Raw genomic sequence first — 114,640 nt, forward strand, 5'->3', positions numbered from 1 at the left:
CAAGCGCAAGGCGGAGAAGGTCATCATCGACCGTGCGCTGGCGGGTCTGAAGAAGAGGGTCGAGTCGGGGGATAAGTAGGCACCCCCGATCCCCTCCCGCGCACGACGGTAGCGTTCACCGTCATGCGCACCATCCTGATCACGGGCCCGGGCGGCAGCGGGCGTACCACCATCGCCGCCGCCACCGCACTGCGCGCCGCGGCCGACGGCACCCGCACGCTCCTCCTCGGCGCCGACCGCACCGACACCCCGGGCGTGGCACTGGGCACCGGAACAGGACCGGCCCCCACCGAGGCCGCCCCGTGCCTCACCGTCTGGCGGCCCGACGCCACGGAACGGTTCCGGCAGGACCTCACCGCCTTCCAGGACCGCGCCGCGAACGTGCTCGACCTCCTCGGCGCCGCCCGGCTGGACGCCGAGGAGGTCACCCCGCTGCCCGGCGCCGAGGAACTCTCCTTCCTGCGCGCGCTGCGGGACGCGGCCCTCTCCGACCGGTACGACCTGCTCGTCGTCGACCTCCCGCCGCTCCCGGCGGCCCTCGCCCTGCTCGGCCTGCCCGAGGAACTGCGCCGCTACCTGCGCCGCCTGCTGCCGCCCGAACGGCAGGCCGCCCGCGCCCTGCGCCCGGTCCTCGGCCGGCTGGCCGGCGTCCCCATGCCCGCCGACTGGCTGTACGAGACGGCGGCCCGCTGGGACGTCGAACTGGCCGCGGTGGAGGCCGTCCTCACCGACCGGAACACCGCCGTGCGCCTGGTGGCCGAGCCCGGCCCGGCCGGCGCCGACGCCGTCCGCGCCGCCACCCTCGGCCTCGCCCTGCGCGGCCTGCGCACCGAGGCCCTGATCGCCAACCGGGCCCTGCCCGAGGCCGCCCCCGACAGCTGGCTCGCGGGGCTCCTCGCCCAGCAGCGCAAGACGCTCGCCGACTGGCGGGAGTCGTACGACGTCCATCCCGTGCCGCACCTCGGCCGCGACCCGCACGGCCCGGACGACCTCACCGCCCTCGCCGTGCCCGCCGTCAACCCGGTGGCCGACCCGGTCGAGTGGCCCGTCACCGACCGCATCGCCGAGGACGGGGTGCTGGTCTGGCACCTCCCGCTGCCCGGTGCCGTACGGGACGAGCTGGACCTCGTCCGGCGCGGCGACGAGCTGCTGATCACCGCCGGAACCTTCCGCCGGATCGTTCCTCTGCCCTCCGCCCTGCGCCGCTGCACCGTCGCCGGCGCCGGGCTCCGGGACGGTGAACTGCGCATCCGGTTCGCCCCGGACCCGGGCCTGTGGCCCGGCGCCGGACGGTGAACGGGACACGTCCGTTCGGGTACCGTCGTAAAGGCGAACCGTAGTCAGGAGTCCGCCATGAGCGAAGAGCGCCCCGCACCCGAACCCGAAGAGGGGCGGGCGGCCGACGCCGACGCCTGGGCCACGGCCTGCGCCGAGGACCTCGCCGCCGAGAAGGCCCGCCGCCACACCGAGTACGGACCGCCGCCGGGATCGGCCGCCGAGGAACTGAAGAAGCTCGTGGACTCGGTGGCCGACAAGCTGTCCGGCCTCCGGTCACCGCTCCTCGGGGGCCTCGCCGGACCCGCCGCCCAGCAGGTGGTGCGACAGGTCGTCCAGCAGGCGAAGGCCGCCGTGGAGCCCGTCATAGACCGCAACCCGGACGTCTTCGACCATCTGGCCGCGGCCGGCGGCGAACTGCTCGCCGCCTACCGCTCCGCCGTCCAGGGCCAGGAGCAGCGCTGGACCGCGCGTACGGCCGACCCGGCGGCCGACCGGCCGGACCGTCGCGACCGGGGTGAGGGCACCGGCCCGGGGGAACGCATCGACCTGGACTGAAGCCCTCCCGCGGCGGGGCCTCGGGTACGGTTGGCCGTAGCGGGGCTCGACCGAAACTGAGGGATTCATGGGACTCACCATCGGCGTCGACATCGGCGGCACGAAGATCGCGGCCGGCGTGGTCGACGAGGAAGGCAACATCCTCTCGACCTTCAAGGTGCCGACCCCCACCACGCCCGAGGCCATCGTGGACGCCATCGCCTCGGCGGTGGAGGGCGCGCGTGCCGGGCACGAGATCGTCGGCGTGGGCATCGGCGCGGCCGGTTACGTCAACCGGCAGCGCTCCACGGTGTACTTCGCGCCGAACATCGACTGGCGCAACGAGCCGCTCAAGGAGAAGGTCGAGGCCCGTACCGGCCTCCCGGTCGTGGTCGAGAACGACGCCAACGCCGCCGCCTGGGGCGAGTACAGGTTCGGCGCCGGCAAGGGCCACCGCAACGTCATCTGCATCACGCTCGGCACCGGTCTCGGCGGCGGCATCATCATCGGCAACAAGCTGCGCCGCGGCCACTTCGGCGTGGCCGCCGAGTTCGGCCACATCCGGATGGTCCCGGACGGCCTGCTGTGCGGCTGCGGCTCGCAGGGCTGCTGGGAGCAGTACGCCTCCGGCCGCGCCCTCGTCCGCTACGCCAAGCAGCGCGCCAACGCCACCCCCGAGCGCGCCGAGGTCCTGCTGGCGCTGGGCGACGGCACCCCCGACGGCATCGAGGGCAAGCACATCTCCATGGCCGCCCGCCAGGGCTGCCCGGTCGCCGTCGACTCCTACCGTGAGCTGGCCCGCTGGGCCGGAGCGGGCCTGGCCGACCTGGCCTCCCTCTTCGACCCGTCCGCGTTCATCGTCGGCGGCGGCCTCTCCGACGAGGGGGACCTGGTCCTCGACCCGATCCGCAAGTCGTACAAGCGCTGGCTGGTGGGCGGCAACTGGCGCCCGGTGGCCGACGTGATCGCGGCCCAGCTCGGCAACAAGGCGGGCATGGTGGGCGCGGCGGACCTGGCCCGGGAGCCGGACCCGATCATGTGACGCCCACTTCGTGAGTACACCCGCGCGGCCTCGGGGCGCGGGGAGCCACGCGACCGGCCGCGACGCACCGGCGGCCGCGCACGCTCCCCGCGCCCCGAGCCGTTGGGCGTACATTGATCCACATGGCGTTGCTCCCCAACTCCACGACGCAGCCCGACGGTTCGGCCCTCATCCGCGTCCTGAGCTACAACATCCGCTCGATGCGGGACGACACCGGCGCCCTCGCCCGGGTCATCACCGCCTGCGCACCCGACCTCGTCCTGGTCCAGGAGGCCCCCCGCTTCTTCCGCTGGCGCAAGAAGCTCGCCCGGCTCGCCGCCGCCTCCGGCCAGGTCGTCCTCACCGGGGGCGCCACGGCGGCGGGACCGGCGATCCTGTGCAGTCTCCGCGCCACCGTCGAGCGCACGGAGGACGTCCTCCTCCCGCTCACCCCCGGCCTGCACCGCCGCGGCTTCGCCACGGCCGTGGTCCGTTTCGGCGGTGCCCGCCTCGGTGTGCTCAGCTGTCACCTCAGCCTCCGGCAGGACGAGCGCCACGAGCAGGGCGCCCTGCTCCTCGACCGCCTCGCCGGGCTCGGCGTGGAACACGCCGTCGCGGGCGGAGATCTCAACGAACGCCCCGACGGCCGCACCTTCCGCCGCCTCGCGGCCGATCTCCAGGACTGCCGTACGGCCGCGCCCTGGGGCGGCGAGTACACCTCCACCCCCGCCGACCCCCACCAGCGCATCGACGCGATCTTCGCCACCAAGGGCGTCGAGGTGCTCGGCTGCGGCGTCCCGGCGGACCTGCCGGGCGTCACCCGGGCCGATCTGACCGCGGCCACGGACCATCTCCCGGTACTGGCCGCCCTGAGGATCCCGGCCGCCTGAACGACCGCCCGGTCCCCTCACGGCCGGCACCGGCCGGCGCGGAGGCATCGGGTACGCGCCGCGTGGTCCTCTCACGGGCGGCACCGGCCGGCGCGGAGGCATCGGTACGCGCCGCGTGCTCCCTCACGGGCGGCACCGGCCGGCGTCGGAGGCACCGGGCGCGCGGCCGAGGCCCCCCGCGGGGTCAGACCACCGCGCCGCGCCCGGGGTCGTCGTCCCCGTCGTCGTCCGTCCGCATCCGCGTCACCAGCGTGACGAAGCCGCCGAGGAAGCCGCCGATGCCGGCGGTCGCCAGCCACCAGGTCATCTCCCAGCCGAGTATCACCGCGAGCAGGAGCAGGACGGGACCGCCGACCACCCCGAGCCAGGCGAACCTGGCGGTCGTGTCCGCGGTCGGCAGCGGCGGCGGCTCCGGCGGGACGAAGTGGCCCTCGTCGTCCTCGTCGAAGTCGTCGTCGGAGGGCTCGGGCACCGTGTAGTCGCGCGGGCCGACGCCCGGCGCGAAGGACACCGAGCCGCCCAGCGGACGGGCGGACCCGCGGCCCGCGGAGTCGTCCGTGTCGCGCCGGGGCTCGCCCTCCGGATCCCTCACCTGGTCTTTCGCCCGGTCCTTCACCTGGTCCTTCACCTGGTCCTTCGCCAGGTCCTGCACGGCGTCCGTCGCCTGGTCCGGCTCCGGCAGCGCGAGATCCTCCACCGTCCGCGCGAGATCCTCCACCGCCCGGAAGGGCCGGGAGCCCGGCGGGTCCGGCGGTTCCTCGCCGTACCCGGCGACGATGGCCCGCCAGGCGGCGTCCTCGTCGAACGGCACCTCCTGCTTGTCCGGCTCGCTTCCCTCGCGGTCCTCACGGCCCCCGCGGTCCTCACGGTCGGAGTCGTGCTCAGCCAACTGCGGCCGTCCCTTCCTTGCCGACACTGGGTGCGAGCCGGCCCATGAAGGCGAGGCTCTCCTCGAAGATCCGGTCCGCATCCATGTCCAACGTCGCCACGTGGTAGCTGTGTTCCAGCACGATCTCCGTGACGTCCACGGACGACACCCGGCTCAGCACCCGCGCCGAGTCGGCCGCCGGGACGACATGGTCCTGGGCGCTGCGCAGCAGCAGCAGCGGCTGCGTGACCTGGGGCAGCTCGCCGTCCAGCCGGCGCAGGAACACCCGCAGGGAGTGCGCCGCGTGCAGCGGCACCCGGTCGTAGCCCAGCTCCGCCGCGCCCTCCTTCGCGATGTCGCTGGCGATGCCCTTCGTCGTCCGCACCAGGTGCCGGGCGACCGGAAGGGCGTAGGCCGACAGCCCGTGCACCTTGTTCGCCGGGTTGACGACCACCGCGCCCGCGACCCGCTCGCCGTGCCGGGCGGCCAGCCGGAGCGCCAGCGCACCGCCCATCGACAGGCCCGCGACGAACACCCGGGAGCAGCGCGCGGCCAGCACGCGCAGCTCGCGGTCCACCTCCGCGTACCAGTCCTGCCAGACCGTCAGCTGCATGTCCTCCCAGCGGGTGCCGTGCCCGGGCAGCAGCGGCACGGACACGGTCAGGCCGTGCGCCGCGTGATGCTCCGCCCACGGGCGCAGTGACTGGGGCGAGCCGGTGAAGCCGTGGCAGAGGAGGACCCCCACCTCACCGCCCTCGTGGCGGTACGGCTCGGCTCCGGGGAGAACTGGCATGTGCCTCACCGTACGCGACCGCACTGACACCGACCAGGGTCGTCGGGTCCATTGACGGTCCTCCGGGTTAAGGTCTCCTCGACGCAAACAGGAGGCACACGGGTGATGTACGGCACGATGAAGGTCGCGATCGGGGGGCCGCTGAAGGTCGCCTTCCGGCCTTGGGTGGAGGGCCTGGAGAACATTCCGGCCACGGGCGCCGCCATCCTGGCCAGCAATCACCTGTCCTTCTCGGACTCGTTCTTCCTGCCGGCCGTCCTGGACCGCAAGGTCACCTTCATCGCCAAGGCCGAGTACTTCACCACCCCGGGCGTGAAGGGCCGCCTCACCGCGGCCTTCTTCAAGGGCGTCGGCCAGCTCCCGGTGGACCGCTCCGGGGCGCGCGGCGCGGGTGAGGCGGCGATCAAGAGCGGTATAGAGGTGCTGGAGCGCGGCGAGCTGTTCGGCATCTATCCGGAAGGCACCCGCTCGCCCGACGGACGGCTGTACCGGGGCAAGCCCGGCGGCCTCGCGCGCGTGGCGCTCGCCAGCGGAGCGCCCGTCATCCCGGTCGCCATGATCGACACGGAGAAGATCCAGCCGCCCGGCAAGGTCGTGCCGAAGCTGATGCGGCCCGGCATCCGCATCGGCAAGCCCATGGACTTCAGCCGCTACCAGGGCATGGAGCACGACCGGTTCGTGCTGCGCGCCCTGACCGACGAGGTCATGTACGAGATCATGAAGCTCTCCGGCCAGGAGTACGTCGACATCTACGCCACCGCGGCCAAGCGGCAGATAGCGGAGGCGGCCAAGGCCGCCAAGGCGGCCAGGGAAGCGGAGAAGGCGGAGAAGAAGCAGGCCGACTCCTAGGCGGGGAGAACGGAAGAGCCGGGGGGACCGGGGGACATGCCCAAGCGCGAGCGTGAGGGGGCCGGAGGGCGCGCCGGCGGTGCGAGAGCGGGCGCGCGGCGGCCTGAAGGGCCGGGCACGGCCGGGCCCTCACCGTCGACCGGAGCGCCCGGAGGCGGACGGGCCGGGACACGGGGCGTCATGCGGATGTCGGTCGAGCTGCCGCTGTGGCGTGCGCTCGCCGGCTACCGCGTCCTGACCATGCTGTACGCCATCGGCCTGTGCGCCACCGCGTACGACCACTTCGTGCGGCCCTGGGTCGCCGTCGCCTACTACGCCGTCCTCGTCGTGTGGACCCTCGCCACCCTGCCGAAGGTGGCCAACGCGGCGAGCTGCACCCGCCGCTTCCTGGCCGCCGACCTGGGCGTCGCCCTCCTCGGCATCCTGCTCACCCCGGTCGCCGACAGCCACGAGCGGATCGCGGGCGGCGGCCCCACCCTGCCCTCGATATGGACCGCCGGCGCCGTACTCGCCTTCGCCGTCAAGGGCGGCTGGCGCTGGGCGGCCGTCGCCTCCACGGCCGTGGCCGCCGTCAACCTGGTCGAGCGCGGCCACCCGGCCCGGGACACCGTGCACAACGTGATCCTCGTCTGGGTGGCCTCCATCGCCATCGGCTACGTCGTGGAGGTGGCCCGCGCCTCCGAGCGCACCCTCGCCCGCGCGCTGGAGATCGAGGCCGCGACCCGGGAGCGGGAGCGGCTGGCCCGGGACATCCACGACAGCGTGCTCCAGGTGCTGGCGATGGTGAAGCGCCGGGGCACGGCCCTCGGCGGCGAGGCGGCCGAGCTGGGCCGGCTGGCCGGTGAGCAGGAAGTCGCCCTGCGGACGCTGGTGTCGGGCGGTCTGGTGCCGGTGTCCCGGGTCCCGGACGACCCGGCCGAAGGCGCCGTCGTCCGGGTGCTCCAGGAGCCCGGCGAGGACGCACCGGCCGGCCCGGTCGACCTGCGCTCCCTGCTCGCCCCCTACGCGTGCGCCCGGTTCAGCCTCGCCGAGCCCGGCGCCCCGGTGCTGCTGCCGGCGGCGGCGGCCCGCGAGGTGGCCGCCGCCGTGGGGGCCGCCCTGGACAACGTGCGCCGGCATGCCGGTGCGCACGCCCGGGCCTGGATCCTGGTGGAGGACGAGCCGGACGAGATCGTCGTCACCGTCCGGGACGACGGCCCCGGCGTCGCCGAGGGCCGGCTCGCGCAGGCCGAGGGCGAGGGCCGGCTCGGGGTGGCCCTGTCGATCCGGGGCCGGCTGCGCGACCTCGGCGGCAGCGCCGAGATCGTCTCCGTGCCCGGGCAGGGCACGGAGGTCGAACTGAAGGTACCGAAGTGCGCCGCGGGGGCGCGGGGGAAGAAGGCGGAGCGGTGATGACACAGCAGCAGGACCCGATCAGGGTGATGGTGGTGGACGACCACCCCATGTGGCGTGACGCGGTCGCCCGCGACCTGGCCGAGTCCGGCTTCGAGGTGGTCGCCACCGCCGGCGACGGCGAGCAGGCGGTCCGCCGTGCCAAGGCCGCCGTCCCCGACGTCCTCGTGTTGGACCTCAACCTGCCCGCCAAGCCCGGCGTCCAGGTGTGCAAGGAACTGGTCGGCCACAACCCGGCGTTGCGGGTGCTCGTCCTCTCGGCGAGCGGTGAGCACGCGGACGTCCTGGAGGCCGTGAAGTCCGGCGCGACCGGCTATCTGCTGAAGTCGGCCTCCACCGAGGAACTCCTGGACGCGGTGCGCCGGACCGCCGTCGGCGACCCCGTGTTCACGCCGGGCCTCGCCGGACTGGTCCTCGGCGAGTACCGGCGGCTGGCCGCCGAGCCCGCGCCCGCCCCGGACGCCGACGAGCCGGGCGCCCCCCGGCTGACGGACCGGGAGACGGAGGTGCTGCGGCTGGTGGCGAAGGGCCTGAGCTACAAGCAGATCGCCGAACGTCTCGTCATCTCCCACCGCACGGTGCAGAACCACGTCCAGAACACCCTCGGCAAGCTCCAGTTGCACAACAGGGTGGAGCTGGTGCGGTACGCGATAGAGCGCGGACTGGACGACGAGTAGGCCGGATTCCGACAACGCACCCGAATCACCCTTCCCGCCTCTCCCGATGTGACGCGGATCACCATTAGCGTGACTGAGCGTCAGGCAGGCATGGCGAAGGGACATTTCATGCGAGTCGGAGTACTGACCGGAGGCGGCGACTGCCCCGGGCTCAACGCCGTCATCCGGGGCGTCGTGCGCAAGGGCGTACAGGAGTACGGCTACGACTTCGTCGGCTTCCGGGACGGCTGGCGGGGTCCGCTCGAGAACGACACGGTCCGCCTCGACATCCCCGCGGTGCGCGGCATCCTGCCCCGCGGCGGCACCGTCCTCGGTTCCTCGCGGACCAACCCCCTCAAGGTGGAGGGCGGTATCCGCCGCATCAAGGAGAACCTCGCCAAGCAGGAGGTCGAGGCCCTCGTCGCGATCGGCGGCGAGGACACCCTGGGCGTCGCCGCGCGTCTCTCCGACGAGTACGGCATGCCCTGCGTCGGCGTACCGAAGACCATCGACAACGACCTGTCCGCCACCGACTACACCTTCGGCTTCGACACCGCCGTCAACATCGCCACCGAGGCCATCGACCGGCTGCACACCACCGCCGAGTCACACATGCGGGTCCTCGTCTGCGAGGTGATGGGGCGGCACGCCGGCTGGATCGCGCTGCACTCGGGCCTCGCCGGCGGCGCCAACGTCATCCTCATCCCCGAACAGCGCTTCGACCTCGACCAGGTGTGCGCGTGGATCACCTCCCGCTTCAAGGCGTCCTACGCCCCGATCGTCGTCGTCGCCGAGGGCGCCATGCCGAAGGACGGTGACATGGTGCTCAAGGACCAGTCGCAGGACTCCTTCGGGCATGTGCGGCTGTCCGGGGTCGGCGAGTGGCTGGCCAAGGAGATCGAGAAGCGCACCGGCAAGGAGGCCCGCACCACGGTCCTCGGACACATCCAGCGCGGCGGCACCCCCAGTGCCTTCGACCGCTGGCTCGCCACCCGCTTCGGGCTGCACGCCATCGACTGCGTGCGCGACGGCGACTTCGGCAAGATGGTCGCCCTGCGCGGTACCGACATCGTCCGCGTCCCGATCTCCGAGGCCACGGCCAGGCTGAAGACCGTGGACCCGAAGCTGTACGAGGAGGTCGGGGTGTTCTTCGGCTGACGCCCCGGCCCGGGCCCGGGGACCGCACGGCCCCCGGGTCCCCGCCCCGCCTCACCGCACCGTGCTCGCCCGCAGCCGGCCGATCAGCTCCCGGACGACCGCCGCGCCGTTCAGCGTGAGAACCGATTCCGGATGGAACTGCACGCCCGCGAACCCGGGGCCGCGCAGCGCGTGCACCTCGCCGTTCGCCGCGCGGCTCACCTCGACGCCGTGCGCGGCCAGCTCCCGGGCCGCCACCTCGTCGCAGCGCGCCACGAAGCTGTTGTAGAAGCCGACGGTCTCGCTCCGCCCGAACAGGTCGATCTCCGTCTGCGCCCCCTGGTACGGCACTTCCTTCCGTACGATCTCCAGGCCCAGCTCCGCCGCGATCAGCTCGTGCCCGAGGCAGACGCCGAGCACACCGTGCCGGTGCGCCCGTACCACCCGGGCGGTGAGGTCGCGCAGGAGCCGCATCCTGGGGTCGCGGAGGTCGGACGGATCACCCGGACCGGGGCCGAGGACGACCGGCCCCTCGTGCGCGAGCACCGCCTCCCGCAGTCCGGGCTCGTCGTACCGCCGGACGGTCACGTCGAGCCCGGCCGACCGCAGGACGTGCGCGAGCATCGCGGTGAAGGTGTCCTCGGCGTCGACGACGAGGGCGTGGCCCGCGAGTGCCTCGGACCGCTCCTGCATCCGCAGCCAGAACGGCGCGAGCGCGGCACGCCGGCCGTCCAGCGCGGCCCGCACCCGCGGATCGTCCGCCAGCCGGGGCCGCTCCCGCTCCCGGCGCGGCCGGGACGGCCGTACCCCGAGGGCGGCCAGCACGCCCGCCGCCTTCGCGTGGGTCTCCGCGACCTCGCCCGCCGGGTCGGAGCCGCGCACCAGCGTCGCCCCGACGGGAACGCGCAGCCGGCCGTCGGCACCGATGTCGGCGGTGCGGATCAGGATGGGGGAGTCGAGGGTCTGCGCGCCCCCGGAGTCCCGGCCGAGCAGGGCCAGCGCACCGGCGTAGTACCCGCGCCCCCCGGCCTCGTGCCGCTCGATCACCCGGCACGCGTTCTGCACCGGCGAACCGGTCACCGTCGCCGCGAACAGGGTCTCCCGCAGCACTTCCCGCACGTCCAGGGAGGACTTCCCGCGCAGCTCGTACTCGGTGTGCGCGAGGTGCGCCATCTCCTTGAGCCGGGGACCGACGACGACCCCGCCCATGTCGCCGACGGTGCACATCATCTTCAGCTCCTCGTCGACGACCATCGACAGCTCCTCGACCTCCTTGCCGTCGGCGAGGAACTGCAGAAGGTGCTCCGGCGTGGGCCCCGCGGCGGGATAGCGGTACGTCCCGCTGATCGGGTTCATCACGACGGTGCCGCCGGACATCCGCACGTGCACCTCGGGGCTGGCGCCCACCAGCGTCCGGTCCCCGGTGTGCACCACGAACGTCCAGTACGCACCCCGCTCGCCCTCCAGCAGCCGCCGGAACAGCGCCAGCGCGTCGGCGCGGCCGAACCCGGGGATGTCGCCCTCGTAGGTGCGCCGGATCACGAAGTTCGCGCCCGCGCCCCGGCCGATCTCCTCGCGCAGCACCCGGCCGACGATCTCGCCGTACTCCTCGTCCCCGACGTCGAAGCGCCCGCCCTCCACCCGCACCTCGTGCGCCGGGAGCTGGGCGAGCGCGTCGGCGAGCGGGATGCCGTACGACTCCTCGGGCGTCAGCACCAGCAGCGGGGTGCCGTCGTCGCGGACGTCGAAGCCGCGCTCGCGGATCTGCCGGAACGGGACGAGGGCGAGCCCCTCGTCGGGCAGGTCGGCGAGGCGGTCACGGCTGGTCACCGGGCCGAGCAGCACCTCCACCAGCTCCTCGTCGCGGCCGGGCGTGCGGCGGCGGAGCAGGGCGAAGGGGCGGGGGTCGGCGAGCAGGTCATGCAGGTCCACGGGTCGGGCTCCTTCTCGATCCTCCGGCGGAACGTCCGGCGGAGGGACTGACGGAGAGGAACGACCCCGGGAAACGCCGAAGGCCGCCCCTCGGGCGGCCTTCGCGAAGTCTGTGTGCGCGCGAATCAGTGGGCCGCCGGAGAAGCGGTCCACCACCAGTTCTGGGTCGAAAGCGCGAACATGCCGGGAACCCTACCGCACCCATCGCCCGTCCACCGGTCAGTCACCCCGTCTCACCCTTCGAGCCAGGGGGAAAAACATCCCACACGACCCCGTAATGTTTACGGGGTGACCGTGAACGCTAAGACCAGCCCCGGCGCTGGCAACACCTGGCGAAACCTGCCCGCGGCGCAGCAGCCCGAGTACCCCGACGCCGAGGCTCTGCGCGCAGTGATCGCGGACCTCGAGTCGTATCCGCCGCTCGTCTTCGCGGGCGAGTGCGACCAGCTGCGCGCCCGGATGGCGGCCGTCGCCAAGGGAGAGGCGTTCCTCCTCCAGGGCGGCGACTGCGCCGAGGCCTTCGACGCGGTGTCCGCCGACCACATCCGCAACAAGCTGAAGACGCTGCTCCAGATGGGTGCCGTCCTGACCTACGCGGCCTCCGTGCCCGTGGTCAAGGTCGGCCGCATCGCGGGTCAGTACTCCAAGCCGCGCTCCAAGCCGACCGAGACCCGCGACGGCGTGACGCTCCCGACGTACCGGGGCGACTCCGTCAACGGCTTCGACTTCACCGAGGCCGCCCGGATCCCGGACCCCGAGCGGCTCAAGCGCATGTACCACGCGTCGGCCTCCACGCTGAACCTGGTGCGCGCCTTCACCACCGGCGGTTACGCCGACCTGCGCCAGGTGCACGCCTGGAACCAGGACTTCGTGAAGAGCTCGCCGTCGGGCCAGCGCTACGAGCAGCTCGCGCGGGAGATCGACAACGCGCTGAACTTCATGCGGGCGTGCGGCACCGACCCGGAGGAGTTCAAGACCGTCGAGTTCTTCTCCTCGCACGAGGCGCTGCTGCTGGACTACGAGTCCGCCCTGACCCGGGTCGACTCCCGCACCGGCAAGCTGTACGACGTCTCCGGGCACATGGTGTGGATCGGTGAGCGCACCCGGCAGCTGGACCACGCGCACATCGAGTTCGCCTCGAGGATCCGCAACCCGATCGGCATCAAGCTCGGCCCGACCACCACGGCCGAGGAGGCGCTTCAGTACATCGACCGCCTCGACCCCGAGCGGGAGCCGGGCCGGCTGACCTTCATCGTCCGCATGGGCGCCGACAAGATCCGCGACAGGCTCCCCGAGCTGGTCGAGAAGGTCACGGCGTCCGGTGCCACGGTGGCCTGGGTGACCGACCCGATGCACGGCAACACCTTCGAGGCGGCCTCCGGGCACAAGACCCGCCGCTTCGACGACGTGCTCGACGAGGTCAAGGGCTTCTTCGAGGTCCACAAGGCGCTCGGCACCCACCCGGGCGGCATCCACGTGGAGCTGACCGGCGACGACGTCACCGAGTGCGTGGGCGGCGGCGACGAGATCTTCGTCGACGACCTGCACCAGCGCTACGAGACGGCCTGCGACCCGCGGCTGAACCGCAGCCAGTCGCTGGACCTGGCCTTCCTCGTGGCCGAGATGTACCGGGACCAGTGACCCGGTACCGCTAGGCGTCCTGGGGCGCGGATCACACCGGATCCGCGCCCCACCCACTTTTCCGGGTGCCGCGGGATGGGTAAGGTTAGGTTTGCCTCACCGGGAACGGGACGGCAAGAGACACGATCCCGTCGGGAGGTGAACCGCGTGTACGTCTGCAGTTGTTTCGGCATCACCGAGCAGCAGGTCCGCCAGCACGCGGAGAACGGCGCGTGCACCCCGCGCCAGATAGCCTCCGCGTCCAAGGCCGGTACCGACTGCGGTTCCTGTGTGCGCCGTATCCAGGCCCTCCTGGGCCGGGGCGCCTGCCCCCGCCGGGAGCTGATCGAGCGGCGTGCCCCGGCTCTCGAAGCGCTGGACGACGCCGCCTAGCGTCCGTGCCCGCCCGGTGGCCGAAGGAGCCGCCGGCGCCCGGTCAGGAGGCGTCCGGCTGGTTCTGCTCGATCAGGGTCGACAGGTAGAGCGCCTCACCCAGCTTGTCCACGAGTTCCAGCTGGGTGTCCAGGTAGTCGATGTGCTGCTCCTCGTCGGCCAGGATCGACTCGAAGATGTTCGCCGACGTGATGTCGTTCTTGTCGCGCATGATCTGCACGCCGCGGCGCAGCCGGTCGATGGCCTCCACCTCGATCTGCCGGTCGGCCTGGAACATCTCGGTCACCGTCTGCCCGACCTGGACGTGGAAGAGCCGCTGGTAGTTCGGCAGGCCGTCCAGCAGCAGGATGCGGTCGGTGAGGATCTCCGCGTGCCGCATCTCGTCGAACGACTCGTGCCGGGTGTACTCGGCGAGCTTGGTCCACCCCTTGTGGTCCTGGAGCTTGGAGTGCAGGAAGTACTGGTTGATCGCGGTCAGCTCCGCGGTCAGCTGTTCGTTGAGCAGTTCGATGACCTCGGGGTCGCCTTGCATGCGACGGACTCCTTCCGGACAACTGGTATCAGCCGATAGCGCCGCATGATGACACCGCCGGTGAAGATCGTCCAGTAAGTGCATACTTAGTAAATTAGTGCTGGCTTGCCCTAGTTATCCGTTTCGTCGAGTGGTGGTCAAGGGCACTGCCCGAGGTCTGTCAGGATGGATACATGGGTCATCCGGTGGAGCGAGAGTCTGGGGCAGTGGCAGGGTCCGAGCTTCCGCCGGGTCAGCGGCTCCAGCGCGGCTGGCCGGTCACGCACTACGGCCCCGTCCCCAAGTTCCGGCCCGAGCGCTGGGAGTTCCGGGTCTTCGGCGCCACCGCCGACGGCGACAAGCACACCTGGGACCACGAGGAGTTCACGGCCCTGCCGTACGCCACCGTGGTGGCCGATCTGCACTGCGTGACGAAGTTCAGCATGCTCGGCGCGGAGTGGGGCGGTGTCCCGGCCCGGGCGATCCTGGACCTGGCCCCGCCGGCGCCGGACGTCACCCATGTGATGGTCTGGGCGGAGTACGGCTTCAGTTCCAACCTGCGCCTGTCGGACTTCTCCTCCGACCGCGCGATCTTCGCCACCCACAAGGACGGCGAGCTGCTCACCGCCGAGCACGGCTTCCCGGTCCGCCTGATCGTGCCCCATCTGTACGCCTGGAAGGGGCCCAAATGGGTCCGGGGCGTGGAGTACATGACCGCCGACCGCCGCGGCTTCTGGGAGGAGCGCGGCTACCACAACATCGGCGACCCCTGGAAGGAGCAGCGCTACTCCTACCAGGAAGAGCCCGGGGACGGCCCCGAGCTCTGACTCCCGGCCCGCTCAGTGGTGGTACTGGTGCACGACCGCGTGTCCCTTGCCCCGGCCGATCATCCACTTGTTGACCGGGGTGGTCACCAGGAAGGCGATCACCAGCGAGATCGCCAGTGAGATCCAGAACAGCGGCTCACCGAGGGTCGCGTCCATCGCGGACGGCCAGACCAGGATCACGCCGTTGTCGATCAGCTCCATCACGGCGATGGACAGGGTGTCGGCGGCCAGCGCCACGCGCAAGGCCGTGCGGAAGTCCACGCCGGCGCGCAGGATCCCGCGCAGGGTGAGCGAGTAGCCGAAGACGAAGGCCAGGATGATCGCCAGCACCATCGTCGGCAGGTTGCCCCAGCCGAAGGCCGTCCCCAGGATCATGCCGAGCACCTCGCCGATGGCGCAGCCGGTGAGGCAGTGCAGGGTGGCCCGGGCGGCCGCCGGCCAGGTGGCCGCGGGCGCGTGACCCTGGTGCTGGTGGTGCCCGTGATGCTGCGCGTGCTCTTCCTGGTGCTGGTGCTGGTGCTGGTGCTGGTGCTGGTGCTGGTGCTGGTGCTGCCCGTGGTGCCCTTCGTGCTCGCCGTGTTCCGGGGCGTGGTGCTGCGCATGCTCGCCGTGCGTCTCATGGTGCTGGTGGTGCGTGTGCGCCGAGTGCTCCATGGTTTCCCCCAATGCAGAGTGACGGTTCCTCCGACAGGTGGGAACCGTATACCCCCTGGGGGTATTCCTCAACAGCTCAGGAATCCCGCAGTCTCTTCAGCCGCTCCACGTCCGCCGCGTGTCCCTCCTTGCCGCCGGGCGTCTCGATGACTAAGGGGACGCCCTCGGTCGCGGGGTGGGTCATGAGCGCGCGGAACGGGTCCTCGCCGATGTGGCCGGCGCCGATGTTCTCGTGCCGGTCCTTGTGCGCGCCCGCCACGTCCTTGGAGTCGTTGGCGTGGATCAGCTTCAGTCGGCCCTCGCCGACGGTGTCCACCAGCAGATCCAGGGTCTGGTGCATGCCGCTCGGCCCGGTCAGGTCGTGCCCGGCGGCGAAGATGTGGCAGGTGTCCAGGCACACGCCCAGCTTCGGATGGGCGTCCAGCGCCTCGAAGTACGGCCCGAAGTCCCAGGTCCGCGAGCACAGCGAGGCGCCCTGCCCGGCGGTCGACTCCAGCAGCAGGAACGGGTCGTCGTCATGGCTCAGCTCGTCCAGCAGCGGCAGCATGTGCTCGCGCACCTGCTTCAGCGCCACCTCCCGGGCCCGGCCGCCGGTCGCGCTCCCGGTGTGCACCACGACACCCAGGGCGCCGATCTCCCGGCCGCGCCGCAGCGAGTGCCTGAGCGACTCCACGGACCGTTCCACCGTGGCCTCGGTGTGCGAGCCGAAGTTGATCAGGTAGGGGGCGTGGACGTACGCCGGGATCGACTCCTCGGCGCACGCCGCGCGGAACGCCTCGTCCTGCCGCGGATTCCCGGCGGGCGTGGCCCAGCCGCGCGGGTTGGCGACGAAGACCTGCACGGTCTCCGCCTTCAGGTCGCGGGCGTACGTCAGGCCGACGGAGTGCAGGCCGCCCGCGACGGGCACATGGCCGCCGACGGGATTGCGGGGGAGGGAGGGCTGAACGGGACTCACCCGTTCAGGGTGTCACGTCCGTTCCCGCGCCCCGGCCGCGGTCCCGGTGAATCCGGTCACCGGATGGTCCCCGGTGAATCCGGTCACCGGATGGTGATCGTGATCGTCGACCCCTTGGGCGCCGTGTCGCCGCCCTCCACCGACTGCTCCTTCACGGTGTCGCCGAACAGCCCGAGCAGACCGCGGTCCTCGTCCACCTCGAAGCCCGCACCCTCCAGGGCGTCGTGGGCGTCGTCCACGCTGTCCCCGACCACGTCCGGGACCTCGATCATCTCCGGGCCCTTGGACAGCGTCAGCGTCACCGTGTCGCCCTCGGCGGCCTGGGTTCCCTCGGCCGGGCTCTGCGCTGCGACCTTGCCGCTGTCGTACTCGGAGTTGACCCGCTTGTCGGCGACCTTCACCTTCAGGCCGGCGTTCGTCAGTTCTTCCCTGGCGCTGTCCAGGTCGTCACCGGTGACGTCCGGCATGTCCACGGGGCTGCCCTTGCTGACGACCAGCGCGATCGCCGAGCCCGCGTGCCGCTTGGTGCCCGCGTCCGGCGTCGTACGGATCACCGAGCCCCGGGCGACGTCGTCGCTGAACTCGCGGGTGACCATGCCCGGCTCCAGGCCGTCCGCCTTCAGCCGCGCCTCGGCCTTGGCGCGCGGCTGCCCCTCCACGTTCGGCACGTTCACCGTCTCCGGGCCCAGTGACACGGTCAGCGTCACCGAGTCGTGGTCCCGGATGCGCGCGCCCGGCGCCGGGTCGCTGCCGATCACCGTGCCCCGCTCGACGGTGTCGCTGTAGGTGCGCTTGACCTGGCCGACGTCGAGCCCGGCCGACTTCAGCCGGTCCCTCGCCTGCGCCTCGGTCTTCGTCAGCAGTGGCGGCACCTTGGTGAACTGGCCGGAGTTGATGTACCAGACACCGGCGCCCACGCCGAACACCACCAGCACGGCCGTGATCAGCGCCAGCACCGTGCGCCGGGGCCGGGCCGGGCGCCGGCGGGGAGGCACGGGCGGGCTCTGGAACCGGGCGGTGCGGTCGAAGCCGTCGCCGGGTGCGTCCCCGGGTGCGTCCTCGTTGACGGGCAGTGGCCTGGGCACGGTCAGCGCGCGCGGGATCACGCTCGTCCGGTCCTCGGCGTTGTCGTGGTCCGCGGTCAGCGCCTGCGGCGGCAGCGCGTCCAGCTGCTCGTCGGTCAGCGGCCGGCGGGCCTCGCGCACCTGGGCGAGCAGCGCCACGGCGTCGTGCGGGCGGACGTCCGGGGTGCGGGCGGTGGCCGACGCGACCAGTTCGTCCAGCGTGTACGGCAGCCCGGGGACGAGCGCCGAGGGCGGCGGCACGTCCTCGTGGAGGTGCTTGTAGAGCACCTGGGCCGGGGAGTCCCCGGAGTGCGGCTTCGTGCCCGTGAGCATCTCGTACAGCACGACACCGCACGCGTACACGTCGACGCGGGGGTCCGTGGTGCCCTGCTCGATCTGCTCGGGCGCGAGGTAGGAGACGGTACCGAGCACGGCACCGGTCGTGCTGGTCACCGTGTCCACGGAGCGCACCAGCCCGAAGTCGGCGACCTTGACCCGGCCGTCGTCGCCTATCAGCACGTTCTCGGGCTTCATGTCGCGGTGCACGAACCCGGCGCGGTGCGCGGCACCGAGCGCGGCGAGCACCGGCTCCAGGATGTCCAGCGCGGCCCGCGGCTGCACGGCACCCCGCTCCCGCAGCACGTCCCGCAGGGTGCAGCCGGCGATGTACTCCATCGCCAGGTAGACGTACGACCCGTCGGTGCCCTGGTCGTAGACCTGCACCACGTTGGGGTGGTCGAGCCGGGCGACGGACTTCGCCTCCCGGATGAACCGCTCGACGAAGGCCCCGTCGGACGCGAGCGTCGGGTGCATCACCTTCAGCGCGAGAACGCGGTCCAGGCGGGTGTCCAGGGCCCGGTAGACCGTGGCCATCCCGCCCGCCGCGATCCGCGCGTCGACGCGATACCGGCCGTCGAGCACCTGCCCGACGAGGGGGTCCTGAAGGGTCGTATCCACGAGAGGCGAGTCTACGAGGGAGCACCGACACGACCGCCCCGCCCACCGGCATTGGAGCGGTACTGAAGCCGACCTGTGACGCTTCCCACGCACACGGCCCGGACCGACGGCAGAACCACCACCCCGCAACGGACAGCCGCCCCAGGCCCCTGACAGCGCCCCCTCACGCCCCGCCACCGCCGACAACGGAGCCACCGGTCCGCACGCGCGCCGCTCCAGACGTGTGCGGATCCCCACACAAGCCGATCCCCACGCGTGCCGATCCGGACGTGGCCGATCCGCGCGGACGCCGAGCCCTGCCCACCACGCCCCGCGGTCGCCGTGGTGGAGGCATGGATCCGGACGTGCGCCTGTCCCTGAGCAGCCCACGCCCCGCGGTCGCGTGCAGCCCACGGCCCGCGGTCGCCGGTGGTGGATGCGTGGATCCGTACGTGCGCTTGTCCCTGCGCAGCCCACGCCCCGCGGTCGCCGGCGCTGGAGTCGTGGATCCGGACCTGCGCCTGTGCCTGCCCACCACGTTCCGCGGTCGCCGGAGGTGGAGGCGTGGATCCGGACGTGCGCCATTCCTGTGTGCCCACGGCGCCATTCCTGTGTGCCCACGGCCCGCGGTCGCCGGTGGTGGAGGCGTTTCGCGGGTGGTTCAGCCTGTCAGGGGACGGTGACGGGTGGTGCGTGGGTGGGCAGGAAATGCCCCGCCGCCGCACCGGTCAGAACGCGGGACGCTCGGGATCCAGCACGGCCAGGCCCTCCGCAGGAGACGACGCCTCGGCGAGATACCGCCGCGGAATGCGCCCGGCCAGCCGAGCCAGCCGGCCCCCCTCCACCGCGTGCCGCATGGCGCAGGCCATCAGCTCCGGCTCCTGCGCCCGCGTCACCGCCGACGCCAGCATCACCCCGGCGCAGCCCAGCTCCATCGCCAGCGCCGCGTCGGACGCCGTACCGGCCCCCGCGTCCAGGATCACCGGCACGCGCGCGTGCTCCACGATCAGCTGGAAGTTGTGCGGGTTGCGGATGCCGAGCCCGGAACCGATCGGCGAACCGAGCGGCATGACCGCCGCACAGCCGACGTCCTCCAGCTTCCGCGCGAGCACGGGATCGTCGTTGGTGTACGGCAGCACCGTGAACCCGTCGTCCACCAGCGTCTCCGCCGCATCCAGCAGCTCCACCGGATCCGGCAGCAGCGTCCGCTCGTCGGCGATGACCTCCAGCTTGACCAGGTCCGTGCCCAGCGCCTCCCGGGCCAGCCGCGCGGTCAGCACGGCCTCCCCGGCGGTGAAGCAGCCCGCCGTGTTCGGCAGCACCCGGATGCCCAGCCGCTCCAGCACCGAAAGCACCGAGCCGTGCACGGAGGGGTCCACCCGGCGCATGGCCACCGTCGTCAGTTCCGTACCGGAGGCGATCAGCGCCCGTTCCAGCACCTCCAGGCTCGGCGCCCCGCCCGTGCCCATGATCAGCCGGGACGAGAAGGTCAGCCCACCGAGGACCAGGGGATCGTCAGCCATGGTTCAGCCTCCTTGCACGGCCGTGAGGACTTCGACACGGTCACCCTCGGCGAGGGCGGTCGTCGCCCACTGCGTGCGCGGGACGACGGTCTCGTTGACGGCGGCGGCCACCCCGCGCGGCGCCGCGGTCAGGGTCTGGACGAGGGAGTCCAGCGCGGTGCCGGCGGCCACCCGCCGGGGTTCGCCGTTGACGGAGATGGTGACGGAGAGGTTCATGCGGGCTGCTCCAGCTGTTCCATGAGCGCGGCGCCGAACCGCCGCGGGGTGAACGGGCGTGCCTCCTCGGGGAGTTCACCGGTGACCAGGGCGTGCGCCAGCACGTCCCCGGTGACCGGTGTGAGCAGCACGCCGTTGCGGTGGTGCCCGGTGGCCAGCAGCAGCCCGGCCAGACCGGACGGGCCGAGCAGCGGGGCGTTGTCGGGGGAGCCGGGGCGCAGCCCGGCCCGGGTCTCGGTGAGCGGCAGCTCGGTGATGCCGGGCACCAGCTCGTGGGCGTCGCGCAGCAGCTCGTACACGCCTCCGGCGGTGACGGTCGTGTCCCAGCCCACTTCCTCGGTGGTGGCGCCGACAACCAGTTCACCGTTCTCCCGGGGCACCAGGTAGACATGGCTGCCGCGCACCACGGCCCGCACGGTCCGGCTCAGGAACGGCGCGTACCGGCGCGGCACGGTCAGCCGCAGCACCTGCCCCTTGACCGGCCGCACCGGCGGCAGCAGCTCGTCCGGCACACCCGCCAGGCGCCCGCTCAGGCTTCCCGCGGCGAGCACCACCCGCTCCGCGCGCAGCCCGGTGCCGTCCGCCGTGGTGACCCCGACGGCCCGGTCCCGCTCCACGTCCAGCCGCTCCGCCCAGACGCGGTGGAAGACCACGCCGGCCCGCTCGCAGGCGGTCACCAGGGCCGCCGCCAGCCGGCGCGGGTCGACCTGGTGGTCGCCGTCGACCCGCAGCCCGCCGCGCACCCCCGGCGCGAGCATCGGCTCCAGCCGTCGGCACTCCCGCCCGGACAGCCACTCCGACTCGAGGCCCGAGCGCTGCTGGAGCGCATGGAGTTCGCGCAGGTGGGCGCGGTCGTCGGCGTCGAGCGCGACGGCGAGCGTGCCGCAGCGGCGATAGCCGAGGTCGTGGCCGGTCAGTTCGCTCAGCTCGGCCGCGAACGCCGGGTAGCGGCGGGCCGACTCCAGGTTCAGGGCGAGCAGGGTCTCCTCGCCGTAGTGCAGCTCGGTGACCGCGGCCAGCATCCCGGCGGCCACCTGCGCGGCCCCGCCCCCCGGCTCGGGGTCCACGACGGCCGTGGCGAGCCCGCGCTGCGCCGCCCGCCAGGCCGTGACCAGGCCGATGATCCCGCCCCCGATGACGAGGACGTCGGACGTACGTGACGACATGGGCGTTCAGCCCCTCCCTTCGCCGGCATGACCCGGATCAGGTTCGTACGGTCGGAGGCCGCCCAGCCTCCCTCTCAGCCCGGTGCGTCCGGGCTCCCGCGAGTGCTTGTACGGTGGCCACCCTAGCCCGCCGCCCCAGTCACCCGTAAGGGAGCCCCGCTTCATGACCCGGTCGCTCGACGGACTGACCTTCGCCCCCGTGTCGGACCAGGCCCCAGGTCAGGTGGGTACCCGCACCCGGTTCGCGTACCACGAGGAGGACGGCGGGATCTGGGCCGAGTACGCGGGCGGCGACGTCGTGCGCGGCCACCTGGTCGGCACCCGCGAGGCGGACCGGCTCGACTTCCGGTACGTGCAGCTCAGGACCGACGGGACGACCGCCTCGGGGCACTGCGTGTCCACGGTCGTGGAGCTGGCGGACGGCCGGCTGCGGCTGGAGGAGACCTGGGAGTGGGAGTCCGGGCCGGGCTCCGGCACGAGCGTTGTGGAGCAGGTCACCGAGCACGCCCCCTGACTGACTGTCCGTCATGTGTCTATGGTGATCAGGTGAGCGAGCAGACAGCGGAAGAGGGCACGTCACAGGGCCGGCACGTGGTCGTCGTCGGTGCGGGCATGGCCGGGGTGCAGACCGCGGTCGCCCTGCGGGAACAGGGTTTCCGGGGCCGTGTGACCGTCATCGGTGGCGAGCCGCACCAGCCGTACGACCGGCCGCCGCTGTCGAAGGCCGTGCTGCTCGGCAAGGCCGAGGACTCCGCCTTCGACGTGGACTTCGAGTCCCTCGGGGTCGAGCTGCGGCTCGGCTGCGAGGTGCAGGGCCTCAGGCCCGCCGCGCACGAGCTGGACACCGAGTCGGGTCCGGTCCCGTACGACGTCCTGGTCGTCGCCACCGGCGCCGAACCGATCACGCTGCCCGGTACCGAGGGCGTGCCCGGGGTGCATCTGCTGCGCACCCTGGACGACGCCGAGCGGCTGCGGCCCGTGCTCGCCCGGCAGCACGACATCGTGGTCGTCGGCGCCGGCTGGATCGGCGCCGAGTTCGCCACCGCCGCCCGCGAGGCCGGCTGCGCGGTGACCGTCGTGGAGGCCGCCGGCCACCCGCTCGCCGGTGCGCTGCCCGCCGAGGTCGCCGCGCCCATGGCCGCCTGGTACGCCGACAGCGGCACGGACCTGCGCACCCACGCGCGCGTGGAGCGCGTCGAGCCCGGCGCGGTGGTGCTCGCCGACGGCACCCGGCTGCCCGCGGGCGCCGTCGTCGTCGGCATCGGCGCCCGCCCCGCCACCGGCTGGCTGGCGGGCTCCGGCATCGAGCTGGGCGCGCACGGCGAGGTCCTCGCCGACGCCGGCCTGCGCACCTCCCTGCCGGACGTGTACGCGGTCGGCGACTGCGCCTCCTTCCCGTCGGCCCGGTACGGCGAACGGCTCCTCGTCCACCACTGGGACAACGCCTTGCAGGGCCCGCGCACGGTCGCCGCGAACATCCTCGGCGAGACCCCGGCGCTCTACGACCCGGTGCCGTACTTCTGGTCGGAGCAGTTCGGCCGGTTCGTGCAGCACGCCGGCCACCATGCCGCGGCCGACCGCATGGTGTGGCGCGGCGACCCGGCGGGCCCGTCCTGGACGGTGTGCTGGCTGCGCGAGGGCCGCCTGGTGGCCCTGCTGGCCGTCGGCCGTCCGCGCGACCTTGCCCAGGGCCGCCGCCTGATCGAGGCGGGCCGGCACCTGGACGCCGAGGCCCTGTCCGACCCGGCCCGCCCCCTGAAGGACGCGACGGCCGACTAGCAGGCCGTCCCGGGTGGACCTGCCTGACTTCCGACTGTCAGTGGGGGATGGCAGGCTTGTCCTCGTGACCGAGATTGACGCAAAGATCGATGCTCTCGTCCCCGCCTGGCTCACCCTCCCCGACATCGCCGAACAATTCGGTGTCGAGGTGACGCGCGTCCGGCAGCTGGTCAAGGAGGGCCAGCTCATCGCCGTGCGCCGAGGTGAGAACCGGGCGCTGCACGTCCCCGCCGCCTTCATCGACGGGGACAAGGTCGTCAAGGGCCTGACCGGGACCCTGACGCTCCTGCGGGACGACGGCTTCACGGTCGAAGAGATGATCGAGTGGCTCTTCACCCCCGACCCGACCCTGCCCGGCACCCCCGCGCAGGCCCTGAGCGAGAATCGCGGCACGGAGGTGAAGCGCCGCGCCCAGGCGCTCGCCGTCTGAACCGACCCGCAGCAGGAGGTGGCGTGCGGGCCGGACGCCCGCGCGCCACCGCCGAGAACCGCCAGGGACACCGACCACGGGGGGACCCACGCATGTCCGACACCGCCCGCGCCGCGCTCGCCGACGCCCGCCTGTACCTCTGCACGGACGCCCGCAAGCGGCAGGGGGACCTGCCCGAGTTCCTGGACGCGGTCCTGGCCGGCGGTGTCGACATCGTGCAGCTGCGGGACAAGGGCATGGAGGCCGCCGAGGAGCTGGAGCACCTGCGGGTGTTCGCCGACGCCTGCGCCCGGCACGGCAAGCTGCTCGCGGTCAACGACCGGGCGGACGTCGCCCATGCCGCCCGCGCCGGCGTGCTCCACCTCGGCCAGGGCGACCTGCCGGTTCCCGCGGCCCGGGCGATCCTCGGCGACGGGGTGCTGATCGGCCGCTCCACGCACGCCGAGGACGAGGCCGCCGCTGCCGCCGTCCAGGAGGGCGTGGACTACTTCTGCACCGGCCCCTGCTGGCCCACCCCCACCAAGCCCGGCCGCCACGCCCCCGGCCTCGACCTGGTCCGCCACACGGCGGCCCTCGGCACCGACCGCCCCTGGTTCGCCATCGGCGGCATCGACCTCGGCAACCTGGACCAGGTGCTGGACGCGGGTGCCCGCAGGGTGGTCGTGGTCCGCGCGATCACCGAGGCGGACGACCCGGGCGCTGCGGCGGCGGAGTTCGCCAAGCGGCTGCGGCAGGGCTAGGATCTCTCGGTCGGATCATGCCGGCCCGCCCCACACGGAAGCCCCGGCGGTCGGTCCCAGCGGTCAACCGGTGGGTGCTCCCGACGGTGATCCGGTGGGCGGTCCCGACGGTGATCCGGTGGGGGCGGTGACCCGCTGGTCCGGGTTTCTGTCCAAGGGGTGGACAGGAAGCCGACAATTCGGGCAAATTTCGTACGTGTGGTTGGGTGACCGCCCACCCCTGACTAACCTGCGGGTATGGCCCTCGGAACCCCATCCACCAGGACTGATCGCGCACGCACCGTGCGCGACATTCTCGCCACCGGTAAGACGACGTACTCGTTCGAGTTCTCGGCACCGAAGACCCCCAAGGGCGAGCGGAACCTGTGGAGCGCGCTCCGACGGGTCGAGGCGGTCGCTCCCGACTTCGTCTCCGTGACCTACGGCGCCGGCGGTTCCACCCGCGCGGGCACGGTCAAGGAGACGCAGCAGATCGTCGCCGACACCACGCTGACCCCGGTCGCCCACCTCACCGCGGTCGACCACTCCATCGCCGAACTGCGCAACATCATCGGCCAGTACGCGGACGCGGGCATCCGCAACATGCTCGCCGTGCGCGGCGACCCGCCCGGCGACCCCATGGGCGAGTGGGTGCCGCACCCCCGGGGCCTGGCCTACGCGGCCGAACTCGTCCGGCTCATCAAGGAGTCGGGCGACTTCTGCGTGGGTGTCGCCGCGTTCCCGGAGATGCACCCGCGCTCCTCGGACTGGGACACCGACGTCTCCCACTTCGTGGACAAGTGCCGTGCGGGCGCCGACTACGCCATCACACAGATGTTCTTCCAGCCGGAGTCGTATCTGCGGCTACGCGACCGCGTCGCGGCCGCGGGCTGTGACACCCCGGTCATCCCGGAGGTCCTGCCGGTCACGAGCGTGAAGATGCTGGAACGGCTGCCGAAGCTCAGCAACGCTCATTTCCCGGACGCCCTGAAAGAGCGGATCCTCACAGCGAAGGACGACGCGGCGACGGTACGCTCCATCGGTATCGAGTTCGCCACGGAGTTCTGCGCGCGGCTGCTGTCCGAGGGAGTGCCCGGACTGCACTTCATCACGCTCAACAACTCCACGGCGACCCTGGAAATCTACGAGAACCTGGGCCTGCACCACCCCCCGCGGGCCTAGACCGGCCACACCGCAATGCGACACACTGCGTAGCGGCCACTGGGAGAGGGGCGTACATGGGCTGGACGGTCCTCTACATCGCGTTCGGCGTCGTCGCGCTGTGGTTGCTCGGCGAGGTACTGCTGCAGTACAAGGCGCGGCTGCGCTGGCGGCTGCTGGCCTTCGCCGGGTTCCTCGGCGTCGTACTGGGCGTGCTGATGCCCTCGGTCATCGTCATCGGGGTGGGCGCGATCGCCTTCGCGCTCGGCCAGACCTACGTCACGCTGTCGTTCCGCCGCGGCTTCGCCGCCGGCTGGGCGGTCAAGCGGCCCGACGCCGAGACCGGCGGCGGCAGCAAGCGCCGCCGCGGCAGGGCCGACCGGCACGAGCCGGGCGTCGAGGACACCGACCCGGAGTTCGCCGGGACCGCCGGCGAACCGGGCACCGGCCAGGACGACGGCCGCGGCCAGGGGTACGGCGGCTTCGACGACGACTACGACCGCGACGACGTCTTCACACCCGCCGCCGCCCGCACGGCAGAGCAAACCGCCGCCGAGACCACCGCCGTCTACGAGCCGCAGCCCATCCCCGAGGACACCGGCAACTACGGCGTCTACGGCGAGACCGCCCCCGCGGACCCCGGCCGGCAGAGCTACGCCTACGACTACTCCGGCTATGCCCAGCAGGGCTACGGCTACGACAGCTCGGGCCAGCAGGGCTACGCCAACTACTCCGATCCGTACATCGGCAGCCAGTCCTACGGCTCCTACGACCAGGGCTACGGCCAGCAGTACGGCCAGCCCGGCTACGCCCAGGACCCGTACGCCACCGGCGGTTACGGCGAGACCCCGGCCGGCGGGGTGTGGGTGCCGCAGCAGCGCACCGACGAGGTCTACGGCGGCGAACTCCCGCAGGAGCAGCCGTACCCGCACCCGCAGGGCGCGCAGCAACAGCAGCCCGGCGTCGGGTACGACGAGCAGTACCGCTTCTAGCGGTACCGCTTCCGGGACCGCCGCTTCCGGCAGTACCGCATGTGGCGGTACCGCGTGTGGGAGTCCGCGTGTGGGAGTACCGCCTGTTGCAGTACCGCGTCTGGCGGGGCCCCCGCCGGGCCCGGGCGGCCCGGGGGCCGGCTCGTCTGCCCGTCGAGGGCGCGCTCGGCGCGGGCTCACCGGGCGGCCCGCTCACTGCGAGCCGCGGAAGTCCGGCCCCTCCACGATCAGTCCGGCGACCAGCGCGCCCGACATCCCGGCGTGCGGGAGGCCGCCGCCCGGGTGGGACCAGCCACCGACCCGGTACAGCCCGGGCAACCGCGTGGTGTTGGCCGGGTGCAGGAAGCGCCCCTGACCGGCGGCGAGCGCGGGCGCGGGCACGGACCCGGAGCCCGTCTCGCCCTCGACGTGCGCGGGTGTGCGCACCTCGTGCCACAGCAGACGCTCGCGCAGACCGGGTACCGCGCGCTCGGCCGCCCCGAGGAGGAAGTCCGTGTACCGCCGGACCGTGCCGTCGTCGTCCCAGGCGGCCTCGGCGGACACCGTCGCGGACAGCACCACCGATTCGTGATCGCCGTCGGGCCGCAGGGCGGGGTCGCCCGGGCGCAGCACGGTCACCGTCGGACAGCGGGGCTCGTCGCCGCCGGGCGAGGCCAGGAAGTCCCACTCCGACTCGGGGGCCGCCGGATGGACGACCGTGCGGTGCGCGGCTCCCGGCTCCCGGCCGCCGCGCAGGGCGAGCAGCAGCGTGAACCGGGTGGGCGGGGCGGCACCGGGGTCGGCCCGGACATCGCCCTCGTCGTCCAGCGGACGCTCCGTCAGGGTCCGCAGCAGCGCCGGGTGCACGTCGGCCACGACATGGTCCGCCTCGGCGACACTCCCGTCGGCCAGTTCCACCCCGGCGGCCCGGCCGTCCTTCTCCAGGACCCGGGTGACCTCGGCGCCGAAGACGAACTCCACGCGCCGTTCCAGGCAGCGCTCGTACACCGCGCGCGCCAGCTCGCGGATGCCGCCGCGCACGTACCAGGTGCCGAAGGCGTGCTCCATGTACGGCAGCACGGCCGCGCTCGCCGGAGCCGACCAGGGGGCGAGGCCGTACGCGAGCGCGTGGCTCATCAGGATGCCCTCGAGGCGGTCGTCCCGCAGCTCCCAGGAACCGATCTCGGCCAGCGTCCGGGCGCGCCGCGTGCGCAGCAGCCGCTTGTGCGGGACCGCCGGATACGGCTCCTTCCCGGCCAGCACCTGCCAGTCGGGCCACAGCGGCTCCTCCAGCAGCGGCCGGCGCGTGCGGTCCCACGCCTCGCTGGCCCGCACCAGGAAGTCGCCCCAGCGCCCGCCCGCCCCCGCGCCCAGCGCCTCGTCCAGGGCCGAGACGACACCCGCGCGCGAGGCGTTCGGGAGCAGGACCTCGCTGCCGTCCGGGAAGACGTGCCGCGACGACGGATCGACCTGGACCAGCTCGATGCGGTCCTCCAGCGGCTCCTTGCCGGTCTTCACGAACAGGTCGCGGTACACGGCGGGCAGCGTCAGCAGTCCCGGGCCCGTGTCGAAGCCGAACCCGTCCCGCTCGAACCGGCGCACCGCGCCGCCGTACGTGTCCGTACGCTCGTACACCACCACCCGGTGGCCCGCGACGGCCAGCCGGGCGGCAGCCGCCATCGCGCCCATCCCGGCGCCGATCACCGCAATCCGTGCCATGCCGGCGACTCTATCGACCGCTACCGACACTCCGGCCGCCGGGCGGCTCCGGCGCAGGTCAGGGGGATCGCGAGGCCAGGCGCCGCTCCTCGCGCCGCTGGGCCCGGCGACGCAGGAAACGCCGGATCCGCGAGACCAGGAACACCAGCGTCAGCAGCCCGCCGGCCAGCAGGACGCCCGCGACGACCGCCGCCGCCTCCGGGTGGAACATCGCGAACGCCACGATGCTCCCGACGCCGAGGTCCTCCGCGAGGCTCAGCGCGATGTTGCTGAACGGCTCGGGCGAGGCGTTGACCGCCATCCGGGTCCCGGCCTTGACGGTGTGGCTGGCCAGCGCCGTCGAACCGCCGATCAGGCCGGCCGCCACGTCGGAGAGCGAACCGCTCTGCCCGGCGAGCAGCGCCCCCACCCAGGCGCCGGCGAGCGGGCGGACCACCGTGTGCACGGAGTCCCACAGCGAGTCGACGTACGGGATCTTGTCGGCGACGGCCTCGCACAGGAACAGCACGCCCGCGGCGATCAGCACCTCGGGGCGCTGCAAGGTCTGCGGAACGTCGTCGCTGACCCCCGACGCGCCGAAGAAGCCGAGCAGCAGCACCACCGCGTAGGCGTTGATGCCGCTGGCCCAGCCGCTGGTGAAGACGAGAGGGAGTACGGACACGGACGCGATCGTAGCCAGCCGGCGGGCCGCCGTCGTGGGCACGCGCGCGGGCGGCTGAGTACCCGTACTCAGCCGCCCGGATGAGTACGTGCGCGGATGGGCCGACGGGCGCCGGGACGAGAGAGTGGAGGCACGGCAGGGGGCGTGGCCCGGCACCGCCGACACGGGGCGGCGGAACCGCGCCCGCCCGCCGGCCGCTCCTTCCGCCGATCCGTCGGCGGAAGCGAGACACGGGGGCCTCGGGGAAGACCGCCACGGGGGTCCGCACGGGGGAGCCCGTACCGGGGGAGTACGGGACGGAAGTACGGGGGAGCGGGGGGAGCACGGGGGAAGGAGAGGGCGCCGGTCCGGAAGCGGACCGGCGCCTTCCTCGTGTGCCGTGACGGTGCGTGCCCGGCGCGCTCAGACCCGGCCGCTGACCCGCCCCTGGAGCAGCCGGGACAGAGCCGCGTGGACGTCGTCCAGGGAGCGTTCCGGCTGGAAGGACTTCCAGTCCAGCGCGGCCACCAGGACCATGCCGACCAGCGCCGCCGCCGTCAGCTGGACGTCGATCTCGTCGCTGAACTCGCCGGTCGCCACGCCCTCGCGCAGCACCCCCTCCACCACCGCGACCGCCTCCTGCCGCACCACCATCAGGGTGGACTGCCAGGCCCGGTTGGTGCGCCACAGCTCGGCGACGTACAGCTGGGTGAAGGCCGGGTAGCGGTCGATGAAGACCAGGCCCGCGCGGATCATCGCGTCCAGGGCGTCCACCTTGCCGCCGCCCGCGCGTGCCGTCGCCTCGGCCGCCTCCTTCAGGGAGGCGGTGAGCAGGCCGACGCCGTGCCTCAGCAACTCCTCGAAGAGAACGGACTTGCTCGCGAAGTTGTAGTAGACCGTGCCCTTCGCCACCCCGGCCCGCTCGGCGATCTCGTCGACCGTGGTCGCGGAGAAGCCCTGCTCGGCGATGAGCGTGACGGCCGCCTCGTAGAGCTTCTGCCGGGTGGCCTCGCGGCGCGTGCTGCCGCCGGACCTGGCGCTGCTGCTTTCCATGGCCCCGATTCTCACAGGTACGCGCGCGTGCGAGCGCTTCCCCGGGATCACAGACTCAGCTCCGGGTGCAGCCGGTCCAGGGTCCACACCTGGCGGCGCCGCGCCGCCAGTGCCGTCAGCGCGAGGGCGCCGGCGGTGAACGCGGCGAGCACCCCGCACGCCTGCCACACCGGGCCGAGTCCGCCGCCCGTGATCAGCCGGCGCAGCGCATCCACGATGTGACTCATCGGCAGGTACGGATGGATCGCGGAGAAGAAGCCCGGGCTGGTCTGCACGGGATAGGTGCCGCCCGCCGAGGTCAGCTGGAGCATCAGCAGGGCGAGGACCAGGATCCGGCCCGCCGCGCCGAAGCGGGCGTTCAGCCACTGCACGAGCGCCGCGAAACAGGCCGTGACCAGACACAGGAAGCCTATCGTGCCGGCCGCCCGCAGCATCTGCAGACCGATCGCCCAGTGCAGCACGGCCATCAGCGCCGCCACTTGGAGCACGCCCACGGCGACCACCGGCAGCCAGCCCGCGAGCGCGATCCGCCAGGCCGGCGAACCGGCCGCCAGGGCACGCCGGTTGAGCGGCGGGATCAGCATGTAGGCCACCATCGCGCCGACCCACAGGGACAGCGGGATGAAGTAAGGGGCGAAGCCGGTGCCGTAGTTCGGCGCATCGTGCAGGTCGTGGGAGGCCAGCTGGACCGGGTCGGCCATCACGCCGGTGCGCCGGTCACGGTCCCGCTTGTCGTAGTCGGGGATCTTCCCGGCACCGGAGTGCAGCCCGCCGGCCAGCTTCCCGGAGCCGTCGGACAGCTTGTACAGGCCGCCGTGCAGCGTCTCGGCGCCCGACTTCGCGGTGCCGAGGCCCTTGTCCAGCGTGACCGCGCCGGTGCGGGCGGTGCCGAGCCCGGTGTGCAGCTTCTCGGCGCCGGCGGCGACCTTCTGCGCGCCCTTGTTCAGCTTGTTGATCTTCTTTACGGCGTCCTCGACGTCCTCGGAGAGGTGCGGTGCGCGCTCGGCGAGGGCGTCGGCCTGCTTGCGCAGCGTGCCCAGGTTGGCCCGCATCGTCTTCAGGTCGCCGTCCTGGTCCGCGATCAGCGTGTTGAGGTCGTCGGCGACGACGGCCACGTCGGCGGCGGCGGTCCTGGCCCGCTTCAGATCGGGGCAGGCCGGGTCGGGGAGGGTCGCGGGTTCGCAGCGCTTCTTGTACACCTCGTCCAGGAGGGTGGAGGCGGCGTGGGCGGTCCTGGCGGCGCCCGGCGCGCGCTCCACCAGCACGTCCAGGTTGTCCTTGACCGCCTTTGCCGAGTCGGAGACCAGCCTGGCGGTGTCCCCGATGGTCTTCTCGTTGCCCTTGATGAAGGGGCCCGCCTCGGCGTCGACGCCGTTGACCTTGTCGGCGAGTTCCTGGGTGCCGTCGGCGACCTGCCGCGAACCCTTCTGAAGGTCGCCGGCGCCGGTGTCGAGCTTCTTCAGGCCCTTGGCCAGCTTGCCGCTGCCGCTCTTGGCGTCCTTCAGCCCGTCGGCGAGGTCCTTGGAGCCCTTCTCCGCCTTCGCGATGCCGCTGTTCAGCTTGTCGGCGCCCTTGGCCGCCGTGACGGTCTTGTCGTGGATGTCGGAGAAGGACACGAAGATCTTGTCCAGGAAGGTCCGTGAGGCCTTCGTGGAAGCGGCCGAGCGCACCTCGTTGAAGACGGTGCGGGAGATCTGGCCGACGATGTAGTTGTTCGCGTCGTTGGTGCGCACCCGCAGGGCACCGGTCTGCGGGGAGTCGCCGGAACTGGAGGCGATGCGGCTGCTGAAGTCGGCCGGCATGGTCAGCGACAGGTAGTAGGTGCCGTCCTCGACACCCTTGCGGGCCTCCTCGTCGCTCACCTCGTGCCAGTCGAAGGTCCGGCTGTCGCGCAGCCCGTCGACGATGTCGTCACCGGCGCTGATCTTCTTCCCGCCCGCCGTGGCGCCCTTGTCGTCGTTCACCAGGGCCACCGGGATGCGGTCCAGACGGCCGTACGGGTCCCAGAAGGACCACAGGTACAGGGCGCCGTACAGCAGGGGCAGCACGAGCAGCGCGACCAGCGCCGCGCGCGGCAGCCTCCCGCGCCCGAAGCGCCTCAGCTCAAGCGCGGCCAGCCTCGGCGAGCGCATCGGCCTCCTCCTCGCGGTCGCTCTCGTCGTCGTTGTCGTCGTCGCCCCCGGGGGCGACGGTGTCGTCGTCGCCGCGCACGGTGGACACGGACACGCAGTCCGCGGGTGCGGTGCGGCAGACGGCCACGACCGTCGTCCCCGCGCGCGTGAGGGACCGCAGCACGTCCCAGAGTTCGGCGCGCTCGGCCTCCGAGAGCTTCATGTCGACGTCGTCGACACCGAGCAGCCGGGGCCGTCCGAGCAGGGCCAGCGCGAGGGACAGCCGTATCTCCTGCGGGCGTTCCAGGTCGCGCACGGCCGTCCGGGAGCCCTTCGGGAGCGTCTCCGGGTCCAGTCCGGCGGCGGACAGTGCCGCGTCGACGCGCAGCCGGGCCTCGTGCACGCGGCGGACCCGGGGGTGCAGCAGCTCACGCAGGGAGTCGCCGAAACGGCGCTGGAGCAGGGCCCGTTCGCGCAGGTGCTCGCCGACGGTCAGGGCCGGCTCCAGGTCGGTCACGCCGGCCGTGTTGGCCACCGCGCTGATCCGGCGCAGTGCCGCCATGTGACGGGGAAGTTTGAACCCGCCGACGGTGGCGACTCCTTCGCTGGGCCTCATCCGCCCCGTGAGCGCGAGCAGCAGGCACGTGCGGCCCGATCCGGACGGTCCCTCGATCGCGATCAGCGAGCCCGGTTCCGCGTCGAGGGTGATGCCGCGGAAGGCCCATCCCCGTGGGCCCTTGAGCCCGAGGCCTTGGGTACTGACGCCCGCGCCGGCCGTGCCGCCGGTGTCGTCCGTGTCGTCCACAGGTCCCCCTGAGGCTAATTTGAACTGACTGGTCAGTACAAAAATACGCCCGAACTGCCGATCGAGGCAAAGCCCCAGGTCAGAACGGATTGTCAGTGGCATACCTCACGATGGGGCACATACGGCATTCGTGCCGTCAGACGACAGGAGGTTCGTCATGGCCCATTCGTCCGCAGCCGCCGCCCACCGGCGCGGCGCCACCGGCCCTGCCCCCTCACTGACCGGCCCGGCGAGCGACGTGCACCCCGTGCTTCGCCGGGCCACCGCCCCGCCCGCCGTCCTCGACCTGCTCGGCCAGGCCCGCGCCGGACTGGAGGAGGCCGCGGTCCTGGAAACACCGAACGAGCGCTACGCGACCGCCCACCTCGCCGCCCTGCGCACCGCCGCCGCCGTGCTCGCCGCCCGGGGCCGCCCCGAGACCTCAGCCCGCCGCCGGGCCCGGATCCGCAGCGCCTGGGAGGTGCTGCCCGAGATCGCCCCCGAGCTGACCGAGTGGAGCGCGCTGTTCGCGTCCGGGGCCGCGCGCCGCGCCCGCGCCGAGGCGGGCATCCAGGGCGCGGCCGGCTCGCGGGACGCCGACGACCTGATACGCGACGTGGCGATGTTCCTCCGCATCGTGGAGCGCATGCTGGTCCTCCAGCCGGTCCTGCCACAGCCACGCCAGGACCCCGGCGAACCGGACGGCCCGGCGCCGCGCCCCACGGGAACGCGCGGCGAACTCCCGGACGCGGGCTGACCACGGCCTCGTCCACCGTGCGGCGCAGCGGCCGGACTCCGGCGCGATGACCTGGTACGGCACGGGAGGCAATAGGGTGGAGTGGCCTTAAGCCCGCCAGTCCTGCCGAGGAGTCAACTGCCGTGTCGGACCCGTCGCGCCCCCGCGCCTCTCTCCGTACCGCCGTGGTCTGGGAGGTCCTGAAGGACGCCCTCGACCGCCGGGTCAAAGCCACGGGCCGGAACTCGCTGGACGTCCTCGACACCGGAGGCGGCAGCGGCAACTTCGCCGTGCCCGTGGCCCTCCTCGGCCACCGTGTCACCGTGGTCGACCCCAGCCCCAACGCGCTGTTCGCGCTGGAGCGCCGCGCCGCCGAGGCAGGCGTCGCGGACCGGGTCAAGGGCGTGCAGGGCGACGCGCACGGCCTGTTCGACGTGGTCGAGCGCGGCGGTTACGACGCGGTCCTGTGCCACGGCGTCCTGGAGTACATGGACGACCCGGCCGAGGGCATCCGCAACGCGGTCGCCGCGCTGCGCTCCGAGGGCGTCCTCAGCCTGCTCGCCGCCGGCCTCGGCGGAGCCGTGCTCGCCCGTGCCCTCGCCGGCCACTTCACCGAGGCCCGGCAGGCGCTCCAGGACCCCGACGGCCGCTGGGGCACCGGCGACCCGTCGCCCCGCCGGTTCACCGCCGAACAGCTCACGGCGCTGGTCGAGAACGCCGGCCTGCGGGTCGGCGCCGTGCACGGCGTGCGCGTCTTCGCCGACCTGGTGCCCGGCGTCCTGGTGGACACCGAGCCCGGTGCCCTGGACGCGCTGCTGAAGCTGGAGGCCGCGGCGGCCGAACAGCCCGCGTTCCACTCCGTCGCCACCCAGCTGCACGTGCTCGGTGAGACGGCCGAGGCCGCGAAAGCCTGAGCGCACCACCGTGACCTGGCGCTGATCAGCGCCTCGGCCGCACATGGAGTACGCCACAAGCCCCCCGATCGAGGGGTTTGCGCCGTATGATCGAGGTACACCTTCCGGCATGACAGGTCGGCCGTCGGGGAATGGAAGCCTCAGCGAGCCGGACGCCCATGACGGACTCCGGTTGGCCAATTGGCGTAGAGGGGCGGGTTTCACGGGGGCGATTCCCTGCCTATCCTGAAGGGACCCCCCGGGTCGCCCCGGCGACTGCACGATGAGGAGGACTCCGTGCCGCTCTCGGAGCACGAGCAGCGCATGCTCGAGCAGATGGAGCGAGCGCTGTACGCCGAAGATCCCAAGTTCGCGTCGGCGCTTGAGGGAAACGGGCTGCGGACGTACACCCGGCGGCGGGTCTACCAGGCGGTGGCGGGCTTTCTCATCGGTATCGCGCTCCTCATGACCGGCATGGTCATGCAGCTGATCTGGGTCAGCGTGGTGGGTTTCCTCGTCATGCTCGGGTGTGCCGTGCTCGCCGTCACCGGCTGGCGCAAGGCCCCGAAGCCGGGCGAACAGCCCCAGGGCGCCGCCCGCCGGCAGGTGCGGCCGAAGCGCTCCGTGATGGACCGGATCGAGCAGCGCTGGCAGCGCCGCCGGGACGAACAGGGCCGCTGACCGCCGCGCGCCCCCGCGCGGCCCCCGGCAGACATACGCCGACGGCGGCGGACACCGGCCGACGTCAGTGAACACACGCCGACCACAGCAGGCACACGCACGCGCCGACGGCAGTAGACATACGCCGCCTGCGGCAGGCACACGCCGACGGCAGTAGACATGGGTGAGGGGCGGCCACCGACGGGTGGCCGCCCCTCACCCATGCGCTCGGCCCTGCCGCCGCGTGCGCTCCGCTCAGCCCTGCTGATCGGACGGCCGGCGCAGCGTCGGACGGGCGGCCGCGACCCTGGAGCGCAGCGCCGACCAACGGGCCGACACCGCCCACAGCACCCGGACCGAGGAGCGGGGCAGCAGCAGCGCCCGCAGCCGCGTTCCGGTGCTCACCGTGGCCCGCAGCCCCTCGACCACCCGGCGCACATCCTCCGCGGCTCCGGCCGACGGGCGCGGCAGGGGCGCGTACAGCACCTGCTCCACCGCGTCCGCCACCCGGTGCACGGCGGCCCCGGCCACGGGATCCAGCTGCCCGAGCCGGACGATCCGGTCGGCGGCCTTGCGCGGGGTCAGCGACTCGTCCGGCACGATGCCGTGGTCCCAGGCGCTGTCCGCCAGCTCCTGCCAGGCGGCCAGCGTGTGGGCCGCCGCCCCCTGCGCGGTCCGGGGGTGTCCGCCCAGCCGCAGCGCGCGCACCCGCGCCCGCCACAGCAGCGGCGACAGCGGGACCGCCAGGACCAGCAGCGCGCCCAGCCCGATCAGCAGCCACCACCACGGGGCCGCACCGTCGTCGTCGTGGTGCGGGGCCGCCGCCGCGGACGGGCTGCCGCAGGCTTGGAGCCTGCGCAGCTCGCCCGCGCAGCTCTCGCTCGGCGAGGCCGCGGCCGAGGGGGCCGAGGACGCGCCCTTGGAGGGCAGTGCCTCGTCCGGCAGCGAGCTGCCGGGCGTCTCCGACTGGGTGTACGACGGGGTGGTGCCACGGGTGGGGGTCGGCTCGAAGCGGGTCCAGCCCACGCCCTCGAAGTACAGCTCGGGCCAGGCGTGCGCGTCCCTCTGGTTCACCGAGATCGTGCCGTCGGCCTGCGGGGTGCCGGGGGCGAAGCCCACCGCGACCCGGGCCGGGATGCCCAGCGTGCGGGCCATGGCCGCCATGGCGAAGGAGAAGTGGACGCAGAAGCCCTCCTTCTTCTTCAGGAAGTTCGCGATGGCCTCGGGACCGCGGCCCACCTTCACCGAGGTGTCGTACTGGAAGCCCCCGGTGACGGCGAAGTAGTCCTGGAGCTTGACGGCCTCGTCGTAGTGGCTGTTCGCGCCGGCGGTGATCTCCTTGGCCGTGCCGGCCACCACCTCCGGCAGCGAGGACGGCACCTTGGTGTACTCGCTCCGCAGGGCGGCCGGCGGCTGCGGCGCGGCGGCCAGCTGATCCGCGGTCGGCTGCACGGCCAGGCTGGTCACCTGGTAGGTCTCGCCGCGCGTGGTCTGGCCGTGGTCGCCGACGAGGGTCATCCCGACCGGCTCGTACCGCCACCGGCCGCTGACCTTCACGCTGCTCGGCGGGTAGGGCATCGGCAGCCAGTTCTGCGCGTACGTGTCCGCCGCGGTCACGGTCGTCCGCACCTCGCGGCGCTTGACGTCCGCGCCGAGGCCGACGGGCGTGGGCAGCTCGTCCGGCATGCCGACGACGTGCCGCTGGGCCGGTGTCCAGGTGGTGCCGTCGAACTCGTCCAGGGACACGATCCGCAGGTACAGGTCCGAGATGTCGTTCGTGCTGGTGCGCAGGGTCAGCACCTGGCGGTCGTCGTTCGTGTTCAGGTTGTCGCGCAGCGACACCAGTGGGTTGACCGCCGAGATCCTGCCCCCGTGGCCGTTGCCCGACCCCACGCCGGTGCCGGCGGCCTCCAGCAGGCCGCCGTGCATCGCGGGCAGGGCGAGCGGCACCATCAGGGCCACGCCGAGCGCGACCGCGCCGATCCGGCGGCCGGTGCGCACCGGCGCCACGGCGCCCGCCTCGGGGAAGCCCGGCGTGCGCGGGGCACCGCCGAAGACCCGTCCCCACTGGGCGAGCCGCTCCCGGCCCTCCGCGAGCAGCAGCATCAGATAGCCGGCCGCCGCCATCAGGAACCACAGCCACTCGGCGCCGCCGTCGGACAGACCCGCGGCCACCGAGTACAGCGCGAGCAGCGGCAGCCCGGCCGGAGCCGCGCTGCGGAAGGTCACCGCGAGCACGTCCACCAGCAGCCCGATCAGCAGCGCGCCGCCGATCAGCATCAGCTTGATGCCGTCGGTGACCGGCGCCGGTATCGCGTACTGGCTGACGTCGTCCCCGCCCTGCCGGAGCAGCTCGGCGCAGTACCGGAAGGTGTCCGGGCCGGGGATCAATCCGGCGATCGCGTGCTGCCGGGCGAACACCAGGGTGAGCATCATCAGGGTCACCAGGGCCTGCGCCGCCACGGTCAGCGGCCGGCCCAGCGGCACCCGCCGGGCCGCCGCGCCCACCCCGGTCTGCACCGCCACCAGCAGGACCAGCTGAAGCAGCCAGGTCGGCTCGGCCACCAGCGGCAGCAGCGAACAGGAGGCCATCAGCGTGGCCGCCGCCGCGCACAGCGCCAGTCGTGCCCGCCCGCTCATCCCAGTGCCTCCCCGCTCACCGAGGCCAGGCCGGCGCGTTCCCGGTCCGCCTGCCGCCACAGTTCGTCCAGCGAGGCACCACGTGGCACGCTCAGCGCCGTCCACCCCGCCTCGCGCAGCAGACGCAGCCGCTCCGCGTGCCGGTCGTTCGGCCGGGGCACGTCGGTCGCCTCCCGCACCCAGACGTCCGGGTCCAGTACGAAGGCGACGGCGCCGCCGCTGCGCCGGCTCATCTTGGCGACCGTCGTGGCCTGCTCCTCGTCCAGGTCCCCGAGGAAGGCGACGAGCAGGCCCTCGTTGCCGCCGCGCAGCATGTCGTAGGCCCGGGACAGGCCGGAGCCGTCGGAGTAGTCGATCACCGCGAGGGTGTCCATCATCAGCCCGGCCGCGTCCGCCGTCTCCTGCCCGCTGCCCGCGAAGCCGTCGCCGCCCTCGCCGGGCACCGCGCTGCCGCTGTCGGTCATCAGCCGTACGGAGAAGCCGCGCTCCAGCATGTGCACCAGCACCGAGGCGGCACCGGAGACGGCCCACTCGAAGGCCGAGTCCGGACCCGCGCCCTCGTAGGCTCCGCCGCGGGTGTCCAGGAGCACGGTGCAACGGGACCGCCGGGGCTGCTCCTCGCGGCGCACCATCAGCTCGCCGTAGCGCGCGGTGGACCGCCAGTGCACCCGGCGCAGGTCGTCGCCGTAGCGGTAGCCGCGCGGGATCACGTCGTCCTCGCCCGCGAGGGCCAGCGAGCGCTGCCGTCCGTCGCCGTACCCCATGGCCTCGCCGCCGAAGCGGACCGGGGCCAGCGGTTCCACGCGCGGGATGACCGTCAGCGTGTCGTACGTGGAGAAGGAGCGGGTCAGCTCGCACATGCCGAAGGGGTCCGTCAGCCGCAGTTGCAGCGGGCCGAGCGGATAGCGGCCCCGCAGGTCGGAGCGGACCCGGTAGGACACCTCGCGGCGGCCTCCCGGTTCCACCCGGTCCAGCACGAACCGGGGCCGCGGGCCGAGGACGTAGGGCACCCGGTCCTGGAGCATCAGCAGTCCGGTGGGCAGCCGGGAGACGTTGTCCATGCGCAGGTGCACCCGGGCCTCGCTGCCGGCCGGTACGCGCGCGGGGGCGAGGCGGCGGTTCGCGGCCACCCGGTAGCGCGTGCGGTACAGCACGGTCGCGCAGATCAGGGGCAGCACGGCGAGCAGCAGGCCGACCCGCAGCAGCTCACTCTGGCCGAGCACGAACGCGCAGATCGCGGCGGCGATCCCGGCCGCGAAGAAGGAGCGGCCGCGGGTGGTCAGACCCGCCAGGGCCGTGCGGACGCCGCCCGTCTCCCTGCGATCGCCGTCCGCCGGCCCGGTCCCCCCCGGGCTCATCACAGACTCCGCGGGGGCTGCTGCGGATAGGCGGGGACGTTCCGGCCGAGTCCGCCGAAGCCGCCCTGCCGGCCCGGGACCGCGGGCACCGGCGTGTGCTGGAGGATCTCCAGCACGACCTGCTCGGCCGTACGGCGGTTGAGCTGGGCCTGTGCGGTGGGCAGCAGGCGGTGGGCGAGCACGGCGCTCGCGAGCGCCTGGACGTCGTCCGGCAGTGCGTACTCCCGGCCGGCCAGGGCCGCGGACGCCTTGGCCGCGCGCAGCAGGTGCAGCGTCGCACGCGGGGAGGCGCCGAGTCTGAGGTCGGGGTGGGTGCGGGTGGCGGCGACCAGTTCGACCGCGTACCGCCGGACGGCCTCGGAGACGTGCACCCCGCGGACCGCCTCGACGAGCTTCACGATCTCGTGCGCGTGCGCCACCGGCTGGAGGTCCTCCAGCGGGCTGACCCCGCCGTGGATGTCGAGCATCTGCAACTCGGCCTCCACGCTCGGGTAGCCCACGGAGACGCGGGCCATGAAGCGGTCGCGCTGGGCCTCGGGCAGCGGGTAGGTGCCCTCCATCTCGACCGGGTTCTGGGTCGCCACCACCATGAAGGGGCTGGGCAGTTCGTACGTCTGCCCGTCGATGGTGACCTGCCGTTCCTCCATGGACTCCAGCAGCGCGGACTGGGTCTTGGGCGAGGCGCGGTTGATCTCGTCGCCGATCACGATCTGCGCGAAGATCGCGCCCGGCTTGAACTCGAAGTCCCGGCGCTGCTGGTCCCAGATGGACACACCCGTGATGTCCGAGGGCAGCAGGTCCGGCGTGAACTGGATGCGCCGCACCGAGCAGTCGATGGACCGCGCCAGCGCCTTGGCGAGCATCGTCTTGCCGACTCCGGGGACATCCTCGATCAGCAGATGGCCCTCGGCGAGCAGCACGGTCAGCGCGAGCCGTACGACCTCGGGCTTGCCCTCGATCACGCCCTCCACCGAACCGCGTACCCGCTCCACCGTGGCGGTCAGATCATCCCCCACCCTCGAATACGCTCGGGCGGGGGCGCCCCCATGGCTCGCTGGATCGTCATAGGTCGACACCCGGCCCTCCTCGGCCCGTTCTTTTTCTTTTCGGGCCGACGCTCTCTGTGCGAAACCGGCCCACCCCGAAACACGGACACCACGCGGGAAAGGTTCCGCGTGACGCCACACCCCGCATTCTTGCCGCCGTTACCGATTCGTGTCACCGCCTGTGGACAACTGCCCCGCGATGTCGGTCTTACGGCTTTCCGGCCGTGCTTCCGGCAGGGACGGCGGGACGCGCCCCCCAAGCGGCCGGCCGGTACTCCCGGGTCAGGCCGGGTCCACCTCGCGCAGCAGGCCGGTGCGCACGTCGAAGACGAAGCCGCGGACGTCGTCGGTGTGCAGCAGGAAGGGCGAGGTGCGCACCCGCTGCATGGACTGGCGCACGTCCTGGTCGGCGTCGCTGAAGGACTCCACCGCCCACGCCGGCCGCTGCCCGACCTCCATCTCCAGCTCGGTGCGGAAGTCCTCGGTGAGGGACTCGAGGCCGCAACCGGTGTGGTGGATGAGCACGACGCTGCGGGTGCCCAGCTTGCGCTGGCTGATGGTCAGGGACCGGATGACGTCGTCGGTGACCACACCGCCCGCGTTGCGGATGGTGTGGCAGTCGCCGAGCTGGAGGCCGAGGGCCTTGTGCAGGTCGAGGCGGGCGTCCATGCACGCGACCACGGCGACGTGCAGCACGGGACGGGCGTCCATACCGGGATCCGTGAACGCTTCGGCGTACCGCCGGTTGGCCTCCACGAGGCGTCCGGTCACGGTGTCGCCGGTGGTTATGGCGCCTTCGGATCCACCGGGGGCTGCTGCGGAAGTCGTCATGCCGATGACGTTACTGGTCACGCAACGGTCTGGCCTGCTGCGACAGGGGACAAAGAACGTCAGCGTGGCTTGTTGTGAGCTAACCCACAGGGAGGGCAAAGGGGAGCCGAACGGGTGGATCGATGTCAATCCGGGTTCCCGCCGCGTTGCGGTGCGCGACGCGCAGGCCGGTTGATTGACCCTGGGACAGCGTGGACTAAAGTGGCGCGAAAGCGGGAGACGAGTCTCTCCCCGCTGGTGAAACCCCCGGAGACCCCGGCACGGCCCGGACCCGTCTCCTCGCGCGCGCGGCGCGTACGTACGGCTCGGGGGACCGACGGTGCGTACGGCCCGCCGGAACTGAGAGGCCCCCTTGAGCCAGAGTCGACACGTCCCGGTGATGCTCCAGCGGTGCCTGGACCTGCTGGCGCCCGCCCTGGAGCATCCGGGCGCGGTGGTCGTCGACTGCACCCTCGGCCTCGGCGGGCACAGCGAGGCGCTGCTGGCCCGGTTCCCCGGCGTGCGGCTGATCGGCCTCGACCGGGACAAGGAGGCGCTGCGCCTGTCCGGCGAGCGCCTGGCCCCGTACGGGGACCGCGCCACCCTCGTGCACGCGGTGTACGACGAGCTGCCCGAGGTGCTGCACCGGCTCGGCATCGCGCGCGTGCAGGGCGTGCTGTTCGACCTCGGGGTCTCCTCCATGCAGCTGGACGAGGCCGGCCGCGGCTTCGCCTACGCGCAGGACGCGCCCCTGGACATGCGCATGGACCAGACGACCGGCATCAGCGCCGCCGAGGTACTCAACACCTACCCGGCGGGCGAACTCGTGCGCATCCTGCGCGCGTACGGCGAGGAGAAGCAGGCCAAGCGGATCGTCGCCGCGATCGTCCGCGATCGCGAGAAGGAGCCCTTCGCCAACAGCGCACGGCTGGTGGAACTCATCCGTGACGCCCTGCCGCAGGCCGCGAAGCGCACCGGCGGCAATCCGGCCAAGCGCACCTTCCAGGCGCTGCGCATCGAGGTCAACGGCGAACTGTCCGTGCTGGAGCGGGCGATCCCGGGCGCCGTGAAGGCGCTGGACGTCGGCGGGCGGGTCGCCGTGCTCTCGTACCACTCGCTCGAAGACCGGCTCGTCAAGCACGTGTTCGCGGCCGGCGCCGCCTCCACCGCGCCGCCCGGACTGCCGGTCGTGCCCGAGCGCTACCAGCCGCGGCTCAAGCTGCTCACCCGCGGTGCCGAACTTCCCACCGAGGAAGAGATCGCCGAGAACCGCCGGGCCGCACCGGCCAGACTGCGGGGTGCCGAGCGCATCAGGGAGGACGTCGAGTGAGCGAGACGGGTCGGAGGGTTTCCCCCGCGCACCCAGGAAGCGGCATCCCCCACGCACCGGGGGAGCAGTGAGCAGGAAACCCGTGCTGAAGGGGAGGGCCGCCCGGCTCGCCCGGCTCTTCCCGGCCGGCCGCGCCCGGGCGGCCCGTACCCCGTTCGTCCTCCTCGTCGTCGTCCTCCTCGGCGGCGGCCTCATCGGGCTGCTGGTGCTCAACTCCGCGCTCAGCGAAGGCTCGTTCAAGCTCGACGACCTGCAGAAGCGGACGAAGAGCCTCACCGACGAGGAGCAGGCCCTCCAGCGCGACATCGACGCCTACTCGTCGCCCGACGCCCTCCAGCGCCGCGCCCGCGAACTCGGCATGGTCCCCGGCGGCGACCCGGCCTTCCTCGGCCCCGACGGCAGGATCAAGGGCGTCCCCGGCGCCGCACCCCGGACCGCCGCCCTCTCGGACCCGGCCGCCCCCGGGGCGCTGATCCCGGCCGCGGACGTCTCCGCGCCCCCCGCCCCCACGGCGGCACCCGCCACCCCCGGCCAGGCGGCGCCCACCGCGCCCGGACCGGCGGCGCCCGCCGCCCCGCCGGGCCGGCCCCAGGGATCCTCCCCGACCGCCGCGCCGCCCGCCGCATCCCAGCCCATTGCCACCCCGACCCCCGGCAGGTGACGGAAGTGTCCGACAGGCAAGCGCCGCGCCGCCGTGTGCCCGGGCCCGCCAGACCTCCCCGGCCACGGGGCGCCGTCCGGCGGCAGCCCGGACCCGGTGCCCGGCCGGCCCGCCGCCCGGGCGGAGCCCGGCCCATGCCCCCGCGTCCGCTCCGGCTCGGCAGCCCCCGGCCCCGGCTGCGCCTGGTCGGCCTCGCCCTGACCCTGGTGCTGCTGGTCTTCGTCGTGCGGCTGCTCCAGGTCCAGGCCGTCGAGGCCAGCGCCTACGCGGCGCGGGCCGAGCAGAACCGGTACGTGGTGCACACCCTGGCCGCCGAGCGCGGCGGGATCACCGACCGCAACGGCGTCGCCCTCGCCGTCAGCGAGGACGCGTACGACATCACGGCCGACCCGACCATGTTCGGCGTCAAGCAGCTGAAGATCCAGGACGGCCCGGAGCGGGCCGCCGCGCTGCTCGCCCCGATCCTCGGCCAGGACCAGGCAGCGCTCCTCAAGAAGCTGCGGCCCGAGAACAGGAACTCCCGCTACACCCGGCTCGCCTCCCGGCAGACCCCGCAGGTCTGGAAGCAGATCAAGGACCTGAAGACGGCGCTCACCCACAAGGCCGAGACGGACAGGACCACCGTCAACGTGCTGGCCGGTGTCTTCGCCGATCCCAGCAGCCAGCGCGTGTACCCCAACGGAGACCTGGCCGCCGGGATACTGGGCTGGGTCAACGCCGACGGCCGGGGCGGCGGCGGTATCGAGCAGCAGCTGGACAAGCAGCTGACCGGCAAGGACGGCAAGCTCCGATACGCCCAGTCCGGCGGGCGTGAGGTGCCCACGGCCGGGTCCACCGAGACGCCCGCCGTGCCCGGCTCCGACGTCGAGCTGACCATCGACCGCGACATCCAGTGGGCCGCCCAGAACGCGATCTCCGAGCAGGTGAGGAAGTCCAGGGCGGACCGCGGCTACGTCATCGTCCAGGACACCCGCAGCGGGCAGATCCTGGCCATGGCCAACTCGCCCGGCTTCGACCCGAACGACCTGTCGAAGGCCGACGGCGACGCCATGGGCAACGCGGCCCTCCAGGACGCCTACGAGCCCGGCTCCACAGCGAAGGTGATGTCGATGGCGGCCGTGCTGGAGCGCAACGCGGCGACCCCGCTGACCCACGTCGTCGTACCCAACCGGCTGCACCGCGGCGACCGGCTCTTCCAGGACGACATCGACCACGCCACCTGGTACCTCACGCTCAACGGCGTGCTCGCCAAGTCCAGCAACATCGGCACCATCCTGGCCACCGGCGAACTCGGCAAGAGCCAGCCCGAGGCCAACGAGGTCCTCTACTCGTACCTGCGCAGGTTCGGCATCGGCGGCTACACCGGCCTCGGCTTCCCCGGCGAGACCCCCGGCATCCTCGCGCAGCCGCAGAAGTGGTCCACCTCGCAGCAGTACACGATCCCTTTCGGCCAGGGCTTCTCCATCAACGCGATGCAGGCCGCCTCCGTGTACTCGACCATCGCCAACGGCGGCGTCCGCGTCGAGCCGACCCTGGTGCGCGGCACCAAGGGCGCCGACGGGCGCTTCACCCCGGCGCCCAAGCCCCGGCAGACGCGGGTCGTCAGCGCCAAGACCGCCAGGAGCCTCGCCCAGATGCTGGAGTCCGTGGTGGACGACGAGCAGGGCACCGGCATCAAGGCCCGCATCCCCGGGTACCGGGTGGCGGGCAAGACCGGCACGGCCAACCGCGTGGATCCGGCCACCGGCCGCTACCGCGGCTACACCTCGTCGTTCGCCGGCTTCGCCCCCGCCGACAACCCGCGGATCACCGTCTACTGCGCCATCCAGAACGCCACCTCGGGCAGCTACTTCGGCGGCCAGATCTGCGGTCCCATCTACAAGCAGGTGATGGAGTTCGCCCTGAAGACCCTCCAGGTCCCGCCGACCGGGGCGAAGCCCGCCAACCTCCCCGTCGACTACAAGCCCTGATCAGCACCACGAAAACACCAGGAACCAGCTCGTGACAACGATCACCCCCGACGCCGGGAACCACGGGGCCGAGAACCCCTCGCTTCGCTCCGGAGCGGGTACGCCCGGTACGCTCACCGCCGTGCCACACGCTGATCAGTCCCAAACCACCCAGAAGGGCGCTTCCGTGACATATCCGGGACCGCCGCGACCGGTTCAGGTCTCCGCCGCACCCCTCGCGGAACTCGCCGATCAGCTGGGTGCCGCCGCTCCGGCCGGCTCCGCCGAGGTCACGGGGATCACCCACGACTCGCGAGCGGTCCGCCCCGGCGACCTCTACGCCGCCCTGCCGGGCGCCCGGCTGCACGGCGCCGACTTCGTCACCCAGGCCGCCGGCCTCGGCGCGGTCGCCGTGCTCACCGACCCGAGCGGCGCCGAACGCGCCGCCGCGACCGGCCTGCCCGTCCTGGTCGTGGACGACCCGCGCGCGCGGATGGGCGAGCTGGCGGCGACGATCTACGGCCACCCCGGCCGTGACCTGCTCCAGATCGGCATCACCGGCACCTCCGGCAAGACCACCACCGCCTACCTGGTGGAGGGCGGCCTGAAGACCGCCCGCGCCACCGGCCTCGTCGGCACCGTCGAGATGCGCATCGGCGACGAGCGCATCAAGTCCGAGCGGACCACCCCCGAAGCAACCGACCTCCAGGCCCTGTTCGCCGTCATGCGCGAGCGCGGCGTCGAGGCGGTCGCCATGGAGGTCTCCAGCCACGCCCTGGTCCTCGGCCGGGTCGACGGCTGCGTCTTCGACATCGCCGTCTTCACCAACCTCAGCCCGGAACACATGGAGTTCCACTCCGACATGGAGGACTACTTCCGGGCCAAGGCACAGCTCTTCACGCCGGAGCGCAGCAAACTCGGCGTGGTCAACGCCGACGACGAGTACGGCCGCCGGCTCGCCGAGGAGGCGACCGTCCCGGTCGTCACCTTCTCCGCCGAGGGCCACCCCGACGCCGACTGGCGCGCCCAGGACGTGCAGGTCGGCCCGATGGACTCGACGTTCACGGTCCTCGGCCCGAACGGCGAGCGGATCCACGCCAGGTCGCCGATCGCCGGCCCCTTCAACGTGGCGAACACCCTCGCCGCCATCGTCGCCCTCGCCGTCGCCGGCCTCGACCCGCAGGCCGCCGCCGACGGCATCGCCGCCGTCCCGGGCGTCCCGGGCCGCCTGGAGCGTGTCGACGCCGGGCAGCCCTACCTCGCGGTCGTCGACTACGCCCACAAGACCGACGCGGTCGAGTCCGTGCTCAAGGCACTGCGCAAGGTCACCAAGGGCCGGCTGCACATCGTCCTCGGGTGCGGCGGCGACCGCGACCAGACCAAGCGCGCCCCGATGGGCGCCGCCGCGGCCAGGCTCTCCGACACGGCCGTACTGACCTCAGACAACCCCCGCTCCGAGGACCCTCTCGCGATCCTCGCGACCATGCTCCAGGGCGCGGCCTCCGTGCCCGCGCACGAGCGCGGCGAGGTCCTCCTCTTCGAGGACCGGGCCGCCGCCATCTCCGCCGCCGTGGGCCGCGCCCAGGCCGGCGACACCGTGCTGGTCGCGGGCAAGGGCCACGAGCAGGGCCAGGACATCGCCGGCGTGATCCGTCCCTTCGACGACCGCCAGGTGCTTCGCGAAGCTATCCAGAAGACCCAGGGATGAACTTGTGATCGCCCTCTCCCTCGCCGAGATCGCAGCAGTCGTCGGCGGGCAGACGCACGACATACCGGATCCGTCCGCGCAGGTGACGGGACCGGTCGTCCGGGACTCCCGCGAGGTGGTGCCCGGCAGCCTGTTCGCCGCCTTCGTCGGCGCGCGCGTGGACGGCCACGACTACGCGCCGCAGGTCGTCGAGGCCGGCGCGGTCGCCGTACTGGCCTCCCGGCCGGTCGGCGTGCCCGCCATCGTGGTGGACGACGTCCAGACCGCCCTCGGTGCCCTCGCCCGGCACGTCGTACGCCGGCTCGGCGCCACCCTCGTCGCCCTGACCGGCTCCGCGGGCAAGACCAGCACCAAGGACCTCATCGCCCAGGTACTCGGGCGCAAGGCCCCGACGGTGTACACGCCGGGCTCCCTCAACAACGAGATCGGGCTGCCGCTGACCGCCCTGTCCGCCACCGAGGAGACGAAGTTCCTCGTGCTGGAGATGGGCGCCCGGGGCATCGGGCACATCCGCTACCTCGCCGAACTCACCCCGCCGCGGATCGGCCTGGTGCTCAACGTCGGCACCGCCCACCTCGGCGAGTTCGGCGGGCGCGAGCAGATCGCCCAGGCCAAGGGGGAGCTGGTCGAGGCACTCCCGGAGGACGGCGCGGCGATCCTCAACGCCGACGACCCGTTGGTCCGGGCCATGGCCTCCCGTACCAAGGCGAAGGTGGTCCTTTTCGGAGAGTCGGCCGAAGCGGACGTACGCGCCGAGAACGTGCGACTCACGGACAGCGGACAGCCCGCCTTCAGGCTTCACACACCCTCCGGTGCAAGCGATGTGACCATGCGCCTGTACGGTGAGCACCACGTGTCGAACGCGCTCGCCGCGGCCGCCGTCGCCCATGAGCTGGGCATGTCCGCGGAAGAGATCGCCCTGGCGCTCTCCGAGGCGGGCACCCTCTCGCGTTGGCGCATGGAGGTCACGGAGCGCCCGGACGGCGTGACCATCGTCAACGACGCCTACAACGCCAACCCCGAGTCCGTGCGGGCCGCCCTCAGGGCGCTCGCGGCCATGGGCAAGGGGCGCCGTACGTGGGCGGTGCTCGGCAAGATGGCCGAGCTGGGGGACGAGGCGCTCGCCGAGCACGACGCCGTCGGACGGCTCGCCGTCCGGCTCAACGTCAGCAAGCTCGTCGCCGTCGGGGGGGTTGAGGCCTCCTGGCTGCAACTGGGCGCATATAACGAGGGTTCGTGGGGTGAGGAGTCGGTGCACGTGTCCGACGCACAGGCGGCGATCGACCTGTTGCGCAGCGAGTTGCGCCCGGGGGACGTCGTACTCGTGAAGGCGTCCCGTTCGGTGGGGCTGGAGAGCGTCGCCCAGGCGCTCGTCGAGGCCGGTGCCGGGCGTGGGGTTGATGCCCGATGATGAAGCAGATCCTGTTCTCGGGTGTCATCGGCCTCTTCCTGACACTGATCGGCACCCCGCTGCTGATCAAGCTGCTCGCCCGCAAGGGGTACGGCCAGTACATCCGTGACGACGGCCCCCGGGAACACGCCAGCAAGCGCGGTACGCCCACCATGGGTGGTATCGCCTTCATCCTGGCGACGATCGCCGCGTACTTCCTGTCCAAGGTGATCACCGGACAGACGCCGACGTACTCGGGCGTGCTGGTCCTCGGCCTGATGTTCGGCATGGGCCTGGTCGGCTTCCTCGACGACTACATCAAGATCGTCAAGCGGCGTTCGCTGGGTCTGCGGGCCAAGGCCAAGATGGCCGGCCAGCTGATCGTCGGCATCGCCTTCGCCGTGCTGTCCCTTCAGTTCTCCGACGCGCGCGGCAACACCCCGGCGTCCACGAAGCTGTCGTTCATCACCGACTTCGGCTGGTCGATCGGCCCGGTGCTGTTCGTGGTCTGGGCGCTGTTCATGATCCTCGCGATGTCGAACGGCGTGAACCTCACCGACGGTCTGGACGGTCTGGCCACCGGTGCCTCGGTCCTCGTCTTCGGCGCCTACACGTTCATCGGTGTGTGGCAGTTCCAGGAGTCCTGCGCCAACGCGCAGACCCTCACCAACCCGGGCGCCTGCTACGAGGTGCGCGACCCGCTGGACCTCGCCGTGGTCGCCTCCGCGCTGATGGGCGCCTGCCTGGGCTTCCTGTGGTGGAACACCTCGCCGGCGAAGATCTTCATGGGCGACACCGGTTCGCTCGCGCTCGGCGGTGTCCTCACGGGCCTGGCCATCCTCTCCCGCACGGAGCTGCTGGTGGCCATCATGGGCGGCCTGTTCGTCCTCATCACCATGTCGGTCGTCATCCAGGTCGGCTCGTTCCGGCTCACCGGCAAGCGCGTCTTCCGGATGGCGCCGCTCCAGCACCACTTCGAACTCAAGGGCTGGTCCGAGGTCCTGGTGGTGGTCCGTTTCTGGATCATCCAGGGCATCTGTGTGATCGTCGGACTGGGCCTCTTCTACGCGGGATGGGCAGCGGACAAGTGACCTCCTCCTCGGAGCTCTTCGACTTCCAGGGCAAGCACGTCACCGTCGCCGGGCTCGGCGTCTCCGGTGTCCCGGCGGCGAAAGTGCTGCACGCGCGCGGGGCGGTCGTCACGGTCGTCAACGACGGCGACGACGCCCGCGCGCGCGAGCAGGCCGCGGAACTCCAGGCGCTCGGCATCACCGTGCGCCTGGGCGACGGGGCGACCCTGCCGGAGGGCACCGAGCTGATCGTCACCGCGCCCGGCTGGCAGCCCGACAAGCCGCTGTTCCTGGCGGCCCGGGAGGCGGGCGTGCCGGTCTGGGGCGACGTGGAGCTGGCCTGGCGCCTGCGCGGGCCCGACGCGGCCCCCTGGCTGGCCGTGACGGGCACCAACGGCAAGACCACGACCGTCCAGATGCTCGCCTCGATCCTGCGGGCCGCGGGCCTGCGCACGGCCGCCGTCGGCAACATCGGCGTCTCCCTGCTGGACGCGGTCCTCGGCGAGGAGCGGTACGACGTCCTCGCCGTCGAGCTGTCCAGCTACCAGCTCCACTGGGCGCCCTCCCTGCGGGCGCACTCGGCGGTGGTCCTCAACCTCGCGCCGGACCACCTGGACTGGCACGGCTCCATGGAGGCCTACGCGCGCGACAAGGGCCGCGTCTACGAGGGCAACCAGGTCGCCTGCGTCTACAACGTGGCCGACAAGGCCACCGAGGACCTCGTGCGCGAGGCCGACGTGGAAGAGGGCTGCCGGGCCGTCGGGTTCACCCTGGGCACGCCCGGGCCCTCCGAACTCGGTGTCGTGGAGGGCATCCTGGTCGACCGGGCCTTCGTGGCGGACCGGCAGCGCAACGCGCAGGAGCTGGCCGAGGTCTCCGACGTCAACCCGCCGGCCCCGCACAACATCGCCAACGCCCTTGCGGCGGCGGGCCTCGCGCGCGCCTTCGGGGTGCCCGCCACCGCCGTACGGGACGGTCTGCGGGCCTTCCGCCCGGACGCCCACCGCATCGCGCACGTGGGCGACATCGACGGGGTCGCGTACGTGGACGACTCCAAGGCGACCAACACGCACGCCGCCGAAGCCTCGTTGGCGGCATATGAACCGATTGTATGGATTGCGGGCGGTCTGGCGAAGGGCGCGACCTTCGACGAACTGGTCGCCAAGTCGGCCAAGCGGCTCCGCGGCGCGGTCCTGATCGGTGCGGATCGGGCCCTGATCCGCGAGGCCCTCGCGCGACACGCCCCGGAAGTACCCGTGGTCGACCTCGACCGGACCGACACTGGGGCGATGCTCCAGGCGGTGACGGAGGCGAGGCGGCTGGCTCAGCCCGGCGACACGGTGCTGCTGGCCCCGGCCTGTGCCTCCATGGACATGTTCACCAACTACAACCAGCGCGGTGACGCGTTCGCGGCGGCGGTCCGCGAACTCGGCGCCTGACCCGGCCGCCTGCCGGGCGGATCTTGGGAGGGACGCGTGGGACGGTCGACGTTCAGTGGAGGCGCCGATGCCCGGTAGCCGTACCGGCCGCCCGCCCGTACAGCGGGCGTCCCGCCGTCCCGCCGTCGCCCGCACCCCGCGCGACAACCCGGTACAGCGGTTCTGCACGCGCGCGCGAAAGGCCTGGGACCGGCCGCTGACGGCCTACTACCTGATCCTCGGCGGCAGCGTGCTGATCATCGTGCTGGGGCTGGTGATGGTCTACTCGGCCTCCCAGATCACCGCGCTCCAGCTGTCGCTGCCCGGGTCGTACTTCTTCCGCAAGCAGTTCCTCGCCGCGGCCATCGGCGGCGCGCTGCTGCTCGTCGCCTCCCGCATGCCGGTGAAGCTGCACCGGGCCCTGGCCTACCCGATCCTCGCCGCGGCCGTCTTCCTCATGGTCCTGGTGCAGGTGCCGGGGATAGGGATGGCGGTCAACGGCAACCAGAACTGGATCTCCCTCGGCGGCTCCTTCCAGATCCAGCCCAGCGAGTTCGGCAAGCTCGCCCTGGTGCTGTGGGGAGCGGACCTGATCGCCCGCAAGCAGGAGCGGAAGCTGCTGGCCCAGTGGAAGCACATGCTGGTGCCGCTGGTCCCGGTCGCCTTCCTGCTGCTCGGGCTGATCATGCTCGGCGGCGACATGGGAACCGCGATCATTCTCACAGCGATCCTCTTCGGCCTGCTGTGGCTCGCCGGGGCCCCGACCCGGCTCTTCGCCGGGGTGCTCTCGGTCGCCGCCCTGATCGGTGTGCTCCTGATCAAGACCAGCCCCAACCGGATGGCCCGCCTCGCCTGCATCGGCGCCACCGAGCCCAAGACGGGGGTCGCCGACTGCTGGCAGGCCGTGCACGGCATCTACGCGCTCGCATCCGGCGGACTCTTCGGCTCCGGGCTCGGCGCGAGTGTGGAAAAATGGGGCCAACTCCCCGAAGCCCACACCGACTTCATCTTCGCCGTCACCGGTGAGGAACTGGGCCTGGCGGGGACGCTGTCGGTGCTCGCCCTGTTCGCGGCTCTAGGCTATGCGGGTATCCGCGTGGCCGGACGCACGGAGGACCCCTTCGTGAGGTACGCCGCGGGAGGCGTGACCACCTGGATCACCGCCCAGGCGGTGATCAACATCGGTGCGGTGCTCGGTCTGCTGCCGATCGCCGGCGTCCCCCTCCCGCTGTTCTCCTACGGAGGGTCCGCCCTGCTGCCGACCATGTTCGCCATCGGGCTGCTGATCGCCTTCGCACGCGACGAGCCCGCTGCGCGGGCAGCGCTTGCGATGCGGCAACCTCGCTTTGGTAGAAAGCGGGCGGGAGGCTCCGGTGCCGAGCGGGGGCCTCGGAGATGGAACACGATGCGACGGCGTGCCTCTGTGGCGCGTTCGTCCGGAGAGCGGTGAATTTCGGTGCATGTCGTACTCGCCGGTGGGGGGACCGCCGGCCACATCGAGCCCGCGCTCGCCCTCGCGGACGCCCTGCGCAGGCAGGACCCGACCGTGGGGATCACGGCCCTGGGCACGGAGCGCGGTCTGGAGACCCGGCTCGTCCCGGAGCGCGGCTATGAGCTGGCACTGATCCCGGCGGTGCCGCTGCCCCGCAAGCCCACACCCGAGCTGATCACCGTCCCGGGCCGGCTGCGCGGCACGATCAAGGCCGCCGAGCAGATCCTGGAGCGCACCAAGGCGGACTGCGTGGTCGGCTTCGGCGGCTACGTCGCCCTGCCCGGCTACCTGGCCGCCAAGCGCCTCGGTGTGCCCATCGTGATCCACGAGGCCAACGCCCGCCCGGGCCTGGCCAACAAGATCGGCTCGCGGTACGCGGCCCGGGTCGCCGTCTCCACCCCGGACAGCAAGCTGCGCGACGCCCGCTACATCGGCATCCCGCTGCGCCGCTCCATCGCCACCCTCGACCGCGCCGCGGCCCGCCCGGAGGGCCGGCACCGCTTCGGCCTCGACCCGAATCTGCCCACGCTGCTCGTCTCCGGCGGCTCGCAGGGCGCCCGCCGGCTCAACGAGGTGGTCCAGCAGGTCGCCCCGTGGCTCCAGCAGGCCGGCATCCAGATCCTGCACGCCGTCGGCCCGAAGAACGAACTGCCGCACGTGCAGCAGATGCCGGGGATGCCCCCCTACATCCCGGTAAGTTACCTGGACCGGATGGACCTCGCGTACGCCGCGGCCGACATGATGCTCTGCCGTGCGGGCGCGATGACCGTCGCCGAGCTCTCCGCCGTCGGACTCCCGGCCGCGTACGTCCCGCTGCCCATCGGCAACGGCGAACAGCGGCTGAACGCCCAGCCGGTGGTCAAGGCCGGCGGCGGGCTCCTCGTCGACGACGCGGAACTCACGCCCGAGTGGGTGCAGCAGAACGTGCTGCCCGTGCTCGCCGATCCGCACCGGCTGTACGAGATGTCCCGCGCGGCAAGCGAGTTCGGCCGCCGGGACGCCGACGAGCTGCTCGTCGGCATGGTGTACGAGGCGATCGCCTCGCGCCGTTAGGACCATATGACGAAAGGGCAGTGAGCGTGGCCGGACCGACGACCGCCGAGCGCGGTGAACGCCAGCAGGAGTCGTCCGGCCCGCCGCCCGTCCGCAGGCTCGGAAGGCTGCGCGTTCGTACGATCATCATTCTGGCCGTGCTCGTCCTGCTCCTGGGGGCCGGTGCCACTTGGGCGTTGTACGGCTCCCAGTGGCTGCGCGTCCGGCATGTCTCGGTGTCGGGCACGCTCGTGCTGACCCCCGCGGAGGTCCGGCGGGCGGCGGCCGTGCCCGTCGGGGCGCCGATGGTCTCCGTGGACACGGACGCCATCGAAGCCCGGCTTCGCCGGAAACTGCCCCGAATCGACACCGTGGACGTGGTGCGTTCCTGGCCCCACGGGATCGGCCTGAAAGTGATCGAGCGCACTCCGGTTCTACTGGTCCGAAAGGGCGGCGACTTCATCGAAGTCGACGACGAAGGTGTCCGGTTCGCCACGGTTCCGCAGGCGCCGAAAGGCGTCCCGGCGCTGGAATTGTCCGCATCCCGCAAGGGGCCGGGCGCCGCGAGCTTCCGGCGCTTCGGCACCGGCCGGCTCGTGCGCGCGGCCGTCCGGGTCGCCGGCGACCTGCCCGCCTCCGTGGCGCGGGCCACCCGGGCCGTCCAAGTCCGCTCCTACGACGCCATCTCGCTGCAACTGGCAGACGGCCGCACGGTGGCATGGGGCAGCGACGAGGACGGCCACGCCAAGGCACGGGCCCTCACGGCTCTCATGAAAGCAGTTCCCGGCGCGCGGCACTTCGATGTCAGTGTTCCCACCGCCCCTGCGTCATCGGGGAGTTGACGCACATCAGCGCAGGCCAGCACCCTGGTTGGGCACTGCTACGGCTGATCACATAGGGTGAAAAGAAAAACGGGAGGTTCGGCGTGTTCGTTGAACGGGCGCCACTTGTCGACTTAGTGTCCTGTTCAGAAGACTCCAGGGAACAGACACACTGGTAACCCTAAACTTCAGGGTTAGGGTTCGGGTCGGCGCTACGGACCGTCCCATTCGGCATCTGTCGTCCCGGCGCGGGGCACCGCACGGCGACGGCAACGTAATTCGAGGCGAGAGGCCTTCGACGTGGCAGCACCGCAGAACTACCTCGCAGTCATCAAGGTCATCGGTGTCGGCGGCGGTGGTGTCAATGCCATCAACCGGATGATCGAGGTCGGTCTCAAGGGCGTCGAGTTCATCGCCATCAACACCGACGCGCAGGCGCTGTTGATGAGCGACGCCGACGTCAAGCTCGACGTCGGCCGGGAACTCACCCGCGGACTCGGCGCCGGAGCCAACCCGGCCGTCGGCCGCAAGGCCGCCGAGGACCACCGCGAGGAGATCGAGGAGGTCCTCAAGGGGGCCGACATGGTCTTCGTGACGGCCGGTGAAGGCGGCGGCACCGGCACCGGCGGCGCGCCCGTCGTGGCCAACATCGCGCGCTCGCTCGGCGCACTCACCATCGGCGTGGTCACGCGCCCGTTCACCTTCGAGGGACGGCGCCGCGCGAACCAGGCCGAGGACGGCATCGCCGAGCTGCGCGAGGAGGTCGACACCCTCATCGTCATCCCGAACGACCGGCTGCTGTCCATCTCGGACCGCCAGGTCTCGGTCCTGGACGCCTTCAAGTCCGCCGACCAGGTCCTGCTCTCCGGTGTCCAGGGCATCACCGACCTCATCACCACCCCCGGCCTGATCAACCTGGACTTCGCCGACGTCAAGTCGGTCATGTCCGAGGCGGGTTCGGCCCTCATGGGCATCGGCTCGGCCCGCGGCGACGACCGCGCGGTGGCCGCGGCCGAGATGGCGATCTCCTCCCCGCTCCTCGAGGCGTCCATCGACGGCGCCCGGGGCGTGCTGCTCTCCATCTCCGGTGGCTCGGACCTCGGCCTCTTCGAGATCAACGAGGCCGCCCAGCTGGTCAGCGAGGCCGCCCACCCCGAGGCCAACATCATCTTCGGCGCCGTCATCGACGACGCCCTCGGCGACGAGGTCCGGGTCACCGTGATCGCGGCCGGCTTCGACGGCGGCCAGCCGCCGGCCCGCCGGGACAACGTCCTCGGCTCCGCCTCCGCATCGGCCCCCGGCCGCCGCGAGGAGCCCGCCCCGGCCCGGCCGAGCGAGCCCAGCCGTCCGTCCTTCGGTTCGCTGGGCAGCGTCAAGCCGAAGGAGGAGCCGGAGCCGGCGCCCGAGCCGGTGGCCGACATCCCGGTCGCCCCGCCGGTGACGCCGTCGCCCCGGACCTACTCGGACAGCACGGCCGAGGAACTGGACGTTCCGGACTTCCTCAAGTGATAGGACAGCGCGAGAGCGTGAGCGGCGCGCACTTCGCCTTCACCGACAGGTGGGGCGGGGTGAGCGCCGCTCCGTATGAGGAGCTGAACCTCGGCGGTGCGGTCGGGGACGCGCCCGAGGCGGTGCGCGGCAACCGGGAGCTGGCGGCCAAGACCCTCGGCCTGGACGCGGACCGCGTCGTCTGGATGAACCAGGTGCACGGGGCCGAGGTCGCCGTGGTGGACGAGCCGTGGGGCGTGGGGAATCCGGTGCCGGAGGTCGACGCGATCGTCACCGCCCGGCGCGGTCTCGCCCTCGCCGTCCTGACCGCCGACTGCGTGCCGGTCCTGCTGGCCGACCCCGTCGCCGGGGTCGCCGCCGCGGCCCACGCGGGCCGGCCCGGCATGGTCAAGGGGGTCGTCCCTGCGGCCGTACGGGCCATGGTCGGACTCGGCGCCGATCCGGACCGGATCGTCGCCCGCACCGGACCGGCCGTGTGCGGCCGGTGCTACGAGGTGCCGGAGGCGATGCGCGCCGAGGTGGCCGCCGTCGAGCCGGCGGCGCACGCCGAAACGGGCTGGGGTACGCCGGCGGTCGACGTGAGCGCCGGAGTGCACGCTCAGCTCGACCGGCTCGGGGTGTGCGACCGGGCGCAGTCGCCGGTGTGCACGCTGGAGTCGGACGACCACTTCTCGTACCGCCGCGACCGCGCCACCGGACGGCTCGCGGGCTATGTGTGGCTGGACTGATCGGGCATGACGGACCGTAAGACCGAACTCGCCGCAAATCTGGCGAAGGTGGAGGAACGCATCACCGCCGCGTGCGCGGCGGCCGGGCGCGAGCGGGAGTCGGTGACCCTGATCGTGGTCACCAAGACCTACCCGGCGAGCGATGTGCGGATCCTGTCGGAACTCGGTGTGCGCCATGTCGCCGAGAACCGTGACCAGGACGCGGCCCCGAAGGCCGCCGCCTGCGCGGATCTGCCCCTCAAGTGGCACTTTGTGGGTCAGTTGCAGACCAACAAGGTGCGTTCCGTGGTCGGTTACGCCGATGTCGTGCAGTCCATCGACCGTTCCCGGCTCGTCTCCGCCCTGTCGAAGGAGGCGGTGCGCGCCGGGCGCGAGGTGGGCTGCCTGATCCAGGTGGCGCTGGACGCGGGCGAGAGCGCACGGGGCGAGCGCGGGGGCGTGGCCCCGGGCGGGATCGAAGAGTTGGCCGACCTCGTCGCCGCGGCGCCCGCGCTGCGGCTCGACGGGCTGATGACCGTCGCCCCGCTCGCCGGGGAGTACGCGGGCCGCGAACGGGCGGCTTTCGAGCGGCTCATGGATTTGTCGACTGACCTGCGCCGAGCCCATCCGGCTGCAACCATGGTGTCCGCAGGGATGAGTGCGGACCTCGAACAGGCCGTGGCCGCCGGGGCGACACATGTGCGCGTCGGCACCGCGGTACTCGGAGTCCGCCCCAGGCTCGGGTAACGTCGCCAGGAAGTCGGACCACAGCAGAAAATATGGTCAATGCCCGTGAAGTTGGGCACAGCGACCACGTGGATCGCGGGCACTTGGCAGTCGTCAGTCGATCCACCACAGAGCGGAGGACTCAGAGCATGGCCGGCGCGATGCGCAAGATGGCGGTCTACCTCGGCCTCGTGGAGGACGATGGGTACGACGGCCGCGGTTTCGACCCCGACGACGACTTCGAGCCCGAGCTGGACCCGGAGCCCGAGCGGGACCACCGACGGCACGAGCCGTCACACCAGGCGCATGGCGCACATCAGTCCCAAAGGGACGAAGATGTGCGAATCGTGCAACCGCCCGCGCCGCGCGAACCGGTAGCCCGTTCGACTTCGCTCGCCGCGGAATCCGGACGTCCGGCGCGCATCGCGCCCGTGGCATCCATCACACAAGAACGCCAGTCCCTGGAGAAGAACGCACCGGTGATCATGCCCAAGGTCGTGTCGGAACGTGAGCCGTACCGGATCACCACGCTTCACCCCCGGACCTACAACGAGGCCCGTACCATCGGGGAACACTTCCGTGAGGGCACCCCGGTGATCATGAATCTGACTGAGATGGATGACACAGACGCAAAGCGACTTGTCGACTTTGCGGCCGGTTTGGTGTTTGGTCTTCACGGCAGCATCGAGCGGGTGACGCAGAAGGTGTTCCTGTTGTCTCCTGCTAACGTCGATGTCACGGCGGAGGACAAGGCCCGCATCGCAGAGGGCGGGTTCTTCAACCAGAGCTGAGACGCACGACCCGATCGAAGTACGGAAGAGCACGGAACAGGGGAGAGGGAACAGCAGGCCATGAGCGTGTTCGCGCAGGTGATCTACATCGCGCTGATGGTGTTCCTCGTCGTGCTCATCTTCCGGCTGGTCATGGACTACGTGTTCCAGTTCGCCCGCTCGTGGCAACCCGGCAAGGCGATGGTGGTCGTACTGGAGGCCACCTACACTGTCACCGATCCACCGCTGAAGCTTCTGCGGCGGTTCATCCCGCCGCTGCGTCTCGGGGGCGTGGCGCTCGACCTGTCCTTCTTCGTACTGATGATCATCGTCTACATTCTCATCTCCATTGCGCAGAGCTTCGTGAGATGAGGGTGGACGATCCGGTCTTGCCGACTGCCGATGACTACGTTGAGGTGAAGAGATGCCGTTGACCCCCGAGGACGTGCGGAACAAGCAGTTCACGACCGTCCGCCTCCGAGAAGGCTATGACGAGGACGAGGTCGATGCCTTCCTCGACGAGGTCGAAGCCGAACTGACCCGTCTGCTCCGCGAGAACGAGGACCTGCGCGCCAAGCTGGCCGCGGCGACGCGAGCCGCCGCGCAGAACCAGCAGAACATGCGCAAGCCTCCGGAGCAGGAGCAGCAGCATCCCCAGCAGCAGGGCATGCGAGGTCCCGGCGCGCCGGTGCCCGCCGGCATATCGGGCCCGCCGCAGCAGCAGATGGGTGGCCCCATGGGTGGTCCGCCCCAGCTGCCGAGCGGTGCCCCGCAGCTGCCCGCCGGCCCCGGCGGTCAGGGCGGCCCGCAGGGTCCCGGCCCGATGGGCCAGGGTCCGATGGGTCAGGGCCCGATGGGTGGTCAGCCGCCCATGCAGCAGCAGATGGGCGGTCCGATGGGCGGCCCCATGGGCGGTCCGATGGGCGGCCCCGGTCAGGGCCCCGGTGGCGACAGCGCCGCCCGTGTCCTCTCGCTGGCCCAGCAGACCGCCGACCAGGCGATCGCCGAGGCCCGTTCCGAGGCCAACAAGATCGTCGGCGAGGCCCGCAGCCGCGCCGAGGGTCTGGAGCGTGACGCCCGTGCCAAGGCCGACGCCCTGGAGCGGGACGCGCAGGAGAAGCACCGCGTGGCCATGGGCTCCCTGGAGTCCGCGCGCGCCACGCTGGAGCGCAAGGTCGAGGATCTGCGCGGCTTCGAGCGCGAGTACCGCACGCGCCTGAAGTCGTACCTGGAGTCGCAGCTGCGCCAGCTGGAGACCCAGGCCGACGACTCCCTGGCCCCGCCGCGTACTCCGGCCACCGCGTCGCTGCCGCCGTCCCCGGCGCCCTCCATGGCCCCGGCCGGCGCGAGCGCCCCGTCCTACGGCGGCAACCAGACGATGGGCGGCTCGCCCGCTCCGTCCGCCCCGTCCTACGGCGGCCAGCAGCAGATGACCCCGGCCATGACCCAGCCGATGGCCCCGGTCCGTCCGCAGGGCCCGTCCCCGATGGGTCAGGCTCCCTCGCCGATGCGTGGGTTCCTGATCGACGAGGACGACAACTGACCGGTCTTCGCGACCAGTACGACAACGGCGTCGGCAGCGTCCACCAGGGCGGGCCCCCCGGACTTCGGTCCAGGGGGCCCGCCCTTTTTACGCGTGTTGACGTGTGGGTGCCGGGCCGGGGCGGTGCCGAGGGGCGCGGGGCGGCGTCGATGGGCGGCTCCGCCGCGTGGGCACACGGTTCCCGCTCCGACGGGCAGCCCTCGAAAACCGGTGAGCGTTCGATGACCGGCCTTGGTAACGTCCTCCGTGCGCCGGGGCGCGTAGCGCAGATGGTCGTCGCGCCTCGATGGCATCTAGGAGGACGCCGGTTCGAATCCGGCCCGCTCCGGCGCGTCCGGTCGCTCTTCCGTGAGGAGGAGGTCGCCGGTTCGAATTCAGGCCCGCTCCGGCGCGTCCAGTGGCTCTGCCGTGACGCCGAAGGCCCGGCCCCCGCTCGGGGGGCCGGGCCTTCGGCGTTCCGGTGGTTACGCCTTGCGGAGGCGGAACGCGAGCGACAGCCCCTCGTCGGTGAAGGGCTCGCCGAACGTGTCGTCCGCCTCGCCCTGGGCGAAGTCGGTCGCGAGGACCTCGTCGGCGATCAGCCCGGCGTGCTCGGTGAGCGCCGCGGCCACCGCCGGGTCCGTGGAGGTCCAGCGCAGGGCGATCCGGTCGGCGACGTCCAGACCGCTGTTCTTGCGGGCCTCCTGGATCAGCCGGATCGCGTCGCGGGCAAGGCCCGCCTGCCGCAGCTCCTCCGTGATCTCCAGGTCGAGCGCCACCGTGGCACCGGAGTCGGAGGCCACCGACCAGCCCTCGCGCGGGGTCTCCGTGATGATCACCTCGTCCGGAGCGAGGGTGACCGTCTCACCGTCGACCTCCACGGACGCCGTGCCCTCGCGCAGCGCGAGGGAGAGGGCGGCCGCGTCGGCGCCCGCGACGGCCTTCGCCACGTCCTGGACGCGCTTGCCGAACCGCTTGCCGAGCGCCCGGAAGTTGGCCTTGGCGGTCGTGTCGACCAGGCTGCCGCCGACCTCGCTGAGCGAGGCCAGCCCCTCGACGTTCAGCTCCTCGGTGATCTGGGTGTGCAGCTCCGGGTCGAGGGAGCTGAACCCGGTGGCCGCGATCAGCGCACGGGACAGCGGCTGGCGGGTCTTGACGCCCGACTCCGCGCGCGTGGCGCGGCCCAGCTCCACCAGCCGGCGGACCAGGACCATCTGCTTCGACAGCTCCGGGTCGATCGCCGTCAGGTCCGCCTCCGGCCAGGCGGCCAGGTGCACGGACTCCGGCGCACCCGGGCTGACCGGGACGACCAGGTCCTGCCAGACCCGCTCGGCGATGAACGGGGTGATCGGAGCCATCAGCTTGGTGACCGTCTCCAGCACCTCGTGCAGCGTGCGCAGCGCGGCCTTGTCGCCCTGCCAGAAGCGGCGGCGCGAGCGGCGGACGTACCAGTTGGACAGGTCGTCGACGAAGGCGGACAGCAGCTTGCCGGCGCGCTGCGTGTCGTACGCCTCCAGCGACTGGGTCACCTGGTCGGTCAGCGCGTGCAGTTCGGACAGCAGCCAGCGGTCCAGCACCGGCCGCTCGGCCGGGGCCGGGTCCGCCGCGGACGGCCCCCAGTTCGACGTGCGGGCGTACAGCGCCTGGAAGGCGACCGTGTTCCAGTACGTCAGCAGCGTCTTGCGGACGACCTCCTGGATGGTGCCGTGGCCGACCCGGCGGGCCGCCCACGGGGAACCGCCGGCCGCCATGAACCAGCGCACCGCGTCCGCGCCGTGCCGGTCCATGAGCGGGATCGGGTCCAGGGTGTTGCCCAGGTGCTTGGACATCTTGCGGCCGTCCTCGGCGAGGATGTGGCCGAGGCACACGACGTTCTCGTACGACGACTTGTCGAAGACGAGCGTGCCGACGGCCATCAGCGTGTAGAACCAGCCGCGGGTCTGGTCGATCGCCTCGGAGATGAACTGCGCCGGGTAGCGGCTCTCGAACAGCTCCTTGTTCTTGTGCGGGTAGCCCCACTGCGCGAACGGCATCGAGCCCGAGTCGTACCAGGCGTCGATGACCTCCGGCACGCGTGTGGCCGTCTTCCCGCAGCCCTCGTGCGGGCAGGCGAAGGTGACCTCGTCGATGTACGGGCGGTGCGGGTCGAGGTTCGACTGGTCCGTGCCGGTCAGCTCGGACAGCTCCGCGCGGGAGCCGACGCAGGTGAGGTGGTCGTCCTCGCAGCGCCAGACCGGCAGCGGGGTGCCCCAGTAGCGGTTGCGGGACAGCGCCCAGTCGATGTTGTTGTTCAGCCAGTCGCCGAAGCGGCCGTGCTTGACCGTCTCCGGGAACCAGTTGGTCTTCTCGTTCTCCTGGATGAGACGGTCCTTGATCGCCGTCGTGCGGATGTACCAGGAGGGCTGCGCGTAGTAGAGCAGCGCGGTGTGGCAGCGCCAGCAGTGCGGGTAGCTGTGTTCGTACGGCAGGTGCCTGAAGAGGAGGCCGCGCTGCTGGAGGTCCTCGGTGAGCTTCTCGTCGGCCTTCTTGAAGAAGACGCCGCCGACCAGCGGGACGTCCTCCTCGAAGGTGCCGTCGGGGCGGACCGGGTTGACCACGGGCAGGCCGTAGGAGCGGCAGACCTTGAGGTCGTCCTCACCGAAGGCGGGGGACTGGTGGACCAGGCCCGTACCGTCCTCGGTCGTCACGTACTCGGCGTTCACCACGTAGTGCGCCGGCTCAGGGCTGTGCCCATCGGTTCCCTCGCTGACGCTCGGGAACTCGACCAGCTCGAACGGGCGCCGGTAGGTCCAGCGCTCCATCTCGGCGCCGGTGAAGGACCGGCCGGTCGGCTCCCAGCCCTCGCCGAGCGCCTTGGCGACCAGCGGCTCGGCGACGACGATCTTCTCCTCGCCGTCGGTGGCGACGACGTAGGTGACCTCGGGGTGCGCGGCGACCGCCGTGTTGGACACCAGGGTCCAGGGGGTCGTCGTCCACACCAGCAGCGAGGCCTCGCCGGCGAGCGGGCCGGAGGTGAGCGGGAAGCGGACGTACACGGACGGGTCGACGACCGTCTCGTAGCCCTGCGCCAGTTCGTGGTCGGACAGGCCGGTGCCGCAGCGCGGGCACCAGGGGGCGACACGGTGGTCCTGGACCAGCAGGCCCTTGGAGAAGATCTCCTTCAGCGACCACCAGACCGACTCCACGTACTCGGGGTCCATGGTCCGGTAGGCGTCGTCCAGGTCGACCCAGTAGCCCATGCGGGTCGTCAGCGCGGCGAAGGCGTCGGTGTGCCGGGTCACGGACTCGCGGCACTTGGCGTTGAACTCGGCGATGCCGTACGCCTCGATGTCCTGCTTGCCGGAGAAGCCCAGCTCCTTCTCGACGGCCAGCTCGACCGGGAGGCCGTGGCAGTCCCAGCCGGCCTTGCGGGCCACGTGGTAGCCGCGCATGGTGCGAAAGCGGGGGAAGACGTCCTTGAAGACGCGCGCCTCGATGTGGTGGGCGCCGGGCATGCCGTTGGCGGTGGGCGGGCCCTCGTAGAACACCCATTCCGGGCGGCCCTCGGACTGCTCCAGGCTCTTGCTGAAGATCTTCTGGTCGCGCCAGAAGTCGAGCACCGCGTGCTCAAGCGCGGGCAGGTCGACCTGGGCGGGCACCTGGCGGTACGTCGGCGCTGTCATCTGCGAGCATCCTCCAACGGACTTGCTGCCTTCCGTCGGAGGGACGAGAGCCTTCGTTCCTGTCTACGCCGTGTGCGGCGCGCTCCCGCGGTACCACCCTCCTTGGCCCTCCGCCACGCCGTACGCGCCGGTGAGCCCCCTCATTGGGGTCGCGAAGCCGGCTCTACTCGCCGCAGCGCTGAGGCTGCGGGTTTCTTCCGGCGGCTCCGGGGTGATCTTCACGTCGCGCTCGCCCCCGGGCTCACACCGTCCCCGGGTCGCTCTGGGCTGCGTACGCCGCTACTCGTCCCCATCCACGCTTCTCGCTCCGCCCAGTGTACGGCGCCGCACGGACAGCGGCGGACCGGTTTTCCGCGCGGCGACGGCGGACGCCGTGCGACCGGGCCGCGTGACCCGAATGGCGAGGGGGCGGCTGCCCGGGTTCGGGCGGGCCGGTCGCGGCGGATTACCCGGCGGGGAGCGGGGCACAACGGATGCAGGCCCGCGGCTCGGGGGTGCGGGCGGGCGAATCGGGCGGTGTGCCCCGTTGCCGCGGGACTGAAGTCGATTTATCGTCCCAGAACGATTCGCGAGCAACATCACAGTATGTGAAGGGGTCGCGGCCATGGTGGCGAAGAAGACCGCCGTACAGCAGCCGGCGACCGGGAAGACCGGCGCGAGGCCTGCCACCAAGAAGACGGCTCCGGGCACGACAGCCGCCGAGAAGTCGGCCGCCAGGAACTCGGTCGCCACGGAGGCGGTCGCGAGGAAGGCGGTCGCGAGGAAGGCGGTCGCGAAGAGGACGGTCGCGAAGAGGACGGACGCCGCGGCGGCGGGCGCCGACGCGACGACCGGGAAGACGGCCGGCAAGAAGACGGCCGGGAAGAAGGCGACGACCGGCGGTGCGGTGGCGGCCGGTAAGCCGGCCCACAAGGGTTCGGCGGCCCCGAAGACGGCCGCCAAGAAGACCGCCGCCGAGAAAACCACTGGTCAGAAGGCCGCGGTGAAGGGGGCGGCCCAGAAGGGCACGGCCAAGAAAGCGGGCGCGGCGCACGCCGCGAAGCAGACGGGAGCCACGACGGTGGTTGCGAAGAAGACTCCTGGCACGGCCACGGCGGAACAGACCGCCCTTCCCAAGGCGCGGGCTGCCGCGGTGGAGCCCGGCGAGCTGGCGGTGCGCCCCGGTGAGGACCCCTGGACCGCGGAGGAGGTCGACGAGGCCCGCGCGGAGCTCCAGTCCGAGCTGAAGCGGCTGCGAGAGGAGATCAGCTCGTCCGAGGCGTCCCTCGTCGGCCTGATGCGGGACTCCGGGGACGGCGCAGGCGACGACCAGGCCGACACCGGCACGAAGAACATCACGCGCGAGCACGAGCTGGCCCTCGCCGCCAACGCGCGCGAGATGCTCACCCAGACCGAGCGAGCCCTGGAACGGCTGGACGCGGGTACCTACGGCCTGTGCGAGAACTGCGGCAACCCCATCGGCAAGGCCCGCATGCAGGCGTTCCCGAGGGCCACGCTGTGCGTGGAGTGCAAGCAGAAGCAGGAACGTCGCTCCTGAGCGTGGGGCGGCGCCGGACCGTGCCGTAGTCTCGTCCCCAGTCAGGCACCTAGGTTGAGGGACTCACGTGGCAGAGGCGGAGCGCATCATCGGTACGCCGGACACCCCGGACGGCGACGACGGGCGGACGACGGCGGCCGGAGCACCCGCCGGCTCCGGCGCGGCCGGGGACGCCGGCGCGGGCGAGCGGCAGACCCCGGCGCCGTCGCGGACCGGTCGCGGGCGCCGGATCGCCGTGCTGTTCGCGGTGGCGGTGTTCGCCTACGCCCTCGACCTGGTCAGCAAGCTGCTCGTCGTGTCCCGGCTGGAGGGCCACGCCCCGATCCGGGTCGTCGGGGACCTGCTGGAGCTGCACGCGATCCGCAACCCGGGGGCGGCCTTCGGGTTCGGCGCGGCCTTCACGATCATTTTCACGCTGATCGCCGCGGCCGTGATCGTGGTGATCATCCGGCTGGCCCGCAAGCTGTACAGCTTCCCCTGGGCGATCGCGCTCGGGCTGCTGCTCGGCGGCGCCCTCGGCAACCTCACCGACCGGATCTTCCGGGCGCCCGGCGTCTTCGAGGGCGAGGTGGTGGACTTCATCGCGCCCAAGGGCTTCGCGGTGTTCAACCTCGCCGACTCGGCGATCGTGTGCGGCGGCATCCTGATCGTGCTGCTGTCCTTCCGCGGGCTGGACCCCGACGGCACGGTCCACAAGGACTGAGCCGGGGCACTTGTCCACAGGCTCGTTCGGGCGCGGCTGAGCCGTCCGGCATACTCGACGGGTGAGCACGATTCCCGAGATCCGAACCCTGCCCGTGCCCGACGGCCTGGAGGGCGAGCGCGTCGACGCCGCCATCTCCCGCATGTTCGGCTTCTCCCGCACGAAGGCCGCGGAGCTGGCCGCGGCCGGCAAGGTCCAGGTCGACGGCGCGGTGGTCGGCAAGTCCGAGCGGGTGCGCGGCGGCGCCTGGCTCGAGGTCGAGATGCCGCAGGCGCCGGCACCGGTCCAGGTGGTCGCGGAGCCGGTCGAGGGCATGGAGATCGTGCACGACGACGATGACGTGGTCGTGATCGTCAAGCCGGTCGGCGTGGCCGCGCACCCGTCGCCGGGCTGGTCCGGCCCGACCGTCATCGGCGGTCTCGCCGCCGCCGGATACCGGATCTCCACCTCCGGCGCCGCCGAGCGCCAGGGCATCGTGCACCGCCTGGACGTCGGCACCTCGGGCCTGATGGTGGTCGCCAAGTCGGAGTACGCGTACACGTCGCTCAAGCGCCAGTTCAAGGAGCGCACGGTCGACAAGCGGTACCACACCCTCGTCCAGGGCCACCCGGACCCGACGAGCGGCACGATCGACGCGCCGATCGGCCGCCACCCGAACCACGACTACAAGTGGGCGGTCACGGCCGAGGGCAAGCCGTCGGTGACCCACTACGACCTCATCGAGGCCTTCCGCGCCGCCTCCCTGCTCGACGTGAAGCTGGAGACCGGCCGCACCCACCAGATCCGCGTCCACATGTCCGCCCACCGCCACCCCTGCGTCGGCGACCTCACCTACGGCGCCGACCCGACCCTCGCCAAGCGGCTCCGGCTGACCCGCCAGTGGCTGCACGCCGTGCGCCTCGGTTTCGAGCACCCCGGCGACGGCGGCTGGGTGGAGTTCGCGAGCGACTACCCCGAGGACCTGCAGAAGGCCCTCGACCAGGTCCGGGAGGAGACGTGGGCGTGAGCCCGGCGTCCTACACGGTCCGGATCGCCGAGGACCCCGCCGACCGCGAGGCATGCTTCGCGGTCCGCAAGGAGGTCTTCGTGGTCGAGCAGGGCGTCGCCGAGGACATCGAGTACGACGCCCACGACGCCGTGGCGGTGCATGTGCTGGCGGTCCGCGAGGACGGGGTGCCGCTGGGCACCGGCCGGCTGCTGTACGGCGAGGCGGCGGCGAAGAAGACCGGCGGGGACCCGTCGGTCGGCTCGCTGGGGCGGCTCGCCGTCTCTCGCGCGGCGCGCGGGCTCGGCGTCGGCGCGGCCCTGGTGCGCGCCATCGAGGACGCGGCACGCGCGCGTGGCCTCGCCTGGGTGGACCTGCACGCACAGACCCACGCCCTGGGCTTCTACGAGCGCCTCGGCTACACGGCGTACGGCCCGGAGTTCCCGGACGCCGGCATACCCCACCGGGCGATGCGCCGGGGCCTGTAGAACACGGCCCGGCCGATGCGCCGGGGCCGGTGGGACACGGCCCGGCGGGCGGGACGTGGGCGAGGCCGGCCCCGGCTCGGGCCCGCCGCCCCGGGCCACCCGCCCCGAGTCACCCGGCCGGTCATCCGCCCCGAGTCATCCGCCCCGACTCACCCGGCCAGGCCGAACAGCGTCGCGAAGTGGCGTGCCCGCTCGGCCGCGTCCTCGTTCATGTCGGTGCGCACGAGGAGCAGCTCCACGATCTCCTGGCCGTGTCCCTTCGAAGGATCGGACACGAGGCGCGCCTCGTACCTGCGCAGCCACGTCAGCGCGTGGTCCGCGGCCTGGCGTGCCCGGTCCCGGCCGAGGTGGTCCAGCGCGAGGAGGGAGCGCAGGACCAGGCGGGACTTGAACTGCGGCATGTGCGTGTCCAGCCAGTCGAAGGACCAGGTGACCACGGAGGTGAGCCGGTCGTCCGGCAGGTCGCGCACGCGCAGCAGGGCGTCGAGGAAGAAGCAGGCGTCGAAGGCGGTCGGGTCGGGCCGGATCCAGTGGTAGGCCCGGTCGACCGAGGCGGCCGAGACATGGCCCGGGATCTCCGTACGGCACAGGACCACCTTCAGCAGCCTGGGTGCGCTGATCTCGCCGAGATTGCCGTCGCACCAGCTCAGGGCGCGGCAGGCGACTTTCGTCAGCTGGGCCGGGGTCAGGTCGGAACGTTCGAGCAGGGGCTCCAGAACGGACTGGATGTCCCGGCCGCCGCGCTCGGCGCTCATCCAGGTCAGCGAGTGTTCCACCAGCGCGGAGACGTCCCGCGGCGTCAGCCACGGCGACGCGTTGAGAGGAGCCAGGATGTGTGCTGCCTGGTCGATGCCGTCGTGCGACTCCAGCCACCGCAGAGCGGTGCCCACCGCCTTCCGCTGCTCGGCCGGCGCCAGGTCGTGGCGGGCGAGCAGCTTCCTGAGCACGTGCTGGGCGTCTTCCAAGGCGGCGTGACCCCGCAGCCAGAGTTCGACGTGCGGCAGGACCGCCCGGAGCCGGTCCTCGCCGAGGTCTCTCCGGTCGAGCACGCCGGTCAGCACGGAGCTGGCCTGGGGCGCCGGGACGTGCCGCCGCAGCCACCGCTCCGCCGTGCCGAACGCGTGGTCCAGGGCCGCGCCGGTGAGCCGCTGCCTGCTGAGGAGGAAGCCGAGGTGCCAGGCGCTGTCCTGGCTGTCCGGATGGGACTCCGTCCACTCCAGGACGACGGAGGCGATCGACTCGAAGGCGTCCTGGGTCAGCAGCCGCCGGCCGAGCAGGTCCCTGAACCGGTCGAACGAGGGCAGTTCGCCGTTGCTCCGCTCGAGCCGGGCGAGCGCCTCGGAGAGCGAGCCGGCCGCCTCCGCGGCCGCGGCGGCCCTGTCCCTGGCCGCGTGGACGGCGGCGATCTTCGGACTGCCGGGGTTCACCGCCACCCACCTGGAACCGGCCGCCTCGACCCGGGACCGCTGTTCGCCGGTGAGGTCCGTCCGCCCCAGCAGTTCGATGAGGACGTTGGCCGCTATGGGGTGCTCGCCGTGTGTGTGCGCCCAGACGGTGGCCATTTCGACCACGGTGCGGCGGTCGGCCTCGTCCAGTTCCTCGCGGCGCAGCAGGGCGCGTACCGTGCGCTCCGCCCAGTGGTTGTCGAGATGGCGCCGTGCCCAGGGCAGCGCCCGGGAGACGGCCCGCTCGGTCTCGGACGGTTCGAGGTCGGTCCGGAACAGCAGGCTGCCGAGGACGCGACCCGACATGGGCACGTCGGTCTCGTGGCGGTCGAGCCACGCGAAGGACAGGTCGAAGAGCGCGCGCACGTGCTCGCCGTCCAGGTCCAGCCTGTCGATGTCCCGCCGCAGGAGCAGGTTGAACAGGACGACGCCCGCCGCATGTTCGAGACGGTTCGGTGTCAGCCAGGCCATCGCCCGGGACAAGGTGGCCGGCACGGACTCCGCGGGCAGGTCGGGCCGGGACAGGAGGGCTCCGAGGACGAAGCTGGTGCCGGTGCCGTTCGGATGGTGGTCGAGCCAGGCCAGGGCCACGGCGGACGTCCGGGTCATGACGTCGTGGGCCAGGTGCGGCCGTTCCAGCAGGGCACGGACGACGTGGCTGGCCGAGGGGCCGGTCCCGTGCGCCGCGAGCCAGTCCAGCGCGGCCGACACGTGTCCCGCGGCCTCCTCCTCGGAGACGTCGCGCTGCCCCAGCAGCCTGACCAGGGCGTAGCTGTTCTCCTCGTCGTGCGGCTGGCCCTCCAGCCGCCGCTCGGCGTACCGCGTCGCCATTCCGCGTTCGTCCGCGGTGAGGCCGTCGTACGTGAGGAGGAAGTTGATGATGCGGTCCGCGTTGTGCTCCAGCGCGTGCAGCCGCAGCCAGGCATCGGCGTAGGCCACCGTCCGCCGGGTCTCCTCGGGCGTCAGGTCGGGCCTTTCGAGCACGGTGCGGATGAAAAAGTCCGCGGCCGTGTCCGTGACATGGTGTTCCAGCCACTCGTCGGCGAGCCGGACGGTGGTCGCGCGTTCGGCGTCGGTCAGGTCGGGTCGCTTGAGCAGCAGTTCCAGTACGTACGTCCAGTTGGACTCGATCGGCTGGGCCCGGGTCCAGCCGATGCCGGACCGTACCGCGCCGCGCAGCTCGGGGTCGGTCAGGTCGCCGCGCGTGAGCAGCCTGCCGAGCACGTGACTGGCCTCCTGGCGGTGACCGTTCGTGCCGAGCCATTCCCCGGCGTGCCGGAAGGCCGTCCGCCGCGCGTCCCGGGTGGGCTCGTCGCGCGAGAGCAGCTTGGCGAGCACCCGCCATGCCTCCGGCCACGTGCTGTACTCCCGCAGCCACTGCTCGGCCGCCTGGACGGCCTTGCGTGCGTTGAGCCGCAGGGCCGGGTGGTCCAGAAGGGGGGCGAGCACATACGTGGCCTCGCGCTTGCCCTTGTGGTGGCCGAGCCACCGGAGGGCGGCGGCGACGATCCGCTGTTCCTGGTGCGCGGTCAGGTCCCTGCGCGTCAGCATCTTGGCGAGCAGGTGGCTCGCCTCGGCGAGGGAGGAGTTGTCGGCGAGCCAGGTCACGGTCGCCTGGAGGACGTCGGGCAGGAACCGCGCGCCGACCTCGTCGCGTTCGAGCAGGATGGTCAGCACGAAGCTGCCCTCGCGGCGCCGGTTGTGGAGTTCCAGCCAGCGGAGCGCGGTGGGCACGAGGCGCTGAGCGGCGTCGGTCGGCAGGTGCCTGAGGCCGCGGCGGAGAACATGGCGGGCGTTGACGGTGTCGCCGTACTCCTCCAGCCAGGGGGCGACGATCTCGGACCAGTGCTCCGCCAGGGCGCCGGCCCACGGAGGGCCCGAGCAGATCGCGCCCAGCGCGTAGCCGCCGACGTCGGGGTCGCGCTGCATGACGTCACCGATGGCGGCGGCGTTCCCGGCGAACCAGTCCGCGAGGACGTCGCCGACCTCCGCGTCCCGCTGCCGCAGTGCGAGATCGTCGAGCAGCCGGGCGAGGTTCGTCGCGTAGCGGCCGATGGTGCGGGCCTCGGTGAAGCAGCCGGCCAGCAGGTCGTGGGTGCGGGGCTTGTCGACCCGGGTGCCGTCGGGGCGGATCACCGAATCGGTCAGCTGGTCGCAGACGATGTCGTGGGCCACCTCCAGGTGCCCGCGCTCGCCTTCCAGCCAGCCGAGCCCGATCAGGGCGTCGACGACGGTGTCGGCCCGCCCGGCGCCGCTCGCCGTCGTGGCCAGTGCGACGCGGGCCGCTTCCCGGACCTCGGCCTCCGGCTGCGGGCATGCCGCCGCGGCGGCCGCGGCGGCGACGAGGTCGTCGGTGGCGTGCACGCCGTCGAGGGGCGACCGGGGAGCGGGCACGGTGAGGGCGTCCTCGTGCAGCCGGGCGTGCAGCCACTTGGCGAGTTCCCCGCCCTCGCGCATGCCCGCGAGGTTGGGCGGGGCGAGACCGCGCACGACCCGGCGTTCCACTTCGGAGGCGATGAGCAGGGTGAGGATGGGGCGGTGGCCGCACAGCCGCCGCATGCGGGGCAGGCCGTACTCGTCCACGGCCGTCCGGGCGAGGTGGTGCAGGCCCTGGTCGGTGACGGCCCGCATGAACTCCTCGTCCTGCCGCAGATGCACCTCGCCGAAGAAGGACCGCAGGCGGCTCCTGTGCTGCTGAAGCCAGCCCGGCCGCACCGACGCCAGGAACACCACCTCGATGCCGGCCTTCTTGGCGTCGGGGAGCAGACGGCCCTTGACCGCCTCGAGGTCGAGCGGTGACTCGCCTTCCTTGTCGGCGATGAACAGGTTGAGGTAGTCGAGCACGACGAGGACGTCCTCGGAGCCGGCCAGGACCGCCTTCGCGATCTCGTCGACGAGTGACGCGGATCCGCCGGGCCTGACGTGCAGCACCCGCCAGCCGGCCTCGTGGGCCACGCGGCCCACCTCGATGCCGGTGCGGGTCTTCCCGGTGCCGGCCGAGCCGACGAGCAGCAGCCCGGTGTCGTCGCCGTCCAGGATGCGGCTCATGATCCTTTCGGGGTCGGCCTCGTGGTCGTCCCCCGGGGAGACGAACGGCAGGTGATCGGAGATGAGGTTCCGCTTGAAGCCGGTCAGGCCGGCGAGCAGGTCCTTCTGTTCGACCACCGCGGCCAGGGTGTCCTCACCGCCGGCCTGGGAGACGTCGGTGGGCCTGAGCTTGGCCGCCCTGATGCCGTCCGTCTTCAGCACTTCCCTGAAGCCGGGATCCTCCAGCGCACCCGCGATCGGTTCGGCCTCGACGGTGTTCGTTCCCGTGACGGTCCGGCACTGGTGCTGCACGCCGACGAGGAAGTGTCCCTCCGTGGTGAAGAAGGCGGCGCCCGACATGCCTTTCCACAGCTCGGCCTCCGGGGCCGGGAAGCTGGGCGCATCGGTGATCGCGATGTCCAGCATGCCGGACTTCAGGTTCGAGCCGAGCCGGACCGCGCCCGCGGGCGCGAAGCTGTCGCGTCCGGCCAGACCCGGCCGCTCCGGGCGATGGGCGAAGCGGGGGAAGCCGTTGGCGGACACCTGCACCGTGCCGGGCGCGGAGGGCAGGCGGCCGAAGCGGACCAGGGGTACGCCGGGCACGGGCGCGCGCAGCTTGAGCAGCGCCAGGTCCTGGGTCTTCGAGCGCCACGCCACGTCGGCGGGGAGTCTCTCCTCCGAGCCGCCGAGCATGACGCTGATGGTGTACGGGCCGGCGGCGGCCGTCGTCGGCCGCAGGAGGTGCCGGGCGGTGAGCACCACACTCTTGCTGATGAGAAAGCCCGAGCCGTACTCCGTGTCCCCGCCCTGCCGCACCAGGACTTCCGCGACGCGCGCCCCGTGGTCGACCCCGCCCCCCATACCCGTCCCTAGCCGATCAGGTCGGAGACGTCATCTCCGGTCAGCACCGTGGTCGGCTGTCCTTGCCCGTCGTACGTCTCGGGGGACAGGCGCAGCTTGATGACATGGGTCCGGGTGTCCTTGGACCCGCCGGTGAGGTCACCGGAGAGCACCCAGAACTTCACACCGCCCTTGACCTGCTTCGTCTTCTCGACGGCGACATGGAGTTCCAGGTCGACGGAATCGATCCGGAACCGGACGTCCTTGCCGTCGGCCTCGGCGCGGGCGGCCTCGATCTCGGAGCGCAAGGACGCGAGAAGGTCGGATAGTTCGATGTCCACTGTGACCTCCAGGAGGGTGCCGAGGACGGCGACCGGCGCGGCGGAACTCGGCCCGACTGAGCTGACAAGACGTCAATCCTACGGTCGCTGAAAGACGTTGGCGGTCGGGCGGCGGTGTGTCTCGGGTGGGCGAGCAGTGTATGCGAACACGCGGGTCGGACCAAGGCGGTCGTGGGGAATCCGCAGGTGGCGGTGGCAGACTTGAGGTCTGCCGTGTGATCGTCGACCCCCGGAGTGCCGTCCGTGGATCAGCTGGCTCTGTTGTTCGTACTGCTGCTCGGGGCCTTGGTGAGCGTCCCGGTGGGCGACCGGATGGGGGTGCCGGCGCCGGTGCTGATGACCCTGTTCGGCGGGGTGCTGGCGGTGGTCGACTTCGTGCCCAACGTCGACATCCCGCCCGAGCTGATCCTGCCGGGGCTGCTGCCGCCGCTGCTCTACGCCGCCGTACGCCGGACCTCCTGGCGGCAGTTCGCGGCCAACATCCGCCCGATCTTCCTGCTGGCCGTCGCCCTGGTGTTCGTGACGACGGTGTGCGTGGCGCTCGTCGCGAACGCGATCGTGCCCGGGCTGCCGATCGCCGCAGCCGTCGCGCTCGGCGCCCTGATCGCACCGCCCGACCCGGTCGCCGCGACCAGCGTCGCCGGGCAGCTCGGACTGCCGCGCCGACTGGTGTCGATCCTGGAGGGCGAGGGGCTCTTCAACGACGTGACGGCCATCGTGCTGTACCACGTGGCGATCGCCGCCGCCGTGAGCGGCGCGTTCTCGCCCTGGCGGGCCGGGCTGGACCTCGTGCTGTCGGCCGTCGTCGCGCTGGCCGTGGGCCTCGTGCTGGGCTGGGGCGCGAACAAGGCGATGGACCTGCTGGGCGATCCGACCCTCCAGATCGGCATGACCCTGCTGGTGCCGTACGCCTCCTACGTGCTCGCGGAGAAGCTGCACGGCTCCGGGGTGCTCGCCGTGCTCACCGCGGCGCTCTTCCTCGCCGAGTACGCCACCGACGCGGACGACGTGATGACCAGGCTCGCCGGGCACACCTTCTGGGACATCATCGACACCCTCGTCACGGGCGTCGCCTTCGGGCTCATCGGTCTGGAGCTGCACAACGCCGTCCGCACGGCCCAGGGGCGGTGGGGCGAGATGCTCGGCTGGGCGGCCGCCGTCGTGGGGGTGGTGATCGTCGTACGGCTGATGTGGCTGCTGCCGGCGACCTGGCTGACCAAGCGGCTGCACGCACGGCGGGACTACGACGAGGAGATCCCGGTGAGCTGGCGGGAGACCGTCGTGATGTGGTGGTCCGGTATGCGCGGGGTGGCCTCGGTGGCGCTGGCGCTGGCCGTGCCGCTCAAGGCCGACGACGGCTCTCCGTTCCCGGACCGGGACGAGATCATCTTCATCGCCTTCGGGGTCATCGTCGGCACGCTGGTGGTGCAGGGGCTGACGCTGCCCTGGCTGGTGAAGCGGCTCGGGGTGCGGGCCGACTCCGTGCGGGAGAAGGAGTTCGAGAAGGAGCTGGCGGTGCGCGCCGCGAAGGCGGCCAAACGCCGGCTGCGGGAGATCGAGCAGGTGGAGGAGCTGCCCGAGGAGCTGTCCGAGCAGATGCTCCGGCGCGCCTACGACATCGGCATCCGGATCAGCCCGGACATGGGGGAGGCGGAACGGCGGGAGGCGCAGCGGCAGCGGGCCAGGCGGCTGAAGCGGGTGCGGCGCATCCAGGGCGAGATGCTCAGCGCCGCCCGGCACGAGGTGCTGGCCGCGCGGAGCGAGCCGGGGGCGGATCCGGAGGTCGTGGACCGGGTGCTGCGCCATCTCGACGTGCGCAGCCTGCGGTGAGACGTCCGCGGCCCGCGGTCCGGCATGCGCGGTCTGCGGTGGGACGCGTGCCGCAGGCGGTGTGGCGCGTGCCGCCTGCGGTGGGCCGAGCGCCGGCCGCGGCGGGCCGAGCACGGTCCGCGGTGAGCGGTGCGTCCATACGTGCCCGGATAGTCATATGAATGTGCCGATCCTGTGGATGACTCCCGGCACCCCCGGCGCATCGCTCCTACGCTCGGATCATGAGTCGCAACATCGTGATCAGTGGGGGCGGCACGGGAATCGGACGGGCGGCGGCGCACGCCTTCGCCGTGGTCGGGGACACCTCGAACGGTCGCGCCGGCACGCCGGGTGGCGTGGCCGAGACCCTGTACTGGCTGGCCTCGCCCGCGGCCGGGCACATCACCTCCCAGGTGATCCAGGTGAACGGAGGTGCCGAGCGCGGCCACTGAGCGCCCGCCCTGCGGCCCGGCCCCCGGTCAGCCGCGGCCTCCGGTGCGGGGGAAGTCGTAGGCCCTGCGGAGGGAGGCGCCGTCGGGGGAGGGGATGCGGTGGGGCGGAAGCACGGACTCCGCCGTGTTCACCCGGGGCAGCGCGTAGGGGTGCTCGGCGGACAGCCAGGTGATCATCTCCTCGCGCACCGTGACCCGGACCGTCCAGATGTCGTCCGCGTCCTTCGCGGTCACCAGGGCACGCACCTGGACGGTGTTCGGCGTGGAGTCCGTCACTTGCAGGCTGCAGGCGCGGCCGTCCCAGGCCGGACACGCACGCAGGATGTCCCGCAGCTTCTCGCGCATCGCCTCCATCGGCACGCTGTGGTCGAGGTGCCAGTAGACGATCCCGGTCATCTGCGGGGTGCCGCGGGACCAGTTCTCGAAAGGCTTGGAGGTGAAGTAGGACACCGGCATGGTGATCCGGCGCTCGTCCCAGGTCCGTACCGTCAGGAAGGTCAGGGTGATCTCCTCGACCGTGCCCCACTCGCCGTCCACGACGACGGTGTCGCCGAGCCGGACCATGTCCCCGAAGGCGATCTGAAGCCCGGCGAACATGTTCGACAGCGTGGACTGCGCCGCGACGCCGGCCACGATGCCGAGGACTCCGGCGGAGGCCAGCAGGGACGCGCCGGCCGCGCGCATCGCCGGGAACGTCAGCAGCATCGCCGCCGCGGCGACCACCCCGACGATCGCCGACACCACACGCATGATCAGCGTCACCTGGGTGCGGACCCGCCGGACCCGGGCGGCGTCGTGGTGGACACGCGCGTAACGGGTGTACGTCGTCTCGACCACGGCCGCCGCGATCCGGATCACCAGCCAGGCCGCGGCCCCGATGAGCACCAGGGTCAGCGTCCGGCCGATGCCGGTCCGGTGTTCCTGCAACAGTTCGGCCTCGTCGTAGGAGCCTCTGAGCAGGGCCGCGCACAGCACCAGCTGATACGGCACGCGGGCCCGCCGCAGCAGGCCCCACAGCGGGGTCTCGCTGTGGCGCTCGTCGGCCTTGCGCAGCAGTACGTCCGTGGCCCAGCCGATGAGAACGGTCAGGAACACGGAGACGCCGACCACGATCACGGGGCGGACTACGTTCTCCATGCCTCGGAACCTAACCGGCTTCGGCGGGGCATGAACATGTGAGTTCGGCGCGTGTGTGGGTATGGGCCGCGGCACGGCCCGGTGCCCGGCTGGCACCATGGCCTCATGAACATCATGCTCTTTCACTCGACCTACGGGCTCAGGCCCGCGGTGCACGACGCCGCGGACCGGCTGCGCGCTGCGGGCCATGAGGTGTGGACGCCTGACCTCTTCGCGGGGCGCACGTTCGACACCGCCGAGGAGGGCATGGGGTTCAAGGAGGAGATCGGCAAGGAGGAACTGCTGAAGCGGGCCGTGCTGGCGGCGGCGCCGTACTCGGACCGGGGGCTGGTGTACGCCGGGTTCTCGCTCGGGGCCTCCGTCGCCCAGACCCTCGCCCTCGGCGACGACAAGGCGCGCGGGCTGCTGCTCCTGCACGGCACGTCGGACATCGCGCCCACCGCGCACGTGGACGAGCTGCCGGTGCAGCTGCACGTGGCCGAGCCCGACCCGTTCGAGACGGACGACTGGCTGAGCGCCTGGTATCTCCAGATGGGCCGGGCCGGCGCCGATGTGGAGGTCTACCGGTACGCCGGTGCCGGGCACCTGTACACCGACCCCGGGCTGCCGGACTACGACGCCGAGGCCGCCGAGGCCACCTGGCGGGTGGCGCTCGGCTTCCTCGAGTCGCTCGGCTGAGCGGGACGCTCCGGTGCGCTCTTACACCGGGTCGTAGGTCCGCTCGATCTTCTGTGTGCCGCTGCGGGTGCGGTACGAGCGCGTCCAGCTGGACGTGGCGTTCGCGCTGGTGCGGTCGGACAGGACGTAGTAGTCCATCTGCGCCCGGTCGGCGGTGATGTCCAGCACGCCGTAGCCGTGCCGGTCGGTGTCCACCCAGTGGACGTGCCGGTTGGCGGCCTTGATGACCGGTGAGGCGATCGCGGAGACGGTGCCCTCGGGCACCTTCACGATGTCGTCCAGGTTGTCGGAGGTCACCGAGGTCACCACGAACTCGGTGGCGGCCGACGCCGACAGCGGGTAGGTGCCCGCGTCCACCGGCACGTCGTTGGCCCACGCCATGTGGATGTCACCGGTCAGGAAGACGGTGTTGCCGATGGCGTTGGAGCGCAGATGGGCCAGCAGCTCGCGGCGGTCGTCGGTGTAGCCGTCCCACTGGTCGGTGTTGGCGGCGATGCCTTCCTGAGGCAGCCCGAGCAGCTTGGCGAGCGGCTTGAACAGGTCTGCGGAGAGGGAGCCGAAGGAGAACGGCGAGATCATCACCGAGTTGCCGACCAGCCGCCACCTGGTGTCGGAGGCCTTCAGGCCGGCCTTCAGCCAGTCCAGCTGGGCGCGCCCGGTGAGCGTGCGCTCCGGGTCGTCCACCGAGCCGCTCGCCGTGGACGCCTGCTGGGAGCGGAACGAACGCAGGTCCAGCAGCGACAGGTCGGCGAGCTTGCCGAAGCGCAGCCGCCGGTAGGTGGTGCCGGCGATGGCCGGGCGGACCGGCATCCACTCGAAGTAGGCCTGCTTGGCGGCGGCCTGACGGGCCGCCCAGGTGCCCTCGGCGCCCTCGGTGTGGTTGACCGCGCCACCCGACCAGGCGTTGTCGGCGAACTCGTGGTCGTCCCAGATCGCGACGACCGGCGCCTTCAGGTGCAGCGCCTGGAGGTCGGGGTCCGTCTTGTACTCGGCGTGCCGGATCCGGTAGTCGGCGAGGGTGAGGATCTCGTTGGCGGGGGCGTGCGGGCGGACGACCTTGCCCCGGGCCGCGTACTCGCCGGACTTGTACTCGTAGATGTAGTCGCCGAGGTGCAGCCAGGCGTCCAGGTCGTTGCGGGCGGCGAGGTGGCGGTAGGCGGAGAAGTAGCCGGCCTCCCAGTTGGCGCAGGAGACGACGCCGAAGCGCAGACCGGACACGTCCGCGTCCGCCGCCGGCGCGGTGCGGGTGCGCGCCGCCGGGGAGTCGGTGCCACCGGCCGAGAAGCGGAACCAGTAGTCCGTGGCCGGTGCCAGGCCGCGGATGTCGGCCTTGACGGTGTGGTCCGAGGCGGCCGTCGCGGTGGTGGAACCCTTGGCGACGATGGTGCTGAACGCCTTGTCCCGGGCCACGACCCAGCTGACCTCGGTGTCCGGGCCGGCCCCGGAGCCCGGTATGGCCTCCGGGGTCGGGGTCACCCGGGTCCACAGCAGGACGCCGTCGGGCAGCGGGTCGCCGGAGGCGACACCGTGCAGGAAGGCGGGGGCGTCCGTGGCGGCGCGGGCCGGCAGCGCGGCGGCCAGCGGGCCGGCCAGGACAGCGGCCGCCGCCGCGGCCTTGACGACCGTACGGCGGCGGGGCGGAAGCGGATCGAGGCCGTTTGCGGCCTCGGCTGATCTGTATCGACTGGTCACGACCGATCAGGTTACTGATCGGTACGCGTCAAGGCGGGCGAACCCGCAAAAGTTCGCCCGCAGTTCGACGGGACGTCGGGTCAGTCCTTGAGGGCCGCCTCCAGCGCGGTGTTGAACTCAGCGACGGACATCGGCGCGTTCTTGCCGTCGGCACCGGTCAGGTTCTTGCCGTCCATCCGCAGGGTCGGGGTGCCCCTGACGCCGTCCTTGTCGAACACCTTGGACTCCTCCAGTGCCCACCGGTCGTAGGTGCCGTTCTTCACGGCCTTCTGGAACGCCGCGTTGCCCTTCAGGGCGGGGACCGTGTCGGCGATCTTGATGAGGTAGGCGTCGTCCTTGAACTTGTCGTCGGTCTCGGCGGGGTGCCACTTCGCCGAGTACATCACGGACTTGTACTCCAGGAACGCCTCGGGGCTGACGTTCAGAGCGGCGCCGAGGGCGCTGAGCGCGTTCTTGGAGCCCTCGCCCGGCAGGCTGTTGTCGAGGAAGGTGGCGCCGACGTACTGGATCTTGAACTTGCCTGCGTCGAGGTCCTTCTTCACCGTCGGACCGACCGTCTGCTCGAACGTCGCGCAGACCGGGCAGCGCGGGTCCTCGTACAGGACGAGGGTCTTCTCGGCGCTGCTCTTGCCGAGGACGATCGTCGTGCCGTCCTTGCCGGAGGTGTTGGCCGGCTTGACGAGCCTGTGGTCCTTCGCGGCCTCCCAGTAGGCGGGCTTGTTCATCTGGACGACGGCGTAACCGATGCCGCCGGCCGCGGCCAGGACGCCCACGACCGAGGCGGCGACGACCAGCTGCCGCCTGACCTTGTCGCGCTTGGCCTGCCGCTCGCGCTCCTGGCGCAGCCGCTCCCGGGCCGCCGTCTTCGCCGCCTGGCTGTTCCGCTTGCTCATAGTGATCTCCATGTGGGACGCGCACACGTCGTACGCGGGATACGTGTGGGGGACTGGTCGTGCTCAGGCGCCGTCGGGCCGTCGGAGAGCGGCTGTCGCTCCCGCGGGAGCGGTCGTCGCTCAGACGAAGACGGCGGCAGGGGAGCACGGCGGTCCACGCCGTCCCAGGGAGTGCACGAGGAGCCGGTCGCGGGCGGCGGCGCGGCGCGGGGCCGGCCGGGGCAGCCGGCGGGCCGGCAGCGGCCGTACGGCGACCGCGGCCACCGCCAGCAGCAGCGGCCGGAACGTGGAGGCGGCTACGGCGCACAGCAGCTGGGCCAGCGCCCGCTCGCCCCGGCGCAGCCAGGCGGCGGCGAGCAGACCCACCCCGAGGTGCGCGGCGAGCAGCAGCCAGGCGGCGGCCGGGCTGGCGTGGGCGAGCAGTGCCCCGATGTGCCCGGGGTCGCTGGTCACCTGGGCCAGCGGGGTGCCCACCTGCCCCTCGCACAGCACGTCCAGGCCGACCGCGCGCAGCGGGCCGGCGATCGGGCCGCCCGCCCGGCCGTAACAGGTGTGCTGACCGGTGGTGAACACCGTGTCGGCGGCCAGCTCCAGCGGGATCAGCAGGGCCGCGATCCGTCCGAAGCCGCGCTCGCGGCCCGCCAGCGCGTACGCGGTGAGGAACACCCCGGCGGCGACCGCGCCCACGGTCGCCGCCGGCAGCGGAGCACGGGACAGCAGCACGTGCGACGCGGTGCTGAGCGTCACGACGAAGGCCGTGAACAGCGCCGCGCGCACGGCTCTGAGCGGAGTCCCGGATATGTCCATAGCGAGAGGAGAGTCTGTCACGTACGCCGGTAAGGGACCCCTAAAGGGTGCCTGTGAACCGGCGGGACCTAAAGCCCCGGGATCCGGCCGTTGCGGAACAGGTCGACGAAGATCTGGTGGTCCGCACGCGCGCGTGCGCCGTACGCGTGCGCGAAGTCCACCAGCAGGGGCGCGAAGCCCTCCTCGTCGGCCGCGAGCGCCGCGTCGATGGCCCGCTCGGTGGAGAACGGCACCAGGGACTCGCCGGAGGTGTCGTCCGCCGCCGCGTGCATCGTGGCCGTGGCCCGGCCCAGGTCGGCGACGACGGCGGCGATCTCCTCCGGGTCGTCGATGTCGCCCCAGTCCAGGTCCACGGCGTACGGCGAGACCTCGGCGACCAGCTGGCCGGTGCCGTCCAGCTCGGTCCAGCCCAGCCACGGGTCGGCGTGCGCCTGGAGGGCGCGCTGGGAGATCACCGTGCGGTGGCCCTCGTGCTGGAAGTACTCCGCGATCGCCGGATCCGTGATGTGCCGGGAGACGGCCGGGGTCTGGGCCTGCTTGATGTAGATCACGACGTCGTTCTCCAGGGCGTCGCTGTGGCCCTCCAGGAGGATGTTGTACGACGGCAGGCCCGCCGAGCCGATGCCGATGCCCCGGCGGCCCACGACGTCCTTCACCCGGTAGGAGTCCGGGCGCGCCAGGGAGGCGTCCGGCAGCGTCTCCAGATAGCCGTCGAAGGCCGCGAGGACCTTGTAGCGGGTGGCGGCGTCCAGCTCGATGGAGCCGCCGCCCGGGGCGAAGCGGCGCTCGAAGTCGCGGATCTCGGTCATCGAGTCCAGCAGCTCGAAGCGGGTCAGCGAGCGGGCGTCACGCAGCGCGTCCAGCAGCGGACCCTGCGCGGTGTCCAGCGTGAACGGCGGCACCTCGTCCCGCTTGGCGCCCGTGGCCAGCGCGTGGACGCGCTCGCGGTAGGCGGCGGCGTAGACCGTCACCAGCTCGGTGATCTGCGCGTCGCTGAGCGCCTTCGCGTACCCGATGAGGGCGATGGACGCCGCGAAGCGCTTGAGGTCCCAGGTGAAGGGGCCGACGTAGGCCTCGTCGAAGTCGTTGACGTTGAAGACCAGCCGGCCGTTGGAGTCCATGTACGTGCCGAAGTTCTCGGCGTGCAGGTCGCCGTGGATCCACACGCGCGAGGTGCGGTCGTCCAGGTACGGACCGCCGCGCTTCTCGGCGTCGAGGTCGTGGTAGAAGAGGCACGCCGTGCCCCGGTAGAACGCGAACGCGGAGGCCGCCATCTTGCGGAACTTCACCCGGAACGCGGCCGGGTCGGCGGCCAGGAGCCGGCCGAAGGCGGTGTCGAAGACGGCGAGGATCTCCTCGCCGCGCTGCTCGTCGTTGAGCTGGGGGACCGACATCGCGGGGTGCCTCCTGGTGCAGGACGGGTGGTGCGTGAATGTGCAGGTACGGGTACGACAGCGCTTCCGCCGTCTTCAACGGGCGACGCCACGCGGGAGTGCCCGGTTCCCGCATGAAGGTACGTGGGGACGACCCGCGTGTGTCAGTGCCGGGGCATAGACTTCGACGCTGTCCCCCAGACCGTCCGCAGTCGGTCCACAGCCGGTCGGAAGATCGTCGACGCCCGTTTTCCTTGGAGGCCGAAACCGTGTCGAAGCCGCCGTTCACGCACCTGCACGTCCACACCCAGTACTCGCTGCTGGACGGTGCCGCGCGGCTGAAGGACATGTTCGAGGCCTGCAACGAGATGGGCATGACGCACATCGCCATGTCCGACCACGGCAACCTCCACGGGGCGTACGACTTCTTCCACTCCGCGAAGAAGGCCGGAATCACCCCGATCATCGGGATCGAGGCCTATGTCGCCCCCGAGTCCCGGCGCAACAAGCGCAAGATCCTCTGGGGCCAGCCGCACCAGAAGCGGGACGACATCTCCGGTTCCGGCGGTTACACCCACAAGACCATGTGGGCCGTGAACAGGACCGGCCTGCACAACCTCTTCCGGCTCTCCTCCGACGCCTACGCCGAGGGCTGGCTCCAGAAGTGGCCCCGGATGGACAAGGAGACCATCGCCCAGTGGTCCGAGGGCATCGTCGCCTCCACCGGCTGCCCCTCCGGCGAGGTGCAGACCCGGCTGCGCCTCGGCCACTTCGACGAGGCCCTGAAGGCCGCCGCCGACTACCAGGACATCTTCGGCAAGGACAAGTACTTCCTGGAGCTGATGGACCACGGCATCGAGATCGAGCACCGGGTCCGCGACGGCCTGCTGGAGATCGGCAGGAAGCTCGGCATCCCCCCGCTGGTCACGAACGACTCGCACTACACGTACGCGCACGAGGCGGGCGCCCACGACGCCCTGCTGTGCATCCAGACCGGCAAGAACCTCTCCGACCCGGACCGCTTCAAGTTCGACGGCACCGGCTACTACCTGAAGTCCACGGACGAGATGTACGCCATCGACTCCTCGGACGCCTGGCAGGAGGGCTGCGCCAACACGCTCCTCGTGGCCGAGATGGTCGACACCACCGGCATGTTCGAGGCAAAGAACCTCATGCCGAAGTTCGACATCCCCGACGGCTACACCGAGGTCACCTGGTTCAAGGAGGAGGTCCGCCGCGGCATGGAGCGCCGCTTCCCGGGCGGCGTCCCCGAGGACCGCCAGAAGCAGGCCGAGTACGAGATGGACGTCATCATCCAGATGGGGTTCCCGGGCTACTTCCTCGTGGTCGCCGACTTCATCATGTGGGCCAAGAACAACGGCATCGCGGTCGGCCCCGGCCGAGGCTCCGCGGCCGGCTCGATCGTCGCCTACGCCATGGGCATCACCGACCTCGACCCGATCCCGCACGGCCTGATCTTCGAACGCTTCCTCAACCCCGAGCGCGTCTCCATGCCCGATGTCGACATCGACTTCGACGAGCGCCGGCGCGTCGAGGTGATCCGGTACGTGACGGAGAAGTACGGCGCCGACAAGGTCGCCATGATCGGCACCTACGGCAAGATCAAGGCCAAGAACGCGATCAAGGACTCCGCGCGCGTGCTGGGCTACCCGTACGCCATGGGCGACCGGCTCACCAAGGCGATGCCCGCCGACGTCCTCGGCAAGGGCATCGACCTGAACGGCATCACCGACCCCTCGCACCCGCGCTACAGCGAGGCCGGCGAGATCCGCGGGATGTACGAGAACGAACCGGACGTGAAGAAGGTCATCGACACCGCCAAGGGCGTCGAGGGCCTGGTCCGGCAGATGGGCGTGCACGCCGCCGGGGTGATCATGTCCAGCGAGACCATCACCGAGCACGTCCCGGTCTGGGTCAGGCACACCGACGGCGTGACCATCACGCAGTGGGACTACCCGAGCTGTGAGTCGCTCGGCCTGCTGAAGATGGACTTCCTGGGCCTGCGCAACCTCACGATCATGGACGACGCGGTCAAGATGGTGAAGGCCAACAAGGGCCTCGACATCGACCTGCTGTCCCTGCCGCTCGACGACCCCAAGACCTTCGAGCTGCTCCAGCGCGGCGACACCCTCGGCGTCTTCCAGTTCGACGGCGGCCCCATGCGCTCGCTGCTGCGCCTGATGAAGCCCGACAACTTCGAAGACATCTCCGCCGTGTCGGCGCTCTACCGTCCGGGCCCGATGGGCATGGACTCGCACACGAACTACGCGCTGCGCAAGAACAAGCTCCAGGAGATCACCCCGATCCACAAGGAGCTGGAAGAGCCCCTGGAAGAGGTCCTCGCCGTCACCTACGGCCTGATCGTCTACCAGGAGCAGGTGCAGAAGGCCGCCCAGATCATCGCGGGCTACTCGCTCGGCGAGGCCGACATCCTGCGCCGCGTGATGGGCAAGAAGAAGCCCGAGGAACTCGCGAAGAACTTCGTGCTCTTCCAGGAGGGCGCCCGCAAGAAGGGCTACAGCGACGAGGCCATCCAGGCCCTGTGGGACGTGCTGGTCCCCTTCGCCGGCTACGCCTTCAACAAGGCGCACTCCGCCGCGTACGGCCTGGTCTCGTACTGGACCGCCTATCTCAAGGCGAACTACCCCGCCGAGTACATGGCCGCCCTGCTGACCTCGGTCAAGGACGACAAGGACAAGTCCGCGGTCTACCTCAACGAGTGCCGCCGCATGGGCATCCGGGTGCTCCCGCCGAACGTGAACGAGTCCGAGTCCAACTTCGCCGCCCAGGGCGACGACGTGATCCTCTTCGGCCTCTCCGCCGTCCGCAACGTCGGCACCAACGTCGTCGAGTCGATCATCAAGTGCCGCAAGGCCAAGGGGAAGTACGCCTCCTTCCCGGACTACCTCGACAAGGTCGACGCGGTGGTCTGCAACAAGCGCACCACCGAATCGCTGATCAAGGCCGGCGCCTTCGACGAGATGGGCCACACCCGCAAGGGGCTCACGGCGCAGTACGAGCCGATGATCGACAACGTGGTCGCGGTCAAGCGCAAGGAGGCCGAGGGCCAGTTCGACCTCTTCGGCGGCATGGGCGAGGAGACCAGCAGCGAGCCCGGCTTCGGGCTCGACGTGCAGTTCACCGACGAGGAGTGGGACAAGACCTATCTGCTCGCCCAGGAGCGGGAGATGCTCGGTCTGTACGTCTCCGACCACCCGCTCTTCGGCCTGGAGCACGTGCTGTCCGACAAGGCGGACGCGGGCATCGCCCAGCTCACCGGCGGCGAGCACGCCGACGGCGCGGTGGTCACCATCGGCGGCATCATCTCGGGCCTCCAGCGCAAGATGACCAAGCAGGGCAACGCCTGGGCGATCGCCACCGTTGAGGACCTGGCGGGCTCCATCGAGTGCATGTTCTTCCCGGCCACCTACCAGCTGGTGTCGACCCAACTCGTCGAGGACGCCGTGGTGTTCGTCAAGGGAAGGCTCGACAAGCGGGAGGACGTGCCCCGGCTCGTCGCGATGGAGCTGATGGTCCCGGACCTCTCCAACGCCGGCACCAACGCCCCCGTGATCCTCACCATCCCGGCGGTGAAGGTGACTCCGCCGATGGTCAGCCGCCTCGGCGAGATCCTCAGCCACCACAAGGGTGACAGCGAGGTCCGCATCAGGCTCCAGGGCCCGCGCAAGACCACCGTGCTGCGCCTGGACCGGCACCGGGTCAAGCCCGACCCCGCGCTGTTCGGCGACCTGAAGGTGCTGCTCGGCCCGTCCTGCCTGGCCGGCTGATCCACCACGGCATGAAGGGGCGCACCCGAGACGGGTGCGCCCCTTGCGTGTGCCTGGGCTTCAACTGCCCTTTAGTTGTGGCCGAAGCTCTTCTGCTTCTTGCCGCGAGCGCCGTCCGAGGGGCTGCCGGGGACCTGCGCCAGCTGCGGCTCGTGCTCCTCGGCCGAAGGACGCTGTGCGTGCTCCGGCTGCTGAGCGCGGTTCTGCGGGCCGGCCTGCTTACGGTTCTTGTTCTTGGCCATGGTGATGCCTCCTGTGGGGGATCTAGGGGCCAGGGCCGGGACCAGATTCACATACGCTGACAACAGGCGCATGTCGGATAATTACCGTGTGTGACAGGGCAGCTGGGCGGACGGGAACCGGAAACGCCACGCCGAAGATCGAGTTCGGGCCGTTAACCCCCGCGCGGTCGGGCAGACTCGAAGGAAGTCCGAAGCAAAACCTCCCGGGAAGAGGGTGAGTCGCGTGGACCGCTGCATCGTCCTGGTGGACGCCGGGTATCTGCTGGGTGCCGCCGCCAGCCTCCTCGCCGGTGAGCCCTCGCGATCCCGGATCACCGTCGACCACGCCGCGCTGATCCAGGCGCTGCGCGAACGCGCGGAGTCCGACACCGAGCGCCCGCTGCTGCGCATCTACTGGTTCGACGGCGCTCCCGACCGGGTCCCCCAGCCGGAGCACCGCCGGCTGCGCGTGATGCCCCGGGTCACCGTCCGGCTGGGTGCACTCACCCGCAGCGACGGACGCTGGGCCCAGAAGGGCGTCGACGCCGCGATGCACGCCGAGCTGACCGAGCTGGCCCGCAACCGCGCCTGCTCCGACGTCGTCCTCGTCACCGGCGACGGGGACCTGCTGCCCGGCATGATGGCCGCCAAGGAGCACGGCGTCGCCGTCCACCTGTGGGCCGTCCAGGCCGCCGACGGCGACTACAACCAGTCCGAGGACCTGGTTGCCGAGGCCGACGAGCGGCGTGTCCTCGACCGCGCCTGGATCACCCAGGCCGTCCGCGCCAAGGAGCTGACCGGGGTCTGCGCCCCGCCGCCCGCGACCCGCCCCGAGATCGCCGCGATCCTCTCCGCGCCGCTTCCGGAGTCCGCGCTCACCGCGTCGCCCGAGCGGCCCGCCGAGCAGCCCGCGCACCCGCCGGCCGCCCCGGCGGCGGAGAACGGCGCCGCGGAGCGGGTTCCCGCCCCCAAGGGCGTCCCCACCCCCAAGGACCTGGCCGCGCTGCGCGCACCCGGCGCCCAGCCCGCGCAGCACCCGGCGACCGCGACCCTGCGCTGGTCCTCCGACAAGGGCTGGGTCGACCGGCCGGGCGCGGTCTCCGAGCCCCCCGAGGTGGCCTCCATGCCGACGCTGGCCCAGCTCACCACCGCCGAGCAGCGGTGGGCGGACCGGGAGGAGGACATCACCACCGTCGGCGGCGATCCCTACGAGGTGGGGCAGGTCTTCGCCCGCAGATGGATGTCCCGGCTCGGCGACCAGAGCCATCTCCAGCGGCTGTCGCAGATGTATCCGCGCGTCCCGCACCGGATCGACGGGGAGCTGCTGCGGTACGCGGCACGGTTCGGGCTGCTCGCCCACAAGGACGACCAGATCGACGAGCACGACCGTTACGCCATTCGGGCGGGGTTCTGGCGGGAGTTCGACGTGCCGGCGGCCGCCGAACCGCACGCGCCCACCGCCGACTGAAGGCCCGTGGCCGCCCCCGAAGGCGAGTAGGGGCCCCGGACCCCGTAGGCTCGTCCCTTGTGATGACGCGCGCGGCACAGGCACTTCGGTACGACGACGTCGTACGCGTGCGCGGGCTCAGCAAGACCTACCCGGCCGTGAAGGGCCGGCGGGGCGCGCCCGGCACGCCCGAGGTACGGGCCACCGACGCGGTGGAGCTGGACGTACGGCGCGGCGAGGTCTTCGGACTGCTCGGCCCGAACGGCGCCGGCAAGTCCACCCTCGTACGGCAGCTCACCGGACTGCTGCGGCCGGACGCGGGCAGCGTCGAGATACTCGGCCACGACATCGTGCGCCACCCCGAGCGGGCCGCCCGGATCCTCGCCTACCTGGGCCAGGAGTCCACGGCCCTGGACGAGCTGACCGTCTCCCTCGCCGCCGAGACCACCGGACGCCTGCGCGGCCTGGACGCGCGGCGGGCGCGGGCCGAGCGGGACGCCGTGCTGGAGGAGCTGGGGCTCACCCCGCTCGCCGGGCGGGCGCTGAAGAAGCTGTCCGGCGGGCAGCGGCGGCTCGCCTGCTTCGCCGCGGCCCTCGTCGGCCGGCGGGCCCTGCTCGTACTGGACGAGCCGACCACCGGCATGGACCCGGTGGCCCGGCGCGCGGTCTGGGCGGCCGTGGACCGCCGGCGGGCCGAGCACGGCACGACCGTGCTGCTGGTCACCCACAACGTCATCGAGGCCGAGACGGTCCTGGACCGGGTCGCCGTGCTCGACGAGGGCCGGGTCATCGCCTGCGACACCCCCGCCGGGCTCAAGGCGCAGGTGGCCGGCGAGGTGCGGGTGGAGCTGGTGTGGCGGGACCGGGCACCGCTGGAGGTGCCGGAGGTGGCCGTGCTGCGCGAGCGGGCCGTGGAGTCCGGCCGGCGCTGGACGCTCCGGCTCGCGCCCGAGGAGGCCCGCGCCGTCGTCGCCACCGTGACCGGCGGGGCCGCCTTCGCCGCCCTGGACGACTTCACGCTCGCCACGCCCAGCCTGGAGGACGTCTACCTGGCGCTGGGCGGCGCAGCGCGGCAGGGCCTGGTGAGAGCGTGAGCGAGCGGACCGCGGAATGCGTATGGATCTGCGCGACCGCCGTGGGCGCGACTGCCGCAGGGAAGAGGAGCAGCTCGTCGTGAGTGTCGTACCCGCCGAGGTTCTGCCGGGCGGCGCCCGGGCCGTGCCGGAGACGGCGCCCCGTGCGGCCGAGCTGGGCCCGCCCGCGCGGCTGTGGCCGTCGCTGGCGGCCGTCTACCGGGCGCAGCTGTCCCGGGCCCGGGTGGCGCGGATCCCGCTGCTGTTCGTGGCGACCTTCCAGTCCGTCGGGATCACCGTGATGATGCGCGGTGTCGTCGACAGCGGCCCCGAGGCACAGTCCGTGGTGGCCGGGTCGTCCGTACTCGTCGTCGCGTACGTGGCGCTGAACCTGCTCTCGCAGTACTTCGGGCAGCTGCGGGCCAGCGGCGGACTCGACCACTACGCCACGCTGCCGGTGCCGCCGGCGGCCGTGGTGCTGGGCGCGGCGGCGGCGTACGCCTCCTTCACCGTGCCGGGGACCTTGGTGACCGCCGCCTTCGGCTGTGCGCTGTTCGGGCTGCCGCTGTCCAACCTGTGGATCCTGGTGGCCGTCATCCCGCTCGCCGGGGCCGCGCTGGCCGGCCTCGGCGCCGCCTGCGGCCTGCTCGCGCCCCGGCCGGAGCTGGCCACGCTGCTCGGGCAGCTCGGCATGTCGGCGGCGCTGCTGCTGGGCGTGCTGCCGGCCGACCGGATGCCGGAGGCCGTACGGCTGGCCCGTGATCTGCTGCCCTCGACCTACGGCGTGGAGGCCTACGCGCGGACCTTCGGGGCCCACCCGGACTGGGCCGTCGTCCTCGCTGACCTGGGCGTGTGCGCGGGTGTCGGAGTGGTCTCGCTGGCCGTGGCGACCTGGGCCTACCGCAGGGCCGCCGTCCGGTGACGCGGCCCACAGCACGACCTGGCACGATGGCAGGGTGACCGCACCGTTGACTCCACCACCGCCGCCGCACGACGACTCCCCGCACCAGGTCCGGCAGGCCTCGCCGTCCGCCGGGGCGTTCGCCGGGGGCGGGTACGAACAGGACGGTCCCGCCATGAGGACGGAAGTGCGGGAGGCCGCCGTCATCACGGTGGCGTCGGTGCTCGCGGGAGTGCTGCTGGGGCTGCTGTGGTGGTGGCTGGCGCCGCACGTGCCGCTCGTCGGCGACGAGATAGACAAGAACTGGGTCGTTTACCTGAAGGACTCCGAGGGGGAGCAGGCGATCGGGGTGGACGGTACGTTCACCCTGCTGGGCCTCGCCTTCGGGCTGGTCAGTGCGGTCGTGGTGTTCCTGCTGCGGCGGCGCGGGGGTGTGCCGCTCGTCGTGGCACTGGGCCTCGGCGGGCTGCTGGGGTCCCTGCTGGCCTGGCGGCTGGGGGTCTGGCTGGGACCCGAGTCCGACGTGCTCGCGCATGCGCAGGCGGTGGGCAAGGGGGTGACGTTCTCGGCGCCGTTGAAGCTGGCGGCGAAGGGGGCGTTGTTGGCCTGGCCGTTCGCGGGGGTGCTGGTGCATCTCGGGCTGACCGCGCTGTTCGGGCCGCGGGATCCCGAGCCGCCGTATCCGCAGCCGTAGCCGTAGCCGGGGCGGCCGTGGCCGGGGCTTCGCCCCGGGCCCCGTCCTTGTTCGCCCGCCCGCCCACCCGACTCGGTCGGCTGGACAGGTGCCGTATTCGGGGCTTCGCTCCGGGCCCCGTCCTTGTTCGCCCGCCCGCCCACTCGACTCGGTCGGCTGGACAGGTGGCCGCGCGGCTCGGTCGGCCGGGCCGGTGGCCGCGTGGCTCGGTGGGCTGGGCAGGTGGCGGTGGGGGGGCGGTGGCTCAGGGTCAGTCTCGGCCGATGGGGGCCAGTACCGCGTTCGTCAGGGTGGTCAGGTCGGCGGGGGAGAGTTCGACCTCCAGGCCTCTGCGGCCCGCCGACACGCAGATCGTCGCGTGGGCGTCCGCCGAGTCGTCCAGGACCGTGCGGAGCTTCTTGCGCTGGCCCAGCGGGGAGATGCCGCCGCGGACGTAGCCCGTGGTGCGTTCGGCGAGGGCCGGGTCGGCCATGGCCGCCCGCTTGCCGCCCACCGCCGCCGCCAGGGCCTTCAGGTCCAGGGAGCCGGCCACCGGGACGACGCCGACCACCAGGGAGCCGTCCACGTCGGCCACCAGGGTCTTGAAGACGCGGTCGGGGGAGACGCCCATCGCCTCCGCCGCCTCCTCGCCGTAGGAGGGGTGGGACGGGTCGTGGTCGTAGGAGTGGACGGTGAAGTCCACACCCGCCGCCGTCAGGGCGACCGTGGCGGGCGTTCCCCCGGACTGCTGCTGCTTCTTCGACTTCTTCGCCATCGGAGTGTCTCGGCCTCGGTCTTCCCGGTGTTCCTCAGTTCAGGCTCGTCGGCGCCCGTGTCAGCTCGAACGCGGGCAACGACGGCAGGTTACGGATGATCGCCGTCTCCGCGCGAAGGAGTTTCAGCTCGTCCCGCAGCCGGGACGCGGTGTCCGGCGCCTGGAGCAGCCGCTGCTTGGTCGGCGTGTCGTGCACCATCGCCGCCGCCACCAGGTACGACACCACGCTCGGGTCGTCCGGCAGTTCGGCACCGCTGGACATCGAGCGCTCCCGGGCGCCCGCCAGCCGCTTCTGGTACTGGCGGAAGGAGCGCAGGACACCCTCGGCGAGCGCGCCGGCCTCGTCCCCGGGTTCCTCGGGCAGCTCCTCCAGCTCCGCGGTCAGGAACGGGCCCGACGCGTCCACGGACAGCAGCCGCACCCGGGTCGTACCGGTCGCGAGCACCTCGAACGTGCCGTCGGAGCGTTCCCGGACGGTCGCCGCGTCCGCCACACACCCCACCCCGTGCAGGGCCTTGAGCGGGTCGGGGCCGAAGCCGGCGGCCGGTCCCCGCTCGGGCTGTGCCGTGGGATCCGGCATGCCCGGGGCGCTCGGCGCGACCTCGTGGCCGTCGCGGATGGCGACGACGGCGAACCGGCGCGGTTCCTCCTCGGGGGTCTTCAGCAGGTCGCGCATCATGGCGCGATAGCGCTCCTCGAAGACGTTCAGCGGCAGCACGAGCCCCGGGAACAGCACCGAGTTCAGCGGAAAGAGCGGGAGACGGACGGTGGTCACGGCGCCCCAGCCTAATGGTCTGCGGCGGGGGCGTGTCCGCGGTGGCCGCCCAGCGGTCCCGGCGGGGCCGGCAGCAGCCCTGTCGGAGCGGCTCCCGGACCCGCGGTCTCCAGGTGTTCGCGCAGGCGCAGGAAGTGGCCGAGCGGGTCGTCGGAGAACCGGTCCCAGGGGAACGAGGTGGCGTACGGGCCGATCAGGCGCAGCTGGACGCGGGCGTCCTGCGGGCGGTCCAGCCGCAGCAGGACGTACAGCAGCTTGTTGCGCACCTCGGCGGGGCCCGGGTCGGCGGCCGGGAGGCACCCGGACAGCGTGATCGCACGGTCGGCCGCCGCGTCCAGCCGGGCGCGCGGCACGGTGGGGCCGCAGCCGTCGGTGAGGTAGCCGAAAGCCGCCCGGGCGGGCAGGGCCTGGACCAGCGAGCCGGCCGGGGCGTCGTGCGCGGCCAGGTCGGCGAAGTCGAAGCACTCGTGGTGGGAGCCGTGCCAGGACGCGGCCAGGTAGCGCAGGGCGGCCACATGGCAGCCGTAGTGGTGCGGGGCGCGCCGGACGGCCGCCTCCCACAGCTCCTCGAAGTAGCGGTGTCCGGCCCGCGAGCCGCGCGCGTGGTCGAGCGCGATGCGCCAGGGCACCGGGTCGCGGTCGTCGGCCCGTGCGGCGGCGGTGATCAGCGGGCTCACCTCGCGCAGCAGCTCGGCCCGGGCCGGCGAGGGCCAGGCACGGTCCACCGCCAGCTGGGCCCCGACCAGCAGCGCCCCGGGGTCGTCCGGGGCGGCGCCGAGCCACGTCTCGTACCACTCGGGGCGCGAGCGGGCGAAGGCGGCCAGGCGCCGCACGTACCGGTCCCGCTGCTCCCACTCGCCCGCGGTACGGGTGGCGGCGAGCAGGCCGGCCGCGGTGGCGTACTCGCCCCGGCCGGCCGCGACGAGCGCGGGCGACAGGCGGTCGTCGGGCGCATCGAGCACGGCCTCGTCCCCCGCCGGTGGTCGGCCGGCCGGGCGCGCGAAGCGTTTGGTCATCCGGGTGGGGCGGATGAACGAGGGCAGCAGAGCCATGGTGTCGACCATTGAAAGTCCGCAGGTCGGGGCGGCGCCAGAGGGTTGTGGCAAGTCATGGAAGGTTGTACGGCGTACGGTCAAGGACCGGTAAAGGGTAAATGTTCATACTGTGTGCGCGTGGTGCGGGCGAGCGGCGTGTTCCGCCGGTGACGGGGAACGGTCGTGTGATCGGCGCAGAGCGGCGCGTTCCGCCGGTGGCGTTGAACGGTCGTGTGATCGACTGCGGGCGGCGTGTTCGGCGAACGGCTGTGTGATCGACGGCGGGCGGCGTGTTCGCGGGTGGCGATGAACGGCCGTGTGATCGCCGGCGAGCGGTGTGTTCCGTGGTGATGCGAACGGTCGTGTGATCGACTGCGGGCGGTGTGTTCCGGTGGTGACGACGCACCGCGAGGCGGCCGGCGGTGTGTGCCGTCAGCTCCGGCGCAGCAGCCGGGTCGCGCCCGCCGCCACCGTCGTCGCCAGGACCCAGCCGAGCAGCACCATCGCCGCCGCGAGCCACTGCCAGCCGCCGCGCAGCTGCCACTGGCCGGCCTGGCCGAGGTCGATCACCGGCAGCAGCAGGTCCAGCGTGAACAGCGCCGGGTTCCAGGCCGGGTGCCCACCGGAGTCCATGGGCGGATGGTCCGCGTGGGCGAACGCGAGCGTGCCCGCCGCCCACAGCACCGCCATCCACACCGCGGCCCGGCCCGGACGGTAGCCGTAGGCGACGGTCCAGTCCTGCGCGAACCCCCAGACCTTGGCGGCGGGCGGCAGGGTCTCGCGCCGCCGGCGCTGCTTGGCGAGCAGCACCTCGCGGGCGTCCTCGTCCTCCCCGGCGGCCCGCAGCACCGCGGCCAGCCGCTCGTACGGCTCCGGGGCGTACTCCGCGGTGGCCGCCGCCACCCAGTCCAGGCGCCGGGCCAGCGGGAACGGGCCCTGCGGCACCAGGTTCTCGTAGGTGAAGCCGCCCATGTGCAGGTTGCCCGCGTCGGGCCAGCTGCTCGCCCGGTCCACCAGGGTCGTGATCCGGGCGCCCGACAGCACGACCTTGCCGCGCTGTGGCTTGTCGCCGAGGAAGCGCAGCTCCGGCGTCTGCACCCGGCGCAGTGCCAGCTCCTGGTCGTCGGTGAAGACGAACCGGGCCCGTTCCAGGTCGACGGCGTCCCCGAACCGTCCGTCGTCCAGCCGCACCCCGCCCCGGCACTCGAAGTGCTGGATGCGCGTCCCGCGTGCGGGCGTCGTGCCGCTCAGCAGCGGGCTGCCCACGCCGGCCGGGGTCAGGTACAGGGTGCGCTCGACGGTCATCTGGGGGGCGTTCAGGGCGAAGCGGGAGTAGGGGTTGGTGAGCTTGGCGCCGCGCAGGCTGAGCGAGACGCCGATCTGGGCGCCGCGCAGGCTCATCTCGCCGTGCGACTCCAGCATCTCCGCCTGGAGGTCCTGGCCGACGGTCATGCCGTCCGCCGCGATCGACCGGCCGCCGCGGTCGCGGTGCACGATCGCCTGGTTGAGTAGCAGGTCGGTGCCGATGTGCGCGTCCGTCAGCCGGACCCCGCTGCGGAAGCGGCAGCGCGGCAGATGCAGATCACCCTCGGTGTGCACCCGGGCCGCCTCCAGGCGCGGCACCGAGCAGTCCACCATGCGGACGGTGGTGAACCGGGCCTCCGGCAGCCGGACCTCCTCGTCGAAGCGGCAGCCGCGCAGCTCCACGTACGGGGTGACCTGACCGCCCGCAAGGTCCAGGGCGTCGGCGATCCGCACGCCGACGAGCTTCAGCGCGGACACCCGGCCCGCCAGCGCCGGCGGGCCGTCCAGCAGCAGCCAGCACACGATGCGGGCCCGCACGGTCCGCTCGGGACCCCAGGGATGCCCGCCGTGCGGATCGTCCACCGCGAAGTCCCCGCTGCTCAGGTCGTAGACGCTGCCGTTGCGGAAGGCCTGCCACATGCCCGCCTCGGTCGCGGTCAGGTCGTCCGGCAGGTCCCCCGTGTGGATGCCGGCCCCCTCGGTCACCGCTCTCCTCTCCCCGTTCACTGGTTTTCGTACAGCCGTTCATGCCCGCTGCGTGACCCCCGGAACACCACACGTGAAGGTGATCTTCCGGGTTCCGGCCACCCTATGTACCAGCCATTGACCCACGTTCTGTATCAGCCATTGATACGCGCGGACGGCTCCCGACGGCGGTCTGAGAGAATTGGGACTGTGATTTCCCGAATCGATCTGCGCGGCGACGCCCTTCCCGAGGGCACCGCCCTGCGCGACCTGCTGCCCCGAGCCGACTTCGACGTCTCGGCCGCCCTGGAGAAGGTGCGTCCGATCTGCGAGGCCGTGCATCATCGTGGGGACGCGGCGCTGATCGACTTCGCCGAGAAGTTCGACGGAGTACGGCTGGAATCCGTCCGTGTCCCGGCCCGGGCGCTCACCGAAGCGCTCGCCGGTCTCGACCCGGCGGTGCGCGCCGCCCTGGAGGAGTCCATCCGCCGCGCCCGGCTGGTCCACCGCGAGCAGCGCCGCGCGACGCACACCACCCAGGTCGTGCCCGGCGGCTCGGTCACGGAGAAGTGGGTGCCGGTCGAGCGTGTCGGTCTGTACGCGCCCGGCGGCCGCTCGGTCTACCCGTCCTCCGTGGTCATGAACGCTGTGCCCGCGCAGGAGGCCGGTGTCGAGTCGATCGCGCTCGCCTCGCCGCCCCAGGCCGAGTTCGGCGGCCTGCCGCACCCGACCATCCTCGCCGCCTGCGCCCTGCTCGGCGTGGACGAGGTGTACGCGGCCGGCGGCGCCACGGCCGTCGCGATGTTCGCCCACGGCACCGAGTCCTGCCCGCCCGCCGACATGGTCACCGGCCCGGGCAACATCTGGGTCGCCGCCGCCAAGCGCTACTTCACCGGCAAGATCGGCATCGACGCCGAGGCCGGCCCCACGGAGATCGCGATCCTCGCGGACTCCACCGCCGACCCCGTGCACGTCGCCTCCGACCTGATCAGCCAGGCCGAGCACGACCCGCTCGCGGCGGCCGTCCTGGTCACCGACTCCGTCGAGCTGGCGGAGGCGGTGGAGAAGGAGCTGGAGCCGCAGGTCGCGGCCACCAAGCACGTCGACGACCGGATCGTGCCCGCGCTGAAGGGCAGGCAGTCCGCGATCGTCCTCGTGGACGGCATCGAGGAGGGCCTGCGGGTGGTCGACGCCTACGGCGCCGAGCACCTGGAGATCCAGACCGCCGACGCCCCGGCGGTGGCCGACCGGGTGAAGAACGCCGGCGCGATCTTCATCGGCCCCTGGGCCCCCGTCTCGCTCGGCGACTACGCGGCCGGGTCCAACCACGTCCTGCCCACCGGCGGCTGCGCCTGCCACTCCTCGGGCCTGTCCGTGCAGTCCTTCCTGCGCGGCATCCACATCGTCGACTACACGAAGGACGCGCTGGCCGAGGTCGCGCACCACGTGGTGACGCTGGCGGAGGCGGAGGACCTCCCGGCGCACGGCGCGGCGATCAAGGCGAGGTTCGGCTGGAAGGTACCCGAGAGCAAGTGACCGGCATCGACGATCTCCCCGTACGGGACGAGCTGCGCGGCAAGTCCCCCTACGGCGCGCCCCAGCTGGACGTCCCCGTACGGCTGAACACCAACGAGAACCCCTACCCGCTGCCCGAGCCGCTGGTCGAGCGGATCGCGGAGCGGGTGCGCGAGGCCGCCCGCGACCTGAACCGCTACCCGGACCGGGACGCGGTGCAGCTCCGCACCGAGCTGGCCCGCTACCTGACGCGGACGGGCAGGTACCCGCTCGGCATCGAGAACGTGTGGGCCGCCAACGGCTCCAACGAGGTCATCCAGCAGCTGCTCCAGACCTTCGGCGGACCGGGCCGCACGGCGATCGGCTTCGAGCCGTCGTACTCCATGCACGCGCTCATCGCGCGCGGCACCGGCACCGGATGGATCGCGGGCCCGCGGAACGAGGACTTCACGATCGACCTCACCGCCGCCCGGCGGGCCATCGCCGAGCACAAGCCCGACGTCGTGTTCATCACCACCCCCAACAACCCCACCGGCAACGCCGTCCCGCCGGAGACCGTCCTCGCGCTGTACGAGGCGGCACAGGCGGCCAAGCCGTCCATGGTGATCGTGGACGAGGCGTACGTCGAGTTCAGCCACGGTGACTCGCTGCTGCCGCTGCTGGCGGGCCGTCCGCACCTGGTCGTCTCCCGGACCATGTCGAAGGCGTTCGGCGCGGCCGGGCTGCGCCTCGGCTACCTCGCCGCCGACCCGGCGGTCGTGGACGCCGTACAGCTCGTCCGGCTGCCGTACCACCTCTCGGCGATCACCCAGGCGACCGCGCTGGCGGCGCTGGAGCACACCGACACGCTGCTGGGGTACGTCGAGCAGCTGAAGTCGGAGCGGAACCGGCTGGTCGCCGAGCTGCTCGCGATCGGCTACGAGGTCACCGCGTCCGACGCGAACTTCGTGCAGTTCGGCCGGTTCGACGACGCCCACGAGGCATGGCGGCGGATCCTCGACCGGGGTGTCCTGGTCCGGGACAACGGCGTGCCGGGATGGCTGCGGGTGTCCGCCGGCACCCCGGAGGAGAACGACGCGTTCCTCGACGCGGTCCGTGATGTGAAGAAGGAGCAGAGTTCATGAGCCGCGTTGGACGCGTGGAGCGCACCACCAAGGAGACCTCGGTGCTGGTCGAGATAGACCTCGACGGCACCGGCCGGACCGACATCGCCACCGGCGTCGGCTTCTACGACCACATGCTCGACCAGCTCGGCCGGCACGGTCTGTTCGACCTGACCGTGAAGACCGACGGCGACCTGCACATCGACTCCCACCACACCATCGAGGACACCGCCCTCGCGCTGGGCGCCGCCTTCAAGCAGGCCCTCGGCGACAAGGTGGGCATCTACCGCTTCGGCAACTGCACGGTCCCGCTGGACGAGTCCCTCGCCCAGGTCACCGTCGACCTCTCCGGCCGCCCCTACCTCGTGCACACCGAGCCCGAGAAGATGGCGCCGATGATCGGCGAGTACGACACGACGATGACCCGGCACATCCTGGAGTCCTTCGTCGCCCAGGCGCAGATCGCGCTGCACGTGCACGTGCCGTACGGGCGCAACGCGCACCACATCGTGGAGTGCCAGTTCAAGGCGCTGGCCCGGGCGCTGCGTTACGCCTCCGAGCGCGACCCGCGCGCGGCCGGCATCCTCCCCTCCACGAAGGGCGCGCTGTAACCCATGACCGGTCTGTCGACCATCCTGATCGTCGTCGGCCTCTTCCTGGTCGGCGGCATCGTCTCCTTCGTGAAGCAGAAGATGCCCGCGAGCCTCATCGTGCTGCTCTCCATCGGCGCGGGCATGTGCCTGGTCGCGGGCGTCCTGCGGCTGGAGGTGTGGAATTGAGCGCCAAGAAGGTCGTGGTCTTCGACTACGGCTTCGGCAACGTCCGCTCCGCCGAGCGTGCCCTCGCGCGCGTGGGCGCCGATGTCGAGATCACGCGTGACTTCGACAGGGCGATGAACGCCGAGGGCCTGCTGGTGCCGGGCGTCGGCGCCTTCGCCGCCTGTATGCGGGGCCTGCGCGCCGCCCGCGGCGACTGGGTCGTGGACCGCCGGCTGTCCGGCGGGCGCCCGGTCATGGGCATCTGCGTCGGCATGCAGATCCTCTTCGCGCGCGGCATCGAGCACGGCGTGGAGGCCGAGGGCCTGGACGAGTGGCCCGGCACGGTCGAGCCGCTCCAGGCCGACGTCGTGCCCCACATGGGCTGGAACACCGTGGACGCCCCGGCCGACTCGGAGCTGTTCGCCGGCCTGGACGCCGACGCCCGCTTCTACTTCGTGCACTCCTACGCCGTCCACGACTGGCGGCTGGAGACCCACAACCCGACGATCGCGGCCCCCAAGGTCACCTGGTCGACGCACGGCCAGCCGTTCGTGGCCGCCGTGGAGAACGGTGCCCTGTGGGCCACGCAGTTCCACCCCGAGAAGTCCGGCGACGCCGGAGCCCAGCTCCTCACCAACTGGATCGGAACCCTGTAGACCATGGCCAAGCTCGAACTCCTCCCCGCCGTCGACGTCCGCGACGGCCAGGCCGTACGCCTCGTCCACGGCGAGTCCGGGACCGAGACGTCCTACGGCTCCCCGCTGGAGGCCGCCCTCGCCTGGCAGCGTTCCGGCGCCGAGTGGCTGCACCTGGTCGACCTGGACGCCGCGTTCGGCACCGGCGACAACCGCGCGCTGATCGCCGAGGTCACCAAGGCGATGGACATCAAGGTGGAGCTGTCCGGAGGCATCCGCGACGACGACACCCTGGCCGCCGCCCTGGCCACCGGCTGCACCCGGGTGAATCTGGGCACCGCCGCCCTGGAGACCCCCGAATGGGTCGCCAAGGTCATCGCCGAGCACGGCGACAAGATCGCGGTGGGCCTGGACGTGCGCGGCACGACCCTGCGCGGCCGCGGCTGGACCCGCGACGGCGGTGACCTCTACGAGACGCTGGCGCGCCTGAACAAGGAGGGCTGCGCCCGCTACGTCGTCACCGACATCGCCAAGGACGGCACCCTCCAGGGCCCCAACCTGGAGCTGCTGCGGAACGTGTGCGCCGCCACCGACCGCCCGGTGGTGGCCTCCGGCGGCGTGTCGTCCCTGGACGACCTGCGCGCCATCGCCGAGCTGGTACCCCTCGGTGTCGAGGGCTCCATCGTCGGGAAGGCGCTGTACGCGAAGGCGTTCACCCTGGAAGAAGCACTGGAGGCCACATCTTGAACAAGGACACGGTGTCATGACGTCCGAAGCCGTACGGCGTGTGCAGAGCGGAAGTCCCTGGGAAGAGAGCTTCGGGTTCGCACGCGCCGTCGCGGCGGGTGACCGGGTGCTGGTGGGCGGTACGACGTCCTTCAAGGGCAGCGTGCTGTACGGGGAGGGCGACCCGTACGAACAGGCCAAGGTGGCCTTCACCAGCGCCCTGGAGGCGATCGCGGAGTTCGGGCTCGGTGTCGAGTCCGTGATCCGTACGCGCATGTACCTGAGCCACGTGCGCGACGTGGACGCCGTGGGCCGGGCCCACAAGGAGCTGTTCGACTCCGTGCGTCCGGTCTCGACCCTGCTGGTCGTGGAGGGGTTCGTGGATCCGCGCATCCTGGTCGAAGCAGAAATCGAAGCATTCAGAGGAGCCTGAGCACTCATGACCCTGGCGGTCCGAGTCATCCCCTGCCTGGACGTGGACAACGGCCGGGTCGTCAAGGGCGTCAACTTCCAGAACCTGCGCGACGCGGGCGACCCCGTCGAGATGGCGAAGGTGTACGACGCCGAGGGGGCCGACGAGCTGACGTTCCTGGACATCACCGCGTCCTCGGGCAACCGGGAGACGACCTACGACGTGGTGCGCCGCACCGCCGAGCAGGTGTTCATCCCGCTGACCGTCGGCGGCGGCGTCCGCACGGCCGAGGACGTGGACAAGCTGCTGCGGGCGGGCGCCGACAAGGTGGGCGTGAACACCGCCGCGATCGCCCGCCCCGACCTGATCCGGGAGATCGCCGAGCGCTTCGGGCGTCAGGTGCTGGTCCTCTCGGTTGACGCGCGGCGCACCGAGTCGGGCACCTTCGAGGTCACCACCCACGGCGGCCGCCGCGGTACCGGCATCGACGCCGTGGAGTGGGCGCACCGGGCGGCGGAGCTGGGCGCCGGGGAGATCCTCCTGAACTCGATGGACGCGGACGGCACGAAGGACGGCTACGACCTGGAGATGATCGCGGCGGTCCGCAAGCACGTGACCGTCCCGGTGATCGCCTCCGGCGGCGCCGGCAAGCTGGCCGACTTCCCGCCGGCCGTCGCGGCGGGCGCGGACGCGGTGCTGGCCGCGTCGGTGTTCCACTTCGGCGACCTGCGGATCGGCGAGGTCAAGGAGACGCTGCGGGGGGCCGGACACCCGGTCAGGTGACATCGGCCGGGCACCCGGCCGGACAGGCGCCGGCCGGGCACCCGGTCGCGTGATCGTCGAGGCAGGCCCCGGCCGGGTGGCCGGGGCTTTCTCACGGCAGGATGCGAAAGGAAAATTGCGCAATACTCGTTGCGCAATGTTTCTTTCGCATCTAGTGTCGAGGCATGTCGCGAGAAGAGGACCGCCGGATCACGGACATGGGCACCCTGAAGGCCCTCGCCCATCCGCTGCGCATGAAGCTCTACCGCCTGCTCTTCGTCGCCGAGGTGGCCACCGCCTCGCAGCTGGCCGAACAGGTCGACGAGGCCGTCTCCCTGGTCAGCTACCACCTGCGCAAACTGTCCGAGCACGGGCTGGTGGAGGAGGCCGAGCCGCGCAGCGCGGACGCCCGCGAGCGCTGGTGGCAGCCGTCCTCCGAAGGCGTGTCCATCCGGGACGAGGACTTCCGCGACGCCCCCGAGAAGGTGGCTGCCCACCTGGCGGCCTCGCGGCTCTTCCTGGACCAGCGCACCGAGATGTACCGGACGTACCTCGACGAGCGCGCCCACTGGGATCCGGAGTGGAACAAGGCGGCCGGCGACTCCGAGGCCCTGCTGCGGCTCACCCCCGGGGAACTGGCCGGCCTGAAGGACGAACTGCGCGCCCTGCTCAAGCGCTACGACGAGCAGGGACGCGCCCGTGAGGCCGCCGGTGACACGGCGGGGCGCGAGCACGTCGCGCTGCACGTGTACGGCTTCCCGTTCCGCGTCTGAGAGGACACCCCCTCGTGACCGCCACACTCCTGCCGCCGGCGCCGCCCGCGCAGGCCCACCGCGACCCGAACATCCTGCGCTGGCTCGCCGCCTACACCTCCTCGATGCTCGGCGACAGCACCTACTACATCGCCCTGTCCTGGGCCGCCGTCCAGGCCGGCACCCCGGCCCAGGCCGGGCTCGTGATGTCCGCCAGCGCGCTGCCCCGGGCCGTGCTGATGCTCGGCGGCGGCGTGATCGCCGACCGCCTGGGCCCGCGCCGGGTCGTCATCGGCAGCGACGCCGTACGCTGCGCCGCCGTCCTCGCCGTGGCCGCCCTGCTGTTCGTCACCAGCCCGGGACTGTGGCCGCTCGCCCTGCTGGCCCTGGTCTTCGGCACCGTCGACGCCGTCTTCGTGCCCGCCGTGGGCGCCCTGCCGGCCCGGCTCACCGAGAAGGGCCAGCTCGCCCGGGTCCAGGGCATGCGCGGCCTCGCCATCCGCTTCTCCAGCGTGGTCGGCGCCCCCCTCGGCGGGCTCGGCGTGGCCCTCGGCGGCGCGGCAGCGGCGTTCGCGCTCGCCGGTGCGCTCATCGCCGTCTCGGTGCCGCTGCTGCTGTCCGTACGGGTACGCGACCTGCCCACGGCCGGGAACGGCACCGCCTGGAGCGACCTGGGAGCCGGCCTGCGCTACATCCGCCGGCACCGTGTCCTCGCCCCGCTGATGCTGGCCATCGCCCTCGGCGACCTGGGTTTCGTCGGCCCCCTGAACGTCGGCCTGACCCTGCTCGCCGACCGACGCGGCTGGGGCCCCTCCGGCATGGGCTGGACGCTCGCCGGGTTCGGCGTCGGCGCGGGCGCCGCCTCGCTGCTGCTGACCGTCCGGGGCCGGGTGCCGCGGGCGGGGCTCGTCATCGGCTGCGCGTGCGTCGCGGGCTCGGTGGCCGTCGGCGCCCTCGCCTTCGTGCCGGGCCTGGCCGCCGCCGTCGGCACCGCCCTGCTCGTCGGCCTGCTAACCGGGCTCAGCGGCGCGCTGTGCGGAGCCCTGCTCCAGACCCAGGCCGACCCCGCCTACCTGGGCCGGGTCACCGCCGTCTCCAGCCTCGTCAGCCTCGGCCTCACCCCGCTGAGCATGCCCTTCGCGGCCGCCGCGATCGGCGCCTTCGGGCTCGGCCCGGTCTACGCCGTCAGCGCCGCCGTGTGCGGACTCGGCGGGGTCGTCGCCCTCGTCGTACCGGCCCTGCGCCGCGCCGAACTCCCCGGCTGACGAACCTCACGGGCCCCGGCGACCGGATCAGATGCCCAGCTGGCGGTAGTCGTGCAGCCGGGTGATCGCGTCCGCGTCGCCCTCCAGGTCCACCCTGGCCGCGTCCTGCCGGCCGTACGCGAACATCAGCAGCTCCGCGGGCTCACCGGTCACCGTGACCACCGGGGTGCCCCGGTGCGCCACCACGGTCTGGCCGTCCGGGCGCCGCAGCACCAGCCCCGTCGGCGCACCCCGGCCCATCAGCCGCGCGGCACGCTCCAGCCGGGACCACAGCGCGTCCTGGAACACCGGGTCCAGCTCGCGCGGGGTCCAGTCCGGCTGGGCGCGGCGGACGTCCTCCGTGTGGACGTAGAACTCGATGATGTTGGCCGCCTCGTCGACCTGCTTGAGCTGGAAGGGCGAGAAACGCGGCGGGCCGGTACGGATCAGCTGGATCAGCTCCTCGTACGGCTTCGAGGTGTACTCGGCCATGACCTTCTCCAGGCGCGGCGCGAGCGGCTTGATCAGCGTGCCCCCGGCCGCGTCCGGGCGGCGCTCGCGCACGATCACATGCGCCGCCATGTCCCGGGTCCGCCAGCCTTCGCAGAGGGTCTCGGCGTCCGGTCCGACGGTTTCCAGGAGATCTGCGAGCAGGAGCCGCTCCCGCTTGGCGAAGGTCGACATGGAGTCAGCCTACGGCCAGGTAACCAGTCCGCGCAGTGGACGCGGCACCGGTCCGGCCGGTGCCGCGCGGCACAATGGCACCCATGACCAGTACGACCGGCACCCCCCGGCCCAGCAGCCTCGACCCGGAGATCGCCGCGCGGCTCAAGCGCAGCGCCGACGGGCTCGTCCCCGCCATCGCCCAGCAGTACGACACCGGCGAGGTCCTCATGCTCGGCTGGATGGACGACGAGGCGCTGCACCGCACGCTGACCACCGGCCGCTGCACCTACTGGTCCCGCAGCCGCCGGCAGTACTGGGTCAAGGGCGACACCTCCGGCCACTTCCAGTGGGTGAAGTCGGTCGCGCTGGACTGCGACGCCGACACGCTGCTGGTCAAGGTCGACCAGGTGGGGGCCGCCTGCCACACCGGCGCCCGCACCTGCTTCGACGAGGACGTACTGCTCAAAGACGCGGATTCCGCTCTTCCGGCATCCGATCAGTAAGGTCAGCCGCCATGCACCTCGAGACCTTCCGCAAGCTGGCCACCGACCGCCGCGTCATCCCGGTCACGCGCAAGCTCCTCGCAGACGGCGACACCCCGGTCGCGCTCTACCGCAAGCTCGCCGCCGAACGCCCGGGAACCTTCCTGCTGGAGTCCGCGGAGAACGGCAGGTCCTGGTCCCGGTACTCCTTCGTCGGGGTCCGCAGTGCCGCCACCCTCACCGTGCGGGACGGGCAGGCCCACTGGCTCGGCACCCCGCCCGTCGGCGTCCCCACGGACGGCGACCCCCTCGCGGCCCTGCGCGCCACCCTTCAGGCCCTGCACACCCCGCACACGGAGGGACTGCCGCCCTTCAGCGGCGGCATGGTCGGCTACCTGGGCTACGACATCGTCCGCCGGCTGGAGAAGATCGGCCCCGGTGAGCGCGACGACCTCGGGCTCCCCGAGCTGACCATGCTGCTGACCAGCGACCTGGCCGTCATGGACCACTGGGAGGGCTCGGTCCTGCTGATCGCCAACGCGATCAACCACAACGACCTGGACACGGGCGTCGACGAGGCGTACGCGGACGCCGTGGCCCGGCTCGACGCCATGGAGGCCGACCTCACGCGCGCGGTCGCCCAGCCCCCGGCCGTGCTGCCGCCCTCCGAACTGCCCGAGTACACCGCCCGGTGGGGCGGTCCCGACTTCCAGCGGGCCGTCGAGGACGTCAAGGAGCGCATCCGCGCGGGCGAGGCCTTCCAGGTCGTGCCCTCCCAGCGGTTCGAGACCCCGTGCACGGCGAGCGCCCTGGACGTCTACCGGGTCCTGCGCGCCACCAACCCCTCGCCGTACATGTACCTCTTCCGCTTCGACGGGTTCGACGTGGTCGGCTCCTCCCCGGAGGCGCTGGTGAAGGTCGAGGACGGGCGGGCGATGGTCCACCCCATCGCCGGCACCCGGCACCGCGGGGCCACCCCGCAGGAGGACCAGGCCCTCGCCGAGGAGCTGCTCGCCGACCCCAAGGAGCGCGCCGAGCACCTGATGCTGGTCGACCTCGGCCGCAACGACCTCGGCCGGGTCTGCGAGCCCGGCTCGGTCGAGGTGGTCGACTTCATGTCCATCGAGCGCTACTCGCACGTGATGCACATCGTCTCGACCGTCACCGGCAAGGTGGCCGCCGGCCGCACGGCCTTCGACGTGCTCACCGCGTGCTTCCCGGCGGGCACCCTCTCCGGCGCCCCCAAGCCCCGCGCGATGCAGATCATCGACGAACTGGAGCCGTCCCGGCGCGGCCTGTACGGCGGCTGCGTCGGCTACCTGGACTTCGCGGGCGACTCCGACACCGCGATCGCCATCCGCACGGCCCTGCTCCGCGACGGCACGGCCCACGTCCAGGCCGGAGCGGGCATCGTCGCCGACTCCGACCCGGTCGCCGAGGACCAGGAGTGCCGCAACAAGGCGGCCGCGGTGCTGCGGGCGGTGCACACCGCGAACCGGCTGGGGCGGTAGGGCGCTTCTCATACGAACCCCGGGTGACGGTTCGCCCGGGGTTCAGGCGATAGTGGAGTACGTGACTGCCGTACCTCACCCCCGCCCCGAAGCCGCCGCACCCGCCCGGTCCGGCCGGCGGAGCCTCGCCGTGGCCCTTCTGTTCGGTGCGCTCGGCGCGGCCGTGACGCTGCTCGCGACCCGGCAGCGCTGGGCGGAGGGCACCGCGACGGTGGCCGGCGGCGCGTTCCCGCTGACCGCCAAGGGCAGCGACGTCACCGGCGTCCCCGCGGCCCTCGCCATAGTGGGCCTCGCCGCGCTCGTCGCCGTCTTCGCCGTCCGCAGGGCCGGGCGCTTCGTCGTCTCCGGGCTGCTCGCCCTGTCCGGTGCCGGGATCGCCGCCGCGTCCCTCACGGCCGCCTCCGACGGCTCCGCGCTGGACGAGAAGGCCGCCAAGGCCAGCGGCGACACCTCCGCCACGGTCGACGCGCTCGGCCACACCGGCTGGCCCTACGTCGCGGCCGTGGGCGGGCTGCTGATCCTGCTCGCCGGAGTGCTCGCCCTGCGCTACGGCCGCCTGTGGCCCGCCATGTCCGGCCGTTACGAGCGCGGCGCCGCCGGCGCCCGGCGCACGGCCCGGCCGGCCGACCCGGAGCGGCCCGAGGAGATCTGGAAGGCCCTGGACCGCGGCGAGGACCCGACCGGCGCCTGAGCCGCGCGCCGAGCACGCCGGACGCCTGCCGGGCGCGGCGGACAGGATGCGATCCTCCGCCTCGCGGCCGCGGCGGACCGGATGTGGTGCATCAGACGCCACCCCCGCGTCCGGCACGCGTGCGCGTACGGGACAATGGACGACGAGCGTCCGACTCGGAAAGTGACGGGCGGGCTCGCAACCGTAACGACACGTACGACGCCTACTACGACACGTACACAGCAACGAGGAGCAAGTCATGGCGGGCAGCAGCCACGGTCACACCCCGGCCGCCTGGACCGGTGTCATCATCGCCTTCATCGGTTTCTGCGTCGCGGGCGCCTTCATGGTGATGGCCCAGCCCGTCGGCTTCTGGGCCGGCATGGTGATCGTGCTGCTCGGCGGCGTCGCCGGCGCCGTCATGCGCAGCATGGGCCTCGGCCAGCCGAAGCAGTCCGGCGCGTTCGCGCACGCCCCCGCCGTGACCCGCGAGCCGGCCGGCGCCGAGAGCTGAGCACAGCGCTTTCGCGAGGGGCGGCCCGGCACCGGTGAGGTGCCGGGCCGCCCCTCGTCTTCGGCGGACCCCGCCCCGAAGGGACCCGCTACGCGCGCGCGTGCCGGACCGGCGGGTCAGAATTCACGCGTGAACGCCGACAGCCGTACCGTCCCGCGACGGGCGCCCGGGAGCGGGACGGGCCCGCTCCCGCCCCCGCCGCGGCGGGTCGTAGTCCCGCTGGGGCTGTTCGCGGCCGTCGCCGGCGCCTTCGCCTACGTCGGGGCCGTCGACCCGAACGAACCGGGCCACTACCCCGTCTGTCCCCTGTACGCGCTCACCGGCCTGTACTGCCCCGGCTGCGGCGGACTGCGCGGCGCGCACGCCCTCGTCCACGGCGACCTGCCGGCCGCCCTGCGCGACAACGCCCCGGGTGTGGCGGCCTGCCTGGGCTTCGCCGTGCTGTGGGCCGTCTGGACGGTCCGCGCGGCGCGCGGCCGGCCGCTGCGGATCGGCCTCGGCCCGGCGCACCTGTGGACCGCGGGCGCGTTACTGCTGGTCTTCACCGTCATCCGGAACCTGCCGTTCGGTGGCTGGTTGCATCCTTGATCGAACGGCGGATGTCCAGGTAATGGGACCGGCGTCCACCGGATGCGAGGCCTCGGCGCTCGTGCGGATACCATCGCAATTGACCACGGGTTTTCAGAACCTGAAGGAACCACCGTCAGGAAGGGGGCCGCTCGCGTGAGTGTGCTCGACGAGATCATCGACGGAGTCCGTGCCGACCTCGCGGAGCGGCAGGCACGCGTCACCCTCGACGAGCTCAAGGAGCGCGCGGCCAAGGCCCACGCCGCCAAGGACGGGGTGGCCGCGCTGAAGGGCGACGGCGTCAAGGTGATCTGCGAGGTCAAGCGCTCGAGCCCCTCCAAGGGCGCGCTGGCCGCGATCGCCGACCCGGCCGGGCTCGCGGCGGACTACGAGGCGGGCGGCGCGGCCGTCATCTCCGTCCTCACCGAACAGCGGCGCTTCGGCGGCTCGCTCGCCGACCTGGAGGCCGTCCGCGCGCGCGTGGACATCCCGGTGCTGCGCAAGGACTTCATCGTCACCTCGTACCAGCTGTGGGAGGCCCGCGCCTACGGCGCCGACCTCGCGCTGCTGATCGTGGCCGCCCTCGACCAGCCGGCCCTGGAGTCGCTGATCGAGCGCGCGGTGTCCATCGGCCTGACCCCCCTCGTCGAGGTGCACGACGAGGACGAGGTCGAGCGGGCGGTGGACGCGGGCGCCAAGATCATCGGTGTCAACGCGCGTAACCTGAAGACGCTGGAGGTCGACCGCGGCACGTTCGAGCGGGTCGCCCCGGAGATCCCCGACCACCTCGTCAAGGTCGCCGAGTCCGGCGTCCGCGGCCCGCACGACCTGATCGCCTACGCCAACGCCGGAGCCGACGCGGTGCTGGTCGGCGAGTCCCTGGTCACCGGCCGCGACCCCAAGTCGGCGGTCGCCGATCTGGTGGCGGCGGGCGAACACCCGGCGCTGCGGCACGGGCGCGGCTGATCCCGGTAGGCTGACCGGCGATGACTTTCCCGATCACCCTGACGACCCGGGACCCGTACGCCCGCCTCGCGCGCGGCTGCCGGCCCCGTGGCTGCCGCGCGCCCGCACGGCGCGTGCACGGCCGTCGGGTGCGGTACGTCATCGGTGACGAACCCGGGCAGGTCAACGGACGCCGATGGCAGCGCGCCCCGAAGGGGCGCGGGGCAGTGTCCGCAGGTGCGGCTCCGCCGCGTGAGCGTGACCGGCCACAGACGACCTGAGGCTCGACGACCAGCCCTGCCCCCACGGCGATCAGTGTCTTTTCACCGCACTCACCGTGAGGTTTCCGCATGCCCAGCGAGTTCTTCATCCCCGACCCGGAGGGTCGGATCCCCAGCGCCGAGGGCTACTTCGGCGCGTTCGGCGGCAAGTTCATCCCCGAGGCCCTCGTAGCCGCCGTGGACGAGGTCGCCGTCGAGTACGACAAGGCCAAGCACGACCCCGAGTTCGCCCGTGAACTCGACGACCTGCTGGTCAACTACACCGGCCGCCCCAGCGCGCTGACCGAGGTGCCGCGGTTCGCCGAACACGCCGGTGGCGCCCGGGTGTTCCTCAAGCGCGAGGACCTCAACCACACCGGCTCCCACAAGATCAACAACGTGCTCGGCCAGGCCCTGCTCACCAAGCGCATGGGCAAGACCCGGGTCATCGCCGAGACCGGCGCCGGTCAGCACGGCGTCGCGACGGCCACCGCCTGCGCGCTGTTCGGCCTCGACTGCACCATCTACATGGGCGAGATCGACACCCGGCGCCAGGCCCTGAACGTGGCCCGGATGCGCATGCTCGGCGCCGAGGTCGTCGCCGTGAAGTCCGGCAGCCGCACCCTCAAGGACGCCATCAACGAGGCGTTCCGCGACTGGGTCGCCAACGTCGACCGCACCCACTACCTGTTCGGTACGGTCGCCGGCCCCCACCCCTTCCCCGCCATGGTCCGCGACTTCCACCGGGTCATCGGCGTCGAGGCCCGCCGCCAGCTCCTGGAGCGCGCCGGGCGCCTCCCGGACGCGGCCGTCGCCTGCGTCGGCGGCGGGTCCAACGCCATCGGCCTCTTCCACGCCTTCATCCCCGACGAGGGCGTCCGACTCATCGGCTGCGAGCCCGCGGGGCACGGCATCGAGACCGGAGAGCACGCGGCCACCCTGACCGCGGGCGAGCCCGGCATCCTGCACGGCTCGCGCTCCTACGTCCTCCAGGACGAGGAGGGCCAGATCACCGAGCCGTACTCGATCTCGGCCGGTCTGGACTACCCGGGCATCGGCCCCGAGCACTCCTACCTGAAGGACTCCGGCCGCGGCGAGTACCGCGCGGTCACCGACGACGCGGCCATGCAGGCCCTGCGCCTGCTGTCGCGCACCGAGGGCATCATCCCGGCCATCGAGAGCGCCCACGCGCTCGCCGGTGCCCTGGAGGTCGGCAGGGAGCTGGGCAAGGACGGCCTGATCGTCGTCAACCTGTCCGGCCGCGGCGACAAGGACATGGACACCGCCGCCCGCTACTTCGGCCTCTACGACACCGACGCCGAGGTGGCCGCCGACCAAGCCGACACCGCCGAGATCGAGGGGGACGCCAAGTGAGCGGCGCCGCGTTGAACAGCAAGAGGGGCCAGCTGTTGACGGACACCCTCGCGGCCGCGAAGGCCGAGGGCCGGTCGGCGCTCATCGCCTACCTCCCGGCCGGGTTCCCGACCGTGGACGGCGGCATCGAGGCGATCAAGGCCGTCTTCGACGGCGGCGCCGACGTCGTCGAGGTGGGCCTGCCGCACAGCGATCCCGTGCTCGACGGCCCGGTCATCCAGACCGCCGACGACATCGCCCTGCGCGGCGGAGTGAAGATCGCCGACGTCATGCGGACGGTCCGGGAGGCCCACGAGGCCACCGGCAAGCCGGTGCTCGTCATGACGTACTGGAACCCCATCGACCGCTACGGCGTCGAGCGCTTCACCACCGAGCTGGCCGAGGCGGGCGGCGCCGGCTGCATCCTGCCCGACCTCCCGGTGCAGGAGTCGGCGCTGTGGCGGGAGCACGCCGAGAAGCATGGCCTCGCGACGGTCTTCGTCGTGGCGCCGAGCAGCAAGGACGAGCGGCTCGCCGAGATCACCGCGGCGGGCAGCGGCTTCGTCTACGCGGCCTCCCTGATGGGCGTCACCGGCACCCGCGAGTCCGTCGGCGCGCAGGCCGAGGACCTGGTCCGGCGCACCCGGGGCACGGGCACCGACCTGCCCGTCTGCGTCGGGCTCGGCGTCTCCGACGCGACCCAGGCCGCCGAGGTCGCCGGCTTCGCCGACGGGGTCATCGTCGGCTCGGCGTTCGTGAAGCGGATGCTGGACGCCCCGGACCACGCCTCCGGTCTCGCGGCGGTCCGCGAGCTGGCCGCCGGGCTTGCGAAGGGCGTGCGCCGACAGGTGTAACCGCCGTTGATGTCCTGTATCAGATGATTCGGTCACTCGAACGAGTGGACCTCCGGCCGGGGAGGCGCGCTGCGCCTCCCCGGTTCGTTCTGGGGGTGTGAGCGAGAAGAACCGTGACGGAAAGCGCACCGCCCGCGAGCGGCTGGCGGTCGAGCGCGAGAAGCAGAAGGCCACGGAGAAGCGACGGCGCACGCTGATCGTGGGCGCGAGCGTCGTCTGCGTCCTGGGCCTCGCGGCGGTGATCGGCGTGGTCGCCGCGAACTCCGGCAAGCACAAGGCCGGCAACGCGGGCCCGGCCGTGGCACCCTCCGGGGCGCAGGGCAAGGACAGCCTCGCGATTCCGGTCGGCAAGGACGGCGCCAAGTCGACGCTCACCGTCTGGGAGGACTTCCGCTGCCCGGCCTGCCAGGCCTTCGAGGCCGCGTACCGGCCGACCCTCCACGAGCTGGCCGACGCGGGCAAGCTCAGAATCGAGTACCACCTGGTCCGGCTGATCGACGGCAACCTCGGCGGCAGCGGCTCGCTGCGCGCCGCCAACGCCGCGGCCTGCGCCCAGGACGCCGGAAGGTTCCGCGACTACCACGACGTGCTGTACGCGAACCAGCCCAAGGAGACCGACGACGCCTTCGCGAGCAACGACAAGCTGATCGCGTTGGCCGGCAAGGTGAAGGGCCTGGACACGCCCGCCTTCCGCAAGTGCGTCACGGACGGCACCCACGACAGCTGGGTGGACAAGTCCAACCAGGCGTTCCGGGCCGGCGGCTTCAGCGGCACGCCCACGGTGCTGCTCGACGGCAAGAACATCTACCAGGACCAGACGATGACCCCGGCCAAGCTCAAGCAGCTGGTGGAATCGGCCAACCGAGGGTAAGCGTTTCTCACGCCCCCGTTATGGACCCGTAGCCGGGCTGCTTGCCGTCCCCACGGCCCGGCACGGTAGCGTCGGACTTGCCATGAACCTTGCCTACATCCCCAGCCCGTCGCACGGGGTGCTGTACCTCGGCCCCATCCCGCTGCGCGGCTACGCCTTCTGCATCATCATCGGCGTCTTCGTTGCCGTCTGGTTCGGCAACAAGCGTTGGATCGCCCGTGGTGGGCAGTCCGGCACGGTCGCCGACATCGCCGTCTGGGCGGTGCCGTTCGGCCTGGTCGGCGGCCGGCTCTACCACGTCATCACGGACTACGAGCTGTACTTCAGCGAGGGCCGTGACTGGGTGGACGCCTTCAAGGTGTGGGAGGGCGGCCTCGGCATCTGGGGCGCGATCGCGCTCGGCGCGCTCGGCGCGTGGATCGGCGCGCGGCGCCGGGGTATCCCGTTGCCCGCGTACGCCGACGCCGTCGCGCCCGGCATCGCCTTCGCGCAGGCCCTCGGCCGCTGGGGCAACTGGTTCAACCAGGAGCTGTACGGCCATGAGACGCACGTCCCCTGGGCGCTGCACATCACCTCCTCCGAGGGCGGCCGGGTGCCGGGCTACTACCACCCGACCTTCCTCTACGAGTCCCTGTGGTGCATCGGCGTCGGCCTCCTGGTGATCTGGGCCGACCGCCGCTTCAAGCTGGGCCACGGCCGGGCGTTCGCGCTGTACGTCGCCGCGTACTGTGTGGGCCGCGCCTGGATCGAGTACCTGCGCGTCGACGACGCCCACCACATCCTGGGCGTCCGCCTCAACGTCTGGACGGCGGTGATCGTCTTCCTGCTGGCGGTGCTCTACATCGTGGTGTCGGCGAAGATGCGGCCGGGGCGCGAAGCCGTGGTCGAGCCGGCCGCGGTCGCCTCCGGCGGTCCGGCCGACGGGGTCTGCGAGGGTGTCTCCGACGGAGCGGCCGAGGGCACGGAAGCCGTGGCCGAGGGCGAGGACCGGGCAGAGGATGCCGAGGACGCCGGAGAACCGGTGAAGGACGAGGCGGAGTCGGCCAAGAAGAGCTGACGGCCGCAGCCACGACACCGAGGGCGCCCGGGATCTCCCGCGCGCCCTCGATGCGCTTCGTGTGGGTCGGCTTCGCGGCGGTCGCCTTGTGTGCGTCGGGGTCGCGTTTCTTCACCTTGCGGTCCTCGGCCGTGTCCCTCCGCTTAAGGGTCCCTCGGCGTTCTACGTCCGGTACGCCAGGGACAGGGTTCGGCGGGCCAGGGCGACCACCGCCGCGTCGATGAAGCGGCCGTCGGGAAGGGCCTGGGCACCCTGGTCGGCCGCCGCCGCCTTGGTGATCGTCTCCGCGTGCTCGATCTCCGCCGGCGTCGGCAGGTAGGCCCGCTCGATCACCGGCAGCTGCCGGGGGTGGATCGCGGCGCGCCCCAGGAAGCCGAGGGCGCGGCCGTGGGCGCAGGAGGCGGCGAGGCCGTCCAGGTCGCGGATGTCGGGGTGGACCGACTGCGGCGGCGGGGCGAGGCCCGCCGCCCGGGCGGCGCCGATCACCCGGGAGCGCGGCCAGTCGAGACCCGCGTCGGCCCGTACCCCCAGGTCTGCCCGGAGATCCGCCTCGCCCAGGGAGATGCCCCGCAGCGCGGGGTGGGCGGTGGCGATGGCGTAGGCGTGCTCGATACCGAGGGCCGACTCCAGGAGCGCGTAGAGCGGGACCGGTGTGGCCACCGCCACCTGCCGTACCTGGTCCGGGGCCGTGACCTTCGGCAGCCGTAGTCCGCACAGGCCCGGCAGACCGGCCAGGGCGGTGAGGTCGGCGGCGGCCCAGGGTCCGTCCAGGGCGTTGACGCGGACGTGCACGGGGGCCGGCCGCGGCTCCGTGAGGAGTTCCGCGGTGGCCGTGCGGGCGTACTCCTTGCGATCCGGGGCGACCGCGTCCTCCAGGTCGATCACCACCACGTCGGCGCCCGCCGCCAGGGCCTTGGCCACGACGTGCGGGCGGTCACCGGGGACGTAGAGCCAGGTGAGCGGGTAGCGGGTCACAGGGCGCCCTCCGCGCGCAGGGCCGCGATGTCGGCCGGGGTGAGGCCGAGTTCGGTGAGCACGGCGTCCGTGTCGGCGCCGTGCGGACGGCCGGCCCAGCGGATCTCGCCGGGCGTTCCGGAGAGCCGGAAGAGGACGTTCTGCATGCGCAGCGGGCCCAGCTCCGGGTCGGTGACGGTGGTGACGGTGTCCAGGGCCTGGTACTGGGGGTCGGCCAGCACGTCCCGGACGTCCTGGACGGGGGCCGCCGCCGCCTCCGCCTTTTCGAAGGCCGCGAGCACCTCGGCGCGGGTGCGGGCGGCGATCCACGAGCCGACCGCCTCGTCCAGCACATCGGCGTGCGCGGCCCGCTCCACGCCCGTGGCAAACCACGGCTCCTCGGTCAGCTCCGGGCGCCCCACCAGCCGCAGCACCCGTTCGGCGACCGACTGCGCGGAGGTGGAGACGGCGATCCAGCAGCCGTCGGCGGTGCGGTAGGTGTTGCGCGGGGCGTTGTTCGCGGACCGGTTCCCGGTGCGCTCCTGGACGTAGCCGAGCTGGTCGTACCAGGTGGGGTGCGGGCCGAGGACGGACAGGATCGGTTCGATGATCGCCATGTCGACGACCTGGCCCGCACCGGTGCGTTCGCGTCCGGACAGCGCCGTCAGCACGGCGTACGCGGTCGCCAGGCCCGCGATCGAGTCGGCGAGCCCGAAGGGCGGCAGCGTCGGGGGCGCGTCCGGTTCGCCGGTGACCGCGGCGAAGCCGCTCATCGCCTCGGCGAGGGTGCCGAATCCGGGGCGGTGCGCGTACGGCCCGAACTGGCCGAAGGCGGTGACCCGGGTGAGCACCAGCCGGGGGTTGGCCGCCGACAGCTCGGGCCAGCCGAGGTCCCATTTCTCCAGGGTCCCGGGGCGGAAGTTCTCGATCACCACATCGGCGGTGGCGGCGAGCCGCAGCAGGGTGGCCCGGCCGCCGGAGGTGGACAGGTCGAGGGTGATGGTCCGCTTGTTGCGGCCGAGCACCTTCCACCACAGGCCCACACCGTGTCTGGCCGGGCCGTGGCCGCGGGAGGGGTCGGGCCGCCGGGGATGCTCCACCTTGATCACCTCCGCGCCGAAGTCGCCGAGCAGGGTGGCGGCCATCGGCCCGGCGAAGAGGGTCGCCAGGTCCAGCACCCGCAGGCCGTCCAGGGCCGGGAGCGTCCGTGTCGTCGTACTCATGCGCTGTACTGGGCCTCGATCTCGGGGCGGTACGGCATGGCCGCCGACGTCCCCGCCCGCTGGACGGAGATCGCCGCCGCCGCGGCCGCCCAGGACAGGGCCTCGCGTACCGGTTTCTCCTCGCCGAGGGCCACCGCGAGCGCGCCGGCGAAGGTGTCGCCCGCGCCCGTGGAGTCCACGGCGGTCACCTGCGGCGCGGGCACCACGAGGGGTTCGGCGCCCCGGCTCAGGTACAGGCAGCCGGCCGCGCCCAGGGTGACGACGACCTCGGGCACCAGGTCCAGCAGGGCGGCCGCCGCATCGCGCGGGTCGGCGCGGTCGGTGAGGACGACCGCCTCGTACTCGTTCGGCACCAACAGGTCGGTGGCGGCGAGGAGTTCCGGCGGCAACGACTGTGCCGGGGACGGGGTGAGGATGGTGCGGACGCCGTGCCGGCGGGCCGCCTCCGCACCCGCGACGACCGCCGCCTGCGGGATCTCCAGTTGCAGCAGCAGGGCGTCGGCGCTGGCGATCACCCCTTCGTCGCCGGGGGAGAGGTGGTCGACGGTGCCGTTGGCGCCGGGGATGACGACGATCGCGTTGCCGCCCTCGTCGTCGACCACGATGTGCGCGGTGCCGGAGGGGCCCTCCACCGTGCGCAAGGAGTCGGTGTCCACTCCGGAGTGTTCGAGGGTGTCGCGCAGCCGCTGGCCGAAGGCGTCGTTGCCGACGGCGCCGATCATCGAGACGGTGGCGCCGGCGCGGGCCGCGGCGATCGCCTGGTTGGAGCCCTTGCCGCCGGGGACCGTGCGGAACTCCCGTCCCGTCACGGTCTCCCCGCGCTGGGGGGCTCTGGCGACATAGGTGACGAGGTCCATGTTCAGGCTGCCGAGGACGGCGATGTGGGTCATGAGCGGGTCGCCTCCAGGTGGGTGAGGTGGGCGAGGGTGTCGAAGCCGGTGCCGTCGAAGTCGGCGACGGTGGTGGCGAGCCGGTTCTTCAGCGGGGCCCGCCAGCGGTCGGGGAGCGCGGCGGGGGAACCGGCGAGGAGACCGGCGATGCTGCCGGCGGTCGCGCCGTTGGAGTCCGTGTCCCAGCCGCCCGACACGGCACGGCAGATGGAGCCGGTGAAGTCGCCGTCGGCGTGGGTGAGGGCGGCGGCGGTCAGCGCGGTGTTGGGCAGGGCGTGGACCCAGTGGTGGGCGGGGGCGTAGACGGCGTGGAGTTCGTCCACGACCTGGTCGAAGTCGCTTCTGGCGGCGGCCAGTTCGACGGCGTGGTCGAGCGCTGCCGCGAGGCGGGAGCGGGCCGGGACCACCGCGCGGCCGGTGCGCAGACAGGCGTGCACGTCGTGGCTGCCGGTGGCGGCCGTGGCGATGGTGGCGGCCGTGAACATCGCGGCGTAGACGCCGTTGGCGGTGTGGGTGAGGA

At 72.3% G+C, this 114,640-nt stretch carries 107 protein-coding genes, 1 tRNA gene, 1 pseudogene and 1 riboswitch (2 of these 110 only partly in view); of the genes and pseudogenes, 71 read left to right on the forward strand and 38 right to left on the reverse strand.

Annotation, left to right across the window (positions count from 1 at the left end):
- The 5 genes from JK361_RS15805 to JK361_RS15825 form a co-directional block, all read left to right on the forward strand.
- Positions 1–79, forward strand: the 3' portion of a protein-coding gene (locus tag JK361_RS15805; protein ID WP_201817988.1) for an SRPBCC family protein. Its footprint begins 365 nt before the window's first position; the window shows 79 of its 444 coding nt (coding positions 366–444); its start codon lies off the left edge, out of view; the stop codon is at positions 77–79.
- A gap of 44 nt (positions 80–123) precedes the next feature.
- Entirely contained in the window at positions 124–1,296 is a 1,173-nt protein-coding gene (locus JK361_RS15810; RefSeq protein WP_201817990.1) for an ArsA family ATPase, read from the forward strand.
- 57 nt (positions 1,297–1,353) lie between these two features.
- The gene (locus tag JK361_RS15815; RefSeq protein ID WP_201817992.1) at positions 1,354–1,833 is read left to right on the forward strand and encodes a DUF5304 domain-containing protein; all 480 of its coding nucleotides are present in this window, start codon (positions 1,354–1,356) and stop codon (positions 1,831–1,833) included.
- A gap of 67 nt (positions 1,834–1,900) precedes the next feature.
- Positions 1,901–2,854, forward strand: coding sequence for an ROK family glucokinase (locus JK361_RS15820; RefSeq protein WP_020939526.1), 954 nt, complete (start codon positions 1,901–1,903; stop codon positions 2,852–2,854).
- Between the two features lie 122 nt (positions 2,855–2,976).
- Positions 2,977–3,723, forward strand: coding sequence for an endonuclease/exonuclease/phosphatase family protein (locus JK361_RS15825; protein ID WP_201817998.1), 747 nt, complete (start codon positions 2,977–2,979; stop codon positions 3,721–3,723).
- Positions 3,724–3,907: 184 nt separating this feature from the next.
- On the opposite strand, the gene JK361_RS15830 is transcribed toward JK361_RS15825, so the two are convergent.
- On the reverse strand, positions 3,908–4,612 hold the full coding sequence (locus JK361_RS15830) for a hypothetical protein (protein ID WP_201818001.1): 705 nt from the start codon (positions 4,610–4,612) through the stop codon (positions 3,908–3,910).
- On the reverse strand, positions 4,605–5,384 hold the full coding sequence (locus JK361_RS15835) for an alpha/beta hydrolase (protein ID WP_201818003.1): 780 nt from the start codon (positions 5,382–5,384) through the stop codon (positions 4,605–4,607). The genes JK361_RS15830 and JK361_RS15835 overlap by 8 nt, the downstream gene beginning before the upstream one ends.
- A 105-nt stretch (positions 5,385–5,489) precedes the next feature.
- On the opposite strand from JK361_RS15835, the gene JK361_RS15840 reads away from it, so the two are divergent.
- The 4 genes from JK361_RS15840 (at position 5,490) to JK361_RS15855 (ending at position 9,439) form a co-directional block, all read left to right on the forward strand.
- Positions 5,490–6,233 (forward strand): lysophospholipid acyltransferase family protein, encoded by a 744-nt coding sequence (locus JK361_RS15840; protein ID WP_201818006.1) that lies wholly within the window; start codon positions 5,490–5,492, stop codon positions 6,231–6,233.
- Between the two features lie 180 nt (positions 6,234–6,413).
- Positions 6,414–7,625: a MacS family sensor histidine kinase gene (macS, locus tag JK361_RS15845; RefSeq protein ID WP_372448716.1), complete on the forward strand. Its 1,212-nt coding sequence runs from the start codon at positions 6,414–6,416 to the stop codon at positions 7,623–7,625.
- Positions 7,625–8,302, forward strand: a complete 678-nt coding sequence (locus JK361_RS15850; protein ID WP_201818009.1) for a response regulator — start codon at positions 7,625–7,627, stop codon at positions 8,300–8,302. Before macS ends, JK361_RS15850 begins: the two co-directional genes overlap by 1 nt.
- A 108-nt stretch (positions 8,303–8,410) precedes the next feature.
- The gene (locus JK361_RS15855; protein WP_201818012.1) at positions 8,411–9,439 is read left to right on the forward strand and encodes a 6-phosphofructokinase; all 1,029 of its coding nucleotides are present in this window, start codon (positions 8,411–8,413) and stop codon (positions 9,437–9,439) included.
- 51 nt (positions 9,440–9,490) lie between these two features.
- Here JK361_RS15855 and JK361_RS15860 read toward each other — a convergent pair whose 3' ends face one another.
- Positions 9,491–11,350, reverse strand: coding sequence for an anthranilate synthase family protein (locus JK361_RS15860; RefSeq protein WP_201818019.1), 1,860 nt, complete (start codon positions 11,348–11,350; stop codon positions 9,491–9,493).
- A 125-nt stretch (positions 11,351–11,475) separates the two neighbouring features.
- Positions 11,476–11,532: a trp operon leader peptide gene (locus tag JK361_RS42630; RefSeq protein WP_076090275.1), complete on the reverse strand. Its 57-nt coding sequence runs from the start codon at positions 11,530–11,532 to the stop codon at positions 11,476–11,478.
- Positions 11,533–11,638: 106 nt separating this feature from the next.
- On the opposite strand from JK361_RS42630, the gene JK361_RS15870 reads away from it, so the two are divergent.
- On the forward strand, positions 11,639–12,991 hold the full coding sequence (locus JK361_RS15870; protein WP_201818025.1) for a class II 3-deoxy-7-phosphoheptulonate synthase: 1,353 nt from the start codon (positions 11,639–11,641) through the stop codon (positions 12,989–12,991).
- Positions 12,992–13,138: 147 nt separating this feature from the next.
- Positions 13,139–13,363, forward strand: a complete 225-nt coding sequence (locus JK361_RS15875) for a (2Fe-2S)-binding protein (protein WP_201818028.1) — start codon at positions 13,139–13,141, stop codon at positions 13,361–13,363.
- 43 nt (positions 13,364–13,406) lie between these two features.
- Here JK361_RS15875 and bfr read toward each other — a convergent pair whose 3' ends face one another.
- Complete coding sequence (gene bfr, locus JK361_RS15880; protein WP_201818038.1) at positions 13,407–13,895, reverse strand: bacterioferritin; 489 nt, start codon at positions 13,893–13,895, stop codon at positions 13,407–13,409.
- 173 nt (positions 13,896–14,068) lie between these two features.
- On the opposite strand from bfr, the gene JK361_RS15885 reads away from it, so the two are divergent.
- Positions 14,069–14,701 carry a sulfite oxidase-like oxidoreductase gene (locus JK361_RS15885; RefSeq protein WP_201818039.1) on the forward strand — a complete coding sequence of 211 codons (633 nt, stop codon included), beginning with the start codon at positions 14,069–14,071 and terminating at the stop codon, positions 14,699–14,701.
- A 12-nt stretch (positions 14,702–14,713) separates the two neighbouring features.
- On the opposite strand, the gene JK361_RS15890 is transcribed toward JK361_RS15885, so the two are convergent.
- The 6 genes from JK361_RS15890 to thiO form a co-directional block, all read right to left on the reverse strand.
- The gene (locus tag JK361_RS15890; RefSeq protein ID WP_201818040.1) at positions 14,714–15,355 is read right to left on the reverse strand and encodes a DUF4396 domain-containing protein; all 642 of its coding nucleotides are present in this window, start codon (positions 15,353–15,355) and stop codon (positions 14,714–14,716) included.
- Between the two features lie 76 nt (positions 15,356–15,431).
- A complete protein-coding gene (locus tag JK361_RS15895) occupies positions 15,432–16,310 on the reverse strand; it encodes a deoxyribonuclease IV (protein ID WP_201818042.1) in 879 nt (292 codons plus the stop codon).
- An 83-nt stretch (positions 16,311–16,393) separates the two neighbouring features.
- On the reverse strand, positions 16,394–18,331 hold the full coding sequence (gene pknB / locus JK361_RS15900; RefSeq protein WP_201818045.1) for a Stk1 family PASTA domain-containing Ser/Thr kinase: 1,938 nt from the start codon (positions 18,329–18,331) through the stop codon (positions 16,394–16,396).
- A 707-nt stretch (positions 18,332–19,038) separates the two neighbouring features.
- On the reverse strand, positions 19,039–19,833 hold the full coding sequence (locus tag JK361_RS15905; RefSeq protein ID WP_201818047.1) for a thiazole synthase: 795 nt from the start codon (positions 19,831–19,833) through the stop codon (positions 19,039–19,041).
- 3 nt (positions 19,834–19,836) lie between these two features.
- Positions 19,837–20,049, reverse strand: coding sequence for a sulfur carrier protein ThiS (thiS, locus tag JK361_RS15910; protein ID WP_201818050.1), 213 nt, complete (start codon positions 20,047–20,049; stop codon positions 19,837–19,839).
- A complete protein-coding gene (gene thiO / locus JK361_RS15915) occupies positions 20,046–21,215 on the reverse strand; it encodes a glycine oxidase ThiO (RefSeq protein WP_201818052.1) in 1,170 nt (389 codons plus the stop codon). Before thiO ends, thiS begins: the two co-directional genes overlap by 4 nt.
- Positions 21,213–21,325: riboswitch (TPP riboswitch) on the reverse strand. Its footprint overlaps the gene before it by 3 nt.
- Before the next feature lie 53 nt (positions 21,326–21,378).
- On the opposite strand from thiO, the gene JK361_RS15920 reads away from it, so the two are divergent.
- The 6 genes from JK361_RS15920 to JK361_RS15945 all read left to right on the forward strand — a co-directional run bounded on the left by JK361_RS15920 (position 21,379) and on the right by JK361_RS15945 (position 26,296).
- Positions 21,379–21,729: an avidin-fold protein gene (locus JK361_RS15920; RefSeq protein ID WP_201818055.1), complete on the forward strand. Its 351-nt coding sequence runs from the start codon at positions 21,379–21,381 to the stop codon at positions 21,727–21,729.
- Positions 21,730–21,761: 32 nt separating this feature from the next.
- Positions 21,762–22,994: an NAD(P)/FAD-dependent oxidoreductase gene (locus JK361_RS15925; RefSeq protein ID WP_201818058.1), complete on the forward strand. Its 1,233-nt coding sequence runs from the start codon at positions 21,762–21,764 to the stop codon at positions 22,992–22,994.
- A gap of 64 nt (positions 22,995–23,058) precedes the next feature.
- Positions 23,059–23,424 carry an Rv2175c family DNA-binding protein gene (locus tag JK361_RS15930; RefSeq protein WP_201818060.1) on the forward strand — a complete coding sequence of 122 codons (366 nt, stop codon included), beginning with the start codon at positions 23,059–23,061 and terminating at the stop codon, positions 23,422–23,424.
- A 92-nt stretch (positions 23,425–23,516) separates the two neighbouring features.
- The gene (gene thiE, locus JK361_RS15935) at positions 23,517–24,164 is read left to right on the forward strand and encodes a thiamine phosphate synthase (RefSeq protein ID WP_201818063.1); all 648 of its coding nucleotides are present in this window, start codon (positions 23,517–23,519) and stop codon (positions 24,162–24,164) included.
- Between the two features lie 237 nt (positions 24,165–24,401).
- Positions 24,402–25,325, forward strand: a complete 924-nt coding sequence (metF, locus tag JK361_RS15940) for a methylenetetrahydrofolate reductase [NAD(P)H] (protein ID WP_201818066.1) — start codon at positions 24,402–24,404, stop codon at positions 25,323–25,325.
- A 56-nt stretch (positions 25,326–25,381) separates the two neighbouring features.
- Positions 25,382–26,296 carry an SCO2102 family sporulation regulator gene (locus JK361_RS15945; RefSeq protein WP_201818069.1) on the forward strand — a complete coding sequence of 305 codons (915 nt, stop codon included), beginning with the start codon at positions 25,382–25,384 and terminating at the stop codon, positions 26,294–26,296.
- 192 nt (positions 26,297–26,488) lie between these two features.
- On the opposite strand, the gene JK361_RS15950 is transcribed toward JK361_RS15945, so the two are convergent.
- The 5 genes from JK361_RS15950 to JK361_RS15970 all read right to left on the reverse strand — a co-directional run bounded on the left by JK361_RS15950 (position 26,489) and on the right by JK361_RS15970 (position 32,603).
- On the reverse strand, positions 26,489–27,994 hold the full coding sequence (locus tag JK361_RS15950; RefSeq protein WP_201818071.1) for a phytoene desaturase family protein: 1,506 nt from the start codon (positions 27,992–27,994) through the stop codon (positions 26,489–26,491).
- Between the two features lie 58 nt (positions 27,995–28,052).
- A complete protein-coding gene (locus JK361_RS15955; protein WP_201818073.1) occupies positions 28,053–28,655 on the reverse strand; it encodes a DUF4126 domain-containing protein in 603 nt (200 codons plus the stop codon).
- Between the two features lie 402 nt (positions 28,656–29,057).
- The gene (locus JK361_RS15960) at positions 29,058–29,687 is read right to left on the reverse strand and encodes a TetR/AcrR family transcriptional regulator (RefSeq protein ID WP_201818075.1); all 630 of its coding nucleotides are present in this window, start codon (positions 29,685–29,687) and stop codon (positions 29,058–29,060) included.
- Between the two features lie 47 nt (positions 29,688–29,734).
- Positions 29,735–31,819 carry a YhgE/Pip family protein gene (locus JK361_RS15965; RefSeq protein WP_201818076.1) on the reverse strand — a complete coding sequence of 695 codons (2,085 nt, stop codon included), beginning with the start codon at positions 31,817–31,819 and terminating at the stop codon, positions 29,735–29,737.
- Positions 31,791–32,603, reverse strand: a complete 813-nt coding sequence (locus JK361_RS15970) for an ATP-binding cassette domain-containing protein (RefSeq protein ID WP_307787260.1) — start codon at positions 32,601–32,603, stop codon at positions 31,791–31,793. Before JK361_RS15970 ends, JK361_RS15965 begins: the two co-directional genes overlap by 29 nt.
- Positions 32,604–32,760: 157 nt before the next feature.
- On the opposite strand from JK361_RS15970, the gene JK361_RS15975 reads away from it, so the two are divergent.
- The 3 genes from JK361_RS15975 (at position 32,761) to JK361_RS15985 (ending at position 34,892) form a co-directional block, all read left to right on the forward strand.
- On the forward strand, positions 32,761–33,339 hold the full coding sequence (locus JK361_RS15975) for an SAV_6107 family HEPN domain-containing protein (RefSeq protein ID WP_201818091.1): 579 nt from the start codon (positions 32,761–32,763) through the stop codon (positions 33,337–33,339).
- A gap of 122 nt (positions 33,340–33,461) precedes the next feature.
- A complete protein-coding gene (locus JK361_RS15980; protein ID WP_201818094.1) occupies positions 33,462–34,232 on the forward strand; it encodes a methyltransferase in 771 nt (256 codons plus the stop codon).
- A 276-nt stretch (positions 34,233–34,508) separates the two neighbouring features.
- Entirely contained in the window at positions 34,509–34,892 is a 384-nt protein-coding gene (locus tag JK361_RS15985; protein ID WP_201818097.1) for an SCO2097 family morphological protein, read from the forward strand.
- A gap of 234 nt (positions 34,893–35,126) precedes the next feature.
- On the opposite strand, the gene JK361_RS15990 is transcribed toward JK361_RS15985, so the two are convergent.
- The 4 genes from JK361_RS15990 to JK361_RS16005 all read right to left on the reverse strand — a co-directional run bounded on the left by JK361_RS15990 (position 35,127) and on the right by JK361_RS16005 (position 40,746).
- The gene (locus JK361_RS15990; protein ID WP_201818100.1) at positions 35,127–37,511 is read right to left on the reverse strand and encodes a transglutaminase TgpA family protein; all 2,385 of its coding nucleotides are present in this window, start codon (positions 37,509–37,511) and stop codon (positions 35,127–35,129) included.
- The gene (locus tag JK361_RS15995; RefSeq protein WP_201818104.1) at positions 37,508–38,869 is read right to left on the reverse strand and encodes a DUF58 domain-containing protein; all 1,362 of its coding nucleotides are present in this window, start codon (positions 38,867–38,869) and stop codon (positions 37,508–37,510) included. The genes JK361_RS15990 and JK361_RS15995 overlap by 4 nt, the downstream gene beginning before the upstream one ends.
- Entirely contained in the window at positions 38,869–39,945 is a 1,077-nt protein-coding gene (locus tag JK361_RS16000) for an AAA family ATPase (protein ID WP_372448717.1), read from the reverse strand. Before JK361_RS16000 ends, JK361_RS15995 begins: the two co-directional genes overlap by 1 nt.
- Before the next feature lie 252 nt (positions 39,946–40,197).
- Complete coding sequence (locus JK361_RS16005) at positions 40,198–40,746, reverse strand: beta-class carbonic anhydrase (protein ID WP_201818110.1); 549 nt, start codon at positions 40,744–40,746, stop codon at positions 40,198–40,200.
- 352 nt (positions 40,747–41,098) lie between these two features.
- Here JK361_RS16005 and rsmH point away from each other — a divergent pair, with 352 nt between their 5' ends.
- From rsmH to JK361_RS16090, 17 genes are all read left to right on the forward strand, one after another.
- Entirely contained in the window at positions 41,099–42,055 is a 957-nt protein-coding gene (gene rsmH, locus JK361_RS16010) for a 16S rRNA (cytosine(1402)-N(4))-methyltransferase RsmH (RefSeq protein ID WP_201818113.1), read from the forward strand.
- 67 nt (positions 42,056–42,122) lie between these two features.
- Complete coding sequence (gene ftsL / locus JK361_RS16015) at positions 42,123–42,716, forward strand: cell division protein FtsL (RefSeq protein ID WP_201818115.1); 594 nt, start codon at positions 42,123–42,125, stop codon at positions 42,714–42,716.
- A 5-nt stretch (positions 42,717–42,721) separates the two neighbouring features.
- Positions 42,722–44,686, forward strand: a complete 1,965-nt coding sequence (locus JK361_RS16020; RefSeq protein WP_307787261.1) for a peptidoglycan D,D-transpeptidase FtsI family protein — start codon at positions 42,722–42,724, stop codon at positions 44,684–44,686.
- A 166-nt stretch (positions 44,687–44,852) separates the two neighbouring features.
- A complete protein-coding gene (locus tag JK361_RS16025; protein ID WP_201818120.1) occupies positions 44,853–46,373 on the forward strand; it encodes a UDP-N-acetylmuramoyl-L-alanyl-D-glutamate--2,6-diaminopimelate ligase in 1,521 nt (506 codons plus the stop codon).
- A 4-nt stretch (positions 46,374–46,377) separates the two neighbouring features.
- Positions 46,378–47,784 (forward strand): UDP-N-acetylmuramoyl-tripeptide--D-alanyl-D-alanine ligase, encoded by a 1,407-nt coding sequence (locus JK361_RS16030; protein ID WP_201818122.1) that lies wholly within the window; start codon positions 46,378–46,380, stop codon positions 47,782–47,784.
- Complete coding sequence (mraY, locus tag JK361_RS16035) at positions 47,781–48,854, forward strand: phospho-N-acetylmuramoyl-pentapeptide-transferase (protein ID WP_201818126.1); 1,074 nt, start codon at positions 47,781–47,783, stop codon at positions 48,852–48,854. Before JK361_RS16030 ends, mraY begins: the two co-directional genes overlap by 4 nt.
- The gene (murD, locus tag JK361_RS16040) at positions 48,836–50,272 is read left to right on the forward strand and encodes a UDP-N-acetylmuramoyl-L-alanine--D-glutamate ligase (protein ID WP_201818128.1); all 1,437 of its coding nucleotides are present in this window, start codon (positions 48,836–48,838) and stop codon (positions 50,270–50,272) included. Before mraY ends, murD begins: the two co-directional genes overlap by 19 nt.
- A gap of 67 nt (positions 50,273–50,339) precedes the next feature.
- On the forward strand, positions 50,340–51,701 hold the full coding sequence (ftsW, locus tag JK361_RS16045; RefSeq protein ID WP_201818131.1) for a putative lipid II flippase FtsW: 1,362 nt from the start codon (positions 50,340–50,342) through the stop codon (positions 51,699–51,701).
- A 6-nt stretch (positions 51,702–51,707) separates the two neighbouring features.
- A complete protein-coding gene (gene murG / locus JK361_RS16050; RefSeq protein WP_201818134.1) occupies positions 51,708–52,796 on the forward strand; it encodes an undecaprenyldiphospho-muramoylpentapeptide beta-N-acetylglucosaminyltransferase in 1,089 nt (362 codons plus the stop codon).
- 26 nt (positions 52,797–52,822) lie between these two features.
- Positions 52,823–53,617, forward strand: coding sequence for a cell division protein FtsQ/DivIB (locus JK361_RS16055; protein WP_201818137.1), 795 nt, complete (start codon positions 52,823–52,825; stop codon positions 53,615–53,617).
- A 279-nt stretch (positions 53,618–53,896) separates the two neighbouring features.
- On the forward strand, positions 53,897–55,105 hold the full coding sequence (ftsZ, locus tag JK361_RS16060; protein WP_201818140.1) for a cell division protein FtsZ: 1,209 nt from the start codon (positions 53,897–53,899) through the stop codon (positions 55,103–55,105).
- Positions 55,102–55,833, forward strand: coding sequence for a peptidoglycan editing factor PgeF (gene pgeF / locus JK361_RS16065; RefSeq protein ID WP_201818143.1), 732 nt, complete (start codon positions 55,102–55,104; stop codon positions 55,831–55,833). The genes ftsZ and pgeF overlap by 4 nt, the downstream gene beginning before the upstream one ends.
- Positions 55,834–55,839: 6 nt before the next feature.
- Positions 55,840–56,559 (forward strand): YggS family pyridoxal phosphate-dependent enzyme, encoded by a 720-nt coding sequence (locus JK361_RS16070; protein WP_201818146.1) that lies wholly within the window; start codon positions 55,840–55,842, stop codon positions 56,557–56,559.
- Positions 56,560–56,687: 128 nt separating this feature from the next.
- Positions 56,688–57,329: a cell division protein SepF gene (locus JK361_RS16075; RefSeq protein WP_201818147.1), complete on the forward strand. Its 642-nt coding sequence runs from the start codon at positions 56,688–56,690 to the stop codon at positions 57,327–57,329.
- A gap of 60 nt (positions 57,330–57,389) precedes the next feature.
- Positions 57,390–57,680: a YggT family protein gene (locus tag JK361_RS16080; RefSeq protein ID WP_059248823.1), complete on the forward strand. Its 291-nt coding sequence runs from the start codon at positions 57,390–57,392 to the stop codon at positions 57,678–57,680.
- Between the two features lie 52 nt (positions 57,681–57,732).
- Entirely contained in the window at positions 57,733–58,851 is a 1,119-nt protein-coding gene (locus tag JK361_RS16085) for a DivIVA domain-containing protein (protein ID WP_201818149.1), read from the forward strand.
- Between the two features lie 253 nt (positions 58,852–59,104).
- A tRNA-Ala gene (locus JK361_RS16090) sits at positions 59,105–59,179 on the forward strand.
- Between the two features lie 136 nt (positions 59,180–59,315).
- Here the strand turns inward: JK361_RS16090 and ileS are convergent.
- Positions 59,316–62,492 (reverse strand): isoleucine--tRNA ligase, encoded by a 3,177-nt coding sequence (ileS, locus tag JK361_RS16095; RefSeq protein WP_201818156.1) that lies wholly within the window; start codon positions 62,490–62,492, stop codon positions 59,316–59,318.
- A gap of 604 nt (positions 62,493–63,096) precedes the next feature.
- Between ileS and JK361_RS16100 the strand changes: the two genes are divergently transcribed.
- The 4 genes from JK361_RS16100 to JK361_RS16115 all read left to right on the forward strand — a co-directional run bounded on the left by JK361_RS16100 (position 63,097) and on the right by JK361_RS16115 (position 66,205).
- On the forward strand, positions 63,097–64,029 hold the full coding sequence (locus JK361_RS16100; protein WP_201818159.1) for a TraR/DksA C4-type zinc finger protein: 933 nt from the start codon (positions 63,097–63,099) through the stop codon (positions 64,027–64,029).
- 67 nt (positions 64,030–64,096) lie between these two features.
- Positions 64,097–64,732 carry a signal peptidase II gene (gene lspA / locus JK361_RS16105; RefSeq protein WP_201818162.1) on the forward strand — a complete coding sequence of 212 codons (636 nt, stop codon included), beginning with the start codon at positions 64,097–64,099 and terminating at the stop codon, positions 64,730–64,732.
- A gap of 61 nt (positions 64,733–64,793) precedes the next feature.
- Positions 64,794–65,738 (forward strand): RluA family pseudouridine synthase, encoded by a 945-nt coding sequence (locus JK361_RS16110; protein WP_201818165.1) that lies wholly within the window; start codon positions 64,794–64,796, stop codon positions 65,736–65,738.
- The gene (locus JK361_RS16115; RefSeq protein WP_201818168.1) at positions 65,735–66,205 is read left to right on the forward strand and encodes a GNAT family N-acetyltransferase; all 471 of its coding nucleotides are present in this window, start codon (positions 65,735–65,737) and stop codon (positions 66,203–66,205) included. Before JK361_RS16110 ends, JK361_RS16115 begins: the two co-directional genes overlap by 4 nt.
- A 149-nt stretch (positions 66,206–66,354) precedes the next feature.
- On the opposite strand, the gene JK361_RS16120 is transcribed toward JK361_RS16115, so the two are convergent.
- Both JK361_RS16120 and JK361_RS16125 read right to left on the reverse strand, forming a co-directional pair.
- Entirely contained in the window at positions 66,355–71,538 is a 5,184-nt protein-coding gene (locus tag JK361_RS16120; protein WP_201818171.1) for a S1 family peptidase, read from the reverse strand.
- Between the two features lie 8 nt (positions 71,539–71,546).
- Complete coding sequence (locus tag JK361_RS16125; RefSeq protein WP_201818173.1) at positions 71,547–71,858, reverse strand: trypco2 family protein; 312 nt, start codon at positions 71,856–71,858, stop codon at positions 71,547–71,549.
- A 243-nt stretch (positions 71,859–72,101) separates the two neighbouring features.
- Between JK361_RS16125 and JK361_RS16130 the strand changes: the two genes are divergently transcribed.
- Positions 72,102–73,688, forward strand: coding sequence for a Na+/H+ antiporter (locus JK361_RS16130; protein WP_201818176.1), 1,587 nt, complete (start codon positions 72,102–72,104; stop codon positions 73,686–73,688).
- 296 nt (positions 73,689–73,984) lie between these two features.
- Positions 73,985–74,119 (forward strand): annotated as a pseudogene (locus tag JK361_RS16135) (oxidoreductase); the annotation flags it as partial.
- 27 nt (positions 74,120–74,146) lie between these two features.
- Here the strand turns inward: JK361_RS16135 and JK361_RS16140 are convergent.
- A complete protein-coding gene (locus JK361_RS16140) occupies positions 74,147–75,256 on the reverse strand; it encodes a mechanosensitive ion channel family protein (protein WP_201818182.1) in 1,110 nt (369 codons plus the stop codon).
- Positions 75,257–75,361: 105 nt separating this feature from the next.
- Between JK361_RS16140 and JK361_RS16145 the strand changes: the two genes are divergently transcribed.
- A complete protein-coding gene (locus JK361_RS16145) occupies positions 75,362–75,934 on the forward strand; it encodes a dienelactone hydrolase family protein (protein ID WP_201818185.1) in 573 nt (190 codons plus the stop codon).
- A 21-nt stretch (positions 75,935–75,955) separates the two neighbouring features.
- On the opposite strand, the gene JK361_RS16150 is transcribed toward JK361_RS16145, so the two are convergent.
- The 4 genes from JK361_RS16150 to JK361_RS16165 form a co-directional block, all read right to left on the reverse strand.
- On the reverse strand, positions 75,956–77,626 hold the full coding sequence (locus JK361_RS16150) for an alkaline phosphatase D family protein (RefSeq protein WP_201818187.1): 1,671 nt from the start codon (positions 77,624–77,626) through the stop codon (positions 75,956–75,958).
- 80 nt (positions 77,627–77,706) lie between these two features.
- On the reverse strand, positions 77,707–78,519 hold the full coding sequence (locus JK361_RS16155; protein WP_201818189.1) for a DsbA family protein: 813 nt from the start codon (positions 78,517–78,519) through the stop codon (positions 77,707–77,709).
- A gap of 120 nt (positions 78,520–78,639) precedes the next feature.
- Positions 78,640–79,326: a hypothetical protein gene (locus JK361_RS16160; protein ID WP_201818191.1), complete on the reverse strand. Its 687-nt coding sequence runs from the start codon at positions 79,324–79,326 to the stop codon at positions 78,640–78,642.
- Between the two features lie 68 nt (positions 79,327–79,394).
- Positions 79,395–80,720 (reverse strand): DUF2252 domain-containing protein, encoded by a 1,326-nt coding sequence (locus JK361_RS16165; RefSeq protein WP_201818193.1) that lies wholly within the window; start codon positions 80,718–80,720, stop codon positions 79,395–79,397.
- A gap of 248 nt (positions 80,721–80,968) precedes the next feature.
- On the opposite strand from JK361_RS16165, the gene dnaE reads away from it, so the two are divergent.
- Complete coding sequence (gene dnaE, locus JK361_RS16170) at positions 80,969–84,508, forward strand: DNA polymerase III subunit alpha (protein ID WP_201818194.1); 3,540 nt, start codon at positions 80,969–80,971, stop codon at positions 84,506–84,508.
- A 71-nt stretch (positions 84,509–84,579) separates the two neighbouring features.
- On the opposite strand, the gene JK361_RS16175 is transcribed toward dnaE, so the two are convergent.
- The gene (locus tag JK361_RS16175; RefSeq protein ID WP_201818197.1) at positions 84,580–84,750 is read right to left on the reverse strand and encodes a hypothetical protein; all 171 of its coding nucleotides are present in this window, start codon (positions 84,748–84,750) and stop codon (positions 84,580–84,582) included.
- Between the two features lie 223 nt (positions 84,751–84,973).
- On the opposite strand from JK361_RS16175, the gene JK361_RS16180 reads away from it, so the two are divergent.
- The 4 genes from JK361_RS16180 (at position 84,974) to JK361_RS16195 (ending at position 88,844) form a co-directional block, all read left to right on the forward strand.
- A complete protein-coding gene (locus tag JK361_RS16180; RefSeq protein WP_201818206.1) occupies positions 84,974–86,197 on the forward strand; it encodes an NYN domain-containing protein in 1,224 nt (407 codons plus the stop codon).
- 62 nt (positions 86,198–86,259) lie between these two features.
- Positions 86,260–87,270: an ABC transporter ATP-binding protein gene (locus tag JK361_RS16185; RefSeq protein ID WP_201818208.1), complete on the forward strand. Its 1,011-nt coding sequence runs from the start codon at positions 86,260–86,262 to the stop codon at positions 87,268–87,270.
- Between the two features lie 79 nt (positions 87,271–87,349).
- Positions 87,350–88,171: an ABC transporter permease gene (locus tag JK361_RS16190; RefSeq protein ID WP_201818221.1), complete on the forward strand. Its 822-nt coding sequence runs from the start codon at positions 87,350–87,352 to the stop codon at positions 88,169–88,171.
- A 34-nt stretch (positions 88,172–88,205) separates the two neighbouring features.
- A complete protein-coding gene (locus JK361_RS16195; protein WP_201818224.1) occupies positions 88,206–88,844 on the forward strand; it encodes an AAA family ATPase in 639 nt (212 codons plus the stop codon).
- Between the two features lie 250 nt (positions 88,845–89,094).
- Here JK361_RS16195 and ybaK read toward each other — a convergent pair whose 3' ends face one another.
- The 4 genes from ybaK to JK361_RS16215 all read right to left on the reverse strand — a co-directional run bounded on the left by ybaK (position 89,095) and on the right by JK361_RS16215 (position 93,417).
- Complete coding sequence (gene ybaK / locus JK361_RS16200; RefSeq protein ID WP_201818235.1) at positions 89,095–89,598, reverse strand: Cys-tRNA(Pro) deacylase; 504 nt, start codon at positions 89,596–89,598, stop codon at positions 89,095–89,097.
- A 34-nt stretch (positions 89,599–89,632) separates the two neighbouring features.
- A complete protein-coding gene (locus JK361_RS16205) occupies positions 89,633–90,373 on the reverse strand; it encodes an LON peptidase substrate-binding domain-containing protein (protein ID WP_201818236.1) in 741 nt (246 codons plus the stop codon).
- Between the two features lie 11 nt (positions 90,374–90,384).
- Positions 90,385–91,437 carry a hypothetical protein gene (locus JK361_RS16210; protein WP_201818238.1) on the reverse strand — a complete coding sequence of 351 codons (1,053 nt, stop codon included), beginning with the start codon at positions 91,435–91,437 and terminating at the stop codon, positions 90,385–90,387.
- A gap of 402 nt (positions 91,438–91,839) precedes the next feature.
- On the reverse strand, positions 91,840–93,417 hold the full coding sequence (locus JK361_RS16215; protein WP_201818241.1) for an oxidoreductase: 1,578 nt from the start codon (positions 93,415–93,417) through the stop codon (positions 91,840–91,842).
- 189 nt (positions 93,418–93,606) lie between these two features.
- Here JK361_RS16215 and hisD point away from each other — a divergent pair, with 189 nt between their 5' ends.
- The 10 genes from hisD to JK361_RS16265 all read left to right on the forward strand — a co-directional run bounded on the left by hisD (position 93,607) and on the right by JK361_RS16265 (position 101,324).
- The gene (gene hisD / locus JK361_RS16220) at positions 93,607–94,932 is read left to right on the forward strand and encodes a histidinol dehydrogenase (protein ID WP_201818243.1); all 1,326 of its coding nucleotides are present in this window, start codon (positions 93,607–93,609) and stop codon (positions 94,930–94,932) included.
- Positions 94,929–96,035: a histidinol-phosphate transaminase gene (locus JK361_RS16225; RefSeq protein ID WP_201818246.1), complete on the forward strand. Its 1,107-nt coding sequence runs from the start codon at positions 94,929–94,931 to the stop codon at positions 96,033–96,035. The genes hisD and JK361_RS16225 overlap by 4 nt, the downstream gene beginning before the upstream one ends.
- Entirely contained in the window at positions 96,032–96,625 is a 594-nt protein-coding gene (hisB, locus tag JK361_RS16230; protein ID WP_030743584.1) for an imidazoleglycerol-phosphate dehydratase HisB, read from the forward strand. The genes JK361_RS16225 and hisB overlap by 4 nt, the downstream gene beginning before the upstream one ends.
- 3 nt (positions 96,626–96,628) lie before the next feature.
- Positions 96,629–96,793 carry a CG2302 family histidine operon protein gene (locus JK361_RS16235; protein ID WP_201818249.1) on the forward strand — a complete coding sequence of 55 codons (165 nt, stop codon included), beginning with the start codon at positions 96,629–96,631 and terminating at the stop codon, positions 96,791–96,793.
- Positions 96,784–97,428, forward strand: coding sequence for an imidazole glycerol phosphate synthase subunit HisH (gene hisH, locus JK361_RS16240; RefSeq protein ID WP_372448718.1), 645 nt, complete (start codon positions 96,784–96,786; stop codon positions 97,426–97,428). Before JK361_RS16235 ends, hisH begins: the two co-directional genes overlap by 10 nt.
- Positions 97,429–97,431: 3 nt before the next feature.
- A complete protein-coding gene (gene priA, locus JK361_RS16245; protein WP_201818252.1) occupies positions 97,432–98,154 on the forward strand; it encodes a bifunctional 1-(5-phosphoribosyl)-5-((5-phosphoribosylamino)methylideneamino)imidazole-4-carboxamide isomerase/phosphoribosylanthranilate isomerase PriA in 723 nt (240 codons plus the stop codon).
- A 16-nt stretch (positions 98,155–98,170) separates the two neighbouring features.
- Entirely contained in the window at positions 98,171–98,566 is a 396-nt protein-coding gene (locus JK361_RS16250; RefSeq protein WP_201818254.1) for a RidA family protein, read from the forward strand.
- 6 nt (positions 98,567–98,572) lie between these two features.
- Positions 98,573–99,328, forward strand: coding sequence for an imidazole glycerol phosphate synthase subunit HisF (gene hisF, locus JK361_RS16255; RefSeq protein WP_201818256.1), 756 nt, complete (start codon positions 98,573–98,575; stop codon positions 99,326–99,328).
- Positions 99,329–99,492: 164 nt separating this feature from the next.
- Positions 99,493–100,080 carry an ArsR/SmtB family transcription factor gene (locus JK361_RS16260; protein WP_201818258.1) on the forward strand — a complete coding sequence of 196 codons (588 nt, stop codon included), beginning with the start codon at positions 99,493–99,495 and terminating at the stop codon, positions 100,078–100,080.
- Positions 100,081–100,094: 14 nt separating this feature from the next.
- A complete protein-coding gene (locus JK361_RS16265) occupies positions 100,095–101,324 on the forward strand; it encodes an MFS transporter (RefSeq protein ID WP_201818261.1) in 1,230 nt (409 codons plus the stop codon).
- A gap of 27 nt (positions 101,325–101,351) precedes the next feature.
- Here the strand turns inward: JK361_RS16265 and JK361_RS16270 are convergent, their stop codons facing one another.
- On the reverse strand, positions 101,352–101,987 hold the full coding sequence (locus JK361_RS16270; protein ID WP_201818265.1) for a TIGR03085 family metal-binding protein: 636 nt from the start codon (positions 101,985–101,987) through the stop codon (positions 101,352–101,354).
- Positions 101,988–102,070: 83 nt separating this feature from the next.
- On the opposite strand from JK361_RS16270, the gene hisI reads away from it, so the two are divergent.
- From hisI to lgt, 11 genes are all read left to right on the forward strand, one after another.
- Positions 102,071–102,472 (forward strand): phosphoribosyl-AMP cyclohydrolase, encoded by a 402-nt coding sequence (hisI, locus tag JK361_RS16275; RefSeq protein WP_201818267.1) that lies wholly within the window; start codon positions 102,071–102,073, stop codon positions 102,470–102,472.
- Positions 102,473–102,483: 11 nt separating this feature from the next.
- Positions 102,484–103,962, forward strand: a complete 1,479-nt coding sequence (locus tag JK361_RS16280) for an anthranilate synthase component I (RefSeq protein WP_201818270.1) — start codon at positions 102,484–102,486, stop codon at positions 103,960–103,962.
- A 52-nt stretch (positions 103,963–104,014) separates the two neighbouring features.
- Entirely contained in the window at positions 104,015–104,653 is a 639-nt protein-coding gene (locus JK361_RS16285) for a TIGR02234 family membrane protein (RefSeq protein ID WP_201818272.1), read from the forward strand.
- A gap of 238 nt (positions 104,654–104,891) precedes the next feature.
- The gene (locus JK361_RS16290) at positions 104,892–105,146 is read left to right on the forward strand and encodes an HGxxPAAW family protein (protein ID WP_201818280.1); all 255 of its coding nucleotides are present in this window, start codon (positions 104,892–104,894) and stop codon (positions 105,144–105,146) included.
- Between the two features lie 129 nt (positions 105,147–105,275).
- Positions 105,276–105,734 carry a DUF2752 domain-containing protein gene (locus JK361_RS16295; RefSeq protein WP_307787262.1) on the forward strand — a complete coding sequence of 153 codons (459 nt, stop codon included), beginning with the start codon at positions 105,276–105,278 and terminating at the stop codon, positions 105,732–105,734.
- Between the two features lie 135 nt (positions 105,735–105,869).
- Complete coding sequence (trpC, locus tag JK361_RS16300) at positions 105,870–106,679, forward strand: indole-3-glycerol phosphate synthase TrpC (protein ID WP_201818285.1); 810 nt, start codon at positions 105,870–105,872, stop codon at positions 106,677–106,679.
- Between the two features lie 20 nt (positions 106,680–106,699).
- Positions 106,700–106,939 carry a tryptophan biosynthesis modulator TrpM gene (trpM, locus tag JK361_RS42635; protein WP_372448719.1) on the forward strand — a complete coding sequence of 80 codons (240 nt, stop codon included), beginning with the start codon at positions 106,700–106,702 and terminating at the stop codon, positions 106,937–106,939.
- A 69-nt stretch (positions 106,940–107,008) separates the two neighbouring features.
- A complete protein-coding gene (gene trpB / locus JK361_RS16305) occupies positions 107,009–108,292 on the forward strand; it encodes a tryptophan synthase subunit beta (protein ID WP_201818289.1) in 1,284 nt (427 codons plus the stop codon).
- An 11-nt stretch (positions 108,293–108,303) separates the two neighbouring features.
- Entirely contained in the window at positions 108,304–109,125 is an 822-nt protein-coding gene (gene trpA, locus JK361_RS16310) for a tryptophan synthase subunit alpha (protein WP_236053058.1), read from the forward strand.
- Between the two features lie 97 nt (positions 109,126–109,222).
- Positions 109,223–109,996, forward strand: coding sequence for a DsbA family protein (locus JK361_RS16315; RefSeq protein ID WP_201818296.1), 774 nt, complete (start codon positions 109,223–109,225; stop codon positions 109,994–109,996).
- A gap of 82 nt (positions 109,997–110,078) precedes the next feature.
- Positions 110,079–111,053: a prolipoprotein diacylglyceryl transferase gene (gene lgt / locus JK361_RS16320; RefSeq protein ID WP_201818306.1), complete on the forward strand. Its 975-nt coding sequence runs from the start codon at positions 110,079–110,081 to the stop codon at positions 111,051–111,053.
- A 162-nt stretch (positions 111,054–111,215) separates the two neighbouring features.
- Here lgt and JK361_RS16325 read toward each other — a convergent pair whose 3' ends face one another.
- The 4 genes in view from JK361_RS16325 to JK361_RS16340 are tightly spaced (each overlapping or abutting the next) and all read right to left on the reverse strand, a layout consistent with a single transcriptional unit that may run on beyond the window.
- Positions 111,216–112,028: an HpcH/HpaI aldolase/citrate lyase family protein gene (locus JK361_RS16325; RefSeq protein ID WP_201818307.1), complete on the reverse strand. Its 813-nt coding sequence runs from the start codon at positions 112,026–112,028 to the stop codon at positions 111,216–111,218.
- Positions 112,025–113,230 (reverse strand): CaiB/BaiF CoA transferase family protein, encoded by a 1,206-nt coding sequence (locus tag JK361_RS16330; protein WP_201818309.1) that lies wholly within the window; start codon positions 113,228–113,230, stop codon positions 112,025–112,027. Before JK361_RS16330 ends, JK361_RS16325 begins: the two co-directional genes overlap by 4 nt.
- On the reverse strand, positions 113,227–114,120 hold the full coding sequence (gene rbsK / locus JK361_RS16335; RefSeq protein WP_201818316.1) for a ribokinase: 894 nt from the start codon (positions 114,118–114,120) through the stop codon (positions 113,227–113,229). The genes JK361_RS16330 and rbsK overlap by 4 nt, the downstream gene beginning before the upstream one ends.
- A protein-coding gene (locus JK361_RS16340; protein ID WP_201818323.1) for an ADP-ribosylglycohydrolase family protein crosses the window boundary here: on the reverse strand, positions 114,117–114,640 show its 3' portion. It continues 967 nt past the right edge of the window; 524 of the gene's 1,491 nt are visible here — the last part of the coding sequence; its start codon lies off the right edge, out of view — the gene reads right to left on this strand; the stop codon is at positions 114,117–114,119. The genes rbsK and JK361_RS16340 overlap by 4 nt, the downstream gene beginning before the upstream one ends.

The organism is Streptomyces musisoli (genome assembly GCF_016741855.1).
In the GTDB taxonomy this organism is placed as follows: domain Bacteria; phylum Actinomycetota; class Actinomycetes; order Streptomycetales; family Streptomycetaceae; genus Streptomyces; species Streptomyces musisoli.

Excerpts from the sequence above, each read along its gene's own strand:
- macS (WP_372448716.1), top strand. The coding sequence starts at position 6,414 with ATGCGGATGTCGGTCGAGCTGCCGCTGTGGCGTGCGCTCGCCGGCTAC.
- lgt (WP_201818306.1), top strand. The coding sequence starts at position 110,079 with ATGAACCTTGCCTACATCCCCAGCCCGTCGCACGGGGTGCTGTACCTC.
- JK361_RS16085 (WP_201818149.1), top strand. The coding sequence starts at position 57,733 with ATGCCGTTGACCCCCGAGGACGTGCGGAACAAGCAGTTCACGACCGTC.
- ileS (WP_201818156.1), bottom strand. The coding sequence starts at position 62,492 with ATGACAGCGCCGACGTACCGCCAGGTGCCCGCCCAGGTCGACCTGCCC.
- hisI (WP_201818267.1), top strand. The coding sequence starts at position 102,071 with ATGACCAGTACGACCGGCACCCCCCGGCCCAGCAGCCTCGACCCGGAG.
- murD (WP_201818128.1), top strand. The coding sequence starts at position 48,836 with ATGGGCAGCGGACAAGTGACCTCCTCCTCGGAGCTCTTCGACTTCCAG.
- JK361_RS16005 (WP_201818110.1), bottom strand. The coding sequence starts at position 40,746 with ATGACGACTTCCGCAGCAGCCCCCGGTGGATCCGAAGGCGCCATAACC.
- hisF (WP_201818256.1), top strand. The coding sequence starts at position 98,573 with ATGACCCTGGCGGTCCGAGTCATCCCCTGCCTGGACGTGGACAACGGC.
- ybaK (WP_201818235.1), bottom strand. The coding sequence starts at position 89,598 with ATGGCGAAGAAGTCGAAGAAGCAGCAGCAGTCCGGGGGAACGCCCGCC.
- JK361_RS16120 (WP_201818171.1), bottom strand. The coding sequence starts at position 71,538 with ATGGGGGGCGGGGTCGACCACGGGGCGCGCGTCGCGGAAGTCCTGGTG.
- JK361_RS16235 (WP_201818249.1), top strand. The coding sequence starts at position 96,629 with ATGACCGGTCTGTCGACCATCCTGATCGTCGTCGGCCTCTTCCTGGTC.
- JK361_RS16210 (WP_201818238.1), bottom strand. The coding sequence starts at position 91,437 with ATGGTCGACACCATGGCTCTGCTGCCCTCGTTCATCCGCCCCACCCGG.
- thiS (WP_201818050.1), bottom strand. The coding sequence starts at position 20,049 with ATGAACCTCTCCGTCACCATCTCCGTCAACGGCGAACCCCGGCGGGTG.
- mraY (WP_201818126.1), top strand. The coding sequence starts at position 47,781 with ATGATGAAGCAGATCCTGTTCTCGGGTGTCATCGGCCTCTTCCTGACA.
- JK361_RS16080 (WP_059248823.1), top strand. The coding sequence starts at position 57,390 with ATGAGCGTGTTCGCGCAGGTGATCTACATCGCGCTGATGGTGTTCCTC.
- priA (WP_201818252.1), top strand. The coding sequence starts at position 97,432 with ATGGCCAAGCTCGAACTCCTCCCCGCCGTCGACGTCCGCGACGGCCAG.
- JK361_RS15890 (WP_201818040.1), bottom strand. The coding sequence starts at position 15,355 with ATGGAGCACTCGGCGCACACGCACCACCAGCACCATGAGACGCACGGC.
- JK361_RS15950 (WP_201818071.1), bottom strand. The coding sequence starts at position 27,994 with ATGGCACGGATTGCGGTGATCGGCGCCGGGATGGGCGCGATGGCGGCT.
- JK361_RS15945 (WP_201818069.1), top strand. The coding sequence starts at position 25,382 with ATGGGCTGGACGGTCCTCTACATCGCGTTCGGCGTCGTCGCGCTGTGG.
- JK361_RS16075 (WP_201818147.1), top strand. The coding sequence starts at position 56,688 with ATGGCCGGCGCGATGCGCAAGATGGCGGTCTACCTCGGCCTCGTGGAG.
- JK361_RS16070 (WP_201818146.1), top strand. The coding sequence starts at position 55,840 with ATGACGGACCGTAAGACCGAACTCGCCGCAAATCTGGCGAAGGTGGAG.
- JK361_RS15965 (WP_201818076.1), bottom strand. The coding sequence starts at position 31,819 with ATGCGCTCGCCGAGGCTGGCCGCGCTTGAGCTGAGGCGCTTCGGGCGC.
- JK361_RS16330 (WP_201818309.1), bottom strand. The coding sequence starts at position 113,230 with ATGAGTACGACGACACGGACGCTCCCGGCCCTGGACGGCCTGCGGGTG.
- JK361_RS15835 (WP_201818003.1), bottom strand. The coding sequence starts at position 5,384 with ATGCCAGTTCTCCCCGGAGCCGAGCCGTACCGCCACGAGGGCGGTGAG.
- thiE (WP_201818063.1), top strand. The coding sequence starts at position 23,517 with ATGTCCGACACCGCCCGCGCCGCGCTCGCCGACGCCCGCCTGTACCTC.
- JK361_RS16270 (WP_201818265.1), bottom strand. The coding sequence starts at position 101,987 with ATGTCGACCTTCGCCAAGCGGGAGCGGCTCCTGCTCGCAGATCTCCTG.
- rbsK (WP_201818316.1), bottom strand. The coding sequence starts at position 114,120 with ATGACCCACATCGCCGTCCTCGGCAGCCTGAACATGGACCTCGTCACC.
- JK361_RS15815 (WP_201817992.1), top strand. The coding sequence starts at position 1,354 with ATGAGCGAAGAGCGCCCCGCACCCGAACCCGAAGAGGGGCGGGCGGCC.
- trpM (WP_372448719.1), top strand. The coding sequence starts at position 106,700 with ATGACTTTCCCGATCACCCTGACGACCCGGGACCCGTACGCCCGCCTC.
- hisB (WP_030743584.1), top strand. The coding sequence starts at position 96,032 with ATGAGCCGCGTTGGACGCGTGGAGCGCACCACCAAGGAGACCTCGGTG.
- trpB (WP_201818289.1), top strand. The coding sequence starts at position 107,009 with ATGCCCAGCGAGTTCTTCATCCCCGACCCGGAGGGTCGGATCCCCAGC.
- JK361_RS16140 (WP_201818182.1), bottom strand. The coding sequence starts at position 75,256 with ATGGAGAACGTAGTCCGCCCCGTGATCGTGGTCGGCGTCTCCGTGTTC.
- JK361_RS15810 (WP_201817990.1), top strand. The coding sequence starts at position 124 with ATGCGCACCATCCTGATCACGGGCCCGGGCGGCAGCGGGCGTACCACC.
- JK361_RS15990 (WP_201818100.1), bottom strand. The coding sequence starts at position 37,511 with ATGAGCGGGCGGGCACGACTGGCGCTGTGCGCGGCGGCGGCCACGCTG.
- JK361_RS16290 (WP_201818280.1), top strand. The coding sequence starts at position 104,892 with ATGGCGGGCAGCAGCCACGGTCACACCCCGGCCGCCTGGACCGGTGTC.
- JK361_RS15855 (WP_201818012.1), top strand. The coding sequence starts at position 8,411 with ATGCGAGTCGGAGTACTGACCGGAGGCGGCGACTGCCCCGGGCTCAAC.
- JK361_RS15825 (WP_201817998.1), top strand. The coding sequence starts at position 2,977 with ATGGCGTTGCTCCCCAACTCCACGACGCAGCCCGACGGTTCGGCCCTC.
- JK361_RS16185 (WP_201818208.1), top strand. The coding sequence starts at position 86,260 with ATGACGCGCGCGGCACAGGCACTTCGGTACGACGACGTCGTACGCGTG.
- JK361_RS15885 (WP_201818039.1), top strand. The coding sequence starts at position 14,069 with ATGGGTCATCCGGTGGAGCGAGAGTCTGGGGCAGTGGCAGGGTCCGAG.
- JK361_RS16145 (WP_201818185.1), top strand. The coding sequence starts at position 75,362 with ATGAACATCATGCTCTTTCACTCGACCTACGGGCTCAGGCCCGCGGTG.
- JK361_RS16280 (WP_201818270.1), top strand. The coding sequence starts at position 102,484 with ATGCACCTCGAGACCTTCCGCAAGCTGGCCACCGACCGCCGCGTCATC.
- JK361_RS16165 (WP_201818193.1), bottom strand. The coding sequence starts at position 80,720 with ATGTCGGTCCCCCAGCTCAACGACGAGCAGCGCGGCGAGGAGATCCTC.
- ftsW (WP_201818131.1), top strand. The coding sequence starts at position 50,340 with ATGCCCGGTAGCCGTACCGGCCGCCCGCCCGTACAGCGGGCGTCCCGC.
- metF (WP_201818066.1), top strand. The coding sequence starts at position 24,402 with ATGGCCCTCGGAACCCCATCCACCAGGACTGATCGCGCACGCACCGTG.
- JK361_RS15975 (WP_201818091.1), top strand. The coding sequence starts at position 32,761 with ATGGCCCATTCGTCCGCAGCCGCCGCCCACCGGCGCGGCGCCACCGGC.
- JK361_RS16175 (WP_201818197.1), bottom strand. The coding sequence starts at position 84,750 with ATGGCCAAGAACAAGAACCGTAAGCAGGCCGGCCCGCAGAACCGCGCT.
- JK361_RS15820 (WP_020939526.1), top strand. The coding sequence starts at position 1,901 with ATGGGACTCACCATCGGCGTCGACATCGGCGGCACGAAGATCGCGGCC.
- bfr (WP_201818038.1), bottom strand. The coding sequence starts at position 13,895 with ATGCAAGGCGACCCCGAGGTCATCGAACTGCTCAACGAACAGCTGACC.
- JK361_RS15960 (WP_201818075.1), bottom strand. The coding sequence starts at position 29,687 with ATGGAAAGCAGCAGCGCCAGGTCCGGCGGCAGCACGCGCCGCGAGGCC.
- JK361_RS16160 (WP_201818191.1), bottom strand. The coding sequence starts at position 79,326 with ATGGACATATCCGGGACTCCGCTCAGAGCCGTGCGCGCGGCGCTGTTC.
- JK361_RS16155 (WP_201818189.1), bottom strand. The coding sequence starts at position 78,519 with ATGAGCAAGCGGAACAGCCAGGCGGCGAAGACGGCGGCCCGGGAGCGG.
- JK361_RS16250 (WP_201818254.1), top strand. The coding sequence starts at position 98,171 with ATGACGTCCGAAGCCGTACGGCGTGTGCAGAGCGGAAGTCCCTGGGAA.
- JK361_RS15920 (WP_201818055.1), top strand. The coding sequence starts at position 21,379 with ATGACCCGGTCGCTCGACGGACTGACCTTCGCCCCCGTGTCGGACCAG.
- JK361_RS15850 (WP_201818009.1), top strand. The coding sequence starts at position 7,625 with ATGACACAGCAGCAGGACCCGATCAGGGTGATGGTGGTGGACGACCAC.
- JK361_RS16260 (WP_201818258.1), top strand. The coding sequence starts at position 99,493 with ATGTCGCGAGAAGAGGACCGCCGGATCACGGACATGGGCACCCTGAAG.
- JK361_RS15905 (WP_201818047.1), bottom strand. The coding sequence starts at position 19,833 with ATGGCTGACGATCCCCTGGTCCTCGGTGGGCTGACCTTCTCGTCCCGG.
- thiO (WP_201818052.1), bottom strand. The coding sequence starts at position 21,215 with ATGTCGTCACGTACGTCCGACGTCCTCGTCATCGGGGGCGGGATCATC.
- JK361_RS16100 (WP_201818159.1), top strand. The coding sequence starts at position 63,097 with ATGGTGGCGAAGAAGACCGCCGTACAGCAGCCGGCGACCGGGAAGACC.
- JK361_RS15840 (WP_201818006.1), top strand. The coding sequence starts at position 5,490 with ATGTACGGCACGATGAAGGTCGCGATCGGGGGGCCGCTGAAGGTCGCC.
- JK361_RS15995 (WP_201818104.1), bottom strand. The coding sequence starts at position 38,869 with ATGAGCCCGGGGGGGACCGGGCCGGCGGACGGCGATCGCAGGGAGACG.